At 43.6% G+C, this 83,009-nt stretch carries 57 protein-coding genes and 1 tRNA gene (1 of these 58 running past the window's edge); 35 read left to right on the forward strand and 23 right to left on the reverse strand.

Features of this window, described 5'->3' with window-relative positions; translation table 11 throughout:
- The 3 genes in view from nrfD to ACUNWA_RS01915 are tightly spaced (at most 44 nt apart) and all read right to left on the reverse strand, a layout consistent with a single transcriptional unit that may run on beyond the window.
- Positions 1-628 carry the 5' portion of an NrfD/PsrC family molybdoenzyme membrane anchor subunit gene (nrfD, locus tag ACUNWA_RS01905; protein WP_445590186.1) on the reverse strand. It extends 605 nt beyond the left edge of the window, so 628 of the gene's 1,233 nt are visible here — the first part of the coding sequence; it begins with the start codon at positions 626-628; its stop codon lies beyond the left edge, outside the window.
- Entirely contained in the window at positions 621-1,487 is an 867-nt protein-coding gene (locus tag ACUNWA_RS01910) for a 4Fe-4S dicluster domain-containing protein (RefSeq protein ID WP_445590187.1), read from the reverse strand. The genes nrfD and ACUNWA_RS01910 overlap by 8 nt, the downstream gene beginning before the upstream one ends.
- Positions 1,488-1,531: 44 nt before the next feature.
- Positions 1,532-3,208, reverse strand: coding sequence for a hypothetical protein (locus ACUNWA_RS01915; protein WP_445590188.1), 1,677 nt, complete (start codon positions 3,206-3,208; stop codon positions 1,532-1,534).
- Between the two features lie 456 nt (positions 3,209-3,664).
- Between ACUNWA_RS01915 and ACUNWA_RS01920 the strand changes: the two genes are divergently transcribed.
- On the forward strand, positions 3,665-4,663 hold the full coding sequence (locus ACUNWA_RS01920; RefSeq protein WP_445590189.1) for an adenosine kinase: 999 nt from the start codon (positions 3,665-3,667) through the stop codon (positions 4,661-4,663).
- Between the two features lie 135 nt (positions 4,664-4,798).
- Here ACUNWA_RS01920 and ACUNWA_RS01925 read toward each other — a convergent pair whose 3' ends face one another.
- Together ACUNWA_RS01925 and ACUNWA_RS01930 are read right to left on the reverse strand one after the other, a co-directional pair.
- On the reverse strand, positions 4,799-5,413 hold the full coding sequence (locus ACUNWA_RS01925) for a deoxynucleoside kinase (protein WP_445590190.1): 615 nt from the start codon (positions 5,411-5,413) through the stop codon (positions 4,799-4,801).
- Positions 5,414-5,470: 57 nt separating this feature from the next.
- Positions 5,471-6,994 carry a GH3 auxin-responsive promoter family protein gene (locus ACUNWA_RS01930; RefSeq protein WP_445590191.1) on the reverse strand — a complete coding sequence of 508 codons (1,524 nt, stop codon included), beginning with the start codon at positions 6,992-6,994 and terminating at the stop codon, positions 5,471-5,473.
- Positions 6,995-7,177: 183 nt separating this feature from the next.
- On the opposite strand from ACUNWA_RS01930, the gene ACUNWA_RS01935 reads away from it, so the two are divergent.
- The 5 genes from ACUNWA_RS01935 (at position 7,178) to ACUNWA_RS01955 (ending at position 12,853) form a co-directional block, all read left to right on the forward strand.
- The gene (locus ACUNWA_RS01935; RefSeq protein WP_445590192.1) at positions 7,178-7,723 is read left to right on the forward strand and encodes a CvpA family protein; all 546 of its coding nucleotides are present in this window, start codon (positions 7,178-7,180) and stop codon (positions 7,721-7,723) included.
- Positions 7,701-8,723 carry a DUF3667 domain-containing protein gene (locus ACUNWA_RS01940; protein ID WP_445590193.1) on the forward strand — a complete coding sequence of 341 codons (1,023 nt, stop codon included), beginning with the start codon at positions 7,701-7,703 and terminating at the stop codon, positions 8,721-8,723. Before ACUNWA_RS01935 ends, ACUNWA_RS01940 begins: the two co-directional genes overlap by 23 nt.
- A gap of 188 nt (positions 8,724-8,911) precedes the next feature.
- A complete protein-coding gene (gene tyrS, locus ACUNWA_RS01945) occupies positions 8,912-10,204 on the forward strand; it encodes a tyrosine--tRNA ligase (protein ID WP_445590194.1) in 1,293 nt (430 codons plus the stop codon).
- Positions 10,205-10,444: 240 nt separating this feature from the next.
- Complete coding sequence (locus tag ACUNWA_RS01950) at positions 10,445-11,398, forward strand: hypothetical protein (RefSeq protein ID WP_445590195.1); 954 nt, start codon at positions 10,445-10,447, stop codon at positions 11,396-11,398.
- A complete protein-coding gene (locus ACUNWA_RS01955; RefSeq protein ID WP_445590196.1) occupies positions 11,399-12,853 on the forward strand; it encodes an O-antigen ligase family protein in 1,455 nt (484 codons plus the stop codon). It begins immediately after the preceding gene.
- Between the two features lie 42 nt (positions 12,854-12,895).
- Here the strand turns inward: ACUNWA_RS01955 and efp are convergent, their stop codons facing one another.
- The 3 genes from efp to tsaB all read right to left on the reverse strand — a co-directional run bounded on the left by efp (position 12,896) and on the right by tsaB (position 15,005).
- Positions 12,896-13,465 carry an elongation factor P gene (efp, locus tag ACUNWA_RS01960; RefSeq protein WP_445590197.1) on the reverse strand — a complete coding sequence of 190 codons (570 nt, stop codon included), beginning with the start codon at positions 13,463-13,465 and terminating at the stop codon, positions 12,896-12,898.
- 98 nt (positions 13,466-13,563) lie between these two features.
- The gene (locus ACUNWA_RS01965) at positions 13,564-14,295 is read right to left on the reverse strand and encodes a DUF3108 domain-containing protein (RefSeq protein WP_445590198.1); all 732 of its coding nucleotides are present in this window, start codon (positions 14,293-14,295) and stop codon (positions 13,564-13,566) included.
- Positions 14,292-15,005 carry a tRNA (adenosine(37)-N6)-threonylcarbamoyltransferase complex dimerization subunit type 1 TsaB gene (gene tsaB / locus ACUNWA_RS01970; RefSeq protein ID WP_445590199.1) on the reverse strand — a complete coding sequence of 238 codons (714 nt, stop codon included), beginning with the start codon at positions 15,003-15,005 and terminating at the stop codon, positions 14,292-14,294. The genes ACUNWA_RS01965 and tsaB overlap by 4 nt, the downstream gene beginning before the upstream one ends.
- A gap of 159 nt (positions 15,006-15,164) precedes the next feature.
- On the opposite strand from tsaB, the gene ACUNWA_RS01975 reads away from it, so the two are divergent.
- The 7 genes from ACUNWA_RS01975 (at position 15,165) to ACUNWA_RS02005 (ending at position 26,198) form a co-directional block, all read left to right on the forward strand.
- Positions 15,165-15,920 (forward strand): LytR/AlgR family response regulator transcription factor, encoded by a 756-nt coding sequence (locus ACUNWA_RS01975; protein ID WP_445590200.1) that lies wholly within the window; start codon positions 15,165-15,167, stop codon positions 15,918-15,920.
- Positions 15,921-16,105: 185 nt separating this feature from the next.
- Positions 16,106-18,445: a hypothetical protein gene (locus ACUNWA_RS01980; protein ID WP_445590201.1), complete on the forward strand. Its 2,340-nt coding sequence runs from the start codon at positions 16,106-16,108 to the stop codon at positions 18,443-18,445.
- 61 nt (positions 18,446-18,506) lie between these two features.
- Positions 18,507-19,283, forward strand: a complete 777-nt coding sequence (locus ACUNWA_RS01985; RefSeq protein WP_445590202.1) for a hypothetical protein — start codon at positions 18,507-18,509, stop codon at positions 19,281-19,283.
- 104 nt (positions 19,284-19,387) lie between these two features.
- A complete protein-coding gene (locus tag ACUNWA_RS01990) occupies positions 19,388-21,400 on the forward strand; it encodes a T9SS type B sorting domain-containing protein (RefSeq protein ID WP_445590203.1) in 2,013 nt (670 codons plus the stop codon).
- A 215-nt stretch (positions 21,401-21,615) separates the two neighbouring features.
- Positions 21,616-22,551 carry a PorP/SprF family type IX secretion system membrane protein gene (locus ACUNWA_RS01995; protein WP_445590204.1) on the forward strand — a complete coding sequence of 312 codons (936 nt, stop codon included), beginning with the start codon at positions 21,616-21,618 and terminating at the stop codon, positions 22,549-22,551.
- Between the two features lie 17 nt (positions 22,552-22,568).
- On the forward strand, positions 22,569-24,581 hold the full coding sequence (locus ACUNWA_RS02000; RefSeq protein WP_445590205.1) for an OmpA family protein: 2,013 nt from the start codon (positions 22,569-22,571) through the stop codon (positions 24,579-24,581).
- Positions 24,582-25,007: 426 nt separating this feature from the next.
- A complete protein-coding gene (locus tag ACUNWA_RS02005) occupies positions 25,008-26,198 on the forward strand; it encodes a PAS domain-containing protein (protein ID WP_445590206.1) in 1,191 nt (396 codons plus the stop codon).
- A 119-nt stretch (positions 26,199-26,317) separates the two neighbouring features.
- Here the strand turns inward: ACUNWA_RS02005 and ACUNWA_RS02010 are convergent, their stop codons facing one another.
- On the reverse strand, positions 26,318-30,361 hold the full coding sequence (locus ACUNWA_RS02010; RefSeq protein WP_445590207.1) for a two-component regulator propeller domain-containing protein: 4,044 nt from the start codon (positions 30,359-30,361) through the stop codon (positions 26,318-26,320).
- A 203-nt stretch (positions 30,362-30,564) separates the two neighbouring features.
- Between ACUNWA_RS02010 and ACUNWA_RS02015 the strand changes: the two genes are divergently transcribed.
- From ACUNWA_RS02015 to ACUNWA_RS02055, 9 genes are all read left to right on the forward strand, one after another.
- A complete protein-coding gene (locus ACUNWA_RS02015; RefSeq protein ID WP_445590208.1) occupies positions 30,565-33,603 on the forward strand; it encodes a SusC/RagA family TonB-linked outer membrane protein in 3,039 nt (1,012 codons plus the stop codon).
- Between the two features lie 12 nt (positions 33,604-33,615).
- On the forward strand, positions 33,616-35,337 hold the full coding sequence (locus ACUNWA_RS02020; RefSeq protein ID WP_445590209.1) for a RagB/SusD family nutrient uptake outer membrane protein: 1,722 nt from the start codon (positions 33,616-33,618) through the stop codon (positions 35,335-35,337).
- Between the two features lie 169 nt (positions 35,338-35,506).
- Complete coding sequence (locus ACUNWA_RS02025) at positions 35,507-37,639, forward strand: right-handed parallel beta-helix repeat-containing protein (protein ID WP_445590210.1); 2,133 nt, start codon at positions 35,507-35,509, stop codon at positions 37,637-37,639.
- 426 nt (positions 37,640-38,065) lie between these two features.
- Positions 38,066-41,023, forward strand: a complete 2,958-nt coding sequence (locus ACUNWA_RS02030) for a glycoside hydrolase family 2 protein (protein WP_445590211.1) — start codon at positions 38,066-38,068, stop codon at positions 41,021-41,023.
- Positions 41,024-41,038: 15 nt separating this feature from the next.
- Positions 41,039-43,171, forward strand: coding sequence for a right-handed parallel beta-helix repeat-containing protein (locus ACUNWA_RS02035; RefSeq protein ID WP_445590212.1), 2,133 nt, complete (start codon positions 41,039-41,041; stop codon positions 43,169-43,171).
- Positions 43,172-43,293: 122 nt separating this feature from the next.
- A complete protein-coding gene (locus tag ACUNWA_RS02040; protein WP_445590213.1) occupies positions 43,294-45,189 on the forward strand; it encodes a glycoside hydrolase family 97 N-terminal domain-containing protein in 1,896 nt (631 codons plus the stop codon).
- 13 nt (positions 45,190-45,202) lie between these two features.
- Entirely contained in the window at positions 45,203-48,091 is a 2,889-nt protein-coding gene (locus ACUNWA_RS02045) for a DUF5703 domain-containing protein (protein ID WP_445590214.1), read from the forward strand.
- An 88-nt stretch (positions 48,092-48,179) separates the two neighbouring features.
- The gene (locus tag ACUNWA_RS02050; RefSeq protein ID WP_445590215.1) at positions 48,180-50,084 is read left to right on the forward strand and encodes a glycoside hydrolase family 97 catalytic domain-containing protein; all 1,905 of its coding nucleotides are present in this window, start codon (positions 48,180-48,182) and stop codon (positions 50,082-50,084) included.
- Positions 50,085-50,471: 387 nt separating this feature from the next.
- The gene (locus ACUNWA_RS02055; RefSeq protein ID WP_445590216.1) at positions 50,472-52,067 is read left to right on the forward strand and encodes a sulfatase; all 1,596 of its coding nucleotides are present in this window, start codon (positions 50,472-50,474) and stop codon (positions 52,065-52,067) included.
- 78 nt (positions 52,068-52,145) lie between these two features.
- On the opposite strand, the gene ACUNWA_RS02060 is transcribed toward ACUNWA_RS02055, so the two are convergent.
- The 3 genes from ACUNWA_RS02060 to ACUNWA_RS02070 form a co-directional block, all read right to left on the reverse strand.
- Positions 52,146-52,218 (reverse strand) — tRNA-Gln (locus ACUNWA_RS02060).
- Positions 52,219-52,346: 128 nt separating this feature from the next.
- A complete protein-coding gene (locus ACUNWA_RS02065; RefSeq protein WP_445590217.1) occupies positions 52,347-52,874 on the reverse strand; it encodes a hypothetical protein in 528 nt (175 codons plus the stop codon).
- 64 nt (positions 52,875-52,938) lie between these two features.
- Positions 52,939-53,445, reverse strand: a complete 507-nt coding sequence (locus ACUNWA_RS02070) for a hypothetical protein (RefSeq protein WP_445590218.1) — start codon at positions 53,443-53,445, stop codon at positions 52,939-52,941.
- Between the two features lie 213 nt (positions 53,446-53,658).
- On the opposite strand from ACUNWA_RS02070, the gene ACUNWA_RS02075 reads away from it, so the two are divergent.
- Positions 53,659-54,183, forward strand: coding sequence for a YhcH/YjgK/YiaL family protein (locus ACUNWA_RS02075; protein WP_445590219.1), 525 nt, complete (start codon positions 53,659-53,661; stop codon positions 54,181-54,183).
- 42 nt (positions 54,184-54,225) lie between these two features.
- On the opposite strand, the gene ACUNWA_RS02080 is transcribed toward ACUNWA_RS02075, so the two are convergent.
- The 3 genes from ACUNWA_RS02080 to ACUNWA_RS02090 are packed head-to-tail and all read right to left on the reverse strand — an operon-like array spanning position 54,226 to position 57,217.
- Positions 54,226-54,915: a lycopene cyclase domain-containing protein gene (locus ACUNWA_RS02080; protein ID WP_445590220.1), complete on the reverse strand. Its 690-nt coding sequence runs from the start codon at positions 54,913-54,915 to the stop codon at positions 54,226-54,228.
- Positions 54,916-55,749 carry a phytoene/squalene synthase family protein gene (locus ACUNWA_RS02085; RefSeq protein WP_445590221.1) on the reverse strand — a complete coding sequence of 278 codons (834 nt, stop codon included), beginning with the start codon at positions 55,747-55,749 and terminating at the stop codon, positions 54,916-54,918.
- Positions 55,733-57,217, reverse strand: a complete 1,485-nt coding sequence (locus ACUNWA_RS02090) for a phytoene desaturase family protein (RefSeq protein ID WP_445590222.1) — start codon at positions 57,215-57,217, stop codon at positions 55,733-55,735. Before ACUNWA_RS02090 ends, ACUNWA_RS02085 begins: the two co-directional genes overlap by 17 nt.
- Positions 57,218-57,328: 111 nt before the next feature.
- Between ACUNWA_RS02090 and crtD the strand changes: the two genes are divergently transcribed.
- Genes crtD through ACUNWA_RS02120 form a run of 6 tightly spaced genes read left to right on the forward strand, consistent with a single transcriptional unit; the run spans position 57,329 to position 62,542 of the window.
- On the forward strand, positions 57,329-58,792 hold the full coding sequence (crtD, locus tag ACUNWA_RS02095) for a 1-hydroxycarotenoid 3,4-desaturase CrtD (RefSeq protein ID WP_445590223.1): 1,464 nt from the start codon (positions 57,329-57,331) through the stop codon (positions 58,790-58,792).
- Positions 58,789-59,433, forward strand: a complete 645-nt coding sequence (locus ACUNWA_RS02100; RefSeq protein WP_445590224.1) for a carotenoid biosynthesis protein — start codon at positions 58,789-58,791, stop codon at positions 59,431-59,433. The genes crtD and ACUNWA_RS02100 overlap by 4 nt, the downstream gene beginning before the upstream one ends.
- The gene (locus ACUNWA_RS02105; RefSeq protein WP_445590225.1) at positions 59,433-60,122 is read left to right on the forward strand and encodes a fatty acid desaturase; all 690 of its coding nucleotides are present in this window, start codon (positions 59,433-59,435) and stop codon (positions 60,120-60,122) included. The genes ACUNWA_RS02100 and ACUNWA_RS02105 overlap by 1 nt, the downstream gene beginning before the upstream one ends.
- Entirely contained in the window at positions 60,119-60,730 is a 612-nt protein-coding gene (locus tag ACUNWA_RS02110) for a 1-acyl-sn-glycerol-3-phosphate acyltransferase (RefSeq protein WP_445590226.1), read from the forward strand. Before ACUNWA_RS02105 ends, ACUNWA_RS02110 begins: the two co-directional genes overlap by 4 nt.
- Positions 60,723-61,826, forward strand: coding sequence for a glycosyltransferase (locus ACUNWA_RS02115; protein WP_445590227.1), 1,104 nt, complete (start codon positions 60,723-60,725; stop codon positions 61,824-61,826). The genes ACUNWA_RS02110 and ACUNWA_RS02115 overlap by 8 nt, the downstream gene beginning before the upstream one ends.
- Entirely contained in the window at positions 61,799-62,542 is a 744-nt protein-coding gene (locus ACUNWA_RS02120; RefSeq protein ID WP_445590228.1) for a hypothetical protein, read from the forward strand. The genes ACUNWA_RS02115 and ACUNWA_RS02120 overlap by 28 nt, the downstream gene beginning before the upstream one ends.
- 11 nt (positions 62,543-62,553) lie before the next feature.
- Here ACUNWA_RS02120 and ACUNWA_RS02125 read toward each other — a convergent pair whose 3' ends face one another.
- Positions 62,554-63,555, reverse strand: a complete 1,002-nt coding sequence (locus tag ACUNWA_RS02125; RefSeq protein WP_445590229.1) for an SRPBCC family protein — start codon at positions 63,553-63,555, stop codon at positions 62,554-62,556.
- Between the two features lie 300 nt (positions 63,556-63,855).
- Here ACUNWA_RS02125 and ACUNWA_RS02130 point away from each other — a divergent pair, with 300 nt between their 5' ends.
- The 6 genes from ACUNWA_RS02130 to tpx all read left to right on the forward strand — a co-directional run bounded on the left by ACUNWA_RS02130 (position 63,856) and on the right by tpx (position 72,096).
- Entirely contained in the window at positions 63,856-64,476 is a 621-nt protein-coding gene (locus tag ACUNWA_RS02130; RefSeq protein WP_445590230.1) for an RNA polymerase sigma factor, read from the forward strand.
- 71 nt (positions 64,477-64,547) lie between these two features.
- Positions 64,548-65,744: a FecR family protein gene (locus ACUNWA_RS02135; protein WP_445590231.1), complete on the forward strand. Its 1,197-nt coding sequence runs from the start codon at positions 64,548-64,550 to the stop codon at positions 65,742-65,744.
- A 160-nt stretch (positions 65,745-65,904) separates the two neighbouring features.
- A complete protein-coding gene (locus ACUNWA_RS02140; protein WP_445590232.1) occupies positions 65,905-69,150 on the forward strand; it encodes a TonB-dependent receptor in 3,246 nt (1,081 codons plus the stop codon).
- 18 nt (positions 69,151-69,168) lie between these two features.
- Positions 69,169-70,713 (forward strand): RagB/SusD family nutrient uptake outer membrane protein, encoded by a 1,545-nt coding sequence (locus tag ACUNWA_RS02145; protein ID WP_445590233.1) that lies wholly within the window; start codon positions 69,169-69,171, stop codon positions 70,711-70,713.
- Positions 70,714-70,920: 207 nt separating this feature from the next.
- Positions 70,921-71,496: a peptidylprolyl isomerase gene (locus ACUNWA_RS02150; protein ID WP_445590234.1), complete on the forward strand. Its 576-nt coding sequence runs from the start codon at positions 70,921-70,923 to the stop codon at positions 71,494-71,496.
- An 87-nt stretch (positions 71,497-71,583) separates the two neighbouring features.
- A complete protein-coding gene (gene tpx, locus ACUNWA_RS02155) occupies positions 71,584-72,096 on the forward strand; it encodes a thiol peroxidase (RefSeq protein WP_445590235.1) in 513 nt (170 codons plus the stop codon).
- Positions 72,097-73,186: 1,090 nt separating this feature from the next.
- On the opposite strand, the gene ACUNWA_RS02160 is transcribed toward tpx, so the two are convergent.
- The 7 genes from ACUNWA_RS02160 to ACUNWA_RS02190 form a co-directional block, all read right to left on the reverse strand.
- Positions 73,187-74,155, reverse strand: a complete 969-nt coding sequence (locus ACUNWA_RS02160; protein ID WP_445590236.1) for a PorP/SprF family type IX secretion system membrane protein — start codon at positions 74,153-74,155, stop codon at positions 73,187-73,189.
- Between the two features lie 23 nt (positions 74,156-74,178).
- Entirely contained in the window at positions 74,179-76,359 is a 2,181-nt protein-coding gene (locus tag ACUNWA_RS02165) for an Ig-like domain-containing protein (RefSeq protein WP_445590237.1), read from the reverse strand.
- A 522-nt stretch (positions 76,360-76,881) separates the two neighbouring features.
- A complete protein-coding gene (locus tag ACUNWA_RS02170) occupies positions 76,882-77,574 on the reverse strand; it encodes a hypothetical protein (protein ID WP_445590238.1) in 693 nt (230 codons plus the stop codon).
- A gap of 287 nt (positions 77,575-77,861) precedes the next feature.
- Positions 77,862-78,215 (reverse strand): hypothetical protein, encoded by a 354-nt coding sequence (locus tag ACUNWA_RS02175; protein WP_445590239.1) that lies wholly within the window; start codon positions 78,213-78,215, stop codon positions 77,862-77,864.
- A 275-nt stretch (positions 78,216-78,490) separates the two neighbouring features.
- Positions 78,491-79,576 (reverse strand): hypothetical protein, encoded by a 1,086-nt coding sequence (locus tag ACUNWA_RS02180; protein WP_445590240.1) that lies wholly within the window; start codon positions 79,574-79,576, stop codon positions 78,491-78,493.
- A gap of 372 nt (positions 79,577-79,948) precedes the next feature.
- Complete coding sequence (locus ACUNWA_RS02185) at positions 79,949-81,055, reverse strand: hypothetical protein (protein WP_445590241.1); 1,107 nt, start codon at positions 81,053-81,055, stop codon at positions 79,949-79,951.
- Between the two features lie 506 nt (positions 81,056-81,561).
- Positions 81,562-83,009, reverse strand: a 1,448-nt coding sequence (locus ACUNWA_RS02190) for a hypothetical protein (RefSeq protein WP_445590242.1), incomplete at its 5' end; no start/stop codon positions are given.

Genomic DNA, 83,009 nt, shown 5'->3' on the forward strand with positions numbered 1-83,009 from the left:
GCGCACCTAAGCCGGATTGGTGCAGCGTGGAAAGCGTAATGCCAAAAATAACGGCTCCCAAGGTTAGGCCGGAGAGTAGTTTGTGGGCACGACGGGCACCTAGCCACTCGGCAACAGCCGGCGAAAATTCGATCAGCTGAGCCACAATGTAGAGTAAAAAGTGCCAGGCTACCAAGAACAGCACCGAGCTGGCTCCAAAATTGTTGCCGATAATCGGGTTGAAGATGTTCCAGGGCTTTCCCAGATCAAGGACCAGCGCTCCGGCGTAAAACATATACGCGAGAAAGCCGTTCAGCACCGTGACCCGCACGATGGAGTGAAACTTGTCGACCTTTAGAATATAGACAATGAAAGTGAGCACATAGGCGCCGCCGGCAAAAGCTACGCCGGTTACCACGTTGAAGCCCTTCCAAAGCCCCCAGGGGATTTCCTGGTTGATGTTGGAAACTGCTCCAAGGCCTTGTGAAAAACGGATGACAATGAGCGTCAAGCCTACCAGAATGATCGGAATGGAAATGAGGTTGAAGGGCGTTGACCATTTCCCTCTGGGCTTCAGCTCACTCATCAAAAATCGCCAGGTCGATTGATTTTTGTCTGCTTTGGTTAATGGAATTATTGGGCTAGTCATAATTTTCGTTGTTAGTTTTTCTTGATTTAGTAGCTTCATGAATGCCTAGTAATAGCGTAGGCACAAGGACAAAAACAGAAGGGACACTGTACAGAAATCCTTTGGTCAGGGCCGGATAAGAGGATTTCTGAATCCTGGTGTCGAAGCCTAGTTCGTCAGCGGTAACCGGAGCAAGGTATAAATAGCCCGTGCCACCAGCTACTTTTTCGCCATAAATGGAATCGATATAGAGCTCGGGAATTTCCGCGATCCGGCGACGGGCTTCAGCGACTAGCTCCCTTCGGGTTCCGAAGAACAGGGCATCTCCACAGGTTTCTACACAAACCGGTTTTTCGCCCTTAATGATTCGGTCGTAACACATGTCACATTTCTGAATCTTCGGGTTGTTGCTTCCATATTCAAATTTTGGAACATCAAACGGACACGAAATCATACAGTAGCGGCATCCCATACATTTGTCTTCGCGCCAGATGACTGGCCCCTCTTTGGTTTTGTACATGGCCTGGGTCAGGCAAGCAGCTGTGCAGGCCGGCTCATTGCAATGCATGCACTGGTTACGCACATAAACTTCGCCCTGGGAGGTTTCGTAGCTGTTGAGGACACAGCGTTGATTTTCACTGGTTTTGCGCAACACTCCTACTTCAGGTTTGTCTGTCGGTTCGGGCAGGTCGTGGGCTTTGGCGCAGGCTTTCTCGCAAGCCTGACAGCCGATACAGATGCTTGAATCATACAGAATTCCGTGAAATTCGGTATCCTCATTATCAGACTTCGCCTTGGGCGATCCCGAAGCATTGACACCGATAATGGTCATGCCGGTTATCGCAATGCTTTTGAAGAATTTTCTACGATCGATTGTCATAATTCTACTTTTAGGATAGTGATTATAAGCGTTTAGTGTATTGGTTATTTAGAGGTGTCGATGAACTTGGTTTGAAAATCTTCCCAAACATCAGGGCCAAGGTCTGTCAGTACATTATCTGTCAGTTCTCCACCATCCTGAAGCACCAGGTGCTCAAAAACCAGGGTATTGGTGTTGGCCGCTTTTGCGAGAAAATCTTTTAGGCGAGTAAATTCATCTTCCAACCATTCCTTATAGCGATCAACCCGAAAAAGCAAGCGTACTTCGCGGTTCCAGTTGAGGGGCTCAATCTTATAAACCCAGCCGTCGGAATAAGGCGACGTATTTAGTTGTGTCGGCGTACTCAGCAGCGATTGGTTTTGTGCTTTGATGACTCCGGAAACCGGGGAGTAAATCTCCAGTTGTTTTCCTTCACGAATGATAGTCAGAATCTTTTCACCTTTGCGAATTTTGTCACCGGTGTCTTTTAGTTTGACTTGTGTCAGTGCTCCAGTTAAGTGTTGCAGAAAGTCGTCGACACCGATTTTGACCAGGCCGTCGCGTTCCATGAAAGCCCAGGTGTGGGTTTTATCATAGAATAATCCGGCTGGCGCTTCAATCGAATCTTCATTCATGGCAGAAGTCATTTCAATGTCCTCGCTTCCAATTCCCGGCTGGTCTTCTTGTTTAGAACGAACAAGCCGGTAAACGGTAACAAGAACAAGTGCCAGAGCCGCAGCGAGTATCCATCCTAAATGTAGTCCAGGGGTGCTGTTTCCGGGGGGGAGTTGTACGGTTGGTTGAATTAAAGCCTCAATATTGGCGGTCATTTCGCGGCTTGAAAGTGAGCTGTAGCCTGAGGCGACCAACTGTGCTTGTCCCTTAGCGCTTATCCAGCTCAGGAAATCAATGGTGACCTGCTGGCTGGGGTTCGAAGTGGCCACTGCATAAATATCGCCACTCAATTCGGTAGGGTATTTCCCAAGCCAAACCCCGCGGGTCAGCGTTTCCGGTGTTTGGTAAATGTTTTCGAAGCGGTCCATGCGTCCGTTCCTGTTTTTGTCAATAGGCAGGATACTGATTTGTGAAGCAAATGTTTTGTCCTCAGGATTTAAAATGTCGATCAACCTGCAAAAGCCAATGGCATTTACGTCCTGTTGTACGGCTGCAATCAGCTCTTCTGCCGAAGCAAGTGTGGTTGCCTGAATGGCTGCTTGCTCCATTTTGGTGTAGTTGGCTAGTTTTGCCTGGATCTGCTCGCTGGCGGTGATATACGTTTTTGCCGAATTGTGGGCAACGCCATCAAGCACCAGACTCCAGTTCGGATTTTCAGAAACCAGTAGGGCCAGCTCTTCCGCATGAATGCCTTGGCGTTGGATTTCTGGAATTAAGGGATTATTCGAATTGATGATTGGCACGACAACATCATGTCCAACAACCATCTTCCAGCTTGTCTCCTCTAAAACGAATTTGGGCTGGAGGGTAGTCAAGTAGAGTTTTTCTTCAGCAAATGCTGTTCCCTCCGTTAATGTGCTGATCGTGATTTTCTGTTGTGGGTGTTGGTTTTCAAAGTTGGCCACCCAGTTTGAAGTCAGGTCCAATAGCTCAGGAGAGCTGACAATTTGCAAGTTTGTTTTTTCAGGCTGATCTCCTGTTTGGTTATCATCTACGACACGACCGATACCAGCCATGCTGTAAAGTAGGAATGATACCGTAAAAAAAGCTGATAAAATGGTTTTCATAACGTTGATATTAAGTGTGGGTTTTATATGAGTATCTGTAATGTGTTGATATACAGTGTTTGTTTTGTTTCGCGTAATGTATTGCCAAATAGAATGCCAAAGAGTGTTCGGGTTGTAAGTGTCACATAGCCAGTGCTTAAAGGTTTGTGGTGTTGTTGGCTAAAATAGATGAAGGTGTTGATAAATTAAACAGCAGCTTTTGCTTGCTACTGCAATGCGTTGAATGGCAGTTGTGTATGCGTGGGTGTTGAAAAGTGCAACACTGTTGAATAAAACAACATGTTTTGTGGAATGCTTTGGAAATCCGTCCGATAGAAAATGGGGAAAGCTGAAATTATTTTTTTCTCCAGAGGTGAAGTTGGAGCGTTTTTGTGGTGAGGAACTAATCGTAAATTTTCAAAACTAATCCTTTTTTTATTGCAGAGCCAAGTCAGCTTTTTCATTATTTTTGTGCTCATGAAGAATACGATCGCGCCAAAAACAATTGTGGGTATCGGAAGTGCCCTGATAGATATTCTGGTTCAGTTAGACGATGACCAGCTATTGGATGATTTTCAGTTGCCCAAAGGCAGTATGACCTTGGTGGATGCTGCTCTTTCGCAGAAAATCTTGGACTCGACCAAAGGAATGAGTCGATCAATTGAAACTGGCGGATCAGCTGCCAATACGTTGCGGGCCGTTGCTCAGTTGGGCGGAAAAACAGGATTTATCGGGAAGATCTCAAATGATCAGATGGGGCATTTTTTTAAAGATGAGTTTGAGAAAAATCAGATTACCCCTCATTTGTTTTACAGTCAGATACCAACCGGGAAAGCGGCAACTTTGATTTCACCGGACTCGGAGCGCACTTTTGGTACGTACCTGGGAGCCGCCAGTGAATTGGTGGTGGATGATTTGTCGGAAGACTTGTTTGCGAGCTACAACTACCTGCACATTGAAGGTTACCTGGTTTTTAACCACGAGTTGATTGAGGGAATTTTAAAGCTTGCGAAAAGTCAGGGACTAAAAGTCGCCTTGGATTTGGCAAGTTTTAATGTGGTAGAAGCGAATCTGGATTTTCTAAAGCACCTGATTGATGAGTATGTGGATGTGGTGTTTGCCAATGAGGAAGAAGCGAAAGCTTACACCGGATTGGAGCCGGAAGCAGCATTAAAACAAATGGCCTTGCAGTGTGAAATTGCTGTGGTAAAAATAGGGAAGGATGGTTCCATGATTCAGGCAGGTGATCAGTTTATAAAAGTGGATACGCCGGAGGTGAAAAGCTTGGATACCACTGGGGCAGGGGATGTCTATGCTTCAGGCTTTTTGTATGGCCTCGCTCATGACTTTTCGTTAGAAAACTGTGGAAATCTAGCCTCTTTGTTGGCTAGTAAAGTTATTCAGGTTTTGGGTGCGAAAATTCCCGATGGTGAGTGGCCTGGGATATTTGAGGAAGTTGAAAAATGGAAGAATTGAATGACCGAAGGGAGGATGAGCTTAGCATTTTTTGAAAGTCACATTCAATTCAGCAAAAAATAGGAACAAGGGAAAGGCCACGGCTGCTGTCATTTAAAGACGAGCGACCGTGGCCTTTCACTTAATTTGATTTGTTTAGAACAAGCCGTGTATCTGGGCGTCAATTTTATCAATCACGCTACTCAGGTCTTCCGGATTGTTGGTGATATTAATATTGTCGACATTAACAATTAGTAGCTTGCCAGCTTTATAACGGTTGATCCAGGCTTCGTAACGCTGGTTGAGTTGTTTGAGGTAATCCAGCCGGATCGAATTCTCATAGTCGCGGCCTCGCTGTTGAATTTGGTTGACCAATGTTGGCACCGTTGCCCGGAGGTAAATAAGTAGATCGGGTGCTTTTACCAATTGGTTCATCAATTGAAACAGGGTTGAATAGTTGTTGAAGTCGCGCGTAGACATTAAGCCCATGGCATGAAGGTTGGGCGCGAAAATTTCAGCATCCTCGTAAATGGTCCGATCCTGCACGACGGTTTCTCCCGATTTCTGGATGTTCATCACCTGCGAAAACCGACTGTTTAAAAAGTAAATTTGCAAGTTGAATGACCAACGTTGCATGTCCTCGTAAAAATCATTGAGATACGGATTTTCATCCACATCCTCATAATGAGCTTTCCAACCATAGTGTTTAGCCAGTAGGGCGGCAAGAGTTGTCTTTCCGGCGCCAATGTTACCTGCAAGTGCGATGTGCATGATCTTGTTTTTTCAATTATATTTTACAAATTTAAGCTTGTTGTTATAATCCGGGTCTCATTTCTGCAATCTTTTTTGAAGCTCGTTTAGTTCGTCCAGGTATTTCCGATTATTAGCCAATCGTGGAATTTTATTTTGTCCGCCTACTTTACCTCGCAGCTTCATCCATTCATAAAATAGATTGGGCTTAGCTATTACTAAGTGAGGTTTTTCTAACGTCAGGTTTTTATGACGTTTGGCTTCGTAATCCGAATTGAGTGTTTTCAGCGAATCGTCCATGACTTCGATGAAGTATTCAAGGTCTTCCGGCTCCTGTTCAAATTCGATGATCCATTCATGCGCTCCTTTTTGGTCGTCTTTCATAAAAATGGGGCCGGCCGTGTATTCTTTCACAATTGACCTTGTTCGTTCTGTCGCAATTTTCAGCGCTTGCTCGGCGTTGTCAACAATCATTTCCTCTCCAAACGCATTGATGAAATGTTTAGTGCGTCCGGTGATCTTAATTTTAAATGGCTTTTTAGACGTAAACTGAATGGTGTCGCCAATGATGTAGCGCCACAAGCCCCCATTGGTGCTGATAACCAGTGCATAATTTTTATCCAGTTCCACTTCGCTTAAGCTTAGTGTTTTCGGATTTTCGTCCTGCAGGTTTTCCATCGGGATAAATTCGTAATAAATACCATAGTCGAGCATAAGCAGCATGTCGTTGCTATCCGGGTCATCCTGAATGGCAAAAAATCCCTCCGAGGCATTGTAAGTTTCCATGTAATTCATGGCAGAGGACGGAATAATCTTTTGGTACTGCTCCCGATACGGATCAAAGTTGATTCCTCCGTGGATAAAAACTTCGAGGTTGGGCCAAATATCCAGAATGCTGCTTTTTCCGGTATGTTCGAGTATGCGGTTGAGCAAAACTAAAAACCAGGATGGAACGCCCGCCAGCGAGGTTACATTTTCGTCCAATGCCTCGTCAATAATCCGGGCAATCTTTTCCTCAAACTCTTCGAGCAGGGCAACTTGAACAGAAGGCGTGCGAATAAATTCGGCCCAGAACGGCGTGTTCTCGATTAAAATGGCCGAGAGGTCACCATAATACGACTTATTGCTGAAATTATTCACCTGCTGGCTTCCGCCAAGAGTCAATGTTTTGCCGAATAAAACACCCGATTCAGGATTGTTTTTCAGGTAAAGGGCAAAAACATCTTTGGCTCCCCGGAAGTGAACATCCTCGAGCGATTGTTTGCTGACAGGAATAAACTTGCTTTTGTCGTTGGTGGTTCCCGACGATTTGGCAAACCACTTGATGTCGCCGGGCCAGAGAAGATTTTTCTCCCCTTTCCGCAGCCGATCGATATATGGAGCAAAATCTTCATAGTAGCGGATGGGAACCCGTTCCTTAAACTCTTTTTCAGAACGAATGCTTTTAAAGTCGTATTGTTTCCCAATTTCGGTGTCGCGTGCTTCTTCCAGCAAGTTGAAAAATACTTCCAGCTGGACATCAAACGGATGCTTTTTAAAGAGGTCTATTTGGTAGATTCGTTTAAAATTAATCCAGTTTATGACGGAATTGATAAATGGCATTGACGTTTTCTTTACTGTTTAGACAATCATTTTTGCAGCTTGCTTTTTCTGCAGGAATCAAATTTATCTTTTTTGTTTGAGACTACCTATTGCCCGATGGGCAAAAATATTTTTCTATTTTTACTTCAAATCTTTTCAAATTAAGAAAAGCATCGGTTTGTTTCCTCATTTAAATACTTTGGTGTGAATTACATTGATATTGTTCTTGCTGTTTTGCTGATACTTGCGGCATTTCGTGGTTTTTATAAAGGTTTTGTTGCTGAGGTGGCCTCGTTGGCTGCTTTAGTATTAGGGGTTTGGGGAGCCATTCATTTTTCACATCTGACCGCTGACTTTATTGTCGAGACCTTCAGTTATCACTCGGATCATCTCGCGTTGGTTTCATTTCTTGTCACTTTTGTGGTGATTGTTCTTCTGGTACATTTGGTTGGCAAGGCCGTTGAAACCATTGTCTCTGCTGTGGCATTGGGATTTATTAACCGCCTGGCAGGAATTCTTTTTGGCGTGATTAAATCGGCCTTGATTTTAAGTGTGGTTCTGTTGATTTTTGATGAGGTGGACGAGAATGTGAAAATATTGCCACGGGATGCGAAAGAGGAATCGCAGATGTATGAGCCGGTTAAGAATTTGTTACCCAGTCTGTTGCCCTTTATTAATATACGTGATGTTGATGCGGGCTTATTTGAACGGCAAAAGCATATGAAACATGAGGATAAAGAAGTGGTTTAAGCGCGAAAAGCGATCGTTTGATGATCTGGAAGAGCATGCCTGTTCCAACTGCTCTCATGAGTTTAAAGGGTTTTATTGTCCCAACTGCGGACAGTCCAGCTCGGAGTTTGATCGACCGGTAGGCTTTGTTTTTTACGATTTCTTGGGAAACCTTCTGGCTTTTGACTCCCGCTTTGTTCGCACTTTCCGGGATTTGGTTTTTAAACCGGGTTTCTTGACGGTGGAATTTTTTAAGGGGCGACGTGCGCGGTATGCACCACCTTTCCGGATTTATATCTTCATGAGTTTTATCTTGTTTCTGCTTTTGCAAATAATGAGCAATCGAGGCTTAAATGTAGCGCTTGAATATTCCATGAGTCAGCAATGGAATGGGGTTTTGGCGTCCGATTCGGTGGTAAACGCATCGCTCGATTCTCTGGAGGTTCAATTGAATCTGGCGGATAATCCGGAGTCGTCCATGCAATTGGATTATGCTGATTTGTTGCAGGCAGGTAGTCTGGGAAAAGGTTTGCATCGTTTGGCGAATCAGCTGGAGACGAAAGCTGAACGAGAGGACGACCCGATTAAGCGGGGAGAGCTGTTTCATTTGGCTCAAATGTTTCGGTCGCCTGACCAGCTGATTGCGAAGTTTCTGAAATACCTATCCTATGCTTTTTTTATTTTACTGCCGGTTTTTGCCTTGCTGCTTAGCTTGGTTTATTTCTGGCAAAAGATTTTCTACATCCGTCATTTAATCTTCTCGGTCCATCTGCATGCATTTATCTTTTTTTTATTGAGCCTGGAGGTGACGGCCTATTTAACTCTTCCTGACCGAATGTCAGCCTTTTCTTTGTGGCTGTTGTTGCTCATTCCAGGCTATTCATACTGGGCTTTAAAAAAAGTTTACAAGCAGACTTATCTGAAAACGTTGGGTAAATTTCTGTTTCTCGGATTTACATACAATATTATTTTGATGGCTGCCGTGGTTGCTGTTTTTATTAATGTTTTGGGAGGGGTTTAAGGAGGCGCGAACAGAATCATCCGATTAAAATATAAAACTGAACCTTCAGCCCTTAACGGTTCATTTTTATATCTTTGCCAAATTTTACGGCCCGATTCATTTTTGCTCATTTCGAAAGTATTTGTCACCGAAAAAGTGAATGCAGGTCAATTTAAATTAGTACAGATCAATAATTCAAATAGTTACAGATGAACTTTGTTGAGGAATTAAACTGGCGAGGCATGATCCACGATATTATGCCCGGAACTGAGGAGCAACTACAAAAAGAATTGACTTCGGCCTATGTAGGGATTGATCCGACTGCGGACTCATTACATATTGGGCACTTGGTTGGTGTGATGATGTTGAAGCATCTTCAGTTGGCTGGACACAAGCCAATTGCTTTGATTGGCGGAGCTACAGGTATGATTGGTGATCCTTCGGGCAAGTCGCAGGAGCGTAACTTGCTGGATGAAGAAACCCTTCGACATAATCAGCAATGCTTAAAAGCCCAGTTGAACCGATTTCTGGATTTTGATTCGGGCGAGCCCAATGCGGCCGAGTTGGTGAATAACTACGACTGGATGAAAGACTACAGTTTTCTTGAATTCATTCGTGATATTGGCAAGCACTTGACCGTTAACTATATGATGTCGAAAGACAGCGTGAAGAAACGTTTGGGCGAAGAAGCCAAAGTGGGGATGTCGTTCACCGAGTTTTCGTACCAGCTGGTACAGGGAACCGACTTTTTGCACCTTTACCGCGCGAAAAACTGTAAGCTGCAAATGGGCGGTTCAGACCAGTGGGGAAATATCACCACCGGAACTGAGCTGATCCGTCGTAAAGAGAGTGGTGAGGCTTTTGCCTTGACTTGCCCTTTGATAACCAAAGCAGACGGAACCAAATTTGGCAAGACCGAAAGCGGTAATGTTTGGCTGGATGCTAAATTAACTTCCCCCTATAAATTTTACCAGTTCTGGCTGAATACTTCGGATGAAGATGCCGAGAAATACATCAAAATTTTCACTCTTCTCAATAAAGAGGAAGTGAATGAATTGGTGGTTAAGCACCGTGAAGCTCCTCATGCCCGCGAACTACAGAAAAGACTGGCTGAGGAAGTGACGGTGATGGTACACTCGCGCGAAGATTATGACATGGCCGTGGAAGCGTCGCAAATCTTGTTTGGCCGTGGAACCGCAGAAAACCTGAAAAAGCTGGATGAGCAGACTTTCTTGGCGATTTTTGAAGGCGTCCCTCAGTTTAGGGTTTCGAAAGCGGAGCTGGCAGCCGGTATTAATGTGGTTGATTTGTTGGCAGATACGGCAGCTGTTTTCCCTTCAAAAGGAGAACTGCGACGCACGATCAAAGGCAACGGGCTCAGCATTAATAAAGATAAAATCACTGATCAGGAATTAGTGGTCAACGATGACTACCTGATTGGCAATAAGTATATTCTGGTTCAGAAAGGAAAGAAAAATTATTTCTTGCTGATTGCAGAGTAAGTTGGAGGGTGTCTAAAAAATTGGCATTGGTTTGTTCAAAATCATGCAGCATATTTTTTAGGCACCTTTTTTTTGTTCCCTATTTTGGGAGTAGTTGCTTACTTCGACTTGATTTATTGGTCAATATTGAATACTTTTCAAGGAATTGTACACAGGAGCTTAATTTATATTTTGCTTTCGGGAATTATACGAAACAGAAAGTATAGTCGTTCAAGGAAATGACCAAACACCTAGATTTTTATGAAAAGCTTTTTTGATAACCAGAACCTTATAGCCATTGTCTGGAAGTGGAAAGTACATCTGCTACTAGTCGGGGTACTTGCCGTCGTTGGTGCGGCTATCTTTTCTTCGCCCCTGTTTATTCAGCCTTTATTTCAGTCGCAAGCTCGGATTTATCCCACCAATACACGTACGTTTTCCGAGGAGTCGGAGAGTGAACAGATGCTGGAAGTGCTTAATTCATCGGATCTTAAATGGCAGGTTGTTGATGTTTTTGATTTGGCAACACGCTTTGATATTTCGACTGGCGATCGTTTCTTTCGAACCAAAGTGATGGAGGAGTATAATGACCGAATCACCTGTAAGAAAACAGAGTATGAATCGATTGAAGTGAAAGCGCTTGATGCTGATGCGCAGGTCGCCAGCGCCATTGTTGATTCGTTGATTCATTTTTACGACCGCAAAGTTTTAGTGCTGCACCGACAAAAATCGCGTGAAATTGCTTCGTCGTTGCAGAAGCAGCTGAGGCGCAAGAAAATGCAAATAGCTCAGGTTTCGGAAGAGATGGAGCCTTTGAGATCGGAATATGGGCTGCTTGATTATGAAATTCAGGCTGAGCAGGTTACCCAGGGTTATTTGTTGGCTTTGGCTGAAGGAGCAAGCAGCCGCGCGGTGGCTGACATCAAGGAGCTAAAAGCAAACCTTGAAGAAAAAGGAGGCGCTTTTTTTCTACTGCAGAAAGAACTTGGAGCTTTGGAGGAACAGCGTGATACGCTGGCCAATCGCTATGACAAAGCCCTGACAGAGGCTGAAAAGAATACGACCTATACGATGGTTATTGAAAAACCGTTTCCTGCTGATAAAAAGGCTTATCCTGTCCGCTGGTTGATTGTGTTGCTCAGTTTGATAGCGGTAGAGATGTTAGCTTTGCTTACGATTTTTAGTCTCGAAGGAATCCATTCGTCAAACCACTAGATGTTGTTTCGCAAAACTTCCCGTATTGTTCTTTTTTACAGCATTGCTGTCTTGTTTCTGTTGCTTAACTTTTATTTTGTTGTTTGTCAGGAAACATTGCTGTTAAGTTTATTGCCCTTTGTTTTGGCAGTGGTGCTCACGGCTTTTGTGCGTATGGATCGTTTGTTGCTTCTGGTGGCTTTCTTAACTCCTTTGTCATTGCCTTTGCATGATTTGGTTGAAGGCTTATCCTTCGATATGTATCTGCCTACAGAACCGTTGTTGTTTTGCGTGCTGTTGTTGTTTCTGTTTCAGCTCGCCCGCCGTCGAACATTTGATAGGCGGTTGTTAAAGCATCCTGTATCGCTTGCTCTCTATTTTTATCTGGGCTGGATGTTGCTTACTTCACTGACCAGCAGCATGCCAATCGTTTCATTGAAATTCTGGTTGTCGAAGCTCTGGTTTCTGGCTGCCTTTTACTTTTTGGGCTTTCTGCTTTTTCAGAAGAAAGAAAATATTTATCGATTTGTGGGGCTTTATAGCAGTGCGTTTGTTTTGGTTATTTTTTATGCCTGGTCGCGTCATTTTGCCTTAGGGTTTAACAATGTTCAGGCAGCTCATTTTGTCATGAACCCTTTTTATAAGGATCATACATCTTATGGTGCTATGTTGGCTTTTTTTATCCCCATTTTGCTAGGCATCACTTTATTTAAGGGGTATCGTAAACGCTTTCGGTTGTTGGCCGCTCTGGCTTTACTTCTATTTTCAGCAGCCTTGCTATTGTCCTATAGCCGGGCGGCTTGGTTAAGTTTGGCAGCCGCTGCTGTCGTATGGGGGATTTTGAGACTTCGCATTCGTTTTCGTCCTTTATTGATTACAGGGCTGACAACCGTTGCTTTAATTTTTATTTTTCAAACTGAACTGCTTAACCTGCTGGAGAGCAATGATCAGGAGTCATCTACTAATTTGATGACCCACATTTCCTCGATGACCAATGTTTCCAGTGATGCCTCCAACCTGGAGCGGATTAACCGATGGAGCTGCGCCGTGCGCATGTTTGAAGAAAAGCCATTTTGGGGATGGGGACCCGGAACCTACATGTTTCAGTATGCGCCTTTTCAGTTAACGCGACACCGGACCATTATCAGTACAAATTCGGCCAATCGTGGAAATGCGCACAGCGAATACCTGGGGCCTTTGGCTGAGTCGGGTTTTCTGGGGCTGCTAAGTTTTCTGATGTTGGCTAGTGCTGTGCTTTATGCTGGTGTTCATGCCTATACCCGTGCGTCGGATAAGGAGATTCGCCTGCTTATTTTATCTACAATGCTTGGGCTGGTGACCTACCTGGTTCATGGAACGTTAAATAATTTTCTGGATACCGATAAGGTGGGCGTCCCGTTTTGGGCTTTTGTAGTTATCCTGGTTGTGCTTGATTGGAAGACCAAAGAGCAACGAAATGAGTTGTCCGCAAAGTAAAAAAGCCCGGTTTCCCGAGCTTTTTAGTCCTTGTAAAAGGTTTTATTTTTTTACACGTTCGCTGTACGAACGTTCGCGGGTATCCACTTTGATGATGTCATTTTCATTAATGAAAAGGGGAACCATAATTTCAGCTCCAGTTTCAAGTGTGGCAGGTTTCAAGGCTGTAGAACTTGCAGTGTTTCCTTTTTCTCCGGGAATGGTTTGAGTGATTTCCAGCTCCACGAAAGGAGGCAATTCGGCCGTCAGCGGTGTTTCATTCTCCGTTTGAAAGTTTACCTCAATCATTTGTCCTTCTTTCATCAAATCGGCATTTTCAATCATGTCCGGATCCAGTGAAATTTGCTCAAAAGTTTCGGTGTGCATGAAGTTACACCCCATGTCATCTTTATACAGATATTGGTATGGTCTTCTTTCAACTCTTACAACATCTACTTTTACGCCGGCATTGAAGGTGTTCTCAATCACTTTGCCAGTTTTTACATTTTTCAATTTTGTGCGCACAAAAGCGGCACCTTTGCCGGGCTTAACATGTTGAAATTGTACAATGGTAAAGATCTGTCCGTTGTATTCAATTGTCAGTCCGTTTCTAAAATCTGATGTACTTGCCATATCTTTGAATTATAATGAATTACAGAATTTGCTGCAAAAATAGTTATTTTCTGGTTAATAACTTCCTTTTCTACAGCTAATCGATTCATTTGTTGACCTTAGTCAACTTGCTCAATACCGTTCTTTTTATAGGAGAACAGCTCACATTTTAGTGCGCCAACTTTCAGGTCAAATTCAAGCAATAAAGGAATTCGGTGTTCGTCATTGGTAATGTAAAACTTTAGTCCGCTATTGCTGTTCAGTACTTTACCTTTATCGATGCGCGGTTGAATGATATGGCATTCTTTGGTTCCGAGTTTGGATTTTATTTTGGTTTTTCCCAGATATTTCACCTTCATTGTGAAATACTCATCAGCATGAAAAACCGGCAAGGAAAATTCTTCACCACCGTCAAACTGGTCAAGGTAATTGGTATTTCGCATGTAGAAAAAGGCCGTAACAAAATCGACGGTGTTGTGCGGTACTTGGCGTGGACCAGACCGCTGTGAATAAATTGAATCACGGTCATTAAAGAAAAATGCTTCGTTGTACCAGCGGTAGTTTCCTTCTTTAATGTTTCGGATGGCTTTATAGGGCAGGTAGGTTTCCGGATCAACAATACTCTCATAAATGTCGTGAACCCCAAACAGCATGTTGGTAACTCCTACCGTGTTTCCGTCCAGAAGGAGGTGAATGGCCTCTTTCCCTTCATAGGTGGTGTCTTCAACACTTAATAATGCTTCGCCACCTTTAAAAAAACTGTACTTCATGTGGTATTTTAGTTCTTCTTTGGGCTGTGCACTGGTCAAAATGCTGGCGAGTAGAAAGGGGATGACAAAGTGTAGTTTCATTGTTTCAGAATGTTTTTCTTGGGAATGCCCGCGATGAAATCTTTTAAGTAAAAAGGTTCAAAATAGGCGACATCCTCCAATTGGTTATTATCAAAAGCCGTTTGAGCAAGGGAACACATAAATTGTGCCGAAGTTTTAATGTTGTTGATAAAGAAGGCCTTGGGATGATTGATGTGGGGCTGGCATTTGCTCGCTCCATTGCCGAAGAAAACCAGCGTATGTTTTTCGAGCTGACGGTCAAAGGTATTGGGCTCTATAATTTTGGCTGAAACAGGCTCTATCTCTTGGTTTTGTTGGTCATACATGGCTGTGTACACTTCCATGCGACGAGCATCAATCATGGGGCATAAAAGCAGATCAGGGGCTGCTTGAATATCATATTTCTCAAGATTGGAGCTTACATGATGGCTCATGGCTTGCAATGGGCTGATGGCAATCAGAGGTATTTGATTAGCATAACAAATTCCTTTGGCCAGCGAAACACCAATGCGGAGACCGGTGTATGAGCCTGGTCCTTTGCTGATGGCAACTGCTCTTAGGTTGCTGAAAGTGAGTTTATTCCGCTGGATGAGTTGATCAGCAAAAACACTTAACAAACGGGCGTGGTTTTGGCCTTCATCACTTTCAATAAGATCAATCAATTGTCCATTTTCCGATAGGGAAACGCTACACACTTCAGTTGATGATTCAAGATTTAATATTAGAGTCATTGTTTTCTCGTTTAAACAACAAAATTAAGATATTAACAGCACAAGCACCTAAAATGATTTGGAAAAATAAGTAATGCTTTTTTGTTAAAAACAATTGGTTTAAAAAGTCTAAATAATTTTTATTTTTTATTAGTTTTAAATGATTTTTAATCAGGCACAATGTATAGAGCTGCAATTATTGATGATGATCAGTTAGCCCGGAGGGTTTTATTTCGAATATTAGATCAGCACTTTCCTGACATTGAGATGGTTGGGGAGGCTGATTCCGTTAAGGGTGGGATCGAGTTAATTGTAAAAGAAGCACCTGACTTGGTTTTTCTCGATATCGAAATGCCTGATGGTACCGGTTTTGACTTGATTGAAAAATTACCGAAAGTCAATTTTAAGCTTGTGTTCACCACTTCATACAGCGATTATGCCATTACTGCTTTTAAATATTCAGCTTTCGATTACATTCTGAAACCGGTCTTGGTTGAGAATGTAAAATCAACCATTCAGAGAATCAGCGATATACCGGTGTTGAATGAAAAGCATCGGGTTGAAGTATTGAAGAACAACATCGAAAAGAAAGATGAAAGTTCACATGTTACCATCGCCCTGCCTGAGATGAATGGTTTCGCCATTATTAAAGTGACCAATATTCTCCGTTGTGAAGGCGAACGCAACTATACGCGGGTTTTTTATCAGAACGGAACCTCGGTTCTAATTAGCCGTACCTTGCTCGAGTTTGACCAATTGCTCGTTCCCCATGGTTTTTGTCGTATTCATCGCTCACATCTGGTTAATCTTAAGTATGTTGATCGCTACCTGAAAACCGATGGAGGGCTGGTTGAATTATCCGATAAATCACAACTCCGCGTTTCCCCAAAATACAAAGAAGAATTGCTGGATAAACTGCTTCACAACCGACTGTAAAAACGCGTGAATCGGCTTTGGCTGTACTGTTTTCCGTGTTCGCTAGTTTGACTGCCCTGTTTGCTAATTCCAATATTTATCTGTTTGCTTAAAGTATATCTTTATTGTCTTTTAAGAGAGAGAGAATTAGTTTAACTCATAGAGCCATCTGTGAATTAAGCTATGAGGAATTCAATTAAGGGTGAATGAGAGATTTAAGAAAGTTTTACCAAATACTCCTTTTAACATTTATTTGCCTGATAGCTCATCATGAGGCATACTGCGAAATTATTATTAATACCCCAACCACTTATCATACCGACATTACCATTTCTGAGAATTTAATAGTAAACGATACACTTATTGTAGAGGGAACTTTAAATTTAACCAATAAGGTTGTAATGACCATAAATTCGGGAGGTGTCGTTATTATTTATCAAGATCTAAGCACGGATAATAAGATTACCTTGGATATTGACAGCTACTTGTTCATTCTAGGCTCGTTAACCCACAGTGGAGCTGAAAAGCACGCAGAAGCAATGGTTTCGGATGGTTCACATGTTTATATCTTTGGCGATGTTTCTGCTGATTTTGACAATACCGATATAGCTTGTCCTGATGTTGACTATGAACAAGGAACTTTAAATGATTGCGGTCACGGGACGCTTGACGATTTTTTGGAAGGTGAATCTGACAATCCTATTTTTGAACAGATTATTTCCGAGAAGGTTGAATTAGTTGATAATTTATCTGCCGATCCTGAAAACGCACAGCTCTGTATAGGAGGTTTTATAAACTTAGTTATTGGAGAAAGTGATGCAACGAATATTTTTTGGTATCGCAATGGGAGCAAAATCGAAAGTGTTGGTTCATTATCCCAAGAAGTAAATACTGAGGGAATTTACTTCGCTATTTACAAAGTTGGCACTCAGTGGTATCAAACCAACGAAGTTTCGGTAGTTACTGATAATATAGCTCCTTTGATCACCTGTCCGGCCGATTCAGATGCGACCTGTATTGAAGCCATCTCTTCTCCGGCGACTACCCTCACCCAATTTATTGAGAGAGGCGGAACTGTTTCAGACAATTGCACCACGAACGATAACTTGATCTTCGCGTGGGAGGGAGATGTCACCGACAAAAGAGATCAAAATAATCCTTGTCAGGTAGAACGAACGTATACCATTACCGACGAGGCCGGAAATGCACGAGCTTGTGTCCGGAAATTCATCATTACGGATGCCGCTGTACCTGTAATTGAGGATTGCCCGGCTGACATCATTGATTTTACTGAAGATAAGTGCGAGAAAGAGATCAGTATTGCCGCTCCCAATAATTTTACGGATGGGTGTGGTTTTGGCGATGTTTCGGTTTATCATGCTTATACGATCGACGATATTCCTGTGAATGGATTAGGAGATATTGAAAATGTCGCTTTTCCTAAAGGAACAACGATTATTACCTGGAGCTATGAGGATGAATGTGGCAACATGGCAAGCTGCGAACAAGCCATTACTATTGAGGACAACACCGCGCCAATCGCAAGCTGTCCAGCCGATCAGGAGCTGGACGCCGGAAGCAATTGCTCTGTGTCGCTCGCCGATTACACCAATCTTTTGCTTGACTTAACCGACAATTGCGACAGCAATCCAACGGTTACGCAAAGACCTGCTGTCGATACTGAAGTTTTTGCCGATACCGAGGTCTGGTTGATTTATGCTGATGAAGATGGCAACCGGGATTCGTGCAGTTTCATGGTCAACCTGACCGACCTGGCTCCGCTCGATATCTCCGAAATGACCTACGATGATGATCAGTCTGGCGAAGGCGCGATCGGGTCGGGACAAAAGCCATTCATCACCTCTACTCATCGCTATGGCATTGATCAGGCTGAAGCGAGTCCCGAAGAATATACTTACACTTGGCTGGTGCTCGATCAATTGGGAACAGAAGTGACCCCTGATATAAACTATCCCGATAACAATCCCCGAAACGCTGTTATCGCTTTTTCAGAAAGTTATTTTGATGCAGGTGATTTCTATACCATACGCGTAGTCAAGGAACAAAAAACAGGCAGTTGCTTGGCTGTTTTTGAACTCAACATTGAAATTCAGGAAACCAATTTCAATTCCGGTGTCAGTCCACTTGATCCAACCTGCCAGGACGGAGGAAATGGAACAACAACGGTTGTGTTATGGGTCGTTGACTTTACCGGAGGCGTCGAGCCTTATGCTTTCGATTTTACCATTTCGGATGGGACGGATGGCTGCTCGGGGCAAGTTTCCAACTTATTAACCAATGATTCGGAATCGATCGTGAGTACCGAAATGTGTGATGAAACCTATGCAGTAGCTGTTACCAAAGAGTCAGGAGCACCGGCCGTGCAAATTGCCTTCACGTTTGCAAGTGAGGCTGGCGTGGATAAAACTTTTAACCTAACCGTCGATTCGGCCACCGACCAGTTTAGCATTACCAAACAAAGCATCAGTACCGACGAGCACGATGACGTGACTCTTTGGGGGGTTCCAATAATCTCTTTCGAATGATAATAGGAATATAAATAAATGAGAATTGATAAATTAAATGTTAACCTTTAAGAGTTGCAAAATGAAAACTAAAATTTTTACTTTTTTGATGGTGGCCATGGGATTGCTGGCCTCGACAAGTGTGTTTGCTCAGAATAAAACAACAGTGAACTTGGGTGATAGTGAAGAATATACTATTACCGTGTCTGCTACTCTTGGAAATTGGACGGGTACTGCTGGAACAGATTATTCTTTTGATTGGACTATTGATGATGCTACTGCAATTGTAGGAGGTCAAGCTACCCTTGATGCATTTAATGGAATTTCTGCAGATGTAACTTGGATTAAGTCAGGTTTTTTTAATTTTACCGTTGTGGGTACTGATGCAAACGGTTGTTTAACAGAGCCTTTAGTTATCCCCGTGACTGTTTCTGCAATGGAGGCATGCGTTGACGCTGACAATGCGGTAAATAAACAAATGTGTTCTTTACTCGAGCTTGAAACAACAGGCGAAGCAGACGGAGATGAAATTATTTCCTTCCCTGTTTCAGTTTCAAACAGTTCCACCGGAAAATTATACACAATTGACTACACTCTAAGCAATGGTGCAACAACATATACTGGACGGGAAACAGGGTATACTCCAGGAGACCAGATCGAAGTCGATATAAATTCTACTCAAGAACTTATTACTTTATTTACCGCAACTTCTGATGACAGTGGAAGTCCAAAAGAAGTAACAGTAGCAATTAAAGCAGTCACGCAAGAGGGAACAAGCTTAAATGTTTCTATGTGTGCGACTCCGTCTTATACGATTGAAGTATTTGAAAAGCCAAGCGTCTCGTTTATAGTAGGTTAGAATAGGGCGCATTTTCATTGAAAGGCCGGTTCGGCCGGCCTTTCTTTTCTCTTTTCTAATGCCGAGGCGTATCAGGCGAATTGTGTCTGATGTTATTGCGATTCATGAATAGTAACACACGGAATATCATCTTACTCTTGCTGAGTGCAACTTTCTCTCTTTGGGGGAATACTGCTTTCAGTCAGGCTACCGAATCGGTGGTGGTGAATTCGGTGCGTTCTTTTACAGCAACCGGCGGCGTGGGTTGGGCTTACAATTGGAGTTTGACTGATCCGGACAACAATACCACAAGCTTGGGGTCAACCGAAAATCTCACACTTAGTCAAACCGAAGAGATTACTTTTGCCATCTTAGGCTTATATCGCTTATCGGTGCAGGCTGTTGACAACAATGGATGCTTGAGTGAAGTTTATTCAAGAACTATCGAAGTCATTCCAGGCAAGCACTTAGGCTTGGCCGTTTCGAATGTCAGTACCACCCAATGTTACCAGGAAGGCGCGAACGATTTTACCGTTGCCCTTCAGTTTTTAGATGATCAGGGTAGCTTTTGGACGGCTGATCGTTTTCCGGTAAGGGTCTCCTTTTCGGTCAACGATGTGCCACAACCAACGCAAACAGTTAGCTACTTGAATCAACAACTGCATATTCCGGAAACGGCGTTTGAGGCTGATCCAGCGCAGAACACCTTGGTCGCTGTTCGGTTAATTGAAGCAGCTGATCAGCAAGGGGTAATCATTCAAGCCCGCGAGGGACAAGATATTCAAACCACAACGATACTCGCTTTACCTCAGATTTCGTTCAACACCAAGCTTGAAAACGTTGACTTTGGCACTATTTCCGAGTATTCGGTACAAGGTCCATCAACATACATCTATCACTGGACACTTTTAAAACCGGACGGCACATTGCTTAATTTAAGTTCTGAAACCCGTACCACTGAGTCCATCGACTGGAATCAGGAAGGCGCGCATGAGTTGCGTGTTCAGGCCACGAACCAAGCGGGATGTTCTTCTCAGGTTTATTCCAAAACCATTGTCGTGCTTCCACAGGCAGACTTGCCGGTGGCTGTTATTGAGCAGGAAAGTCTGCAGACTGGAAGTTGCGGATCCGTCCGCCTCGATGCCAGTAAGAGTACCGGCGTAGGTGAGCTGACGTATTCCTGGACGCCAGCAAGTTATTTAGATGATCCCCAAAGCCCAACACCGCTTTTCTCTCCGGGTGTGTCTACCCGCTATACGCTTACCGTTACTGATAGCCGCGGAAAGACAGCTACCGACGCGGTTTTTGTTGAGGTGATGCCATCGCCCCAACTCGTGGTCGATCGGCAGGTGTTTGTTACTAACCGGAACGATGTGATTATGCTGGATGCCTCGTCAAGTACAGGTACGGAATTGTCGTTTAACTGGTGGTCGGCAGGAGATGGACTGCTGGTGAGTGGCGCGCAAACCGCTATTCCACAAGTGTCGGGATTAGGAAAATATTATCTGCAGGTAACCGATCGGTTTGGCTGTACGGCTTTGGATTCGGTTGTGGTAGGCCTGCTTGTTCAGGTAACTGCGGTTGACGATAATGCCGAAGTGCTGGTCAATACCTACGCCGATATCAACGTGCTGCGGAATGATGCTCCCAAGGGGCAGCTCGATCCGCAATCGATCACGATTGTTGCGCCGCCTGAGCATGGCTTTGCCAACATTACCTCCGATTCCATTATTACATATACGCCTGATCAGTATTACGTGGGCTCGGATGAGTTTATTTATGCGGTGTGCGACTACGCCAACCAGTGCGATGAAGCCAATGTTCTGGTTCGGATCAGCGATGAAGCGCTGTTTGTTCCCAACGCGTTTTCGCCCAATGGCGATGGACTGAATGATTATTTCGAGATTCTGGGGATTGGAGGATACGAACGGGTAAGCCTGAAGATTTTTAACCGCTGGGGAAACCTTATTTATGAATCGAAAAACTATGGTTTGGGAGGCGATGGTTTTTGGGATGGCAAAGCCAGTAAAGGAATTCGTCTCAGCGACGGACATGTTCCAACCGGAACTTACTATTACATCCTCAATTTAGGGCGAGGAAAAGAAAAAGTCAGCGGTTTTGTTTACCTGGATCGCTAGCAGATGGCTGCATCTTTGATGCTTGATCGTTGAATTGAATGACAGAAAGCCTGGTTGCGGCTTCCATTGCTTTCTTGTAGATAGTTCCACTAGCCCTTTTGCTATGCTCTTTTGCAGGTTTGCTAACTGCTTGTTTTTACTGATTGTTTCGAATAGTATGTTTATCCTTGAGAAGAAGTGTGTTTTATGGCGATGCCAATGAGGGAAACGATTAAATGAAGCGGTTTTTTATACTGATAATAGGAATAGTTGTTCTTGTTCTTTTCCCGATGAAAAGGATTTGGGCGCAGCAAGATCCCATGTATACGCAGTACATGAACAACATTCTTTCGGTTAATCCGGCTTATGCCGGTTCGGGTGATGTCCTTAGTTTGATGGTGATGTCGCGCAACCAATGGGTGGCATTGGACGGAGCTCCGGCAACCCAATCTTTCGTCATGCATTCGCCTATTACCAAGCACCATATGGGGCTGGGCTTTTCGTTGCTGAAAGACCAGCTGGGGCCAGTTAATCAAACGGGTGCCTATGCTGATTATTCGTATAGTATCGATTTTGCTCATGGTCGTTATTTGTCCTTTGGACTAAAGGCAGGCGTTAACTTTTTTGAAGCAAATTTATCTGATCTGGAAACGGTTGATCCCAATGATCCGGTCTTTGCTAATGATATTTCGCGTAACTTTTTGCCCAACGTAGGGGTTGGATTGTATTACCATTCGGAACGGGGCATAGTTGGGTTTTCTATTCCTAAACTCATTCAGAATCAGATTAATAAACAGGACTTCTCTTCGGAATACGTCAGCAAGGAAAATATTCACTTGTTCTTTATGGCTGGATACGTTTTTGATGTCAACAGAATTATTAAATTCAAGCCGTATTTTTTGACCAAGTATAGTACAAATGCTCCTATTGCAATCGATCTTACAGCCCAGTTTCTTTTTTACGAACGCTTGTGGCTTGGTGCAATGTACCGGCTAGGCGATGCGCTGGGGGGAATGATGCAAGTGCAGATTACCAAACAGCTGAAAGTCGGTTATGCTTACGACATTACTGCAACAAAACTAGGGACCTACAATAATGGGACTCATGAAGTTTTAGTGAGCTATGATTTTAATTTCGGGCGGGACAAGGTCATATCACCGCGTTATTTTTAATTTGAAATGACTTATTGATGAGGCGGGTACTTCCTAAGATTTTTCTAACATTTTTCTTCGCGTTACTCCTTTTTTCACTGGCAGAAGCTCAGAAAGTGACGATTCGGCTGGCCGACAAAAGTTACGATGATTTTGCCTTTGTTGAAGCCATTGGTTTGTATGAGTTCGCTTATGAAAAGAACCCCGATAATGCATACGTTATTCGTCGGTTAGCCGATGCCAACCGGCAGATTGCAAATACCGAAGAAGTTGCAAAATGGCTGAAACTGTTGATTGATAAAGGAGATGAATCGCCCGAAGATGTGTTTAATTATTCGCAGGCGCTGAAAAGCAATGGCAACTACCTGGAAGCCGAAAAGTGGCTGGCCAAATATGCAGCCTTGCGACCCGATGATGAACGTGTTGATATTCAAAGCTCGTTGCTTGACTATATCCAGCTTTTACATCGCGATTCAACCCGCTACACAATCCGTCGGATTTCGCTGAATACCGATGGCTCTGAGCTAGGCGTTGCCTTTTATCGCGACCAGCTTGTTTTTTCATCCACCAAGTTGGTGAGCGGAGTTCCCGGCCCAAAATATAAATGGAATGAATTGCCCTATCTCAACTTGTTTATTGGCGACCGGGGGCCGAATGGGGATATTCTTAATGTTGAAAAATTTGCACCGAAGCTTAGCACCAGCTATCATGACGGGCCGGTTGCTTTCGACCCGCATAGAGAACGGGTTTACATTACCCGCAACAATGTGGGTAAAGGCGGGGGAGTAGCTACTAGAGGTAAAGAAGGCGAGGTCAATCTGAAGATTTTGTTTGGAGGAAAAGAAGATAATGAGTGGGAATACCGGGGCGAATTTGCGTTTAACAGCGATGACTATTCGACCGGACATCCGGCGATTGATACTACAGGTAAGGTCATGTATTTTGTTTCGGATATGCCCGGAGGTTACGGCGGAACTGATATTTATTGTTCCGAGTTTCAGAAAGGTTTTTGGAGTACGCCCGTTAATCTTGGGCCGAAGGTGAACACAAGCGGGAATGAACTTTCCCCTTTTATTAGCTACGATGGACTACTCTATTTTTCATCGAACGGGCATGGTGGCTTAGGTGGTTTAGATATTTATGTTGCCGTACCTGAGAATGGCGATTTCTATCGGGTTGAAAATATGGGGTATCCGCTGAATAGTCCGAAAGACGACTTTGGCTTTGTGCTGGATGAAACCGGGACTGCCGGTTATTTTTCTTCGAACCGAAAAGGAGGACGCGGCAACGATGATATATACTATGTCCGCATTCCTTACATCCCGGTCTTTATTCGTGGGGTAGCCAAGGATATGGATACCGGAGAACCGTTGGCCGAAGCTAAAATCAGTCTGGTCAATCTGTTTGCCGATACGCTTTTTACACAACTAACCGGAGCTGATGGAAATTTTGAGTTTGAAGTGCCCAAAGGGCGCAGCTACATCGTTCATGGACAAAAGGAATTTTATTTTAAGAATAAAACGGAGATCGGAACCCTAAAACTTCGCTCGGAGGAGGAATTGGTTGTCAAGCTGTTCCTCGAGCGGGAAGTGATTGATGATGGATCGCCCGAGCCGCTCTACATGACCACCGAAAATGGAGAGCCCTTGCAGGTTCTTAGCGAGGAAGATGTTCAGTTTTATGTAGGCGACTGGGAGATTAATTCGGATATTGCTCAAACCATGGATGAGTTGATTCAATACCTGATTGAGTTTCCGGATATGGAAATTCGTATCGAATCGCACACCGATTCGCGAGGGGATGATTTGGAAAACCTGCTGTTGTCGAAGCGGCGGGCAAAAGCTATTTTCGATTACATCGTGTGGAAGGGAATTGATCCGCTGCGTGTGGGCTACGAAGGCTATGGTGAAACCCGTTTGCTGAATAAATGCGACGATGGCGTGGATTGCCCCGAGGCTGATCATGCGGCCAATAATCGGAACATTGTGAAAGTGGTTAAGAAAGGCGAATACCGAGGAATACGAACCAAGCGTTCGATCTTCTATTTCTAGAAAATTAAAGCTTCAATACCGAAGTGAATACCAGAAAGTATTCACTTTAATTTCTGCTATTCATTTTATGTGATTCTCTGGATTCTCAAACTGACAAAATAAAACGGGTGATGAGCAGTTATCCAATACTTTCGCTAAACGGCCGACTTAGGATAGGCACGGTTTTCCAGGACAACCGATATCGTGATGTGATTTAGTTGAATAAGCGAGTTCATTTATGGACAAACATGATGTGCAAAAAATAAAAAATTAACAGAACGAGACTATTTCGCGGAATCTCCTATTTCTTTGAAATTGTAAGCAGATCATGCTGTGGTGGATCTTATTTGTCTTGCTCTTTATCGGCCGTTTTGCATTTCCGTAAAAGTGTTTAACTTGACGTCCGCTAAAACAGTTTCAATAATTAAGTGCAAACGCATTCGTATCGTGGAAGAAAAGAAATATACCGACCAAACTAAGGAAGAGCTGGTTGCGCTTTCGCAGGCGAAAGACCTGCTCGTGGCAACGTTGAGGAAGGAAATAAAGGAGGTGGAGCGGCTGAAGTTTGGCTGGGCAGGTAACCTGGGACAGTGGTCTTGGGACGTGCCGGCGAATAAGGTTAGTTTCAATGCGCTGAAGGCAACTAATTTGGGTTACGATCGGACTGATGTTCCTCAAGGTTGCGAATACCAGTTTTTTACCGATAAGTTGCATCCGGATGACTACGAGCCTGTGATGCAAAATATGCGTGATCACCTTTCCGGAAAATCAGAAGCGTATGAAGTGGAATATCGCATACAAACCAAGGGTGGCGATTGGAAATGGTATTACGATCGGGGCGCCATTATCCAGCGAGGACCAGCAGGAGAACCTTTATTTTTAGCTGGGATTGTTTTCGATATCTCCGAGCGAAAAGCCATCGAAGAAAAACATCGGGCGTTGATCCGGTCGCTCTCAGACCAACTGAATTTTCAGGAGAACTTCTTTTCTGTTATTCTGCACGATTTGCGAACTCCCTTGTCGAATATCATCGGTTTCTCAGACTTATTGGCCGAAACCATTCAAGCCAATAATGACTCGGAAAAGGAGATTGAGTTTGTCAGCACGATTCAGCAAGCAGCCGATCAGGCCTATGCGATAACTGCGGGTTTGATGGAATGGGCGAAGGCAAAAAGTTTCAACACCGAAAATAATCAACCGGTAGTGTTGCGCGAGTTGGCTTTTGAGCTTTCCCATGAGTTTAAACAACTGCTGGACAGTAAGAAAATAAGCGTAATAAACGAAGTTCCAGAAGATAGCCGGGTTTTCAGTAATAAGCCCATCTTGAAAATTGCTTTGCGGAATGTTTTCTCTAACGCGGTGAAATATTCGTACCCCGGAGGAGTGATCCGTCTGATTTATCAGGATAGAACCTTATCAGTTATTGATCACGGGGTGGGAATGGCAGAAGAAAAGTTGGCCTCTCTTTTTTCCTCTGTTTCGGGATCAACTGCTGGAACCAATCAAGAGCTGGGCAATGGAATTGGTTTGATTCTGGTTGGGGAGCTTCTCAAAAAGACGAACATCCGGATTGCGATGAAAAGCATCGTCGGCGAAGGAACAACGGTTGATCTGGCATTTGCCGATAAGGAAGAATAAAGAAGAAACCTTGATTTTGGGGCCTGCCTCCAAGGGCTAGTCGGCTTGCCTTTCTTTCTTTCTTTCTTTCTTTCTTTCTTTCTTTCACAATGTGTGACGATCGATGAGTTCTTGTTTTATTATTCCTGCTTTGGGATCTTGCATTTTTGGTATTCCGAAGCGGAGACCCCAAATTGTTGTTTGAAACATTTTGCAAAATAGGAAGGATTGGTAAAGCCAACTTCATACAAGATCTCTGAGATTGTGTAATCCGTGCTTTTTAGCAGTTGTGCAGCTCTTTTTAGGCGAATCATACGAATGAATTTGGTCGTACTCATTCCGGTGAGATTCTTAATTTTGCGGTATAAGCTATCTTGACTCAGTCCAAGAGTTAACCCTAGGTCTTCTGCGCTGTATTCGTGATTGGAAATATTTTGTTCGATTAAGTCGATTGTTTTTCGCAGGAATTGTTCATCCAGAGAAGTTGGAGAAATATTGGAAGGTTCCAAATTCAGTGTTTTTATTTTTTGCTGGAGCCTTTCCCGTTGTGCGATCAGGTTGTTTATCCTTGTCTTTACCAACTCGATACTAAAAGGCTTTCCAATATAATCATCAGCTCCTTTCTCGTAACCTTCTATTATTGACTCAGTAGCCGTTTTTGCAGTTAGTAATATTATCGGAATATGAGATGTTTTAAGGTCAGACTTGATCTGTTTGCAAAATTCAATTCCATTGATGCCGGGCATCATTATGTCGCAAACAATGAGTGATATGTCATTTTTGAGCAGGTGAGTTAACCCTTCACGGGCATTATCGAAATCGATAATATTGAAATATTTGATCAGGTTTTCTTTAAGGTAAAAGCGCATATCATCGTTGTCGTCAATAATAAGGATCGTGTGTTTCTTCGATATCGTGACATCTGCTTTTTCTTCCACGATTGACTCTTTAAGGGGCGAACTATCCTGCAATTTCTCATAACTAATATCAGCTGGGTTGTAGTGTGCTTTGCCTTTCTGAAATTCAATTGTAAAGGTGCTGCCTTTTCCCGGTTGACTTTCCACTCTCAAGCAACCTTTGTGAAGTTCAACCATTGTTTTTACAAGAGATAGTCCTATTCCTGAACCACCTGAGACGTTAGAGTAAGATGATTGATAAAATCGGTCAAAAATCAGGGGAAGGTCTTTGGAGGCAATTCCGATTCCATTGTCGGTTACGGAGATACTGATCACCGCCTGATTTTCTTCAATTGATACCTGTATGCTGCCTGCAGGATGCGTAAATCGGATTGCATTTGAGATGAGGTTGAATAGAATTTTTTGAAGTAAATTTCCATCAGCCCAAAGCCTTGTGTTTTGAGTCTTCGTGAGGAACTGCAAAGCGATGTTTTTTCGGTTGGCTTGCCCTTCAAACTGGCCCAGTATCTGTAAGATAAACTCATTTAGGTTAATCTCTATCACCTTTAACGTGATCTTTTCTTTCTCCATTTTTCTAAAATCAAGCACTTCGTTGACCATATTCAGAAGCAGATTGGCATTCTTTTGCATGAGGGTCAACTGACGATGACGGGGTGTTTTTGCTTGTTCATTTTGCAACATACTTTCAAGTGGACCTAGAATCAAGGTTAAGGGTGTTCTGATTTCATGAGATATATTTGTAAAGAAAGATAGCTTCAATTCATTGAGTTTGTCTTTTTGTTCTTGCTTTATTTTTTCAATATGTAAGGCTTGTTTTATATCGATTCGTGCTCTTATTATTTTATAGATAATGAAACCAATCAGTAATACGATCAGGGAGTAACCAGTATAGGCCAGATTCGTTCTCCACCAGGGAGGAAGAATCTTTATTTTTAGATGGCGAATCTCAGGATTCCAGGTATTGTCTTTATTGGCTGTTTTAACTTTTAAGGTGTAATCACCAGGAGAGAGGTTGGTGTAGCTTACTGATGTTGCGGCACCTGTTCTTTGATTCCAGGATTTCTCAAAATTCGCCAGCTGATAGTACAGTTGATTTTTATTTTGTGATGAATAGGATAAGGCCGTAATGTCAATCGTAAATACGTTGCATGAATAAGGGAGCGTAAGTTGCTTTGTGTAATTGATGGCCTTAGAAAGAGGAATTACCCCTTTCATTTTATCACCTGGTTTTATCGCTGTGTTGAAAATTTTTAATTCAGAAAGAATGATTTCGGGGTAGAATGGATCTTTTTTAAGTTGAGAAGGGTAAAATGAAAAGACCCCTTTATTGGACCCAGTTATCATTTCATTTGTTTTTGCATCAAAGAGTAGGGTGTAAAAACAAGTTTCTGTAAGAAACTCCTGCTTTTCGCCACTTTCAAGATGGTAGCTGATTAACCCGTGGTATGTGGCAATCCAGATGTTTCCTTTATTATCTTCAGTAAAGGCAGTGGCAATATTATTTTGGGGCAGGGGAACGAGCTTGAATGAATCTAATTGCGTATCGTAGCATTTAATGACCCCATTTTCCTGTCCAATCCATAGGGTCTGTTTTGAATCCAGGTAAAGACTTCTTATTGGTGTTTGATCTTCGTGTGTGAGTTTTATGGATTGAATGGGTTTCATTTCAACGATATTTCCCATATCGTCTGTTTTTGCTTTGAATAATCCTTTCGTAAGACTTCCAATCCATAAAACGTTGTTCTTATCAGGTATAATGGCTCTAATTTCTGCACTTTTTAATCCGGTATCAAGGGAATTTTGTTTGAAAAAATGATTTTGTTTGATGGTGTTTTCATTATCCTTTAAGTTAATACTGAATAGTCCATGATTTACCGTGCCAATCCATAAGACACCATGTGCGTCTTCTGCTATCTGATAAATTCGATCCTCCTTTAATAAGGATGAATCAAGCTGTTGTGCAAATCGGGAATTCATTTTCGGATAGGAGAGAGCTTTTAATCCGTTGCCCCACGTTCCAACCCAAAGAATCTTTCGGTTCTTATCGAGGTACAGATTTGAAATGGAGTTTATGGTCTTCGTTTTGAGTACCTCGCTAAAATACGGCTGATCTTTTTCAAATGCACAAATACCACTACCATGTGTTCCAATCCAGTATTCTCCAGCTTCTTTTTCGGCAATGGCCCATATCATATTCTCCGACAGGTTGTTTGCTTTCCCTTTGTTTCGAATATTAATAAATTGCTGATTGTGTAGGTTTAAGATATTAACACCTCCATTCCAGGTTCCGATCCATAAATTATTGTGCCGATCGGTATACAGGGAAAGTATTTTGTTAACATTTAGGGTGTTCGAGTTCGTTGGAATGTTTTGGTAATGGCTTATTACGGGTATGTTGTTCCTGAAAGTAAGTGCGTAGAGTCCATCTTCCTGGGTGCCGATCCATACGGTTCCGGATTTATCTCTACAAATGGCCCTGATGATATTGTTCGAGAGTGTGGGGTTAGATGGTTTACGGATATAAATACGACTCTTCTTAGTCTTGGTATGAAAGATGTTTAACCCGTCCTGGGTGCCGATGAACAGCGAATCGTCAAATCGTTTAACGGTCCAAATTCCTTGAGAGGAGAGTGGTATTGCTGACTTTGATAGTATCGAAAATTGAGTATCTGTTTTAGTCATTTCAAGCAGCCCGTTGAATCTTGTTCCAAGCCATATTTTATGCTGTGAAGAACAAATTGAATTGATTTCGTAGTCTTCGCTTTCAGGATACTTTTTGCATGGAACGCTTGTCTGATTTTTTAATTCTAAAATATCTTTTATTTCAATTGAAAAGAGCCCCCTGTTAAGCGTTCCAATCCAAAGCTTTCCTTGCTGATCGTCATGTAAGGAGATTATCGGTAGGTTTAGGGAATCAGATTTTAATAGAAGGGGCAATGGATTAATACGTTCAGTCTCTTTGTCAAAAAGGAAAAGTCCGTTGTCTAACGTGCCGAATAGAATTTTTGCAGAAGATAAAGGAACTATTGCTTTGACTTTACTTCCGAAGCCTGAAGCGTTTGTTAAGTCATACGTATGAATCGAATTACCATCGTATAGGTTAATTTTATTCGTTCCAAAATAGAGTAATCCTTCGCTATCCTGTGCAATGCAGTCAATATTGTCAAGCGATAATCCTTCGTTGGTTGTTATTTTCTTGAATTTATATTCAGAAAAGCATGTGATTGTAATGGTAATGAAAAGAAGAAGAAGAGCAACTTGCTTCATAGTTTAGGCTACTTAGTTATTCGTGGTTGGTCATCACAAATTTATTCAATAAAGTTAATATTTCAGCTGGTTTCCGATATAGGTAAAGAGATTTCCGGTTCTGTTATAGTGGTTGCGGATACGGAATAATAATTGCCAGATATGTGATACCTGCTTGAGCATGACTAGCCTAACTTTCACTGATAATATTTAAACTAAAACTTATGAAAAAAATGATGAAACGGGCAATGCTTGTCGTGCTACTTCTTGGTAGTGGGCTAAGTATATTATATGCCCAGCAAGTGACGATTAATGGCACGGTTACCGATAGCGACAAGAATCCGCTTCCCGGAGTCAATGTGGTGGAGAAAAGTACCATGAATGGTGTTATCACTGATGTGGATGGGAACTATTCTCTGGCAGTGAGTTCAGGGGAAGCTACGCTTGTTTTCTCTTTTATCGGGATGACAGCTGAAGAGGTAAAAGTAGGTGATAAGACTACTATTAATGTTGTGATGGAGTCTGATGTGATTGGTTTGGAGGAGGTCGTGGCAATTGGATATGGTTCTAGCAAGAAGCAGGCAGTTACTGGGGCAGTATCTAAAGCTAACTTGGAAGCTTACCGTGAGGTTCCGGTTAATAATGTTTTGGAAACTGTAAAAGGAATTGTTCCAGGGCTTAATGTAGGAGGAACTAACAGTGCTGGACAAGTCGCAGGACTTAGCGTTCGGGGACAGAACTCAACGGGGGGGAATAGTCCATTAATAGTTCTTGACGGTGCTATTTATGGAGGTTCGATAGGTGATATTTCTTCCGATGATATTGAAAGCCTTACTGTATTGAAAGATGCAAGCGCAGCTGCTGTTTACGGATCTCGTTCTGCCAACGGTGTTATTTTAATTTCGACTAAAAGCGGACGTGGAATTAATGGTAAACCTAAGTTTGACGTGAAGCTGAGTTATGGTATCAGTAATGAGCTTGAACGTCTAAAAGTATATAATGCTGACGGGTATATTCAGAGATTATTGGATATTCGGGCAGCTAACGATTTAGAAACTGATCCCAATAACATTCCTCTTTATTTACAGGAAGAAGAGCAGAAGAACTATGAAGCCACACCCGATCACAGGCCAACCCTGAAAGATCCTTACGAAATGTTCAGACAAAATGCATACAATGTAAGGGCCAATGTGAGTGTTTCAAACAGTACCGAGAATAGTTCCTATTATATCTCAGCTACGATGACCGATCAAAAAGGGGTCGTTTTAAATGACAGTTATAAGAATTTCACGGGAAGAGTTAATTTAAGCAGCGATTTAACTGATTGGTTCAACCTGGGAGTTAAAAGTTCATACAGTGTGCGCGATTTTTCAGGTGATTCTCCAAGTATGTATCGGGCTACCCACTTTAGTCCGTGGGCATCGGTTTACAACGATGATGGATCATATAAACAATTCCCTCAAACTACGACTTCGTTTAATAGTCCTTTTTGGGAAATTGCAACAGTAGATCACGATTTGCAGAACAATTTAAATGGAATAGTAACCGGTAAAATTAGTGTGCCAGGTGTTAAGGGGTTGACTTATACCGCTAATTATTCAAATTCATTGCGTTGGAGTGAGAGAAACTATTTTTATGACGAGAACACAATCGACGGAAAAGGGAAAAATGGTATAGGAAGTCGTTCTTACAGCCGGTCTATTAGCACAATGTTGGATAATATTGTGAAATATAACCGCACTATTGCAGAGAAGCACAATTTTGATGTAACCCTGCTTTATTCCAGAGAAAAATATGCCAATGAAACGCTGAGTGCATATGCCGAAAATTTTGATAACACGATTCTATTGGATTATAAACTGGAAGATGGTAAAACTCAAACGGCATCAACTGGAGGTGGTGAAAGTTTTGGAATTGGGCAAATGGCAAGAGCAACCTATACTTTCGATAGCAAGTATTCGTTTACAGGTACGGTTCGGAGGGATGGTTATTCTGCTTTTAGTAAAAACAAAAAGTGGGGTGTTTTCTATTCTTCCGGGTTTAACTGGAATATCTCAAAGGAAAGCTTTATTGAAAATATTGATGCAATTAACGACCTGGCCCTTCGTGTATCTTATGGTTCTAATGGTAATCAATCCATTGGTCGTTACCAGACGCTGGCTAAAGTCGGTACCAGTAAATATATTTTTGCAGGAGATCCTTCATATACCGTGACTCAGGCAATATCTTCTTTTGCATTAGATAATTTAGGCTGGGAAACAACTACAGGATTAAACATGGGGCTTGACTTTGGAGTGCTAAATCATCGCATAAGTGGTTCTATTGATGCTTATCATACTAAAACAACCGATTTGTTATTCCCTCTGTCCTTACCTAAAGCCTCAGGAAAAAGCAGCATCATCTCAAACCTTGGGGAGATTCAAAATAAAGGTATAGAAATTAATCTGCACACATTGAATGTTGAAAAACAGGAATTTAAATGGACCTCGGATTTTGCTTTTTCGCTTAATCGAAATAAAGTGGTTACCATTTATGGCGAAGATAATGATGAAGACGGGGTGGAAGACGATCTGATTAGCTCGGGGTACTTTATTGGAAAATCATTGGGCACCATTTATACTTATAAAGTTGTCGGTATGTACCAACAGGAAGATGTTGATAATGGGACAATCATGGAGGGTATGAGACCCGGTGATTATATATTGGAAGATTTGCCGGATGAAAATGGAGAGCTTGATGGAAAGATCACTTCCACAAACGATCGCCAGTTTCTTGGAACGAGCAAAGAGAATTTCCGGTGGAGTTGGACAAACTCATTTAAATATAAAAACATCACCTTAATGGCCTATCTTTATTCAATATGGGGAGGAAACGGATATTTTCTATCAGGAGGTAATACTCCTTATTTTGATGGATATACTAATAATGAAAGCTTGAACCGCCCGGTATATGACTACTGGACTCCGGAAAATACAGGGGCGCTTTTCCCTAGACCTGACTATAAAGATAATGCGGCATTCAAAGGTACAAAATACTTCGACCGAAGCTTCATTAAACTGCAAAAGGTGGCACTAAGCTATAACCTGACAGATGTTGTAAAACCCTTTGGAATTCAGGGAATGCAAGCAACTGTAAGTGCAGATAATCTGTTTACATATGCTCCACATTGGGAAGGGCTGGACCCGGAAACCGGACAAGGTTTGACAGATAATGCCACACCATCAATCCGCACTTATTTATTCTCATTATCATTTAATTTCTAAACAGTCAAAAAAATGAAAAATATTAAATATTGTATTCTCGTGTTGTGCTTAACAATGGCGGGAGTATCATGCGATCATGAAAAGGTATTAACAGAAGTACCAAAGGATTTTCTAAGCCCAGAGAATTCATTTACGACCAAAGCTGGTTTCGAGTCAGCACTTGCCCATATTTATCTTAGCGTAAGAGATAATTTTTATGCAAACACAGATAGCAGAGAAAATTATGATATGCTGGGGATGGATGTAGATATCGTATCAGCCAATAATCCATCGCCGACTTCGTTTAATGAAATGTTTAAATGGGGAACATTTAATGCCGATAACGGATATGCAAGCAAATGGTGGAGTCGATGCTACGACTATATATTTAAAGCCAATGTTATTATTGCCAGGGCAGAAAGTGATGTTGTTGAATGGATCTCGGAAGATGAGAAGAATGCCATTGTGGGGGAAGCTAAGTTTCTTCGGGCATTTGCCTATCGCTTTTTGGCGAATATGTATGGAGGAGTCCCTCTTGTTTTAGAAGAAACTTCCGGCCCAAAATTTGATTATGAACGAGCTACACAAGAAGCCATTTACAAGCAATGCAAAGATGACTTGACTTTTGCGACGCAATGGATGCCAACAGCTGATCAGCTGAAAGGCGGACGTGCTCCGCGTGCAGCAGCTTATCACCTTTTATCTGAAATATTGATTCAGATGGGCGATTATCAGGGAGCAATTGATGCAGCTTCTGCTGTTATAAACGATCCAGCCTATTCGTTAATGACTGAACGCTTTGGGAAATATAAAGATTTCCAATTTAACGGATATGATTATCAGGGAGAAAGTGAATCCTGGGGTGATGTTTATTGGGATTTATTCAGAGATGGAAACTTTAACCGAAGTGAAGGAAACAACGAATGCATCTGGAATGTACAATTTGATGTTGAAATTCTTGGTGGCGGGAACGTTGGCCAATGGGGTGGTAATTTTGTGCTTGAAAGATGGTGGGGACCTGTGTTCTGGAATTTGAAGGATAAAAATGGGAAAAGTAACTACCTAAAAGATGTTCTCGGTGGAAGGCCGGTTGGCTGGGGGACAGCAACCGATTATCTTGCCCAGCAGGTTTGGGACTTTAAAGGAGACTTTGACAAGGATATCAGAAACTCGAAATACAATATTCAGAGAACATATTATTGGACTAACCCGGAAAGTGAATTTTATGGTCAGCCAATTACTCCTGATAACTTGGGAACACCGGCAGACTTTAATAAAAGCCGTGTAAGTCCCCATTTTAAGAAAAATGTAACAGCTGTTCATTACGGACAGTTCCAAGATGCAACCAGTAAAGAATGGCACGACAACGGGCGTATCTATAAGGACTGGTATATTATGCGATTAGCAGAAACTTATTTATTAAGGGCAGAAGCATATCACTTAAAAGGCGAAAATCAAAAAGCGGCTGACGATATTAATGTTGTGAGAAATCGGGCACAGGCAACTCCTGTAAACTCAGGAGATGTAAATATCGACCTTATTCTTGACGAGCGGGCTCGTGAGTTGCATGTTGAAGAGTATCGTCTAAATACATTATTGAGAATGGGAAAACTTACTGAATACCTTATGAAATATAACGAAGCGGTAATCTACAACGGGTACTCATTAGGTGATCACTTAAATAAATTTCCGATTCCTAATTCGGAGATTGAAGCCAATAAGGAGAATCCATTGGAACAGAATTCAGGATATTAATAGGTCATCGTACTAAAATTGAAAAAAAAATGTCCTGCTGTATGCTGATGCAGCAGGACATATTATCTTTAAAGATACGTTTTACGAGAGCTTAGCCTACAGGTCTGAAAAGGAATTATAAAGACAAGTTTACATTATGAGGAAAATAGGGGTTTTATTTTCGAGATTGATGATATTAGTTGCCATTATCGTTATGAATAGTTCGTGTCAACCACGGCAGGTTGAAATTTTTGTGGCCACAGATGGCGACAACAGTCGTGGTGATGGGAGTATTGAGAATCCGTTTGCATCGCTCGAACGTGCCAGAGACGAAATCAGGAAGCTAAAAAAAGAAGGGAAAGCTGAAAATAGCTTTCATGTAAACCTTCGCGAAGGAATATATTTTAGAACGGAATCTTTTAAATTAACGGAAGAAGACTCAGGACGTGAAGGGTATTCGGTAGTATATTCTGCTTATCAGGATGAAGATGTAATAATTCAAGGAGGACGAAAAATCCATGTAAAAAATGCCCAAGCGGTAAGTGATGCTGATGTTCTATCACGATTTAATAGTACTGTAAGCAATCAAATTGTAGAGCTTGATCTCAAAGCTCAGGGGATAAGCGATTATGGCGTAATGCGTCCAGTTGGTTTTGCTCGTCCTTTTGGTCCTGCTTGGGCTGAATTATTTGTTAATGGGCAACCCTTTTCGTTGGCGCGCTGGCCTAACGATTCCACCATTAAGATGGGAAAAATCATTGATAGCGGATCGGTTCCGCGTGATGGTGATTTTAGTAACCGTGGAGGGGCTTTTACGTTCGATACGGATCGTCCGTTAACGTGGAAGTCACACGATGACATCTGGATTTCGGGCTATTTCAGAAGAGGTTGGGCCGAGGATGCCGTCGAGTTGTCCGAGATAGACACGAAAAACAAAATATTCAGAACCAAACAGCCTTCGCTTTACGGATTTGGAACCGGAGCAAAATTTAACCGCTGGTTTGTATACAATATCCTTGAAGAGGTCGATGAGCCAGGTGAATTTTACATCGACCGCAGGAATGGTAAACTTTATCTTTTCCCTTCAGATGAGATTAAAACATTGGAGATTTCAATGCTTGAGAAGCCCATGGTTAGTGTCATGGGAGCTTCTAATATCCGTTTCGATGGAATCACTTTTGAATGTTCCCGCGGAATGGGAATTTACATGGAGCGTACCAACAATAACCTCATCAGCAACTGTACCTTTAAAAATCTTGGAATTGTAGGAGTTTGCATGGGTAGGGGGATCGCTCCTTTTAAAGACCTGGCTCACGAGGGAATCGGGGAGCCGGCATCTGAAAAAATAGGCAGTTACCTTCAACATATTTATGAGGATCCAATTTTTAACCGAGAAGCGGGTTCAAACAATGGAATAGTCAATTGTTCGATATACAATACCGGCGCCGGAGGTATTCATTTGAGCGGAGGAGACCGGTTGACGCTGGAGCCCGGTAATAACTATGTGGAGAATTGTACGATTCATGATTTTAACCGTATCGAAAAATCATATCGGGCAGGGATTGATATTAGTGGCGTAGGAAACCGAATTTCACATTGTGAATTGTATAATGCGCCCAGTATGGCGATTCTGCTACATGGAAACGATCATCTGATCGAGTTCAATGAAGTTCATCACGTATGCCAGGAAGTGCACGACCAGGGAGCACTCTATTACGGTCGTGATCCGTCGGAAAGAGGTCATCAGGTATTTTATAACTTTTTTCATCACCTGAACAGCATTCATGCTACTTCGGCGGTTTATCATGATGACGGGGCTTGCGGGATGGAAGTGTTTGGAAATATCTTTTACAAACCTGGGAATATGCCTGTACTCATAGGTGGAGGACATGATAATCCGTATACCAACAATATTTTTATCGATGCAGAATTGGGCATCCATGTGGATAACCGAAACCAAAATTGGTCAGCAGGAACCATTGCTAAAGGGGGAATTTATGATCAACGATTAAAAATGGTTAATTATCAGCAGCCTCCCTATAGTGTCAGATACCCCAAGCTGGCTATTTATTGGGAAGATGATCCATCCTTACCCAAACGAAACAAGGTTTCAAAAAATATCTTCTATAACGTTAAAAGGACCTACGAAGGCGAAAAAGACTGGATGCCTTTTGAGGATGACAACTGGATAACTGATGAAGATCCGGGTTTTGTAGATGGGGAAAACATGAATTTTAAATTGAAAGAATCAGCAAAAGCATTTAAGCAAATAACCGGATTTCAGGATATCCCATTTGAGAAAATTGGGGTGGTAAAAGAGTAAACTTCAACATGAAAGAAGAAAAGAAATAGATATCATTATTTTTCTATCGATTGAGTTGGAATGAAAAACTGAATATGCTGTAAAGAGAGGGGCAAGAGTGCCAAGGGCGATGGATGAGCTAGCGTGAATTGCCATGGGGTTTTTTGGAGGGATTCTTCCAGCTCCTGGAGTTTGTAACTGCCAAGTCATTTTAGCCTTGGGCGTCCTCTCTTTCGGATATATTTTTAAAAATTATATATTGAAATGTCCTATAGAAGTATTTTAACAAGCTCGATTTTTCTTTTTACGATGTGCTTGGCGTCAGCACAGAACAGAATCGAAAAGGTAGACCATTTTGCACAAATAGGTAATCGAGAGCAAGCCACCAGGATCCACTTATTGGAGGATAAACTTCCCCCGGTATTGCCGGATATTTATTTGCCGGATATGAAAGGGAAAGGATCGGCCTTTAATCCTTTGGAGCGAATGGATACCAAGGAAGAATTGCAGCGGGAACTGGCCTTAATGCGGAAGAAGTATAGGCCTTTTATGAGCAATTATGCTCCGCAATTAGAAGAAACCCGCAAGCAGTTGTTCCTCGAAGAGTTTAACTGGCGGATTGAGACAGATGAGGATCAAGTAAATTTTGGGGAAACACTAAAAGGAAAGGGAGAATGGACTACCGTAAAAGTTCCTCATTATGGACCTCCGGAAGGACGTGTCACAACCTATTATTATAAAGAGTTCGAACTCTCAGAAGATATGTTGGACTTTGATAGTCAGTTTATCTGTTTCAAGGGAGTCGATTACAGGGCAAAAGTATTTGTGAATAGTGCTTTGGTGGGAGAGCATGAAGGCTTTTTTGCACCCTTTGAGTTTGATATCTCCAAACAGATTAAGCCAGGTAAGAATACCTTGTTGGTGAAAGTAGAAAACGACTTTTCAACACTTGGTTCTCCGGATGCTGTTGGTGAAAAGCAGATTGGCAATAAAATTTATGCAGCAAGTGGGCTCGGGTGGGATGACCCAGTTCGCGGCTGGCACCATTGTCCCCCTGGAATGGGTATTTACCAGGATTGCTATATTGAGTCACGCAATGCAATTCATTTGAATGACGTGTTCGTGCGTCCGCTGCTCGAAGAGGAGGAAACTGAAGTTTGGGTTGAGGTCAATAATTTCTATGAAAACTATCAGGATGTTAGGTTGCAGTTGAGTGTGTACGGGCAAAATTTTAAAGATACGGTATTAACAGATTTTGAGTATATCCCATCAACAACCTATATTCCGGGAGTGGGAGATCTAGCCAAGCCGAATGATTGGGAAGTGAGTCGTTTAAAAATGGGGTATGGTGTTAACTATCTGAAAATAAAACTTCCCATGAAAGATCCTAAGCTATGGAATAATGAAACGCCTTATTTGTATCAACTACAAACAAAAGTATTGAATGAGGATGGAGAAGTGACGGACTCACGGGCTACTTCCTTTGGAATGCGATCCTTCACGCAAGATACAGTTTCCATTCCCCGGGGGCAGATGTATCTTAATGGACAGAAAATACGTTTGCGGGGAGCCAATACGATGGGTTTTTTGCAGCTAGATGTAAAAAATAAGAATTGGGAACAGCTGATTGATGATATCCTGTTGGCAAAGGTTTGTAACCTTAATTTTATTCGCCTTACACAGCGGCCTGTTCAGCCTGAGATTTACGAATATTGTAATCAGTTGGGCATAATGCTTCAAACCGATTTGCCTCTATTTGGCAGTTTGCGTCCTAACCTGTTTGCTGAAGGAGTAAAACAAGCAGGAGAAATGGAACGCTTGGTGCGCAACCATCCCAGTAATATTTTGGTAACTTATATCAACGAGCGTTTTCCCAATGGTGAAGGACATCCGCAGCGCAGCATGGCAAGCGCCGAAGAATATTATCGTTTTTTTAAAGCTTGCGATCAGATTGTACATCATTGGAACCCCGACCGTGTAATTAAAGCTGGCGATGGTGATTACGATCCGCCTTCGCCTGGTTTACCCGACAGCCATTGTTACAATACCTGGTATAACGGTCATGGGTTGGGATTGGGCGAATTGCACAAAGGGTATTGGCAGAAGACCAAACCCGGTTGGTTTTATGGTTGTGGTGAATTTGGAGCGGAGGCATTCGATAGTTATGAGGTAATGAAGAAATATTGGCCGAAGGAATGGTTGCCTGAAGATGAAAACCAGCAGTGGTGGCCCGATAAAGTAGTAAAGGCTCAAACCTATCGTTTTCATTACATGTGGTATCCAACTCCGGGAAAATTGGAGGATTGGATTGAGGCGAGTCAAGACCATCAGGCGTGGGCAACGCAGCTGGTTACAGAAGCATTTCGCCGCGATACCAATATGATGACCTTTGCCATTCACCTGTTTATCGATGCCTGGCCAGCCGGTTGGATGAAAGCCATCATGGATGTGGACCGAAATCCCAAGAAGGCGTTTTTTGTTTACCGCGATGCCTTGGCTCCGGTAATGGTTAATCTTCGAACAGACCGATCTAAATTCTTTACAGGTGAAGAGGTGAAAATAGAAGCATGGTTGTGTAATGATTTGAATACCATTCCTGAAAACTACAAGCTGAAATGGCAATTGGAGAAAAACGGAAAAGTAATAGAAGCAGCTGAAACCAATCCTGTATTCTCTGAAAATAGTTCCAAGTTTCAGGGATATATTAATCTGAAAGCACCGCAGGTCTCAAAACGGTCACAGTACCAATTACGTTTGGCATTATTTGATCAAGAGAGTAAAGGAGTGTCTGAATCGGTGATCGATTTGGATGTATTCCCGCAAGAAGTTGCAAACTCAACGATTTCGGTTTATACGCCTTCTGAAAAAGGGAAAGCTGGGCAGCTTTTATCCGAATTGGGTATTAAACAGGTGGAAGATCGGAATTCAGCCAAAGTGATTCTCGTTGATGATATGAGTTACTATCAGCAAAACAAAGATCAACTTGATGAAATGGTTGAGAACGGAAAAACACTCCTGTTTCTCGAACTTTCAGCAGGAGAACATGCTGTTGATAATAGGTCGGTTACGATTGAGAATACCATTATGGGCCAATATTATTTTGTGTCGCCCGAGTCGGGGCATGCTATCGTAAAAGATGCCCATGCGTTTGATTTCAGTTTCTGGTACAATGATTCCAAAGGACTGGTAACACCAATTCTAAGGTCAATGATAAAAGCAGATACTGGTTGGACTCCAATTCTGAAAACAGGAAAAACGACCTGGGTGGATATGGGTGGCGAATATGCGGCAGTATCAGAAATGAAAAAGGGAAAAGGCGTCTATCGGATTTGCCAACTTCAATTAAATAATCGAACAGTTGCTAATCCGACAGCCAGGAAGTTTGCATTACAATTATTTGAATAGCCAAAAACAAGTTATATGAACGCAAGAAAAATTGGAATAATCATATTGTTATTCATCGTATTCTCGGCTTGCTCAAACAATGAAGTTTATTTTGTAGCACAAAATGGAAGCGATGACAATCCCGGAACAGAGACTGCTCCTTTTGCCTCGATTGAACGGGCAATAAGTTCGATTCAGGCTGAAAAGCAAGAAGGTAGTGAAAAAGCATTTAAAGTGATTTTGCGGGAAGGAAGATATGAATTAAAGAAATCGCTGGTCTTCAATGAAATTCTGTCTGGAACAGAAGTAAGTCCTTTGGTGATCACCTCATTTGATAATGAAGATGTGATTGTGTCAGGAGGTAGATATTTTAAATTTGACGAACTTGAAACTCCTAATGATGAGATAATAAAATCAATTGTCGATACAGTTGCCGGAAACAAAGTGAGATTATTAAATCTGAGAAGGAAGAAAATATCGGATTACGGGGAGATAAAACATACGGGGTTTAGTCGGGCAATTTTGTCTGCAGGGATGGAGCTTTTTCAGGGAGATAAAGCCATGACTCTTGCGTCCTGGCCTGCCGAGGGCTATGTTGAAATTGCCAAGGTAATTGATTCATGTTCAAAACCTCGAAACGAAGATTTTTCGAATAGAGGTGGAACTTTTGTGTACGAGTCATCGCGTCCGTTATTATGGAGCAAACTGAACGATTTGTGGGTGCAAGGTATGTTCGGGACTGTTTGGGCTGATGATAAATTAAAAGTGGAGGCCATCGACATCAAAAAGCAGACCATCAAAACTGTAAAACCATACTTGTACGGTATTACCGGGGGGCATTTTAAATTTATGAACATATTGGAAGAGATCAGTAAGCCAGGGGACTATTTTATTGATCGACAAAAAGGTATTGTTTATATCTATCCGTTTAATGAAGAGGATATTTCGGTAACTATTATGGAAGAACCGTTGGTCTCGATTGAAGGAGCTGGGAATGTAACTTTTGAAAATATTACATTTGAAAATGGACGTGGTTTAGGCGCCTATGTGGAACTTGGACATAATAATCTATTCAAGAACTGTACATTCAGGAATTTTGGTTCTTATGCAGTCTCTTTTGGCAAGGGTGTAACCCCATTTAAAAATCTAAAACACGAGGGGCTTGGTGAATTACAAAAGGGGATTATTGGCTCGCTAAGTCAGAGCCTTTATGCTGATGTAACTCTAAACAGGCAGGCCGGGACAAATAATGGATTAAAATCATGTAAAATCTATAACACCGGAGCTGGTGGCGTTAGTCTGGGAGGTGGTGATGTGAAAACGTTGACACCAGCCAATAATTATGTCGACCAATGTGAGATTTTTCATACTGGTCTACGGTATCAAACGTATTCTCCAGGCATACATTTAACAGGTGTTGGAAACAGGATTTCAGGATGTGAAATCTATGATTCTCCCCATAGTGCGATTATTTATTATGGAAACGAACATATTATTGAAGGCAATGAAATGTATAATGTGTTGTTAGAAAGTGACGATGGTGGAGCTATCTATACCGGTCGTGACGTGACAGCTATTGGAACCGTAATCCGAAATAATTATATCCATCATGTGGGGAGCCCAAATCCTTTCTATCACCACGGATATTGGCATGGCATCTATCTTGACGATTATTCCGGTGGGGTGACCATTGAGAATAACATTTTTACCGACATTCTGGCAGGAGTACTTATCAGCGGCCGTAATATCATTTGCAAGAATAATATTCTTATTAACTGCGAACGGCCAATTGTTATCCAGCATCGGCCATGGCAGGATATTCAAGATAAACGCTTGGAACAAGTGGACGCATTTAATGGAGTGTGGAAAGATAAGTATCCACATATACAGGAGATTAAGGGTCAGGCGGGGCCGGAGAAAGCAAAATATTGGGGGACAAAATCACTTAACAATGTGTCAATCGGAAGTAAAAACCCTTGTACAATAGTTGACCGGGTTGATTCTACATACTTGACTATTCGAGGCGATCTTAATTATTCAGAGGGCGAACTTAAGAATCTGTTTGTGGATGCCGATAACAATAACTACACATTGAAAAAGAAGTCTCCAATATTTACAGATAATCCGGAATTTCAGAAAATAGATTTTAATCCGTTTTTTCAGGAATAATATTAATCTGTTTTAAACTAGTTAATTGGCATAAAATCAAGGGACGGCACACTTATATTAAGTGTTTTTCCTGTAAGGTCCGTTAAATGAGACGTATGAATTAATAACGCAATTAAACCGATATGAATAAGTATTTTTTAGTTCCCATCCTTTTTCTGTATATCATTAGTATTTCCTGTAACAGGAATCCTGTGGAAGTTAATAGCCCCTCATCAAACTTGGTGGCTAAAATTACATCTGAGGATTCCGGTTTGATGTTAAGCCTGTATAATTCAAAAGAAGCAATTTTAGATGTAAATGTTGGGAGCTTTGTTTTTAATGAAAAAGATAGTTTGAGATATGACCAGATAAGCAGTATAAAACATACTTCCTTTGATGAAACGTGGAAGCCTGTTTACGGTGAACGCAATACTGTTCGCGACAGGTATAATCAACTTAAAATTAACCTGACAAATAAAAACGATAAAAATCAAAATTTGACACTACTGTGTCGGGTATATGATGAAGGGGTTGCCTTTCGCTATTTGTTTGATGAAAAATCTGTCGACAATAAAATACTTACCAGGGAGTTAACAGCCTTCAACTTTCAGGATGATTACGACGCTTGGGTTACTGATAGAGCTCAAGGGGTTTACGAAAAAGAAAATATCAGTAAAATCGATGGAGTCAGTGAACGGCCGCTTGTTGTTAAAAGGAACGAAAAATCCTTTTTAGCTATTGGTGAAGCTGCGTTAGTGGATTTTGCACGGATGAAATTTAGAAGAGATTCTCTGAAAGCTTTGTCATTACAGGTTGATCTGTCAAGCAATGTGGATCTTGAAAAAGCAAAATACACTACACCATGGCGGTATGTAATGGTAGGAGCATCTCCTGGCGAATTGCTTGAAAATAACTATTTCATTGAGAACCTGAATGAACCCAATCAACTGGCAGATGTCTCGTGGATAAAACCCGGTAAAGTAATTCGAGAAGTAACGCTTACGACAAAAGGAGGGATTGCTTGCGTTGACTTTGCAGCAAAGCACAATCTTCAGTTTGTAGAATTTGATGCTGGCTGGTACGGCAATGAATACGACGATGCATCGGATGCAACGACTGTTACTGTCGATCCCAAACGGTCGCCGGGACCACTTGGTCTGCAGTATGTAATCAACTACGCAAAAGAAAAAGGTGTCGGTGTAATTTTGTATGTAAACCGTCGTGCACTAGAAAAACAGCTGGACGAGGTCCTTCCCTTATTAAAATCATGGGGAGTTGCAGGGGTAAAATACGGATTTGTGAATGTGGGACCGCAGGAGTGGACTTCGTGGTTGCACGATGCAATTCGGAAAGCCGCGAAATATGAATTAATGGTTGATGTGCACGATGAATATCGACCAACAGGTTACTCACGCACTTATCCTAATCTGATCACCCAGGAAGGCATTCGTGGCGACGAAGAGAGTCCTTCTACCGAGCATACCTTGATTACCCTTTTTACCCGTATGATTGCCGGTGCAGGAGACAATACGAACTGCTTTTTGGCTCCTCGGGTATCTGAAAAAATGGGTGGAAAGGCCGGGCAAATGGCAAAAGCTATCATGCTTTACAGTCCGTGGCAATTTGTCTATTGGTACGATCGTCCCGAAGGATCACCCCATAAAAAGGGGGGAGCCGGCTCAGCTGAAGGGATAATTGAAGAAAGTGAAGAACTTGGTTTTTATGATGCTCTGCCCACCGTGTGGGATGAAACAAAAGTATTGGAAGGTGAGATTGGTGAATATGCAACCGTTGTCAGAAGAACCGGAGAGGATTGGTTTGTTGGATCGTTAACAGCTAATAAGGCTCGTTCGCTTGAAATTTCATTCTCATTTTTGGATGAAGGGAAGGCTTATGAAGCAACCATCTTCTCGCAAGATGCAAGTGGGTTGGAAGATAATAAGGTGACTCTGGAAACAATAGCAGTAAATCAAAAAACGGTCTTGACAAAAACTTTGGTAGAAAACTCAGGTTTAGCAGTAATCATCAGAAAAAAATAAAAATCGTATAGCTATGCGTTATTTACTTTTATCAATTTGCTTCGTTATTATTACAACAAGTAGTTTGTTTAGTCAGACCGATGAGCAGCTTGGATTACATTCCGAAGGAGGCCCCTGGAAGTTTTATCCGGCAAAAGAGAAAAACGATAGTCTGAAAAATGTTTTACTGATTGGCGATTCGGTAATGAATGGCTTTCATCAAAGTGTAATCGACAGCCTTAAAAAGTTAGCTAATGTTGATTACTGGTTAACTCCAATGCACTTAAAAAGCGAACATCTTTTTAGCGATTTAGCAAAGGTCGTTTCGTCAAATAATTACGATGTCATTCAATTTAATATTGGACTGCATGGTTGGCCGGAAGGACGGATTAAAGACCATGAATATGTTCCGCTGCTTGAAAAGTATGTTCAAACCCTAATTGATAATGCAAAAGGTGCAAAGTTGATTTGGGCAAGTACAACACCAGTTACCGAAAAAGATAAGGCTGAACTAAACAAGGAAATCAATCCTACCATTACCGAAAGAAATGAATGGGCAGCCGGTGTGATGAAAAAATACAATATCCCGGTAAACGATTTGTACGGGTTGGTTGAGGATAAACTGCATCTGGCAAAATTGGACAGGTTCCACTGGAAATCCGAAGGCTATCATTTAATGGCAAATCAATCGGTTAAAACCATTGTTTGCGAATTTAGTAAAGTGCAGCCGGTCAGTGCTATAGGTGATTGCAATGTCATTTGGGATTCACCATCAAAAAACTCATTGGGTTCCATGCCGGCAGGCAATGGCGATATCGGGATTAATCTTTGGGTAGAAGAAAACGGTGATCTGCTGTTTTACCTTTCAAAAACCGATGCCTGGAGCGAAAATGCCCGTTTGTTGAAACTCGGAAAAGTAAGACTGTCGCTTTCGCCCAACCCTTTTAAAAGGGGAGAACCTTTTTCACAGGAATTAATTTTGAAAGATGGGGTAATACATATTGAAGCCGGCAAAGCAGAAGAAAAGGTATCCATCGATGTCTGGGTCGATGCCAATCATCCGGTAGTAGAACTTGACGTTAAAAGTCAGAAAAAGGTTACCGCCTCAGTAACAACAGAGCCATGGAGACTGGAACAAAGAGAAATTGCAGATAATACAGAAATGCACTCCGCCTATGGATTAAAAACAGTTATTGTTGAGAAAGATACCATTTTTGAGAACGACAAGGGATACGTTATATGGGCGCACAGAAATGAACGTTCGATATGGAAAAATAACCTGACCATGCAGGGGTTGGAGGGATACCTGAAAAGAGGCAAAGACCCCTTGTTGCATGCTACCTTTGGAGGTTTAATCCATTCAGATAAGCTGCAAAAAACAACACCGGCAAAATTGGAATCAAAAGAAGCAGTCACCGAATTCTCCGTATCGGTATTTGCATTAACAGCTCAAACCAAAAGTCTGAATAAATGGGGAAAAGAGATAGACAATATTGCCAGAAAAGTAACATCCGAATCTCGGGAAAACCGATTGCAAGCCCATGCTAACTGGTGGCAGTCGTTTTGGAACAGGAGCCACATTTTTGTGAACACATCAAACAAGGCAGAAAAAGAAAAAGTTGCCAATGTTTCAAAAAACTACAATTTGCAACGTTACATGAATGCCTGTTCGGGAAGAGGGAATTCGCCGATAAAATTCAATGGTTCTATTTTTACGGTTGACACCAAAAATCTGGATAACAGATTTGCCGGTTTTGATGCCGATTTCCGGCAGTGGGGAGGACCCTACTGGTGGCAAAATACAAGGTTGCCCTATTGGTCGATGCTGGAAGCCGGCGACTTTGACTTGATGAAGCCTCTGTTTAAAATGTACCGAGATGTGCTGGATATTCGAAAATTTGCTACAAAAACTTACTACGGACACGATGGTGCTTTTTATATCGAGACAATGCGACACTGGGGAACATTTGCCGAGTCAAACTACGGACACGACAGGCCTGACGACTTGTCACTTGGAACGACTGTCAATAGATTCATACGCTATTATTGGCAAAGCGGATTGGAATTTTCTCTCATGGCGTTGGACTATTATGCGTTTACCAAAGATGAAAAAACATTAAAAGAACTTATACTTCCGGTGGTAACAGAGGTGATGACATTTTTTGATCAGCACTGGGGACGGGATGAAAATGGTAAAATATTGTTTGATCCGGCAATGGCACTGGAAACTTACAATACGGCCGTAAATCCATTACCCGAAATCGTTGGAATAAATAAGGTTTGTTCTGAGTTATTAAAGTTGCCGGAAACTGTAATTACTGACGAACAACGAAGACAATACAGTAGATTAATTGCCGAATTGCCCGAAATACCTATGCGGAAAGTTGATGGAAAGATGTTGCTGGCACCGGCTCAGGAATACAGTGGCAAGCAAAATGTGGAGAATCCGGAACTATACGCAATTTTCCCATATCGGACATATGGCATCGGGAAACCTGATTTAGAAATAGCTCGCAATACATTTGAAAACAGAGCAATAAAAGAGACCGGCGGATGGCAGCAAAATGCAATTAAAGCAGCATATTTAGGATTAACAGAGGAAGCTGCTGCTTTGACAACGACCAATTTTAATACGAGCAATAAGGCCTATCGATTTCCAGCCATGTGGGGACCAAATTACGACTGGACACCTGATCAGGATCATGGTTCAGTAGCCATGATTGCACTTCAGCGTATGTTGGTACAGTACGATGGGGATAAAATCTATTTATTGCCGGCATGGCCCAAAGAATGGGACGTCGATTTCAAACTGCATGCTCCTCGGAATACCCTTGTTGAAGGAGTGATTCGAAATGGTGAAATAGAGAGGCTTGAAGTGACTCCATCTTCTCGAAAAAAGGATTTGATTATCGGCTGGGAGTAACTGGGGGCAGGAGAATTTGAGTATTTACTTTTTAAAGTCATTAATTATAAACCTGAACAGAAATTAATTAAACCTAAAGAAAATAATTATGAGATTCGTTTTTTTTGTTGTCCTGGCTTTGCTGTCGTTTATAGTACAAGCCAAAGATTATAACCTTCTATCGCCTGATGGCCATGTCAAAATATTGATCTCGTTAAACGATGGAAAGCCAGCATACACAGTAGTTGTTGGTGATAAAACGCCTATTCAAAATGCCGCATTGGGTCTAAAACTGGATCCTGCTTATCAAGGAGGCTTCAACGTTGTCGACACCCAAAAGCGAGAAGTGGATGAAACTTATGAAATGACTTGGTGGAAAAACCGGCTTATACGAAATCAGTATAATGAAATGACACTATTTCTGGAAGAGGCGGGGGGGAATCGCAAGCAGTTAACTGTTGAGTTTAGAGCCTATAACAATGGCGTTGCTTTTCGGTATGCTTTCCCGAAACAGGAAAATTTGACGGAATTTGTCATTGAAGAAGATCTTTCGGAGTTTGCCTTTGCCGATGATTACACTTGGTGGTCGGCCAATGGTGAGCGTGATAATTTGGGGCCTCTCTCTATTAATGCCGCTAAAGATCCAGTATTTGCTCCTATGGTGCTCGAATGTGCCAACGATTTGTACCTCGGTATTCATGAAGCAGCGATTTATGATTTTGCGAATTTTAAAATCAAGCCTGCAGGCAAAGCCAATGCTTTTCAATGCGACTTGCAGGGGCACTCCAACGCAAAAACAGGCATGCATACCTCGTGGCGTGTGATCATGATTGGTAAGCAACCTGGCGATTTGGTCGAGAGCAACCTACTCCAAAATCTGAATCCGCCCTGTGAAATAGAAGATACGTCCTGGATAAAACCGGGTTTGACGATGTGGGATTGGCGTGTGTGGGGCTTCACCGCTCCCGATGGTTTTGTATATGGCTTGAATACAGTTTCGCATAAACGTTTTATCGACTTTGCTGCAGAAAATAATGTCGATTATCTCTTGATGGATGCCGATTGGTACGGTCCTGAGTTCAGTGAAAATTCGGATCCAACGCAATCGGCAGGAGAAATCGACATTGAAGAAAACTTCAGATATGCCAAAGCAAAGGGAGTCGGAATTATCTTATACCTCAATGATGTGGGGGCGAATAAGTTTGGCTTGGAGCGTGTGCTGAAGCAATTTCATGATTGGGGGGCTTCAGGCGTGAAGTATGGTTTTATGACAAGTACGGGGCAAGCAAAAGTGTTGCAAACTCGCCGGGTGGTTGAGCTTTGTGCTAAGTATAAGTTGACGGTGAATTTTCATGATAACCCGATACCACCCAGTGGCGACGATCGTACCTGGCCTAATGTACTTACGCGGGAATATTGCCATAGTCAGGCCGATGCAAAATATTCCTATTATCCTGAGACAGCCGTTTCGGCCGCTTTTATTAATATGCTTGCCGGGCCCCTTGATATGTGCAGTGGGTGGTATGGTTTTGAGGGGAATGAAGTTCGTCCGAAAGTATTTCGTTTTATCCCCGGGACGGTGGCTGCCGAAAATGCGAAGTTGGTCGTGTTCCATAGCGGCGTATCGGTATTGGCCGATTCACCGGAAAACTATAAAGAGAAAGCCGATCTTTTCGACTTTGTTAAGAAGTTACCTAAGCAATACGATGAATACAGGGTTCTTGATGGGCATATGGAAAGCCACATTACAGTCGCGCGCCGTGCAGGAGATCATTGGTATCTTGGAAGCTTGACGACTCGTCAGCCGCGGACTTTGAATCTGAAACTGGATTTCTTGAAGCCCGGAGTAAAATACAAGGCTTTTTTGTATGAGGACGCTCCGGAAACCCATTTTATGACCAACCGGGAAGCTTATCAGACAAGGCTTATTAAGGTGGATGCCGAATCGACTCTAACTATAAACGTGGCGCCTGGTGGTGGTGCAACGGTTCGCATCGAGCCGATTGGCAAATAGTCCCTTATCAGAAATAGGGATAAAGAAACTAAAGATTCAGCGGGAGGAGGTAAATGACCATTCTCCCGCTGTCTTTTTGATATCATCTGGCCTGTTTTGGTTTGATCACAAAGCCGGGTTTCGATCTAAGGAAGGCACAAAAAGTGAATAGGTGGAGGCTAGCCTGAAAAACTTCCCTATTTTTAGAAGTTGAAAGCATAAGCGAATTGACAATTAGCTTCTTTGGCAACACGGATTGAGACGCTCGAATATGGATGAGGTAGTCCGGCAAGTGGACTAAAGAGGACTGTAGTCAAAAAAAGTACCTGATGCTTTTCGGATAGCTTCACGCAATACTGACTCGTGGAGTTTGAATTTTATGTCAATATGAAACCTTAATTAAATTCTATGTATTTAAATCGTCATTTCCTTCTGGTAGGAGGAGCAATTGCCCTAAGTACGTTATCCTGTTCGCAGCAGGCAGAACAGCCGAAGCCCAATGTCCTTTTTATTTTGGCTGATGATTTAGGATACCACGACCTGAGCTGTATGGGCAGCTCTTATTACGAAACACCGAATATTGACAAGATTGCCCAGGAAGGGCTTGTGTTTACCAATGGTTACGCTGCGTGCCAGGTGTGCAGCCCCTCACGGGCGAGTATAATGACAGGTAAATTTCCGGCCCGCCATGGGATTACCGATTGGATTGGTGCTCCTGTTGGCGAAAACTGGAGAAAGCAAAAACGATACAATAAGTTATTGCCACCCGAGTATGTTCATCAATTAGACTCGACCTATTTAACCCTGCCTGAAGCCATGAAGCAGGCGGGATATAAAACGTTCTTTGCCGGTAAATGGCATTTGGGGGGAGAGGGCTCGTGGCCCGAGGATCATGGATTTGATGTTAATATTGGCGGATGGCATGCCGGAAGCCCTGCGGGAGGTTATTATTCCCCTTACAATAATCCAAACCTCGAAAACCGGAAAGATGGTGAAAACTTATCGATGCGCTTGGCCGATGAGACAGTCTCTTTTCTGAATGCTAACAACCCGGCCGAAACCGGGCAGCCCGTGTTTGCTTTTCTCTCTTTCTATGCGGTGCACGGCCCCATTCAAACAACGGAGGCGAAATGGCAAAAGTATCGCGAGAAAGCAGCGCAGGCAGGAATTGCAGAGTCGGGCTATGAAATGGGGCATTTTCTCCCTATCCGCCAGGTGCAGGACAACCCGGTTTATGCCGGACTGGTTGAATCGATGGATGATGCCGTTGGCAGGGTGCTGAATAGCTTAGAAGAGCTGGGATTGGACGAGAACACCATCGTCATCTTTACTTCGGATAATGGCGGTGTTTCGGCCGGTGATGCGTTTTCGACGTCGAACTTGCCGCTTCGGGGTGGTAAAGGCTATCAGTTTGAAGGTGGTATCCGCGAGCCTTATTTTATCAAAGTTCCAGGGATGACTCAAGGCGGAACCAAGAGCGACGTGCCCGTTAGTGGAACCGATTTTTATCCGACCATCCTGGATTTGGTTGGTGCCAGCCAACAGCCCGAAGAGCATGCTGATGGCGTGAGTCTGTTGTCTGTTCTTCAGGGAGAATCGCTTCCTGAACGACCTTTGGTATGGCATTACCCACATTACGGTAACCAAGGAGGTGAACCTTCATCCATTATCCGTCTGGGCGATTGGAAACTCATTCATTATTATGAAGACGGACACGACGAATTGTATAACCTGAAAACAGACTTGGAAGAGAAACAGGATGTTGCTTCAACTTACCCTGGAAGGGCAAATGAATTGCACGCCCGCTTGTTTGATTACCTGAAGGAAGTTGGCGCAAGGTTTCCAGAGAAAGATCCGGAGTATGATGCCGATCAGGAAAAAGCGTACCTTGAAAAGGTGGAGAACAACAAAATGCCTCAGTTGGAGAAACAACGACTTAATTATTTGTCGGAAGATTTCAATCCGAATAACAATTGGTGGGGGAGTCAAGTAACAAAAGATTAATAGAATTTTTAAAGGACCCTTCGGGGTTCTTTAAACCAAAAAAAAGGAGTGCAAAATTGCGCTCCTTTTTTTCTTCTGTTGACCCGCCAGGGCTCGAACCTGGACTCTTCTGAACCAAAATCAGACGTGTTGCCAATTACACCACGGGTCAATCATTATTGCCTTTTCTTTAAAGACGCTGCAAAAATAGGAAAAGAATATATACCCGCAAGCGTTTTGAGGCAAAAAATTTTAATTTTTTTCAGACTTAAAAAGGACTGCATTGAAAATGAGGAGCTTTTATTTCCGGCTTCGCGCATAAAGTTTTTTGAGGAGCTTTTTTCCGCGCGAAAGGATGCCCGGCGAGGCATGAAACGCCATCTCGTGTTCTATTAATTGGATGAGCTCTGCTTGAAATTCGGGCTCTGCCATTGAAATTTCAAACAAGAGCTGCATGGCATGCACCCGGATGGCGACAGCTCGGGCTGCATTGGTTAGCTCTCCGATGCAGAAGTCTAACAGAAAAGTCAGCTGGTCTGCCGGAATGGGGTTGAGGCTGATGATCTTTAGCAGGTGTCTTAACTTACTTTCGTCAGTAACTGTTGGAAGAGCTTTATGGAGCAGAGGCAGAAAGGGACGAATCAACTCGGGCTTTTTCTCATGAATTTTGTCGGCCACCCAAAGGGCGCGCCAGCTTCCTTTTTGAGGCTCATGCAGTCCTATGTGGATGAGTTGACTGATTTCCTTCGGATGATCCATCAGGTAATTGGTCAAGCTTACAACCATTTCACCACTAGCTAATAAGGTGTGAAAATATTCTCGTGTCATGCCCGTAATCATTCAGTATAAAAATTGACTAAAGATAAGGGATTACGCTAAAAATGGGAATGGACTATAGCGGGTGCGGGAGAATGGTGACAATAGCCGAAAATACCAGTGCCCAACCTAATATGGAAAGAACCATGTAGGCAAACACATGTTTTTTTCTCGAATAATAGCGGTTCAGCAAGAATGCGCCTAAGGGGATACTCAGTAAAATAGGTGTAGCGATAATGATTCCGATGAACCCGTAACGATTCCTGAATTTGACAAATAGTCTTCTGGTTCGTATTGATTTGGACGAACGTGATTTGAACTTTCCAAACAGGCGATTCAAATCGAACTTGAAGTATTTGTCAACAAAGCTTGTGACTACTACCTTCCGGCTTTTAATCATTCTGATGAGAGCCGAACTCAAGTAATAAAAGAAGAAAAAACCACTAATTCCCCCGATGGTTACGGCAATAATGGCCTGGGTGGTATCCAGTCCGATTAGTAAGGCATAGGGAAAGGTGATAAAATACTTGATGGTGGCTAACAGAAATACATGAATTAACTTTACAACTCCGACTACATCCATTGGCTAAACATTGTTTTCATGATTTACAACTGCAAAGTTGTGAATTTGTTTTGGTAAGTTGTTGATAAGTATCGCTATTTTATAATTTCTTAACGTTTAGATACACAAATAATTAACTTACATAAGAAGCATACTGGGAGCTAGGATCGCTTGTTTTTTTGTTACCTTTGGATCAATAAAAAAAATTTGACCCAACGAATTTAAACTGGAAAGATGAGCAAAGAACAAGCATGGTTTCATGAGGCTGATTGGCTGGACGGACTGAGTATTAAGGCGCATGCTTCAATCGATTTGAACCAATTTTATCCCCATTATCATAACCATCCTGAGCGATGGAAAGCTGTTTTTGAATTTCTGAAAAAGGATTTGACAGTCTTGGACGCAGGCAACTATCCGATCATTGGCGATGAGGTGTTTGCCATGGTGTCAAACTATTCAACCAAAAAAAAGGAAGAGGCCAAATGGGAGGCACACCGCAAATACATTGATTTGCAGTATGTGATTGAAGGCGAAGAGAAAATGGGATTATTGCCGCTGTCGTGCGCTGTTTCGCCTGAGGAATATGATGAAGCCAGGGACTTAATCTTTTTTGGCGATCAGAAAGGAGAATACTTTAGGGCCAACCAGGCTTTATTTTTCGTGTTTTTCCCTACCGACGTCCACCGTCCATGTATTTTGATAGATGAGGACGATTCGAAACCGGTGAAAAAGCTGGTTTTCAAAATTGCTGTTGACTAGTCCGGCTTTTTCGGTTTTTATATTCATAATCACAAGGATGAGCTAGTAGTACTTCTGTTCTTTTAGCGTTTCGTAAATGGTGGTATTCATCAGTAGTAACAAAAACAGGTAGCCAAAATCTTCAACAGGGATGGTCAGTACCCGAATGTTGAGGATATGGTCGCTGCTATACTGCACCACAGGAATGGCTGTTAACACCCCATTGATGAGCAGAAATGGAAGAAGCGTGATCAGGTAAGTGAAGTAAAACTTGCTGAGATGTTGCTTGAAACGGTTTCGGAAGATGGTATAACTCAAATAAACGGCGGCAAACAGAAAGTTGAAAAAAGTATACAACTGGTTCTGATGATAAAAACTGAGGAGCCCAAACAGTACGATTAACCCCAGACTGACGGCGGCAAAAACGCGTGGAAATTCATAGGTTTGAAAGTAGGCCTTCAGCACTTCATAAATAAACAGGCAGGCGTAAGGCACAATCAGAAAGAAAAGCCATTCTTCCAGCGGAAGACCTTTGTAGAAGTAGCCAAGAACATAATCGTGGTTAAAACTCCAAATGCCGGCTGTGGTAAACTGAATATCCCAATAAATAAAGAGGATAGCCGCAATCAGGATGGCTGGAAATAAATACTTCCATTTGGTCCAGAAATGAACTTTTTTGTCAAAACTCAGTGCCAGCGGAATGGCAAGGGTGCCCAGCAGCAAGCCGGCATACGTGAAATGTTTCAAATCCATCTATAAAAGGTTAAGCGTATTTTTTAAATAAGCGTTGGCCAAAAGATACATTTTTTTTGGATTGGAAACCCGGTAACGCTGCTTTAAAATTTGCGATGGTTGTGCTCGTTTTATTTTCCGGAATAGCCTTAAATAGTAGATATAAGCGAGGTACACACCAAATCGGACTTCCTTTTTCAGGCTTTTCAATCCCTGAAATGCATCGGCAAAGTCACGTTCAATTTCCTGTTCAATCCGAGCTTTGGTTTCGGTGTCAAAATGATTGAAATCGATATTTTCGAAATAGATACGCCCTTTGTTTTCAAAATCGTCTTGGGCGTCGCGTAAAAAGTTGACCTTCTGAAAAGCGGCTCCCAACTTTCGTGCTGGCTCAACCAGTCGGTCGTATTGGTCGGGCTCGTCAGCATAAAAAACACGAAGGCACATCAGCCCAACGGCTTCGGCCGACCCATAAATGTAAGTTTTCAGTAGCAGTGGGTCGTAGCTTGTTTTGTGTAAGTCGAGCTCCATACTATAAAGGAAAGCATCAATCAATTCCCGATCGATATGATAACGACGAACTGCATGTTGAAAACTGTCGAGAATCGGATTGATGCTAAACCCTCTTTCTATTGCTATAAAAGTTTCTTTTTTGAATTCTTGAAAAATCTCTTCCTGGTTCTGATCAAAAAAGGTATCGACAATTTCGTCAGCATACCGCACAAAACCATAGATGCTATAAATGCCTGGCCGGTACTTGAGGTTCAGCATACGTACACCTAATGAAAAGGAGGTGCTGTAATTCTGAGTGGTAATCCGGCTGCAATCCAAGTTGTTTTTACGATAAAGTTCCATGGTCTTTTAAAATTCGTTGGGTTACTAATCTTGAGCTTATCACGGTCATCGGTAGTCCGGTTCCCGGAACAGTCGATGCACCGGCGTAGTAGAGGTTATTGAATTCTTCGTCTTTGTTTGAAGGGCGGAAACCCCCGACTTGGTTGAGGTCGTGGGCCAAACCTAAGCCACTTCCCTGGTAAAGGTTGAAGGTGCTTTCCCAATCTTTTGGAGAATAAACGGAGCGCATCTCCGTGTGGGCGGCAAAGTCAAATCCGATGCGTTTGCCCATATCTTCAATAATGCTGTCGGCAATTTTTTCGGCATCGCTCCAGTCGGCTTTAAAACGTAGGTCGGGTACAGGGCACAGGATGAAAACACTTTCTTTTCCTTCCGGCGCGTAGTCGGGGTTATGCATCGATTGGATGTTGACGTAGTAATAGGGCTTGTCGAGCTTGATCCCGTTTTTGAAAATCTTACCAGCATATTCTTTAAAATTGCGTCGTAAAAAATAATTGTGGTGATACATGTCAGGCACTTTGGTGTCCAGTCCTAGGTAAATGGTAAGCGGTGCCAGTGTCCATTTTTTCTGATCCAGCTTTTCGGGCGCGTACTTTTTTCGGTTGAGAATGGTGCCGCGGAAGGAGGCTGCATCAGCATTCACCACAAATAAATCCGCTTCCCATTTCTTGCCGGTCTGATCATAAAAGGCAGAGAGTTGCTTGTTGGTATTTTCAAATCGGTCAATTTCCACCCCATAGTGTATTTTCACCTGGCGCTTTTCCAGCTCGGCAACAATGCCTTCCACAATCTTATACATGCCGCCTTTTACATTGTAGTAGCCATCGTGCACCAGCTCGGTGTAGTTCAGCATGGAATAAACAGCCGGCGTATCAAAGGGGGTAGATCCGAGGAAAAAACCCACCAACGAAAAAATAACTTTGACTTCAAACGAATCAAAATTCTTCTCCATCTCACGCCACATCGAGTAAAACATTTTGGGCGCGTGCTTAATCGGAACGCGTGTCAGCTGTAATAAATAGCCCAGCAAGCTGTCAAAATTCTGCTTGATAACAATGTGTTCTGTATCATGAAAAATTTCTCCGGCCGATTTCAGGAAGCGCTCAAGCTTCTTTTCCAGATTGGGTTCCAGATCTTCGAACTCAGCCGCCAGTTTTTTTAGGTTCTTATGAATAAGATAGGAACGGGAATCGCCTTCAAAGTGGACAGAGTAAAGCGGATCCAGTTCTACAAATTCAAAGGGCATAGCCATCTTGCAATAGTCGGCCAGTTCCTTGAATTCATAGCTCATACTGAAAAAGGTCGGAGCCATGTCAAATTTAAAACCATTTTGCGTCAGTAGGTTCAATCGGCCACCCGGACGGTGATATTTCTCAACCATCTCAACCTCGTATCCATCGGTTGAAAGCCTTAGCGCAGTGGATAAGCCTGCCAATCCGGTTCCGACAATCAGTACTTTCTTTTTCATTTTTGTTTGAAGTTTTATCTGTTTAGTTAAACAAATTAGTGCTGAAATGTTTTAACTAGTAGCAAGTTTTTTTTCGATAAGAGTATTATCTTTCTTAAAATTAATGAAATAATGTCTAAAGCGCTAGTCATAGGAGCAGGAATTGGAGGGATTGCGGTCGCTATTCGTTTGGCTCGTCTGGGAATGGATGTGGAGGTATATGAGCAGTCGGACAGTTTGGGGGGCAAAATTCAGGAATCGTTCCGGGCGGGTTTCCGCTTCGATCGTGGTCCTTCGCTGTTTACGCTACCTCATTTGGTCGATGAGCTGCTTGATGAAGACCTGAGATTTACCTACCGCAAGCTGGAGGTGATCACCAAGTATTTTTTTGAAGATGGTGTTGAGTTGAAGGCTTATGCTGATGCCAGTCAATTTGCTGTTGAAGTGGAACAAAAAACCGGGGTGAAGGGGGCCAAACTGTTGAATTATTTGAAACAGTCGGAACGGATTTACCGGCTGACGGCACCGATTTTTATTTTCAACTCCTTCCACTGCCTTCGCAAATTGCTCACCTTGGATAATCTGATTCGGGCGCTTCAGTTTTTTCGGCTGAAGGTTTTTTCCAGTCTGCATCAGTTGAATGTAAAGGCGTTTCAGGATCCACGCCTGGTGCAGCTGTTCGACCGCTATGCCACCTACAATGGTTCTAACCCCTACAAAACACCGGGTACGCTGAGTGTCATCTCGCACCTGGAGCATGAGTTGGGAGCTTATTTCCCGCAAAAGGGGATGGCTCAACTAGTGCATTCGCTGGAGGAACAAGCCCGGAGACTGGGCGTGCAGTTTCATTTGCAAATACCAGTTGAACGGGTGCAGGTGAATGGTGGAGATTTGAAAGGCATCGTTGTTAGCGGCGATTTGATCCCGGCTGATGTGGTCGTCAGTGATGTCGATATTCATCAGTTTTACTCTCACCTGCTGCCCGATAAAAAACGAATCAGGCGGATGGAAAAGTTGGAACGCTCGTCTTCTGCTCTCATCTTTTACTGGGGCATGAAAAAGTCGTTTCCCAAACTTGATCTGCACAATATTTTTTTTAGTGAAAATTATGAGCAAGAATTTGTGTCTTTGTTTGAGAAGAAGGAAATTGCAGAAGATCCGACCGTTTATGTGTTCATCAGTAGTAAAGAAAACTTGGATGATGCACCGGCGGGAATGGAAAATTGGTTTGTGATGGTCAATGCCCCCGAAAACGTGGGACAAGATTGGGAGGAAATGAATCGGAAAACGCGACAACATATTTTGACTAAGCTGAATCGCCTGTTGGGCGAAGAGCTGGAAGAACAGATTGTGTTTGAAGAGCTGCTTGACCCGGTTAAGATTGAAGAGCAGACCGGCTCGTTTCAGGGGGCTATGTATGGGCCCAGTTCAAATAGTCCGTTTGCTGCGTTTTACCGGCATGCCAACTTTCGGCGCGATGTCCCTGGCCTCTACTTTGTTGGTGGTAGCGTGCATCCCGGGGGTGGAATTCCACTGTGCTTGTCTTCGGCAAAAATTGTGGCCGATATGGTTGAAGAAAAAAGGAAGCTGTTATGAGAGAAAATCCCAAGGTTATTCTGATTGTTAAAATTCTGATTGCGATATTCTATCTGGTCGGTATTCTGGGCTTTTCTGATGAAGGCACCTATCCGTTGTTTGTTTCCTTAACGGCGCTCAACTTACTCATGACTGCTGTTGTTTTATTGGTCTTTCAGCAAGAGTGGTCCATGAAAGTAACCTTGATATTAGCTGCTGTTGCTGGCATCGGCTTTGTAACCGAACTGATTGGCGTGAATACCGGCTGGCTGTTTGGCAACTACTCTTATGGGCGGGCGTTAGGGCTAAAGCTGATGAATACGCCTTTGCTCATCGGAATCAATTGGTTGCTATTGGCTTACGGCGTTTTTGTGCTTTTCTCGAAGATCAACCTGCGGTGGTATTTCCCGTTTCTGGGGGCCTTGGTGATGGTGCTTTTTGATTTCATTATGGAGCCGGTAGCAACGGCCCTGAAAATGTGGAGTTGGCAATCGGATTCCATTCCGCTGAAAAACTACGTGGATTGGTACCTGGTATCGCTGATGATTTTTGCCTTGATGCGTGCCGGAAGAGTATCATTGAAGAACCATTTGGCGGTATGGATTTTGGGGACTCAGCTCGTGTTCTTTCTGGCTTTGACTTTCACTCTAAAATTGACCTGATGGGAATTTTTGTTGCAATCATCGTTTTAAGTTGCTGGCTGATACATCTGCTTTACTGTTTGCTTTTTGTGCCGGCCGACCCCGCTTCAGCCTGGACGTATTTTCATGTTCTGGTGCAGGCCTATTTGTACACGGGCTTATTTATTACCGGCCACGATGCCATGCATGGTTTAATTAGTAAGCGAATGAAGGTGAATACGGTCGTTGGCTGGATTTCGTCCTTGCTTTTTGCCGGACTTTCCTATCAGAAATTACGAGCGAATCATTATTTGCATCACCAGTTTCCGGCTACCGAGAAAGATCCGGATTATTATATTCGATCGCAGAATTTCTTCCTTTGGTGGTTTATGTTTCTGAAACGTTATGCCACCATTTGGCAACTTCTTTTTATGGCTGTTGCTTTTAATGTGCTGAAAATCTGGATTGCTGTTCCGGAACTGATTGTGTTTTGGATTGTTCCGGCGGTGCTGGCTACTTTTCAATTGTTTTTTGTTGGAACCTATCTGCCACACCGAAAACCGCACACCGAAAGCATGCAGCCGCATCGGGCGCGCAGCCAGCGCGGGCCGCACTGGTGGGCCATGCTGAGTTGCTACTTTTTTGGCTACCACTGGGAGCATCATGAAATACCCCGCATTCCTTGGTGGCAGCTTTATCGCGAAAAAGACAAACGAAAAATAACGACATGATCAAATCTAAACATCACTCCTTAACGATTTGGTTTTTTGACCTTTATTTCCGCTGGAAAATGTTATCTCATTTCCGGGGACTGGAGGTGCTTGCAAGCAAGCAACCTGATCCAGGAAGGCCTGTTTTGTTGCTTCAAAACCATTTTAGCTGGTGGGATGGCTACTGGTCTTTTTGGCTGAGCAAGCGTTTTTTTCAGAAGCGATTTCATGTGATGATGCTGGAAGAGCAACTTCGCAAGCGCATGTTCATCAATCGGTGTGGCGCTTTTTCAGTGAGAAGGAATTCGCGCGAGTTAATGGAGTCGTTGACTTATGCGGCAGGAGTATTACACGACCACCGGAACTTGGTTTGTCTTTATCCGCAAGGGCAAATTCAACCGCAGCAGATCAAAACCATAGCCTTTGAGAAAGGGGCTTCCTGGATTCTAAAGAACGCTGGAGATCCGGTTCAAGTGTGGTTTTGTGTGACCTTGACAGATTATTTCAGCAGTCCAAAACCCTTGATTCGTTTCTACCTGAAACACTATGAGGGGGAACGGACAACCCAGCGCATGGAGCTGGCCTATAATCATTTTCGGGACGAATGTATAAACGAACAACATGAGTAATCTTCTAATCATTGCCTGGTTTGTATTGGCTTTTCTGATTTTGCGGACCGTGGTCGCGCTGGTCAATGCTGCAAGCAAACCTTACCTGCCCGTTTCCGGAGTGGAGGAACGTGAGAAAGTGTCGTTGTTGGTGCCTGCCAGAAACGAGGAGCACAATCTGCCGAACTTGCTTCATTCGTTCGCTCAATTGAATTATCCTGATTTTGAGGTCTGGGTTTGCAATGATCATTCTACAGACCAAACCAGGCAAGTTCTGCTGGAGTGGCAGCAGAAAGTGGACTGGGTTCATAGCTTTGACGGGGAGACTTTACCGCCCAACTGGAGCGGAAAGAATTTTGCCTGCCATCAGCTGGCTCAAAAAGCAACCGGTCGTTATTGGTTGTTTCTGGATGCCGATGTGACCCTGGCGCCCGATGCGCTGCTAAAGGCTGTGTCTTGTTTCAAGGCCAATAAGCTGAGCTTGTTATCCATCTTTCCACAGCAAGTAATGCAGACCACTTCGGAAAAACGTACGGTGCCGATTATGAACTGGATCTTGCTGAGTTTGTTGCCGCTGGTGCTTGTTGCTAAATCGAAGAACCCCTTGTTTGCCGCAGGCAATGGCCAGTTTATGCTTTTTGAAGCGCAAAACTATCAACGGAATAGCTGGCACGAGCGAGTCAAAAACCGAAATGTAGAAGATATCATGCTGGTTCGCTTGATGAAAGAACAGCAGGAGCGCGTGGCTGTTTTGTTAGGCAATGGCGATGTCTTTTGTCGGATGTATCAGCACTACGCGGGCGCTTTGCAGGGCTTTGTGAAAAATGTGCATGAATTTTTTTTCGGTAGCCGTTTGCTGATGCTCTTTTTTGGACTCGTTTTAATGAGCAGCCCGCTGCTTATATTCTTTGCCATGGGGTGGAACGGGCTCTTGGTGTATGGTTTCTTGCTTGTGGTGAACCGTTTGCTGGTCTCCCGGGCTAGTCATCAGAAGTGCAGAACCAACCTTTTGTTTCATCCTCTGCAAATGTTGTTTTTTGCACATTTAATGATTGAAAATATTCGCCTTCGAATAACAAAAAAAGCAGAATGGAAAGGTCGCAAAATAACTATTTAAGGCTATTGCTAACTGGCTTGCTGTTAAGTCTGAATTTGCTTGTGTCGGGACAAAATCTGGAGGCTTACCAGTGTCGCTTTTTTAACTCCTACCTGGCAGGAGATATGAGCAACTGGATGAGCTGGATCGAAGAGATTGAGCACAGTCATCCGGATGAGCAGGAATGGGGAATTTTGGCCTTACAAGCTCGCTATGGTCTTATTGGCTATTATTTCGGAACAGATCAAAAGGAGAAGATCAAGGCGGTGCTGAGGGAAGGAGAAAGTCAGTTGGAGGATTGGCGTGAACAGGCGCCAGGTGACGCCCGCTTGTTGAGTCTGCAGGCTTCCTTCGATGCTTTTAAGATTGGACTGGCCATGTATAAAGCGCCTTTTCTCGGGCCGAAGGCAGTAGGGGCTATCCAGAAGGCGCTGAAGCTTAATTCCAAAGAGCCCATGGCCTGGCTCGAAGAGGGGAATGCCCTGTATAACCGGCCGGCACTTTTTGGTGGCGACAAAAAGCTAGCCCTGGTATCCTATCAGAGAGCCCTGGAACTTTTTGACCAGAGCGACCAGCAGTGCAACTACCTAAAGGTATTGGTTGAAGTGTTTATTATGAAAGGGTATTATGAAACCGATCAACAAAGCTTGTATCAAAATACCCGCCAGCACCTACAGCAGCAGTATGGAGAGCTGCCGTGGCTGGATGATTTTCTGCCTTCAAAAGTGGTTCATTAACCTATCATTTTTTAGTTGATCGGGTAGTAAATAGCCGTCACCCATTTCGATTCGTCCGGTTCTTTCTGTGGATCTGTCAGGTATTGCTCCATAGGGCTGCCGGCCAGCCGGAATCCATTATTCTTAATCCACTGCTGAATAAAGCTGTGCGTTTGTTCCAACTGATCATACGATCCGAAATGATCAGCCGTAGCGTAAGTCTTTGAAGGCATGGTTCCCGTCAGGATATTTCCTTGAGGCTCTGGCTTGTAGTCCACTGGAATGCCGCATTCCAGATCAATGCGGGTGCCATCAATTTTGTGGTAAATAGCATAGGGCATGTTGCTCATCATCAGGTCATTCTGGTTGATGAAGTTCATGAGTTGGCCGTAGCTGACACCCATCTGAGTGGAAACTGCTTCCAGCTCAATCGTTTCGCGGATACTGACATAGTTAAATTCCGGAAGGGTTACAAGCTCTACAATCGGGCGACCTTCCTGGACAATGGTTTCAGCAACGATCTTTAAATTCTTGATGCTTTTTTTGAAGTCGGCGCCGACCATGGAATCATACAGCAAACCCATCCACCGCGCAAGGGGGTTGTAGCCTAGGTCAGAGTTAAAAGCCCAGGTGACAGTAGTTGTCTGCCCCGATTCTTCAAACAAAAAATAACCGGTCGACAAGCCTTTCTCCATGAAATTCATTGTGGTGGCAATCGAATCATAAGGGACCGACGCAGTAATGGTCAATTTCCCGGAGCCAAGATTGGGATCTTCACTTTCCCAGGTGTACGCTGCATCTTTTCCGATACCGGTGTTTTCAAAGTTCACTTTCATGTTGGGATCCATCTGGTTCCATACAGCCCACTTGTCCCAGGTATGCAAATTATTCACCTGATTGAAAACCACTTTAGCTGGAGCCTGAATGGTGCCTTTTCGTTCAACATGAACCTGGCGTGGCAGAAAAAAGGCAATAACGGTCATGGCGATAAGAATGAACAGCAGGCCAATGAAGAATTTTTTGAGTGTTTTCATAAGTCAGAATCTAAGTTCAGCATTCTTTTGATTTGTGCATTCAAGATACGAAAAAATGCCTGTTTCCCCATTTGTTTTGCTGGGCGACGAGGTTGGCTGAAAAGTCTGCGGTTTAAACTATACTAAGACTTAGTTCTGTTCGACGGGGCATCAACGAATGGATGAAGGAGGAGGAGTGGCTTAATCACAAAGCTCCCCAAGTTGAACTCTGGATAGCCGGGGAGCTGTTTTGTAGCATTTCTGAAATAGATAATTACTACGTAGACTTGTGTAACTTTGATAGATACAAAACGAAGACCTATGCCAGCTCATTTGAAAGAGAACGATCAGACTTTATGGTCCAAGTTTCTGGATGGTAACGAGCAAGTGTTGTCAATCATATATTTGCGGCACGCCAACCTATTGTTTGACTATGGGTGTAAAATGACCACGGATCGGGATTTGGTTAAAGATTGCATTCAGGATATTTTTTGTACTCTCATCAAAAACCGGGAGAACTTGTCGGAAACAGACAATATACGGCTCTATCTTTTTAAAGCATTGAAGCGAAAACTAGTCCGTGAAATTCAAAAGTCATATCGTACCCAGAATTTGGAAGGCTTACCTGAAATTGGCTTTGACTTGGCTTTTTTACATCGTCCTGATCATACGGAGCTTGAATTGACTGATCGGCAAAAACAGGAGTTGACTGAAGCCATCAACTCCTTAACCGAGCGCCAGAAGGAGGCGATTTATCTCAGGTTTACAAGGGGACTGGATTACAAAGAGATTTCGGCGGTGCTTAACCTTAATTATCAATCATCGCGTGCCTTGATCCATCGGGCTATTGCCAAACTGAGAAATATCCTCTCAGGAAAAATTAGCACTTTTCAGCAAACCCTTCTGCTCTTGTTTCAGCAAAATGGCAAAGATGTTGTTTAACATCTTATTTCCAATCGTAGAACCATCAACAAATAACGGGTTGCTGCCTTTTCTCTGCAGAACTTGTATCCATGAATAAATATAAAAACTACAGTCCTGAGAATTTTTTAGATGATGATTATTTCATCCAATGGTTGAATAATCCGAACGAGGAGCACGAAAAATTCTGGGAGGAATTCATTCGGGAATATCCGGAGCAGCAAGAATCGATTGAACAGGCTCGATTTATGGTGGACATGTTTCAACACGAGCAGGAGCGATTGAGTTTGGATGAAACCTATGATATATGGAACGGGGTTATCCGAAATGTCCGGCGTCCTCAAGGCCGGAAGTTATTTTATCTATTGCGGTACGCTGCAGTTTTGCTGGTTGTGTTCGCTTCAGGTGCATTGGCATTTTACCTGTACGAGAATTCCAGGGAGTTGCACTATGATTTAGCTGAAGTCGACCTACCCAGCACCAGTGAAGCCAAAATTATTTTTGCCGATGGGTCCGAGCTATCTCTGGAAAAGAAAGAATCTGAAATTAGCTATGCCGCGGACGGGGATCAGTTGGTTGTCAATGATGACACCATTACCCGTGCCCCATCGAACGGACGGGAATCGATGAATAAAATGATCATTCCCTATGGAAAGAAATCCATGGTTGTGCTGTCGGATGGAACCAAAGTTTGGTTGAATGCCGGAAGTCAACTGGTTTATCCATCTGCTTTTTTGCGGAAAAGGCGTGAAGTGATGCTTATAGGAGAGGCCTATTTCGATGTGGCTAAAAATAAGGATAAACCGTTTATCGTACGTACATCCGACATGAATGTCCAGGTCTTAGGTACTCGTTTTGATATTTCGGCTTATCCCGAGGATGACTTTGTGGCGGCTATTTTGGAAGAAGGCAGTGTTAGTCTGGAAATTAAGGGAAATGGGATGATGGCTCAGGATCAGCAAGTTCTGTTGCAACCCGATCAAAAGATTTCGCTGGACAAAATAAGCAGGGAGACGCAGCTTAGCGTGGTTGATGTAAGTCTATACACCTCCTGGAAAGAAGGTATTCTTAAGTCAGAATCGGAAGACCTCAATCGTCTGATCAAGAAGATTGAGCGCTATTATAACATTCAAATTGCATTAAAAGACCCAATGGTTGGAGGCTATAAAATATCAGGGAAACTGGATCTGCAGAAAAATCCTGAAGAGGTGCTCAATATTATTAAAATAATGGTTCCAATTGACTGGACTAAAAAAAGTAACGGAGATTTTGTCATTATGAGAAACTAAATATATGGCCTTAAAAAACCGGAGAATACTGGCATATTCTCCGGTCAACCTAAAGGTTCTAATTAATAGTCGTTAAACTAAAGGTTTTAAATCTATGAAAAAAAAGTCGTACCAAAGAGTCTTTCACGTATGTGGAGGGTTCAAAAAATTGTTCCTTATTATGAGGTTGTCAGTTTTATTGCTTCTAGTCAGTGTGTTAAGTGCTGTTGGGAACAGCTATTCGCAAAGCACAAAATTCTCGCTTAGGCTAAATAATGCCACCATTAAGCAGGTGTTTACTGAAATTGAACAAAACAGTGAATACATTATCGTTTATTCAGATGATATATTGGATGTCTCGCAGGAAGTATCGGTGATCGTCAAAAAATCTTCGGTCGATAAAATTCTGGACCAGGTTTTTTCTGGAACATCAATCGATTATACCATACAGGACCGGCAAATTGTGATTAGCCAACGGCCTGAAACCCCCATAATGGCGGTATCCCAACAAAACCAAGTGATTGTGAGGGGGAAAGTAGTTGATTCTTCCGGACAGACTTTGCCTGGTGTGACCGTGTTGGTTAAAGGAACCACAATGGGAACCATTACCGATTTTGACGGGCTATTCAACCTGGAAGTTCCTGAAGGGAGTGGCGTATTGGTATTCTCTTTTGTAGGTTTTCAGCCACAAGAAGTGGTGATCGGCAATCAACGCGTTTTTGATATTCAATTGCAGGAAGATGTGTTGCAGATAGAGGAAATTGTGGCTGTAGGCTATGGGGTGCAGCGGAAATCGGACCAGACTGGAGCCACCAATCGATTGACGGAAGACGATATGAATAAGAGTGTGGCTACTAATCCTGTTGAAATGATGCAGGGGCGTGTTTCCGGGGTGAACATTACTCAAAACAGTGGAGAGCCAGGAACTGGAATGACTGTTCGTATTCGCGGATCCAACTCTATTCGTTCCGGGCAAGAGCCCTTGTATGTGGTCGATGGCATTCCTTTGGACAATGCCGATATTACTCCCAATGGAGGCACGGCTGCCGGTATTGATGAAGCGGGAAATAAAAACCCGATCAGCTTTTTGAATCCGGAAGACATTGAGTCGATCGATATTTTAAAAGATGCTTCGTCAACGGCAATTTATGGCGCACGGGGCGCTAATGGCGTGGTGATCATCACAACTAAAAAAGGGAAAAAAGGAGCAGGAACCCTGAATTATAACGGTTACATGGGCGTTTCCCATATCCGAGAAAAGCTTGATATGCTATCTGCTGATGAGTTCCGCTCTTATACTAAGACCGATGGTACCAAGCTAACCGATTTAGAGGCTAGTAACAATTGGCAGGACGAAATATTCACTGCTGGAATTACCCAGAGTCATAACTTTTCCTATGGTGGAGGAACCGATAACTTTACTTACCAAACGTCGCTGGGGTATTTAGATCAGGAAGGGATTGTTGAATCTACTGGCGTTGAAAAATTGAATGGAAAGATTAAGGTTTCGCAAAAAGCATTTGATGGACGCCTGAATTTGGTTGGCAGCTTAATCGCATCCCATGTCGAAGATTATCGGGCACCAATTTCAGAAACTGGCGGTTTTGAAGGCGATTTGATCCTTTCATCTCTGAAGCTCAACCCAACTTTTCCAATCTTTAATCCGGATGGGACTTATTATCAGCATGCCATTGATCAGCGTAACCCCCTAGCCATGATTGAGTTGGTGGATGATGTAACCCAAACAGACCGGATTTTGGCGAATATGTCGGCTGAGTATGAAATCCTTCCCAATCTGAAATATAAATTGAATGTAGGGCTTGACCGCACGGTAGCAGAACGCCGGGTGAATCAAGACCAGGAATTGAGTTATCTGACCAACAAAGGGGAGGCAGATATCAACGCAATTTCGGCCAATAACCGATTGATCGAAAACTATGTAACCTACTCGAAAGATCTCAATGAAGATCATCGTTTTAATTTCCTGGCCGGACATGCTTACCAATTCATGAAGGTGACCACTTCGGAAATGAATGTTAATGGGTTTGATGTGGATGATATTAAGTACACCGACAACTTGGAGTATGGGAATTTCTCGTCAGCTAATGTCAATTCATCGGCTTATGAGCGCGAATTGCAATCCTTCTTTGGAAGGGTTAATTACAACTACAAGGAGAAATATCTCTTTACCGTTACCGGTCGTTACGATGGTTCTTCTAAGTTTGGTGAGAATAAGAAATATGGTTTCTTTCCGTCTGCTGCTTTTGCTTGGAGGCTTTCGGAAGAAGATTTTCTGGACGGAGCTGAAAACTTAAGTAATTTGAAAGTGCGTTTGGGCTGGGGCTTGACAGGAAATCAGGAGATTCCCGATAAAATTTCCTTGCTGGCTGTTGGTACAACGCCATCCGCGAATGGCTATTTTAACGGTGCTTTAAGCCCGGGGATCACCTTCCTAAGGACTCCCAATCCCGATATTCAGTGGGAAACAACCATCCAAACCAACTTGGGAATTGATTTTGGATTTTATGAAAACCGTTTGTCGGGAACCATTGATATCTTTAACAAGACCACAGAGGATGTCTTGCTGGAAATTGCGGCCAAAGCACCTGCAGCGACCCAAACGCAATGGCAGAATGTACCGGACCTGAAAATCGTGAACAATGGCGTGGAACTAGGATTGAATGGTTTGCTGGTCGATCAGCGTGATTTTAGCTGGGAGTTAGGCGTTAATTTGGCCTACATCAAAAATGAAGTCAAAGACCTGCCGGTCAAATTGATTGAAACGGGAAATGCCAGCGGGCAAGGACTTTCGGATACACGGGTTCAGATTATTACCAATGGGCAGCCAGTCGGAACGTTCTACGGAATGGTTTATGAAGGTCTGGATGCCAATGGCCTGAGTACCTATAAAACCGATGCAGAAGGCAATGTGGTTCGTGAATACCTGGGATCAGCACTGCCGGATCTGACCTATAGCTTGACAACTAAGTTGAGTTATAAGAGCTTTGACTTGAGTATGTTCTGGTATGGATCTGAGGGCAATAAAGTGTATAACAATACAGCCAACACCTTATTCTTTAAAGGCCCTTTAAATAATGGGTATAATGTAACCCGAGCCGTTTTGGATTCGAACGAAAGCCCTGAAAACTCCAATGCGTTTTCTTCTCGTTTTGTCGAAGATGCGTCGTTCCTGAGGCTGTCGAATGTGACGCTGGGCTACACCTTCAATACGCAATCAATCGATTGGTTGGGGCGTGCCCGGATTTATGTCACAGGTAATAATTTGCTCTTGCTGACCGATTACAGCGGCTTTGACCCGGAAGTTAGTGTTGACGCTTCTGAAAATGGTGTTCCTTCCATGGGGATTGATTATACAACTTATCCCAAACCACGGACATTCACTTTGGGTGTAAACCTTCAATTTTAATCTAAAAAACGGAAACAAATGAAACACTATAAATTAATATTATTGCTGACGGTGATGGGCTTGATAGGTGTTACGGGCTGCACCGACCTGGAAGAAAATGTACTGGATGAACAATTGGGGGCTGATTTGATTAATAACCCTGAGAACATCAAATCGTTGATTAATCCTCCTTATGGAAGCTTGCGGAGAACCATTGAATGGTATGACTACTGGGGATTGCAGGAAGTTACCAGTGACGAAGTGGTGATTCCCACTCGAGGTTCGGACTGGTATGATAATGGGGCCTGGCAGGAACTTCATCTGCATACGTGGACCCCGGATCATGTACGGATGAAAAATGTTTGGGATGCCTTAAGCCAGGGAGTCTCACGTGCCAATACAGCAATTTACTATATCGGACAGTTTGAGCAAGATGCCACTACCGAATTATACATCAACGAAGCCCGTTTCCTTCGTGCATATTACATGTACCTAATCAATGATTTATATGGGCAGGTTCCTTTTCGGGAGGCTGATGAATTGGATTTTTCGGTAACTCCTCGGGTGATGGATCGCAAAGAAGCAACTGACTTTATTATTGAAGAGGTGAAAGCTGTTTTGCCCAATCTGAAAACGAAAGCTGAAGTTGGCTCTGAGCGCGTAACCCAGGGAGCTGCGCAAGCTTTGTTAGCGAAACTGTATCTTAACTACGAAGTGTATACCGGCGACGCCAAATGGACGGAAGCCATTCAATATTGCGATCAATTGATCAACTCGGGGAACTATGCCGTTGCCGACGACTATTGGACGATGTTTCAGAAGCATGTTGCTGAACATCCTGAGTTTATCCTGCGTGTTCCGATGGATGGTAATGTTACCATGGGCAGCGGGAGTGTTTGGGTGAACTTTACCTTACACTATAATCAGTTGTTCGGGAATTACACCAGTAACTGGAATGGACCGTCAACGACTAAAACCTTCTTCGAAACCTGGGATATGGAGAATGATGCCCGTTTTTATGACGATCGGATTATGGCTGAAACTGGCTTTAATCAAGGCTTTTTGGTTGGACAGCAGTATGGTGTTAACGGGGACGCGCTGACCACTCGTAATGGCGATCCTTTGGTGTTTGTTCCGGAGTTGAATCTCCAAAGTTCTCCTGAAAATGCGGGAGTCCGTGTGATTAAGTTTGCGCCTGATCCCAATATCGAGGATCAGTTCTCCTCCCCCAATGATGTGCCGATTATGCGGATATCAGATATCTATCTGATTCGGGCCGAAGCTAAACTGCGCAGTGGTGATGAAGAGGGCGCTCTGGATGATGTCAACTTCATTCGTTCCAAACGAAGTGCTGAAGGGAAAACATTACCAGCCCTGGATGCACTTACTTTAGATGACTTGTTGAAGGAACGGGGGGCTGAATTGTATTGGGAAGGCATGCGCCGCCAGGATCTTATCCGTTTTGGCAAGTTTACCGAAAGCTGGCAGGAAAAACCCGCTTCGGACGCTTCCCGGTCATTGTTCCCATTGCCCACCTCGGCCATTGATGTGAATGAAAATTTAACCCAAAACCCAGGCTATTAAGTCTGTTAAGCCATGAGGTAGCCGCTGCCTGACAGGTGGCGGTTATTTTTTCTGAATCTGAATCACTACATCTCAGGATCACCAGGATTTTGAGTTTTTGCGAATAAGTGCCGCTGGCCGGAGGGGCAGCGGTTTCGCAATAAGAAAGTCGGATCCACAGGATATGCGACTTTTTTTGTTTCTTTGATTAACGTAAAATTGTGCTTTATGAAACCTGTATTACTTAGCCTGCTTTTAATCTGTTTTTATGCCTGTTCTCAGCCTGATGTCCCTACCGTGAAGATCGAAACAGAATTGGGCAACATCGTGGTTGAGCTTCATCCCGACAAAGCGCCGGTTACGGTGGCTAACTTCCTTCGTTTGGTTGAGGAGCAGGTATATCAGGATGCCTGCTTCTATCGGGTGGTTCGGATGGGCAATCAACCCAATAAGGAGGTGAAAATTGAAGTGATTCAGGGAGGCTTGAAAGACGATGAGCTGGTAGAGAAGCATGCGGCTATTGTGCATGAAACGACACGGGAAACCGGCTTGAAGCATTGGGATGGGACGATTTCCATGGCCCGCATGGAGCCAGGCACTGCGTCAACTGAGTTTTTTATTTGTGTGGGCGACCAGCCGGAGCTGGATTTTGGAGGCAAGCGAAACCCCGATGGGCAAGGCTTTGCTGCTTTCGGTCAAGTGATTCAGGGAATGGATGTTGTTCGGGAGATCCAGCAGGGAAAAGATCGTGGTCAGATGTTGGTGGAGCCTATTCGGATTATTGGATTGAAGCTGGAGAAGTGAATGAAGCAAAAAAACAGCATCGATGATGTAAACAAGTGGGCTCCTTTGCTGTTCTAGATAACTAAATTCAAAAAAAATTAAATCAAGATGAAAGAAACAACTGGAAAAATTGCCTTTGCAGGTAATCCTTTAACCCTAGTGGGTGAGCCCATTCAGGTAGGCGCAAAAGCGCCTGATTTTACCGTATTAAGTGCAAACCTGGAGCCTGTGAAATTGTCAGATTACGACGGGAAAGTACGCATTCTGGCTATTTATCCATCAATCGACACAGGCGTCTGCCAGGCACAAAATCGCCGTTTCAACGCCGAAGCCTCGCAGCTGGGCGATACCGCTGTGCTATCCATTTCCTGTGACCTGCCTTTTGCACAGAGCCGGTTTTGTGCTGCTGAAGGATTGGACAAAGTCGTTACCCTATCCGATCATAAAGAAGTGGACTTTGGATCTAAATATGGCTTTCTGATTAAGGAGCTTCGTTTGTTGGCGCGCGGTACGGTGGTTATCGACAAGGAAGGAACGGTTAAGTATGTTGAGTTCGTTCCTGAAGTAACTACCGAGCCCGACTATGACGGCGCACTGGATGTGGTTAAAGAATTGATTTAATAAAGAAACGGCGGTTTTTAGCTATTGCTGGTTGCTTTAGCTAACGGATCAAAAAGAATGAATAAAGAAGCCAGGCTTTAGCTGCATGTCAGCGGGGCTTGGCTTTTTTATTTGGTTCGTGCGTTCATCCGTTCGTATCCTCGTGTCTTCGTGCTCTCGTGCATCCATTTAGGTCTGGAGTTTTCTTTGTCCGCTCATCGTGCTATCTGTGAGTAAGGGACTGATCTTTAGCTTTGTGGGATCAATCCGAAGGGTTTAACAACAGTAGCCGTAGGTAGAACCTACGGAAAACGATCAATAACGCGACACCCCAGAACCCCGAAAGGGCGTTCAGCTGGTTTAGATGCTTTTAGCGGTAAATATCACAGCAAATAGCGTTCATCAAATTCGATCCCATGTTCCGTCAGAAGTTCAATAAATTCTTCTCTAAATGTTTTAACCCGATGTTCTCCGCCCTGAAGGGGCATCAGCAATTAGCCCGGGGCATCGCCCCGGGTAACGAGAGCATAAAAGCCAAAGGCGCAACCGCCCTGTTTTGTATAACTTCAAAGCAGGCATGCGCCGCAAAAAACAGCTAATCTCCTGTCATTTCTTTTCCGATGAAAAGAAACCCCGCCTGCCGGACGGGCAGGGAAGCAAAGAAATAGCCTGAAAATTTCATCCTCCCTTTCGCGAGGCTTCCACCGGCCCGGGCCAAATTTTCGGCCAACGCGCTTTTCACCTGCCGGTGAAGTGGAGGATTTAGGTATTGCTGGTAATCGGTGCGTTCGTGACCTCGTGCCTTCGTAGGTTCATAAGCTCGTAGACTGCGCGCTTTTCACCTCACGGTGAAGTGGGGGAATTATTCGTTCGGCTTCTTGATTCGCTGTGAATTACTCCGTGCCACTCTGTGGTTAGATCTTAGTCTTCGGACGCTGTCAGGTTGCTGTGTGCAGGCAGCCCTCTTGACTCTTGGTTCCTGGTTCTTGATTCTCAGTTACTCGCGACTCACTACTTGTGACTCAAGCCTCCCGTTTCCCTTCTCCTGCTCTTCATGCACGCTGCTCTCGGCCCCATGCTTTTCTCGCTCAGCTCTTTCCCCCATGCTCTCCTAAAAATAACGTTTCTTGGTGTAGGGACGTCGGTAGAAATCATACTCATAAATCAGGCGGAGTTCGTGAGTTCCGTAGTGGTACTTGCTGAATTCCTGCGCCAGGGAGTAGTCAAAGGCATAGCCTATTTTCAGGTGGCGCATCACTTCCAGCTGAACAACGCCGGCCACCGTGTGAGTGGTTCGGTAAATGGCGCCAAGCCAGAGCTTATCGTAGAGCATAAAGTTGGCTGAGAGGTCCAGTTGCAGGGGAGCGCCAATCGCACCTTTCAACATAAAGGTGGGCTTAAAACGAATTTGACGTTGGGTGCCAAACAGATAGCCCCCAATCAGGTAGGCATATTGCATCTCGGCCAGCGATGAATAGTTGGTGCGGTTGGCCTGGAAGTTATTGGCAATGATCTTTGGAATAGATAAGCTGATGAAGTAGTCCTTGGTATAAACCATAGCCCCGATTCCCCAAGTAGGCATCAGTTTGATCTCCACATCGTTCATGAACATAGGGTCTTCAATGCCATCCGGGTACAGGTCGTATTGGGTCAGGAGGTTGTCGTAATTCACAATTCCCGCTTTTAGCCCAAGCCGCAAGTTTGTTTTCCAGTCGAGCCGCACTTGGTACACGTAGTCGGCCGTGATGGTTAGCTTCTTCTCATAGGCCAGCCGGTCGTCAGTAATATCCAGACCAATGGCATTGTTTTCGTTCTTAATGGGCTTATAGAACATGATGGCACGGGTTAAGGGTGCACGGTCGTGTCCCACATAATACTGACGGGTAAACACCTGCATCCCTACCTTATCCCACATGCCGGCATAGGCCGGGTTAACGGTTTGAATGCTGTTCATGTATTGGGTGAAGATGGGGTCGGACTGCGAAAACGAAGGCATAGCCCACAGCACGGCCAGCATAAGCAGGAGCAATGTCCTGTTCGTGGGCTTGCGCGTTGTTAGGTATGGTATGCGTCGTTTCATCTTCGTTACGATATTAATCAATTTTAATAAGAAAGCATGACAGTGCCACTCTCCTTGTTACCGTCTCCTTTGACCAGCACATACAGGTAATTGCCCGGCAGTAGTTTAGGCTGTCCCATGTCGCCATCGTTGGTGCGGGTGCCATCCCACCAGGCTTTTTCATAGCTTTCCCAGTAATCCAGATTTCCGTAATTCTCATGCTCATAGAGCTTTTTACCCCAACGATCAAAGATCAGCAGTTTGGCATTCGGATACTTTTCGATACAGAAGATCTGGAAATAATCATGAATGCCATCACCGTTTGGTGAGAAGCCATCAGGAATAAACATGACACAGTCGGCATTAATATCAAGGTACTCCGGATGTCCGTCGCCATCCAGGTCATCATCGTAATAAATACCATTATTGTTGAGGTCTTCAAATCGCGTTGGAATACCATCCGCATCATCATCGGTGTCACGCCAGTCCGGGATGCCATCGCCGTCAAAATCCTGCAAGTGTGGGTTCGAGCCGTAGGGACTATCGGGATTGTCGTAATCGACCCCTCCGTAGAAGTTGTCGTAGCCATCATCCAGCCCGTCCTTGTCCGTGTCGGTTTGAGTGGGGTCAATCTCCGCGATTCCTTTGGCACCAATGTCATAACCTTCAATCTTATCGGGCACATTGTCGTTGTCCGAGTCAGAGTCTTTGTAATCCGGAATGCGATCCCGATCGGTGTCTACCGGGTCAATACCCAAGCGACCATCGGTTTCATAGATGTCATCCAGTCCATTGCCATTTTCATCGATACCTGATGGGGGCACATACGGATAAAACTCCTGGGCTTCGATGTTATCCGGAATACCATCGCCATCCGAATCCAGGTCGAGGTAATCGGGGATGCCGTCGCCGTCGGTGTCGACCGAATCATCGCCTTCCACCCAATCCACGATGCCGTCATCATCCTTATCAATGTCGATGTTATCGGGTACTCCGTCGCAGTCGGTATCCAGCTCCACGGTAAGGTATACCATGGCCTGGTCGCAGAGGGTGAAGAAGTGGTCGTCGCAAATGCCATAGCTAAAGCTGTCGGTAAAGGCGGTGCCGCGTGTAAATTCGTACAGGAAGGTGCCATCGTCATAGATGGTCACTGTTCCATTCACTGGCTGCGTGATGGGGCTGGTGTTGACAATCAGCTGGTCGCCGTCCGGATCATGGTCGTTGTGAAGCAGATCGCCAAAAATATTTTCGCAGGCACCTACAAACCGGTCCACCTCAGCAATAGGCGCCTGGTTGGGTTTCAGAACGGTGATGGTAACCACCGCTTCATCCGAATAAGTATAACACGGATCCTTGTCCGTGATTTGGTAAACAAACTGATCGGTTCCTACGTAACCGGCCTCCGGAATATAGCTGATGGTATGGTCGTCATTCACCAGCCAGGTACCATGTTCGGGTTCCGAAATCACCACCACCGAGCTGCTGTCCAGTCTTCCTTCCGGATCAGCATCGTTGATTAAGACCGGAATATCGACTGTCCGGTTATGTTCGGTAATTGCTTCATCGTCCAGGGCATCAGGCGTGCTATTTGGGGGGAGCACATGGATGGTCATGGTCGAGACAGCCGGTTCGCAGCTGGAATTGCCCGACAGGCCGTAGGCGGTGAGCGTTAAGGTGATGGATTCACCTTGGATTTCCAGTCCTCCCGGGACGTAGCTCGCTTGAAGCAGACTGGGATCAATAAAATGGCCATCGCCGCTTGACGTCCAGAGCAGGCTGCTGTATTCGCTGGCTGTGGCAGTGCTTAGCAATATCGTGTCGCCGAAGCAAATCGTCTGATCACTACCGGCATCAGCCATCGGAATAGGGAAGACTTCAATGGTTCCCAGCTCATGATTCTCACAGCCAAAGGTGCTGGTTTGTTCGGTCGACAGGCTGTAAGTGCCGGGAGCTACATTCCAGTTGATGGTGATTTCGCTGCCATAAATCGCTTGTCCCTGAGCATCGGTGTCGCTAAAGTCAGCTCCCGCAGAATTCGTTAGTGCCATCTCCGTGCCATCGGCAGCCCTTAGCTGCCATTCCCAGCTGGAGCCTTCTTCTCCATCAATTCGGTAAGTACGTTCGGCTCCAATACATACTTCATCAATGACATAGCTCTTCTGGGCCATTACCTGGGCGGTAACAGTCAGCATCAGCAGCATGAGTATGTATTTCAGCCTGTTCATTTTTAGTTATCAGTTATCAGTTTACAGTTGTCAGTTGTCGTGCCTTTGTGTTTTCGTGTCTTCATTATCAGCTGTCAGTTTCAAGTTTCAAGTTCCGTCATTGCGAGCGCAGCGAAGCAATCTGTAAGCGGTTATCAGTTTTCAGTTGATAGTTGCCATCCCTCGTGCGTTCGTGTCTTTCATATCAGTTCACAGTTGTCAGTTATCAGTTGTCAGATCTTCGGATACTCGGATTTTCAGATTCTCAGATACTCACTACTCTTTCTATCCCTCAATCCTTCTCCCTTTAACCTTTCTCCTTTCTCCTTTATCCTTCTCACCTTCGCACCCTCGTACCCTCGCACCCTCGTACCCTCGTACCTTCGTGTCTTCATGCCCTCGTGCCTTCCTTCCTCCGGTCTCCTTCAATCCTTCTCCCTTTATCCTTTAACCTTTCTTCTTCTATCCTTCTCTCTCTCTCTCTCTCTCTCTCTCTCTCTCTCTCGTGCCTTCATGTCTTCGTGCCTTCGTTTTCATCTCTCCCTATTGCGTTACCTTATAAATTCTGGAGTTCACAGGCAATGGATGCACCGTTAAGGTGGCACTGGCTGCCGGATCCAGGTTGTTGCCATACTTGTCTTTAAGTTCGGTTACCCGGTAAATGGTTGTTTCGGTCGGGTTAACCTGAATTTCGAATGGATTAGGATCATTCTCACCCACGGTATAGCGTGTAACATCGGTTACATCTCCATTCTCATTCACGGCTTCAAGCGTAATCTCCCAAGCCGGATTTCCGGTTAAGGTGACAGTGATAAAGCCGGGGTCGCCAATGCAGATCTCGTTAGGCTTGAGTTCCAGATCTGCTGTAGGCAAGGATTCCAGCACTTCAAGCATGCCCACTTTCAAGTGGTTGGTACAGCCTTCCTCATCCACTGTCAGTACACGGTAGAAGTAGATGCCGGCTTCGAGCCAGGTGACCTGAACGTTTGGTCCGGTGTTGCCTGCAACAAAGAACGCTTCATTGGGCAAGGCATTGCCATCAACTGTTGCAAAGTTGACGCTCGGGTCGTTATACAAATCCCAGGTGTAGGTGTTATTACCTTCCTGAACAACGCTAAGCTCAATGGTCTCTCCCTGATATACCGTACGTATCTGGGCCGTAGCAGAAGCCACAGTCAGCATCACCGGCAAGAGTGCCAGCGCCAGACGGATGATATGGTACATCAATTGTTTCACTTAAATCAAATTACAGTTGTCAGTTAACAGTTTCGAGTTAACCGTTTCAAGTTGCTCATCACTTTCTTGTTTATTTCATTGATACAATTTTAAGTTATCGGTTGTCAGTTTCTCGCACCTTCACACCTTCGTGTCTTCACGACTCCTTCCTCCGTGTTCCAGAATCTTGCCAGTTGCGCCTTACCCATTTCTCCTTTTTGAGGAGGAGTCCCCGAGTGTGCGAGGAGGATGGTGAACTGTTGTTTTTCGTTGACCATTTTTCAAAGTTTATCCATATTGACAGATGTTCAGATATTCCGATTTTCAGATACTCGCGACTCGCAACTCACGACTCTTTCCTCCGGTCGTGCCTTCCTACCTTCGTGTGTTCGTGCCTTCGTATAAAGTCCTTCAATCCCTCTCACTCTCTCATCTTCCCAAAACTCAACCACAGGGAGCACAGCGTTCCACAAAGGAGCCTCGTCCCATCGTGAACTCAAGTCTTCGTTTTCGCTTCTTTCCTGCATACCCTGCCTGATCCGGTCAAAATAACCGAGTACGATAAACATCTGTTGGCCTCCTAATCCAGGCGATGGCCCGCGTGGCGCTCCCTTATTCGGCGGATGCATCCATCCGGGAGGTCCGTGCTTGTTGCTAATCATATCGATGTCATTTACAGTTCACAAGCTTCTATCGCTTTGAATGATAAAACCTTGCAATTTTTACCCGCTAAACGCGGTGCACCGTCTTAAAGTCTCCTCAGCGGCTTTTGCGTTTCCGTTTTGTAAGCTCAAAATACGCGGAGAAGCGCTAAGCTCGCCATGTTTAATCTTTGCCTTTCGCTTTTCCATGGTTGCACCCAGGACTCTTGCTCCGACCCCATTTCGGATCGGGACAAGGATATCGTGGTCATGAAAAAGCATTCCAAAGAACCATGCTAGTTCGTTTCGTTTCCTGGAATAAATGGATTCGGACTAGCATCTTGTACATCCGGACGTGGAGTCAGTGTTTGTGTAGCTGCATCCATGCCATCATTCAATGTTCCTGCGTTACACAACGGCCCTGCATCAGCAAGCGTGTTGTTTTCGATATCCCAGTCACCAATGGAGTTGACACCATCTACTGTTAGTGTAATATCCTCAGCAGCTAAACCTTCATAGGTATTGTTGGAAATCGTAACCCGCACGTAAATCGAAACCCCGTTCGTTGTACTTCCCTCGTTGGTGGTAACATTTACCGTACTTTGAGTTCCGGATACTTCCAGCTTGGGATCATTAAAATTCAAATCATAGTCCCATTCAATGGTTGCCGTTTGGCCAGTGCCCAGTGCCGACAGGGTAAATGTTGGTATCCAGTGCCCGGTAAAGTTGGCCGCAACAACTTCGAAATACAGCACCTGCGTACCGAAGTCGTATTCGATCCCGCCCGTTGTGGGATTATAAGTTGCCCCTCTCACCTCGTCGAAACAAGTCTCAGCCCCGGTATCATAGTCAAGGGGAGTCGTACCGTCAGCGGGATCAATATTCCGGATATCGACGATGAAAGCCTTAATTGGCTGAATCGCCCAAGCTTCAAAGTTATTGGTACAATCACCCTGCTGATTGACGGCAACAAAAATCGGTGCATCAGTTGTGGCCTTGGCTAAGGTAGCATCCGACCAGGTAATCTGAACATTGTCCGCAGCATCGGCCACACCATAGTTGGCACTGGTGACGATCAAGTCAGTCCCTGTTGGAGTTGTTGTTGGCGAAGTAAACATGGTTCCAATATTCGTCGTTGTCACACCCGTCGCATCAGTAGATATGAAGCTCATATCCTGGGTCGACCAGAAGGTATAATTGCCAGTCTGGTTTGAGGTGGCCTGGTAGGTATACTCTTTTCCCGCAATCGGGTTCAGCGGCCCATCCACACAGACGATGCCCCGTGTATCACTATTGTGTACCGCCGTCTGCCCCAGTGTATCATTCACACCGGCAAACAGCGCCAGCGCCAAAAAAGTCTGAATTAAAAATTGCTTTTTCATAATAAATCGTTTTTTTGTTTAAAAAAGATCATGTCATAAAATGGTTCGTAATCATTCGTGAAATTTTAGTTCTTGAATTGAATATTCAAATCGCTATCACTTTTAATTAGTGATATATAGCGCGTCCACTATCGGACAGGTTCGTTTCGTCTGACTGTTGCCAGTCTTTATTTTCAGTTTACATGTTCCGTTTTCGTATCCTTCCGAATCGTCCGGATGTCGTGCGTGCGTTTAAACCGCAAAGATCGCAAAAGTCCCAAAAAGTTTATCCGTCACTTTTGCTTTTCCAAGCTTTCCGAAGGCCTCGGCCCCGGCCCTTAACGGACCGGAGCAAGGATATCTTGGGTTATGAAAAAGCAAATAACTCATTCCTTAGTCTCTAGGAACTTTGTTCTCAAATGACTGAGGATCAACATCAGTAATGTCAGGTCGTGGAGTAATCACGTAATCAGCATTATCAGTTGTTAAATCACTAATACATGGATCGCCTAAGCTAGCGCCGTCCTCTAAGTCAGGGTACAATCCGCTATATCCAATTGTTTCCGGGTCAAGCATTTCACCATTAACAACCAGGTTAATGGTTTCATCGGTTATGTTTTCGGTTGTAATGCCGTGATCTACAGGAACTCGAATAATAATACATTCACCACCTGCCCCAATAAAACCGTTGTCATTGCTGGCATAATGCGAAGCTTCTACCTGATCCACTCCTGAAGCTTTCCATGCTCCTGTATTCATTGATTCATCAGGATAAGCCCACTCCGGAGTACCAAGAGTACTTCCTCCACCGACATTTGTTGCTGAGAAGGTAGGCATCCACGAGGTCTGCCAGTTTGCAGCATTAACTGTAAAGAAGACATAGTTTATTCCATACTCCACATTTAAATTCGTTCCATCGTATGTTGCACTCTGAACCGGAGCAACACATTCTGTAGCACCTGCCGCACCCTCATCAGATAATCCAGCAATATCAAGTGTAAAGTTGTAAGCTGGTATTATCCGATATACCTCGATGTTATCTGTACATCCTGCATCATCTACAGCATAAGCAACTAACAAAACTTCATTAGCTGTTCCATCAAATGATTTCCAGGTTAAATTAATAGTCGCAGACGTATTTGCTGGAGCATTATAGGTTGCATCTGAAGTCAAGATATACTTGCCATTACCATCTCCTGGGTCAATGGTTGAAGTTAGAGTTCTTTCTGCAGTCATGACGTTCGGATCGTCGGTGACAAACCAATGGATCGTACCGACCGAACTTGATGTAATCGTATAATCGTAAGGAACACCGGGTACAGGAGCCAATGGACTGCCCTCAGCACAGTTTGTGAGTGGAGCCGCAGGGACACAGTAACTAGGCACCACATCACCAGCAGGTAATTCGAGATAATCGACTTCTTGCCCATAAGATTTATTCATTCCGGCAAAAACTGCCAGTACAAAAAACGTTAGAAATAAAATTTGCTTTTTCATCATGTAGAAATTTAATGTGAATACTAGTTGATTTAAAGTGTCAATTGAGAATTAGATAACTAGTCATGGGTTAATTCGTTAAACGTTATTTTTCATGTGTATTGATAATTGATTTGATCCTATTTCAGTGCTTGGTTTTCCCTGTGAAATTCACGGAGTGAATATTTAAACAGGATGTTGTTTGCTGAATCGTTCAGCTTGCAACCTTTTTTTACCGGTGTGGGCTTGGGTGTTCGGGCGATGGCCTGCTTGTCGCCCGGGTCCTAAGCGGTGCGGCTGGCGGCCTGTCCCTTTGGTTGTGTGTTTCAGTGTGAGGACTCCCGAAACCCAAAGCCTCCGACTCGGTATGTTTATTCTTTTTTGTGTTTTATTCCATAGGCGAATTATTTTCAGTTTTTTTGGTTTCTATCGATTCTGACAGCCCACATGCAGCCCGTCGCTGAGCACAGCCTATTGGCTGGTGCCATCGGACTTCCGCTGCGGGCATTGGGTCATATTTTTGATTCATTCTATTCATTCATTTTTATAATTTGTGGTCGTGGTGTAATTGTAATAGTCTCTGTTTGCTCCGCCGATATATTGCCGTTGCAATCTTCCACCCAATAGCTTATCGTATGGGTCATGGTCGTAAACGTCACGCCATCGCCCCACAGCAGAATATCGCTTCCGTGAGTTGAGGGTTGTCCCCTTCCGATAATGGAAGGATGAGTAACCGGATCACCTGTGATTGGATTAGGCGTATCACTGAAATCGATGCGCCAGTTGATAATCAGGTCTTCCGAATCACAACAATTATCAGCCAGATCTTGCACATCCAGGTAAGTCTCACCTGGAAGCATGGTCCGGTAATCCACCGGCGATTTTTCCAGGTTTGGATCCTTATGATTGTAAACCGGAATCGGGTTCGTCTCGTCATAAATCGCCCAGTGCAGTCGATCCACACAATTTTCGTAAGGCTGTGTTGTGAAGGTAGGCGCAATAAGATCCGGTACAACGGTAAATGTTGATGTACAACTTTCCGTAGCGCACAAATCATTTAGGGTATAGGTAAAAGTCAAATCTGCTCCGTTGTCGTAAGCATCAGCCGGAAGCACCGGCATGGATCTTAGATTATCCGTTGGATTGCAGCCCCCAGCGAAGCCGAAACCGGCAATCCAGGCATTGTATGCTGTTTCAATATTTGTTTGGGTTTCGCAGGCGGGGATGCTTACCGGTGCCGGACAGGTAAAGGTAATCGCATCAGCTGCCGTGAGCGTAAATGTTGCCGATGTGTTGATGGTCTCACACAAGTCGGTGATCGTCCAGTTTATGTTTACACTACCGCCATCGCATAGCGTGATGCTTTGTGCTACATAGTCGTGAGCAACCTGTGGATCACATCCATTGGCGATGTTATTGGTCAGCGCGGTAGTCTGAGCGTCAACCCAGTTTGAAATCGCCTGGTCAAGAGCCGACTGGTCGGCGAAGTCGCAGGCATCGATCGTTAAGTCAGATGGTTCGGTAAAGGTGACCGCTGGTGCGTTTAATGTCATCGTCTGAACACAGCTACTTGAATTATTACACATATCAACAACCGTAAAGGTTCTGGTCACCACTGTTGGACAAGGGCCACTTTGGCTGTCCTGATAACTCAAAGATTGAATACCACAATTATCGGATGCCGTTCCGCCCGCTGCTACCAAGGCCGCGACATCAATTGTTTGTGGTGTTGTCGAGAATGCAAAGCCACTCAACGCTTCCAGTCCTGAAACATCACAGGTAATATCGTTCATGTTGTCCGGACAACTGATGGTCGGATTAGTAGTATCGTCAATGGTAATGGTCTGCGTAACCAGGATTTGGTTATCACAGTCATCCGTCACGCTGTACGTCCGGATGATCGTTTCCGGACAAGTTTGGTTATCCGATACATCACTTACCCAAGCGACAACCGGATTGGCAGTACAGTTGTCGGCTT

The sequence above is a fragment of the Sunxiuqinia sp. sy24 genome, from assembly GCF_052677165.1.

What these genes read in the sequence shown, in the direction of transcription:
- ACUNWA_RS02090 (WP_445590222.1), bottom strand. Translation starts at nt 57,217, where the DNA reads ATGAAAAAGAAAGTACTGATTGTCGGAACCGGATTGGCAGGCTTATCC.
- ACUNWA_RS01965 (WP_445590198.1), bottom strand. Translation starts at nt 14,295, where the DNA reads ATGAAACTACACTTTGTCATCCCCTTTCTACTCGCCAGCATTTTGACC.
- ACUNWA_RS02000 (WP_445590205.1), top strand. Translation starts at nt 22,569, where the DNA reads ATGAGGCGGGTACTTCCTAAGATTTTTCTAACATTTTTCTTCGCGTTA.
- crtD (WP_445590223.1), top strand. Translation starts at nt 57,329, where the DNA reads ATGTCTAAAGCGCTAGTCATAGGAGCAGGAATTGGAGGGATTGCGGTC.
- ACUNWA_RS02130 (WP_445590230.1), top strand. Translation starts at nt 63,856, where the DNA reads ATGCCAGCTCATTTGAAAGAGAACGATCAGACTTTATGGTCCAAGTTT.
- ACUNWA_RS02025 (WP_445590210.1), top strand. Translation starts at nt 35,507, where the DNA reads ATGATATTAGTTGCCATTATCGTTATGAATAGTTCGTGTCAACCACGG.
- ACUNWA_RS02145 (WP_445590233.1), top strand. Translation starts at nt 69,169, where the DNA reads ATGAAACACTATAAATTAATATTATTGCTGACGGTGATGGGCTTGATA.
- tyrS (WP_445590194.1), top strand. Translation starts at nt 8,912, where the DNA reads ATGAACTTTGTTGAGGAATTAAACTGGCGAGGCATGATCCACGATATT.
- ACUNWA_RS02125 (WP_445590229.1), bottom strand. Translation starts at nt 63,555, where the DNA reads ATGAAAACACTCAAAAAATTCTTCATTGGCCTGCTGTTCATTCTTATC.
- ACUNWA_RS01990 (WP_445590203.1), top strand. Translation starts at nt 19,388, where the DNA reads ATGAATAGTAACACACGGAATATCATCTTACTCTTGCTGAGTGCAACT.
- ACUNWA_RS01915 (WP_445590188.1), bottom strand. Translation starts at nt 3,208, where the DNA reads ATGAAAACCATTTTATCAGCTTTTTTTACGGTATCATTCCTACTTTAC.
- ACUNWA_RS01930 (WP_445590191.1), bottom strand. Translation starts at nt 6,994, where the DNA reads ATGCCATTTATCAATTCCGTCATAAACTGGATTAATTTTAAACGAATC.
- ACUNWA_RS02050 (WP_445590215.1), top strand. Translation starts at nt 48,180, where the DNA reads ATGAGATTCGTTTTTTTTGTTGTCCTGGCTTTGCTGTCGTTTATAGTA.
- ACUNWA_RS02055 (WP_445590216.1), top strand. Translation starts at nt 50,472, where the DNA reads ATGTATTTAAATCGTCATTTCCTTCTGGTAGGAGGAGCAATTGCCCTA.
- ACUNWA_RS02105 (WP_445590225.1), top strand. Translation starts at nt 59,433, where the DNA reads ATGGGAATTTTTGTTGCAATCATCGTTTTAAGTTGCTGGCTGATACAT.
- efp (WP_445590197.1), bottom strand. Translation starts at nt 13,465, where the DNA reads ATGGCAAGTACATCAGATTTTAGAAACGGACTGACAATTGAATACAAC.
- ACUNWA_RS02040 (WP_445590213.1), top strand. Translation starts at nt 43,294, where the DNA reads ATGAATAAGTATTTTTTAGTTCCCATCCTTTTTCTGTATATCATTAGT.
- ACUNWA_RS02160 (WP_445590236.1), bottom strand. Translation starts at nt 74,155, where the DNA reads ATGAAACGACGCATACCATACCTAACAACGCGCAAGCCCACGAACAGG.
- ACUNWA_RS01995 (WP_445590204.1), top strand. Translation starts at nt 21,616, where the DNA reads ATGAAGCGGTTTTTTATACTGATAATAGGAATAGTTGTTCTTGTTCTT.
- ACUNWA_RS02010 (WP_445590207.1), bottom strand. Translation starts at nt 30,361, where the DNA reads ATGAAGCAAGTTGCTCTTCTTCTTCTTTTCATTACCATTACAATCACA.
- ACUNWA_RS02115 (WP_445590227.1), top strand. Translation starts at nt 60,723, where the DNA reads ATGAGTAATCTTCTAATCATTGCCTGGTTTGTATTGGCTTTTCTGATT.
- ACUNWA_RS02075 (WP_445590219.1), top strand. Translation starts at nt 53,659, where the DNA reads ATGAGCAAAGAACAAGCATGGTTTCATGAGGCTGATTGGCTGGACGGA.
- ACUNWA_RS02110 (WP_445590226.1), top strand. Translation starts at nt 60,119, where the DNA reads ATGATCAAATCTAAACATCACTCCTTAACGATTTGGTTTTTTGACCTT.
- ACUNWA_RS02070 (WP_445590218.1), bottom strand. Translation starts at nt 53,445, where the DNA reads ATGGATGTAGTCGGAGTTGTAAAGTTAATTCATGTATTTCTGTTAGCC.
- ACUNWA_RS02100 (WP_445590224.1), top strand. Translation starts at nt 58,789, where the DNA reads ATGAGAGAAAATCCCAAGGTTATTCTGATTGTTAAAATTCTGATTGCG.
- ACUNWA_RS01950 (WP_445590195.1), top strand. Translation starts at nt 10,445, where the DNA reads ATGAAAAGCTTTTTTGATAACCAGAACCTTATAGCCATTGTCTGGAAG.
- ACUNWA_RS02020 (WP_445590209.1), top strand. Translation starts at nt 33,616, where the DNA reads ATGAAAAATATTAAATATTGTATTCTCGTGTTGTGCTTAACAATGGCG.
- ACUNWA_RS02065 (WP_445590217.1), bottom strand. Translation starts at nt 52,874, where the DNA reads ATGACACGAGAATATTTTCACACCTTATTAGCTAGTGGTGAAATGGTT.
- ACUNWA_RS02135 (WP_445590231.1), top strand. Translation starts at nt 64,548, where the DNA reads ATGAATAAATATAAAAACTACAGTCCTGAGAATTTTTTAGATGATGAT.
- ACUNWA_RS01955 (WP_445590196.1), top strand. Translation starts at nt 11,399, where the DNA reads ATGTTGTTTCGCAAAACTTCCCGTATTGTTCTTTTTTACAGCATTGCT.
- ACUNWA_RS02120 (WP_445590228.1), top strand. Translation starts at nt 61,799, where the DNA reads ATGGAAAGGTCGCAAAATAACTATTTAAGGCTATTGCTAACTGGCTTG.
- ACUNWA_RS01910 (WP_445590187.1), bottom strand. Translation starts at nt 1,487, where the DNA reads ATGACAATCGATCGTAGAAAATTCTTCAAAAGCATTGCGATAACCGGC.
- ACUNWA_RS02140 (WP_445590232.1), top strand. Translation starts at nt 65,905, where the DNA reads ATGAGGTTGTCAGTTTTATTGCTTCTAGTCAGTGTGTTAAGTGCTGTT.
- ACUNWA_RS02150 (WP_445590234.1), top strand. Translation starts at nt 70,921, where the DNA reads ATGAAACCTGTATTACTTAGCCTGCTTTTAATCTGTTTTTATGCCTGT.
- ACUNWA_RS01940 (WP_445590193.1), top strand. Translation starts at nt 7,701, where the DNA reads ATGAGGATAAAGAAGTGGTTTAAGCGCGAAAAGCGATCGTTTGATGAT.
- ACUNWA_RS01975 (WP_445590200.1), top strand. Translation starts at nt 15,165, where the DNA reads ATGTATAGAGCTGCAATTATTGATGATGATCAGTTAGCCCGGAGGGTT.
- ACUNWA_RS02085 (WP_445590221.1), bottom strand. Translation starts at nt 55,749, where the DNA reads ATGGAACTTTATCGTAAAAACAACTTGGATTGCAGCCGGATTACCACT.
- ACUNWA_RS02035 (WP_445590212.1), top strand. Translation starts at nt 41,039, where the DNA reads ATGAACGCAAGAAAAATTGGAATAATCATATTGTTATTCATCGTATTC.
- ACUNWA_RS01920 (WP_445590189.1), top strand. Translation starts at nt 3,665, where the DNA reads ATGAAGAATACGATCGCGCCAAAAACAATTGTGGGTATCGGAAGTGCC.
- ACUNWA_RS02185 (WP_445590241.1), bottom strand. Translation starts at nt 81,055, where the DNA reads ATGATGAAAAAGCAAATTTTATTTCTAACGTTTTTTGTACTGGCAGTT.
- tsaB (WP_445590199.1), bottom strand. Translation starts at nt 15,005, where the DNA reads ATGACTCTAATATTAAATCTTGAATCATCAACTGAAGTGTGTAGCGTT.
- ACUNWA_RS01925 (WP_445590190.1), bottom strand. Translation starts at nt 5,413, where the DNA reads ATGCACATCGCACTTGCAGGTAACATTGGCGCCGGAAAGACAACTCTT.
- ACUNWA_RS02080 (WP_445590220.1), bottom strand. Translation starts at nt 54,915, where the DNA reads ATGGATTTGAAACATTTCACGTATGCCGGCTTGCTGCTGGGCACCCTT.
- ACUNWA_RS02165 (WP_445590237.1), bottom strand. Translation starts at nt 76,359, where the DNA reads ATGAACAGGCTGAAATACATACTCATGCTGCTGATGCTGACTGTTACC.
- ACUNWA_RS02045 (WP_445590214.1), top strand. Translation starts at nt 45,203, where the DNA reads ATGCGTTATTTACTTTTATCAATTTGCTTCGTTATTATTACAACAAGT.
- ACUNWA_RS02175 (WP_445590239.1), bottom strand. Translation starts at nt 78,215, where the DNA reads ATGATTAGCAACAAGCACGGACCTCCCGGATGGATGCATCCGCCGAAT.
- ACUNWA_RS02015 (WP_445590208.1), top strand. Translation starts at nt 30,565, where the DNA reads ATGAAAAAAATGATGAAACGGGCAATGCTTGTCGTGCTACTTCTTGGT.
- ACUNWA_RS02180 (WP_445590240.1), bottom strand. Translation starts at nt 79,576, where the DNA reads ATGAAAAAGCAATTTTTAATTCAGACTTTTTTGGCGCTGGCGCTGTTT.
- ACUNWA_RS02030 (WP_445590211.1), top strand. Translation starts at nt 38,066, where the DNA reads ATGAAAGGGAAAGGATCGGCCTTTAATCCTTTGGAGCGAATGGATACC.
- ACUNWA_RS01980 (WP_445590201.1), top strand. Translation starts at nt 16,106, where the DNA reads ATGAGAGATTTAAGAAAGTTTTACCAAATACTCCTTTTAACATTTATT.
- ACUNWA_RS01985 (WP_445590202.1), top strand. Translation starts at nt 18,507, where the DNA reads ATGAAAACTAAAATTTTTACTTTTTTGATGGTGGCCATGGGATTGCTG.
- tpx (WP_445590235.1), top strand. Translation starts at nt 71,584, where the DNA reads ATGAAAGAAACAACTGGAAAAATTGCCTTTGCAGGTAATCCTTTAACC.